Annotated in this window: 100 protein-coding genes, 3 pseudogenes and 1 riboswitch (1 of these 104 only partly in view); of the genes and pseudogenes, 49 read left to right on the top strand and 54 right to left on the bottom strand. The window is 70.9% G+C overall.

Annotated features, from left to right (window positions below):
- The 3 genes from ABTZ59_RS18990 to ABTZ59_RS18980 all read left to right on the top strand — a co-directional run.
- Positions 1 to 1732: the 3' portion of a rhamnogalacturonan lyase gene (locus tag ABTZ59_RS18990; protein ID WP_503003112.1), read on the top strand. Its footprint begins 101 nt before the window's first position; the window shows 1732 of its 1833 coding nt (coding positions 102–1833); its start codon lies beyond the left edge, outside the window; its stop codon occupies positions 1730 to 1732.
- Positions 1733 to 1782: 50 nt separating this feature from the next.
- A complete protein-coding gene (locus tag ABTZ59_RS18985; RefSeq protein ID WP_351402000.1) occupies positions 1783 to 2592 on the top strand; it encodes a pectate lyase in 810 nt (269 codons plus the stop codon).
- Positions 2593 to 2806: 214 nt separating this feature from the next.
- The gene (locus ABTZ59_RS18980) at positions 2807 to 3424 is read left to right on the top strand and encodes a DedA family protein (protein WP_351401992.1); all 618 of its coding nucleotides are present in this window, start codon (positions 2807 to 2809) and stop codon (positions 3422 to 3424) included.
- Between the two features lie 116 nt (positions 3425 to 3540).
- Here ABTZ59_RS18980 and aztD read toward each other — a convergent pair whose 3' ends face one another.
- The 4 genes from aztD to aztB all read right to left on the bottom strand — a co-directional run bounded on the left by aztD (position 3541) and on the right by aztB (position 7930).
- Entirely contained in the window at positions 3541 to 4758 is a 1218-nt protein-coding gene (gene aztD, locus ABTZ59_RS18975; protein WP_351401984.1) for a zinc metallochaperone AztD, read from the bottom strand.
- 92 nt (positions 4759 to 4850) lie between these two features.
- Positions 4851 to 5828 carry a zinc ABC transporter substrate-binding protein AztC gene (gene aztC, locus ABTZ59_RS18970; RefSeq protein WP_351401966.1) on the bottom strand — a complete coding sequence of 326 codons (978 nt, stop codon included), beginning with the start codon at positions 5826 to 5828 and terminating at the stop codon, positions 4851 to 4853.
- Positions 5825 to 7060 (bottom strand): hypothetical protein, encoded by a 1236-nt coding sequence (locus ABTZ59_RS18965; protein WP_351401942.1) that lies wholly within the window; start codon positions 7058 to 7060, stop codon positions 5825 to 5827. Before ABTZ59_RS18965 ends, aztC begins: the two co-directional genes overlap by 4 nt.
- A 21-nt stretch (positions 7061 to 7081) precedes the next feature.
- Entirely contained in the window at positions 7082 to 7930 is an 849-nt protein-coding gene (aztB, locus tag ABTZ59_RS18960) for a zinc ABC transporter permease AztB (protein ID WP_351401932.1), read from the bottom strand.
- A gap of 16 nt (positions 7931 to 7946) precedes the next feature.
- Between aztB and aztA the strand changes: the two genes are divergently transcribed.
- Positions 7947 to 8711, top strand: coding sequence for a zinc ABC transporter ATP-binding protein AztA (gene aztA, locus ABTZ59_RS18955; RefSeq protein ID WP_351401918.1), 765 nt, complete (start codon positions 7947 to 7949; stop codon positions 8709 to 8711).
- Between the two features lie 124 nt (positions 8712 to 8835).
- On the opposite strand, the gene ABTZ59_RS18950 is transcribed toward aztA, so the two are convergent.
- Positions 8836 to 9846, bottom strand: a complete 1011-nt coding sequence (locus ABTZ59_RS18950; RefSeq protein ID WP_351401901.1) for a helix-turn-helix domain-containing protein — start codon at positions 9844 to 9846, stop codon at positions 8836 to 8838.
- Positions 9847 to 10075: 229 nt separating this feature from the next.
- On the opposite strand from ABTZ59_RS18950, the gene ABTZ59_RS18945 reads away from it, so the two are divergent.
- The gene (locus ABTZ59_RS18945; RefSeq protein WP_351401889.1) at positions 10076 to 11650 is read left to right on the top strand and encodes a GMC family oxidoreductase; all 1575 of its coding nucleotides are present in this window, start codon (positions 10076 to 10078) and stop codon (positions 11648 to 11650) included.
- A 109-nt stretch (positions 11651 to 11759) separates the two neighbouring features.
- On the opposite strand, the gene ABTZ59_RS18940 is transcribed toward ABTZ59_RS18945, so the two are convergent.
- The 6 genes from ABTZ59_RS18940 to ABTZ59_RS18915 all read right to left on the bottom strand — a co-directional run bounded on the left by ABTZ59_RS18940 (position 11760) and on the right by ABTZ59_RS18915 (position 19650).
- Entirely contained in the window at positions 11760 to 12812 is a 1053-nt protein-coding gene (locus tag ABTZ59_RS18940) for a chitinase (RefSeq protein ID WP_351401880.1), read from the bottom strand.
- A 195-nt stretch (positions 12813 to 13007) separates the two neighbouring features.
- Positions 13008 to 13676: a hypothetical protein gene (locus tag ABTZ59_RS18935; protein ID WP_351401873.1), complete on the bottom strand. Its 669-nt coding sequence runs from the start codon at positions 13674 to 13676 to the stop codon at positions 13008 to 13010.
- Complete coding sequence (locus ABTZ59_RS18930) at positions 13673 to 17737, bottom strand: Pls/PosA family non-ribosomal peptide synthetase (protein WP_351401855.1); 4065 nt, start codon at positions 17735 to 17737, stop codon at positions 13673 to 13675. The genes ABTZ59_RS18935 and ABTZ59_RS18930 overlap by 4 nt, the downstream gene beginning before the upstream one ends.
- Positions 17738 to 17957: 220 nt before the next feature.
- Entirely contained in the window at positions 17958 to 18353 is a 396-nt protein-coding gene (locus ABTZ59_RS18925) for a DUF2267 domain-containing protein (RefSeq protein WP_351401833.1), read from the bottom strand.
- A 49-nt stretch (positions 18354 to 18402) separates the two neighbouring features.
- Positions 18403 to 18678 carry a DUF6296 family protein gene (locus ABTZ59_RS18920; RefSeq protein WP_351401824.1) on the bottom strand — a complete coding sequence of 92 codons (276 nt, stop codon included), beginning with the start codon at positions 18676 to 18678 and terminating at the stop codon, positions 18403 to 18405.
- Positions 18679 to 18873: 195 nt separating this feature from the next.
- A complete protein-coding gene (locus ABTZ59_RS18915; RefSeq protein WP_351401816.1) occupies positions 18874 to 19650 on the bottom strand; it encodes a TioE family transcriptional regulator in 777 nt (258 codons plus the stop codon).
- A gap of 69 nt (positions 19651 to 19719) precedes the next feature.
- Here ABTZ59_RS18915 and ABTZ59_RS18910 point away from each other — a divergent pair, with 69 nt between their 5' ends.
- Complete coding sequence (locus tag ABTZ59_RS18910) at positions 19720 to 20922, top strand: erythromycin esterase family protein (RefSeq protein ID WP_351401807.1); 1203 nt, start codon at positions 19720 to 19722, stop codon at positions 20920 to 20922.
- A gap of 105 nt (positions 20923 to 21027) precedes the next feature.
- Here ABTZ59_RS18910 and ABTZ59_RS18905 read toward each other — a convergent pair.
- Positions 21028 to 21339: pseudogene (locus ABTZ59_RS18905) on the bottom strand (ECF transporter S component); the annotation flags it as partial.
- On the opposite strand from ABTZ59_RS18905, the pseudogene ABTZ59_RS18900 reads away from it, so the two are divergent.
- The 3 genes and pseudogenes from ABTZ59_RS18900 to ABTZ59_RS18890 all read left to right on the top strand — a co-directional run.
- Positions 21340 to 21618: pseudogene (locus ABTZ59_RS18900) on the top strand (hypothetical protein); the annotation flags it as partial.
- 290 nt (positions 21619 to 21908) lie between these two features.
- Positions 21909 to 22625 carry a lysophospholipid acyltransferase family protein gene (locus tag ABTZ59_RS18895; RefSeq protein ID WP_351401799.1) on the top strand — a complete coding sequence of 239 codons (717 nt, stop codon included), beginning with the start codon at positions 21909 to 21911 and terminating at the stop codon, positions 22623 to 22625.
- Between the two features lie 85 nt (positions 22626 to 22710).
- A complete protein-coding gene (locus tag ABTZ59_RS18890; RefSeq protein ID WP_351402420.1) occupies positions 22711 to 23742 on the top strand; it encodes an NAD-dependent epimerase/dehydratase family protein in 1032 nt (343 codons plus the stop codon).
- Between the two features lie 70 nt (positions 23743 to 23812).
- Here the strand turns inward: ABTZ59_RS18890 and ABTZ59_RS18885 are convergent, their stop codons facing one another.
- The 8 genes from ABTZ59_RS18885 to ABTZ59_RS18850 form a co-directional block, all read right to left on the bottom strand.
- Positions 23813 to 25390: an alpha/beta hydrolase gene (locus ABTZ59_RS18885; RefSeq protein WP_351401792.1), complete on the bottom strand. Its 1578-nt coding sequence runs from the start codon at positions 25388 to 25390 to the stop codon at positions 23813 to 23815.
- Positions 25391 to 25531: 141 nt separating this feature from the next.
- Positions 25532 to 26293: an urease accessory protein UreD gene (locus ABTZ59_RS18880; RefSeq protein WP_351401780.1), complete on the bottom strand. Its 762-nt coding sequence runs from the start codon at positions 26291 to 26293 to the stop codon at positions 25532 to 25534.
- Positions 26290 to 26967, bottom strand: coding sequence for an urease accessory protein UreG (ureG, locus tag ABTZ59_RS18875; protein WP_351401759.1), 678 nt, complete (start codon positions 26965 to 26967; stop codon positions 26290 to 26292). Before ureG ends, ABTZ59_RS18880 begins: the two co-directional genes overlap by 4 nt.
- Positions 26968 to 27050: 83 nt before the next feature.
- Positions 27051 to 27725 (bottom strand): urease accessory protein UreF, encoded by a 675-nt coding sequence (locus ABTZ59_RS18870; protein ID WP_351401747.1) that lies wholly within the window; start codon positions 27723 to 27725, stop codon positions 27051 to 27053.
- Entirely contained in the window at positions 27725 to 29446 is a 1722-nt protein-coding gene (locus ABTZ59_RS18865) for an urease subunit alpha (protein WP_351401727.1), read from the bottom strand. The genes ABTZ59_RS18870 and ABTZ59_RS18865 overlap by 1 nt, the downstream gene beginning before the upstream one ends.
- Positions 29439 to 29750, bottom strand: a complete 312-nt coding sequence (locus tag ABTZ59_RS18860) for an urease subunit beta (protein WP_351401704.1) — start codon at positions 29748 to 29750, stop codon at positions 29439 to 29441. Before ABTZ59_RS18860 ends, ABTZ59_RS18865 begins: the two co-directional genes overlap by 8 nt.
- Before the next feature lie 16 nt (positions 29751 to 29766).
- Entirely contained in the window at positions 29767 to 30069 is a 303-nt protein-coding gene (locus tag ABTZ59_RS18855; RefSeq protein ID WP_351401674.1) for an urease subunit gamma, read from the bottom strand.
- 136 nt (positions 30070 to 30205) lie between these two features.
- Complete coding sequence (locus ABTZ59_RS18850) at positions 30206 to 30826, bottom strand: TetR/AcrR family transcriptional regulator (protein ID WP_351401660.1); 621 nt, start codon at positions 30824 to 30826, stop codon at positions 30206 to 30208.
- 177 nt (positions 30827 to 31003) lie between these two features.
- Between ABTZ59_RS18850 and ABTZ59_RS18845 the strand changes: the two genes are divergently transcribed.
- The gene (locus ABTZ59_RS18845; protein ID WP_351401644.1) at positions 31004 to 32008 is read left to right on the top strand and encodes an ABC transporter permease; all 1005 of its coding nucleotides are present in this window, start codon (positions 31004 to 31006) and stop codon (positions 32006 to 32008) included.
- Between the two features lie 17 nt (positions 32009 to 32025).
- Here ABTZ59_RS18845 and ABTZ59_RS18840 read toward each other — a convergent pair whose 3' ends face one another.
- The gene (locus ABTZ59_RS18840) at positions 32026 to 32340 is read right to left on the bottom strand and encodes a type II toxin-antitoxin system Phd/YefM family antitoxin (RefSeq protein ID WP_351401639.1); all 315 of its coding nucleotides are present in this window, start codon (positions 32338 to 32340) and stop codon (positions 32026 to 32028) included.
- 186 nt (positions 32341 to 32526) lie between these two features.
- Here ABTZ59_RS18840 and ABTZ59_RS18835 point away from each other — a divergent pair, with 186 nt between their 5' ends.
- Positions 32527 to 33174: an ATP-dependent Clp protease proteolytic subunit gene (locus ABTZ59_RS18835; RefSeq protein ID WP_351401628.1), complete on the top strand. Its 648-nt coding sequence runs from the start codon at positions 32527 to 32529 to the stop codon at positions 33172 to 33174.
- Positions 33175 to 33515: 341 nt separating this feature from the next.
- A riboswitch (cyclic di-AMP (ydaO/yuaA leader) is annotated at positions 33516 to 33687 on the top strand.
- A gap of 3 nt (positions 33688 to 33690) precedes the next feature.
- Positions 33691 to 34164, top strand: coding sequence for a C40 family peptidase (locus ABTZ59_RS18830; protein WP_351401617.1), 474 nt, complete (start codon positions 33691 to 33693; stop codon positions 34162 to 34164).
- Positions 34165 to 34286: 122 nt separating this feature from the next.
- Here the strand turns inward: ABTZ59_RS18830 and ABTZ59_RS18825 are convergent, their stop codons facing one another.
- Positions 34287 to 34727: an ATP-binding protein gene (locus ABTZ59_RS18825; protein ID WP_351401600.1), complete on the bottom strand. Its 441-nt coding sequence runs from the start codon at positions 34725 to 34727 to the stop codon at positions 34287 to 34289.
- 256 nt (positions 34728 to 34983) lie between these two features.
- On the opposite strand from ABTZ59_RS18825, the gene ABTZ59_RS18820 reads away from it, so the two are divergent.
- Together ABTZ59_RS18820 and ABTZ59_RS18815 are read left to right on the top strand one after the other, a co-directional pair.
- A complete protein-coding gene (locus ABTZ59_RS18820) occupies positions 34984 to 35838 on the top strand; it encodes a helix-turn-helix domain-containing protein (RefSeq protein WP_351401589.1) in 855 nt (284 codons plus the stop codon).
- An 8-nt stretch (positions 35839 to 35846) separates the two neighbouring features.
- Positions 35847 to 36053 (top strand): DUF397 domain-containing protein, encoded by a 207-nt coding sequence (locus ABTZ59_RS18815; RefSeq protein ID WP_351401580.1) that lies wholly within the window; start codon positions 35847 to 35849, stop codon positions 36051 to 36053.
- A 30-nt stretch (positions 36054 to 36083) separates the two neighbouring features.
- Here ABTZ59_RS18815 and ABTZ59_RS18810 read toward each other — a convergent pair whose 3' ends face one another.
- Complete coding sequence (locus tag ABTZ59_RS18810) at positions 36084 to 37235, bottom strand: 8-amino-7-oxononanoate synthase (protein ID WP_351401570.1); 1152 nt, start codon at positions 37233 to 37235, stop codon at positions 36084 to 36086.
- A 142-nt stretch (positions 37236 to 37377) separates the two neighbouring features.
- Between ABTZ59_RS18810 and bioB the strand changes: the two genes are divergently transcribed.
- The 10 genes from bioB (at position 37378) to ABTZ59_RS18760 (ending at position 47889) form a co-directional block, all read left to right on the top strand.
- Entirely contained in the window at positions 37378 to 38532 is a 1155-nt protein-coding gene (gene bioB / locus ABTZ59_RS18805; RefSeq protein WP_351401556.1) for a biotin synthase BioB, read from the top strand.
- Positions 38525 to 39814 (top strand): adenosylmethionine--8-amino-7-oxononanoate transaminase, encoded by a 1290-nt coding sequence (locus ABTZ59_RS18800; protein ID WP_351401547.1) that lies wholly within the window; start codon positions 38525 to 38527, stop codon positions 39812 to 39814. The genes bioB and ABTZ59_RS18800 overlap by 8 nt, the downstream gene beginning before the upstream one ends.
- Before the next feature lie 3 nt (positions 39815 to 39817).
- Entirely contained in the window at positions 39818 to 40543 is a 726-nt protein-coding gene (gene bioD / locus ABTZ59_RS18795; RefSeq protein ID WP_351401533.1) for a dethiobiotin synthase, read from the top strand.
- Between the two features lie 116 nt (positions 40544 to 40659).
- Complete coding sequence (locus ABTZ59_RS18790; RefSeq protein ID WP_351401517.1) at positions 40660 to 41994, top strand: hemolysin family protein; 1335 nt, start codon at positions 40660 to 40662, stop codon at positions 41992 to 41994.
- Complete coding sequence (locus ABTZ59_RS18785) at positions 41994 to 43007, top strand: hemolysin family protein (RefSeq protein ID WP_351402409.1); 1014 nt, start codon at positions 41994 to 41996, stop codon at positions 43005 to 43007. Before ABTZ59_RS18790 ends, ABTZ59_RS18785 begins: the two co-directional genes overlap by 1 nt.
- A 97-nt stretch (positions 43008 to 43104) precedes the next feature.
- Positions 43105 to 43986 (top strand): SGNH/GDSL hydrolase family protein, encoded by an 882-nt coding sequence (locus ABTZ59_RS18780; RefSeq protein ID WP_351401502.1) that lies wholly within the window; start codon positions 43105 to 43107, stop codon positions 43984 to 43986.
- A gap of 59 nt (positions 43987 to 44045) precedes the next feature.
- Complete coding sequence (gene purB, locus ABTZ59_RS18775; RefSeq protein ID WP_351401488.1) at positions 44046 to 45479, top strand: adenylosuccinate lyase; 1434 nt, start codon at positions 44046 to 44048, stop codon at positions 45477 to 45479.
- 7 nt (positions 45480 to 45486) lie between these two features.
- Positions 45487 to 46026 (top strand): G/U mismatch-specific DNA glycosylase, encoded by a 540-nt coding sequence (gene mug / locus ABTZ59_RS18770; RefSeq protein ID WP_351401473.1) that lies wholly within the window; start codon positions 45487 to 45489, stop codon positions 46024 to 46026.
- A gap of 117 nt (positions 46027 to 46143) precedes the next feature.
- Complete coding sequence (locus ABTZ59_RS18765) at positions 46144 to 46635, top strand: DUF6328 family protein (RefSeq protein ID WP_351401465.1); 492 nt, start codon at positions 46144 to 46146, stop codon at positions 46633 to 46635.
- Positions 46636 to 46731: 96 nt separating this feature from the next.
- Positions 46732 to 47889 carry an ROK family transcriptional regulator gene (locus ABTZ59_RS18760; RefSeq protein WP_351401455.1) on the top strand — a complete coding sequence of 386 codons (1158 nt, stop codon included), beginning with the start codon at positions 46732 to 46734 and terminating at the stop codon, positions 47887 to 47889.
- Between the two features lie 220 nt (positions 47890 to 48109).
- On the opposite strand, the gene ABTZ59_RS18755 is transcribed toward ABTZ59_RS18760, so the two are convergent.
- From ABTZ59_RS18755 to ABTZ59_RS18745, 3 genes are all read right to left on the bottom strand, one after another.
- Positions 48110 to 48874: a GntR family transcriptional regulator gene (locus tag ABTZ59_RS18755; RefSeq protein WP_351401439.1), complete on the bottom strand. Its 765-nt coding sequence runs from the start codon at positions 48872 to 48874 to the stop codon at positions 48110 to 48112.
- 256 nt (positions 48875 to 49130) lie between these two features.
- Positions 49131 to 50027, bottom strand: a complete 897-nt coding sequence (sigJ, locus tag ABTZ59_RS18750) for an RNA polymerase sigma factor SigJ (RefSeq protein WP_351401419.1) — start codon at positions 50025 to 50027, stop codon at positions 49131 to 49133.
- 68 nt (positions 50028 to 50095) lie between these two features.
- The gene (locus ABTZ59_RS18745) at positions 50096 to 51016 is read right to left on the bottom strand and encodes a DMT family transporter (protein ID WP_351401406.1); all 921 of its coding nucleotides are present in this window, start codon (positions 51014 to 51016) and stop codon (positions 50096 to 50098) included.
- A gap of 47 nt (positions 51017 to 51063) precedes the next feature.
- Between ABTZ59_RS18745 and pdxR the strand changes: the two genes are divergently transcribed.
- From pdxR to ABTZ59_RS18725, 4 genes are all read left to right on the top strand, one after another.
- Positions 51064 to 52593 carry a MocR-like pyridoxine biosynthesis transcription factor PdxR gene (gene pdxR / locus ABTZ59_RS18740; RefSeq protein ID WP_351401390.1) on the top strand — a complete coding sequence of 510 codons (1530 nt, stop codon included), beginning with the start codon at positions 51064 to 51066 and terminating at the stop codon, positions 52591 to 52593.
- A gap of 100 nt (positions 52594 to 52693) precedes the next feature.
- Positions 52694 to 54319, top strand: a complete 1626-nt coding sequence (locus ABTZ59_RS18735; RefSeq protein ID WP_351401373.1) for an alkaline phosphatase D family protein — start codon at positions 52694 to 52696, stop codon at positions 54317 to 54319.
- Between the two features lie 229 nt (positions 54320 to 54548).
- Positions 54549 to 55958, top strand: a complete 1410-nt coding sequence (locus ABTZ59_RS18730) for a GNAT family N-acetyltransferase (protein ID WP_351401359.1) — start codon at positions 54549 to 54551, stop codon at positions 55956 to 55958.
- A 462-nt stretch (positions 55959 to 56420) separates the two neighbouring features.
- Complete coding sequence (locus tag ABTZ59_RS18725) at positions 56421 to 58103, top strand: DUF885 domain-containing protein (RefSeq protein WP_351401340.1); 1683 nt, start codon at positions 56421 to 56423, stop codon at positions 58101 to 58103.
- 112 nt (positions 58104 to 58215) lie between these two features.
- On the opposite strand, the gene ABTZ59_RS18720 is transcribed toward ABTZ59_RS18725, so the two are convergent.
- The 6 genes from ABTZ59_RS18720 to ABTZ59_RS18695 form a co-directional block, all read right to left on the bottom strand.
- A complete protein-coding gene (locus tag ABTZ59_RS18720) occupies positions 58216 to 59067 on the bottom strand; it encodes an SDR family oxidoreductase (protein WP_351401329.1) in 852 nt (283 codons plus the stop codon).
- 71 nt (positions 59068 to 59138) lie between these two features.
- Positions 59139 to 62216 (bottom strand): AAA family ATPase, encoded by a 3078-nt coding sequence (locus ABTZ59_RS18715; RefSeq protein ID WP_351401318.1) that lies wholly within the window; start codon positions 62214 to 62216, stop codon positions 59139 to 59141.
- Positions 62213 to 63379, bottom strand: coding sequence for an exonuclease SbcCD subunit D (locus ABTZ59_RS18710; protein ID WP_351401309.1), 1167 nt, complete (start codon positions 63377 to 63379; stop codon positions 62213 to 62215). The genes ABTZ59_RS18715 and ABTZ59_RS18710 overlap by 4 nt, the downstream gene beginning before the upstream one ends.
- A 36-nt stretch (positions 63380 to 63415) precedes the next feature.
- On the bottom strand, positions 63416 to 64036 hold the full coding sequence (locus tag ABTZ59_RS18705) for a YigZ family protein (RefSeq protein WP_351401300.1): 621 nt from the start codon (positions 64034 to 64036) through the stop codon (positions 63416 to 63418).
- A 33-nt stretch (positions 64037 to 64069) separates the two neighbouring features.
- Positions 64070 to 65242: a DUF1648 domain-containing protein gene (locus ABTZ59_RS18700; RefSeq protein WP_351402396.1), complete on the bottom strand. Its 1173-nt coding sequence runs from the start codon at positions 65240 to 65242 to the stop codon at positions 64070 to 64072.
- Positions 65243 to 65381: 139 nt separating this feature from the next.
- Positions 65382 to 65792 carry a GntR family transcriptional regulator gene (locus ABTZ59_RS18695; RefSeq protein WP_351401279.1) on the bottom strand — a complete coding sequence of 137 codons (411 nt, stop codon included), beginning with the start codon at positions 65790 to 65792 and terminating at the stop codon, positions 65382 to 65384.
- A 111-nt stretch (positions 65793 to 65903) separates the two neighbouring features.
- Here ABTZ59_RS18695 and ABTZ59_RS18690 point away from each other — a divergent pair, with 111 nt between their 5' ends.
- A complete protein-coding gene (locus tag ABTZ59_RS18690; RefSeq protein WP_351401237.1) occupies positions 65904 to 66872 on the top strand; it encodes an ABC transporter ATP-binding protein in 969 nt (322 codons plus the stop codon).
- The gene (locus tag ABTZ59_RS18685; protein WP_351401224.1) at positions 66869 to 67666 is read left to right on the top strand and encodes a GumC domain-containing protein; all 798 of its coding nucleotides are present in this window, start codon (positions 66869 to 66871) and stop codon (positions 67664 to 67666) included. The genes ABTZ59_RS18690 and ABTZ59_RS18685 overlap by 4 nt, the downstream gene beginning before the upstream one ends.
- 162 nt (positions 67667 to 67828) lie before the next feature.
- Here the strand turns inward: ABTZ59_RS18685 and ABTZ59_RS18680 are convergent, their stop codons facing one another.
- Complete coding sequence (locus ABTZ59_RS18680) at positions 67829 to 68230, bottom strand: cold-shock protein (RefSeq protein WP_351401214.1); 402 nt, start codon at positions 68228 to 68230, stop codon at positions 67829 to 67831.
- Between the two features lie 344 nt (positions 68231 to 68574).
- Between ABTZ59_RS18680 and ABTZ59_RS18675 the strand changes: the two genes are divergently transcribed.
- The 6 genes from ABTZ59_RS18675 to ABTZ59_RS18650 all read left to right on the top strand — a co-directional run bounded on the left by ABTZ59_RS18675 (position 68575) and on the right by ABTZ59_RS18650 (position 74831).
- Positions 68575 to 69558, top strand: coding sequence for an ArsR/SmtB family transcription factor (locus ABTZ59_RS18675; protein ID WP_351401203.1), 984 nt, complete (start codon positions 68575 to 68577; stop codon positions 69556 to 69558).
- 213 nt (positions 69559 to 69771) lie between these two features.
- Positions 69772 to 69948 carry a hypothetical protein gene (locus tag ABTZ59_RS18670; protein ID WP_351401184.1) on the top strand — a complete coding sequence of 59 codons (177 nt, stop codon included), beginning with the start codon at positions 69772 to 69774 and terminating at the stop codon, positions 69946 to 69948.
- A complete protein-coding gene (locus ABTZ59_RS18665) occupies positions 69945 to 72260 on the top strand; it encodes a TOMM precursor leader peptide-binding protein (protein ID WP_351401174.1) in 2316 nt (771 codons plus the stop codon). Before ABTZ59_RS18670 ends, ABTZ59_RS18665 begins: the two co-directional genes overlap by 4 nt.
- Positions 72261 to 72408: 148 nt before the next feature.
- A complete protein-coding gene (locus ABTZ59_RS18660; RefSeq protein WP_351401153.1) occupies positions 72409 to 73647 on the top strand; it encodes a sensor histidine kinase in 1239 nt (412 codons plus the stop codon).
- A gap of 73 nt (positions 73648 to 73720) precedes the next feature.
- Complete coding sequence (locus ABTZ59_RS18655) at positions 73721 to 74332, top strand: response regulator transcription factor (RefSeq protein ID WP_351401136.1); 612 nt, start codon at positions 73721 to 73723, stop codon at positions 74330 to 74332.
- A 91-nt stretch (positions 74333 to 74423) separates the two neighbouring features.
- Positions 74424 to 74831: a CoA-binding protein gene (locus ABTZ59_RS18650; RefSeq protein ID WP_351401118.1), complete on the top strand. Its 408-nt coding sequence runs from the start codon at positions 74424 to 74426 to the stop codon at positions 74829 to 74831.
- Between the two features lie 266 nt (positions 74832 to 75097).
- Here the strand turns inward: ABTZ59_RS18650 and ABTZ59_RS37400 are convergent, their stop codons facing one another.
- Positions 75098 to 75565, bottom strand: coding sequence for a DUF7848 domain-containing protein (locus tag ABTZ59_RS37400; protein ID WP_503003095.1), 468 nt, complete (start codon positions 75563 to 75565; stop codon positions 75098 to 75100).
- Between the two features lie 553 nt (positions 75566 to 76118).
- On the opposite strand from ABTZ59_RS37400, the gene ABTZ59_RS18645 reads away from it, so the two are divergent.
- Positions 76119 to 77222, top strand: coding sequence for a helix-turn-helix domain-containing protein (locus tag ABTZ59_RS18645; protein ID WP_351401108.1), 1104 nt, complete (start codon positions 76119 to 76121; stop codon positions 77220 to 77222).
- 194 nt (positions 77223 to 77416) lie between these two features.
- Here ABTZ59_RS18645 and ABTZ59_RS18640 read toward each other — a convergent pair whose 3' ends face one another.
- Together ABTZ59_RS18640 and ABTZ59_RS18635 are read right to left on the bottom strand one after the other, a co-directional pair.
- A complete protein-coding gene (locus ABTZ59_RS18640; protein ID WP_351401097.1) occupies positions 77417 to 78064 on the bottom strand; it encodes an SMI1/KNR4 family protein in 648 nt (215 codons plus the stop codon).
- 74 nt (positions 78065 to 78138) lie between these two features.
- Entirely contained in the window at positions 78139 to 78711 is a 573-nt protein-coding gene (locus tag ABTZ59_RS18635; protein WP_351401088.1) for a helix-turn-helix domain-containing protein, read from the bottom strand.
- 607 nt (positions 78712 to 79318) lie between these two features.
- On the opposite strand from ABTZ59_RS18635, the gene ABTZ59_RS18630 reads away from it, so the two are divergent.
- From ABTZ59_RS18630 to ABTZ59_RS18610, 5 genes are all read left to right on the top strand, one after another.
- Positions 79319 to 81148, top strand: coding sequence for an ATP-binding protein (locus ABTZ59_RS18630; RefSeq protein WP_351401067.1), 1830 nt, complete (start codon positions 79319 to 79321; stop codon positions 81146 to 81148).
- A gap of 118 nt (positions 81149 to 81266) precedes the next feature.
- Complete coding sequence (locus ABTZ59_RS18625) at positions 81267 to 81686, top strand: roadblock/LC7 domain-containing protein (RefSeq protein WP_351401052.1); 420 nt, start codon at positions 81267 to 81269, stop codon at positions 81684 to 81686.
- Positions 81683 to 82042, top strand: coding sequence for a DUF742 domain-containing protein (locus ABTZ59_RS18620; RefSeq protein WP_351401038.1), 360 nt, complete (start codon positions 81683 to 81685; stop codon positions 82040 to 82042). The genes ABTZ59_RS18625 and ABTZ59_RS18620 overlap by 4 nt, the downstream gene beginning before the upstream one ends.
- On the top strand, positions 82023 to 82637 hold the full coding sequence (locus ABTZ59_RS18615; protein ID WP_351401031.1) for a GTP-binding protein: 615 nt from the start codon (positions 82023 to 82025) through the stop codon (positions 82635 to 82637). Before ABTZ59_RS18620 ends, ABTZ59_RS18615 begins: the two co-directional genes overlap by 20 nt.
- Positions 82634 to 83914, top strand: coding sequence for a cytochrome P450 (locus ABTZ59_RS18610; RefSeq protein WP_351401023.1), 1281 nt, complete (start codon positions 82634 to 82636; stop codon positions 83912 to 83914). Before ABTZ59_RS18615 ends, ABTZ59_RS18610 begins: the two co-directional genes overlap by 4 nt.
- 72 nt (positions 83915 to 83986) lie before the next feature.
- On the opposite strand, the gene ABTZ59_RS18605 is transcribed toward ABTZ59_RS18610, so the two are convergent.
- Complete coding sequence (locus ABTZ59_RS18605; protein WP_351400992.1) at positions 83987 to 85213, bottom strand: cytochrome P450; 1227 nt, start codon at positions 85211 to 85213, stop codon at positions 83987 to 83989.
- A gap of 160 nt (positions 85214 to 85373) precedes the next feature.
- Between ABTZ59_RS18605 and ABTZ59_RS18600 the strand changes: the two genes are divergently transcribed.
- Positions 85374 to 85919, top strand: a complete 546-nt coding sequence (locus ABTZ59_RS18600; RefSeq protein WP_351400970.1) for a gamma carbonic anhydrase family protein — start codon at positions 85374 to 85376, stop codon at positions 85917 to 85919.
- A 96-nt stretch (positions 85920 to 86015) separates the two neighbouring features.
- Here the strand turns inward: ABTZ59_RS18600 and ABTZ59_RS18595 are convergent, their stop codons facing one another.
- Together ABTZ59_RS18595 and ABTZ59_RS18590 are read right to left on the bottom strand one after the other, a co-directional pair.
- Entirely contained in the window at positions 86016 to 86669 is a 654-nt protein-coding gene (locus tag ABTZ59_RS18595) for a DedA family protein (RefSeq protein ID WP_351400962.1), read from the bottom strand.
- Positions 86670 to 86811: 142 nt separating this feature from the next.
- Positions 86812 to 87264 carry a DUF4442 domain-containing protein gene (locus tag ABTZ59_RS18590; RefSeq protein ID WP_351400957.1) on the bottom strand — a complete coding sequence of 151 codons (453 nt, stop codon included), beginning with the start codon at positions 87262 to 87264 and terminating at the stop codon, positions 86812 to 86814.
- 95 nt (positions 87265 to 87359) lie between these two features.
- Between ABTZ59_RS18590 and ABTZ59_RS18585 the strand changes: the two genes are divergently transcribed.
- Positions 87360 to 88457: a DUF8017 domain-containing protein gene (locus tag ABTZ59_RS18585; protein WP_351400953.1), complete on the top strand. Its 1098-nt coding sequence runs from the start codon at positions 87360 to 87362 to the stop codon at positions 88455 to 88457.
- 56 nt (positions 88458 to 88513) lie between these two features.
- Positions 88514 to 89866, top strand: a complete 1353-nt coding sequence (locus ABTZ59_RS18580; protein WP_351400948.1) for an MFS transporter — start codon at positions 88514 to 88516, stop codon at positions 89864 to 89866.
- On the opposite strand, the gene ABTZ59_RS18575 is transcribed toward ABTZ59_RS18580, so the two are convergent.
- From ABTZ59_RS18575 to ABTZ59_RS18565, 3 genes are all read right to left on the bottom strand, one after another.
- Complete coding sequence (locus tag ABTZ59_RS18575; protein ID WP_351400938.1) at positions 89828 to 90673, bottom strand: spermidine synthase; 846 nt, start codon at positions 90671 to 90673, stop codon at positions 89828 to 89830. The genes ABTZ59_RS18580 and ABTZ59_RS18575 overlap by 39 nt on opposite strands.
- Before the next feature lie 91 nt (positions 90674 to 90764).
- Entirely contained in the window at positions 90765 to 91934 is a 1170-nt protein-coding gene (gene tuf, locus ABTZ59_RS18570) for an elongation factor Tu (protein WP_351400930.1), read from the bottom strand.
- 97 nt (positions 91935 to 92031) lie between these two features.
- Positions 92032 to 92226, bottom strand: a complete 195-nt coding sequence (locus ABTZ59_RS18565; protein WP_351400920.1) for a hypothetical protein — start codon at positions 92224 to 92226, stop codon at positions 92032 to 92034.
- A gap of 88 nt (positions 92227 to 92314) precedes the next feature.
- On the opposite strand from ABTZ59_RS18565, the gene ABTZ59_RS18560 reads away from it, so the two are divergent.
- Positions 92315 to 93043 (top strand): TVP38/TMEM64 family protein, encoded by a 729-nt coding sequence (locus ABTZ59_RS18560; RefSeq protein WP_351400916.1) that lies wholly within the window; start codon positions 92315 to 92317, stop codon positions 93041 to 93043.
- A 30-nt stretch (positions 93044 to 93073) separates the two neighbouring features.
- Here ABTZ59_RS18560 and ABTZ59_RS18555 read toward each other — a convergent pair whose 3' ends face one another.
- From ABTZ59_RS18555 to mutA, 4 genes are all read right to left on the bottom strand, one after another.
- Entirely contained in the window at positions 93074 to 94138 is a 1065-nt protein-coding gene (locus ABTZ59_RS18555) for an enoyl-CoA hydratase/isomerase family protein (protein ID WP_351400911.1), read from the bottom strand.
- Positions 94139 to 94246: 108 nt separating this feature from the next.
- Positions 94247 to 95242, bottom strand: a complete 996-nt coding sequence (gene meaB / locus ABTZ59_RS18550) for a methylmalonyl Co-A mutase-associated GTPase MeaB (protein WP_351400905.1) — start codon at positions 95240 to 95242, stop codon at positions 94247 to 94249.
- Positions 95243 to 95246: 4 nt separating this feature from the next.
- Entirely contained in the window at positions 95247 to 97526 is a 2280-nt protein-coding gene (gene scpA, locus ABTZ59_RS18545) for a methylmalonyl-CoA mutase (RefSeq protein ID WP_351400897.1), read from the bottom strand.
- Complete coding sequence (gene mutA / locus ABTZ59_RS18540; protein WP_351400888.1) at positions 97526 to 99403, bottom strand: methylmalonyl-CoA mutase small subunit; 1878 nt, start codon at positions 99401 to 99403, stop codon at positions 97526 to 97528. Before mutA ends, scpA begins: the two co-directional genes overlap by 1 nt.
- Positions 99404 to 99818: 415 nt before the next feature.
- Between mutA and ABTZ59_RS18535 the strand changes: the two genes are divergently transcribed.
- The gene (locus ABTZ59_RS18535; protein WP_351400880.1) at positions 99819 to 100691 is read left to right on the top strand and encodes an undecaprenyl-diphosphate phosphatase; all 873 of its coding nucleotides are present in this window, start codon (positions 99819 to 99821) and stop codon (positions 100689 to 100691) included.
- 104 nt (positions 100692 to 100795) lie between these two features.
- Here the strand turns inward: ABTZ59_RS18535 and ABTZ59_RS18530 are convergent, their stop codons facing one another.
- On the bottom strand, positions 100796 to 101569 hold the full coding sequence (locus ABTZ59_RS18530; RefSeq protein WP_351400874.1) for an LOG family protein: 774 nt from the start codon (positions 101567 to 101569) through the stop codon (positions 100796 to 100798).
- A gap of 394 nt (positions 101570 to 101963) precedes the next feature.
- On the opposite strand from ABTZ59_RS18530, the gene ABTZ59_RS18525 reads away from it, so the two are divergent.
- Both ABTZ59_RS18525 and ABTZ59_RS18520 read left to right on the top strand, forming a co-directional pair.
- Positions 101964 to 102422, top strand: a complete 459-nt coding sequence (locus ABTZ59_RS18525; protein ID WP_351400867.1) for a pyridoxamine 5'-phosphate oxidase family protein — start codon at positions 101964 to 101966, stop codon at positions 102420 to 102422.
- Between the two features lie 33 nt (positions 102423 to 102455).
- A complete protein-coding gene (locus ABTZ59_RS18520) occupies positions 102456 to 105797 on the top strand; it encodes an amino acid adenylation domain-containing protein (protein WP_351400860.1) in 3342 nt (1113 codons plus the stop codon).
- A 199-nt stretch (positions 105798 to 105996) separates the two neighbouring features.
- On the opposite strand, the gene ABTZ59_RS18515 is transcribed toward ABTZ59_RS18520, so the two are convergent.
- The 7 genes and pseudogenes from ABTZ59_RS18515 to ABTZ59_RS18485 all read right to left on the bottom strand — a co-directional run bounded on the left by ABTZ59_RS18515 (position 105997) and on the right by ABTZ59_RS18485 (position 113204).
- Positions 105997 to 107196, bottom strand: coding sequence for a cytochrome P450 (locus ABTZ59_RS18515; RefSeq protein WP_351400844.1), 1200 nt, complete (start codon positions 107194 to 107196; stop codon positions 105997 to 105999).
- 136 nt (positions 107197 to 107332) lie between these two features.
- Positions 107333 to 108055 (bottom strand): GntR family transcriptional regulator, encoded by a 723-nt coding sequence (locus ABTZ59_RS18510; protein WP_351400826.1) that lies wholly within the window; start codon positions 108053 to 108055, stop codon positions 107333 to 107335.
- Between the two features lie 20 nt (positions 108056 to 108075).
- Positions 108076 to 109137, bottom strand: a complete 1062-nt coding sequence (locus ABTZ59_RS18505; protein ID WP_351400820.1) for a proline racemase family protein — start codon at positions 109135 to 109137, stop codon at positions 108076 to 108078.
- A 5-nt stretch (positions 109138 to 109142) separates the two neighbouring features.
- Positions 109143 to 110021 carry a dihydrodipicolinate synthase family protein gene (locus ABTZ59_RS18500; RefSeq protein WP_351402389.1) on the bottom strand — a complete coding sequence of 293 codons (879 nt, stop codon included), beginning with the start codon at positions 110019 to 110021 and terminating at the stop codon, positions 109143 to 109145.
- 693 nt (positions 110022 to 110714) lie between these two features.
- Positions 110715 to 111743, bottom strand: a pseudogene (locus ABTZ59_RS18495) (NAD(P)/FAD-dependent oxidoreductase); the annotation flags it as partial.
- Entirely contained in the window at positions 111724 to 111963 is a 240-nt protein-coding gene (locus tag ABTZ59_RS18490; protein ID WP_503003125.1) for a (2Fe-2S)-binding protein, read from the bottom strand. The gene ABTZ59_RS18490 and the pseudogene ABTZ59_RS18495, both read right to left, overlap by 20 nt.
- A 62-nt stretch (positions 111964 to 112025) precedes the next feature.
- The gene (locus tag ABTZ59_RS18485; protein ID WP_351400810.1) at positions 112026 to 113204 is read right to left on the bottom strand and encodes an NAD(P)/FAD-dependent oxidoreductase; all 1179 of its coding nucleotides are present in this window, start codon (positions 113202 to 113204) and stop codon (positions 112026 to 112028) included.
- Positions 113205 to 113445: the final 241 nt, after the last annotated feature.

Genomic DNA, 113445 nt, shown 5'->3' with positions numbered 1-113445 from the left:
GGCACGGCTGGAGCGGCTCGACCGTGGCCTGGTCAGTGTGCACACGGGCAATGACAACCTGGTCAGCTGGCGGTGGCTGGCGACCGACCCGGACAATGTGTCCTTCAACCTCTACCGGGGCTCCGTCAAGGTCAACACCGAGCCGGTCACCACCACGAACTATCTGCACAAGGACGCTCCCAACTCCGCGGACTACACGGTGCGCGCGCTCGTCAACGGCGTGGAGCAGCCCGCCTCGCCCAGCGCCGTCCAGTTCCGCCCCGGCCATCTCGACGTACCGATCTCCGCCCCGGCGGCAGGGCCGGACCACACGTACGAGGCCAACGACGCCTCGGTCGGCGATCTCGACGGGGACGGCGACCTCGATCTCGTCCTGAAGTGGCAGCCCACCAACGCCAAGGACAACTCCCAGTCCGGGGTCACCGGCACCACGGTCCTGGACGGCTACACGCTCCAGGGCCGGCGGCTGTGGCGCATCGATCTGGGTCGCAACATCCGCTCCGGCGCGCACTACACACAGTTCCAGGTCTTCGACTACGACGGCGACGGCCGGGCCGAGGTCGCCATGAAGACCGCCGACGGCACGGTCGACGGCACGGGAAAGGTGATCGGCAACGCCTCCGCGGACTACCGGAATTCCAGCGGTTATGTGCTCGAAGGGCCCGAGTTCCTTACGGTGTTCGACGGACTGACGGGCGCCGCGCGCAGCACGGTCGACTTTGTCCCGCCGCGCGGCTCCGTCGCCTCCTGGGGCGATTCGTACGGCAACCGCGTGGACCGCTTCCTGGCCGGGACCGCCTATCTGGACGGCACCAACCCCTCACTGATCATGGCGCGCGGCTACTACACCCGTACGGTGATCGTCGCCTGGGACTTCAACGGCGGTCAGCTCACCCGCAGATGGACGTTCGACACCAACAGCTCCACCAACAGCGGCAAGGGCTACGACGGCCAGGGCAACCACGCCCTCACGGTCGGCGATGTGGACGGCGACGGCAGGGACGAGATCGTGTACGGCTCGATGGCCGTGGACGACAACGGCTCCGGGCTGTGGACGACGCGCAACGGCCACGGCGACGCGGCTCATCTCGGCGATCTCGACCCGGCCCGCCCGGGTCTTGAGTACTTCAAGGTGGACGAGGACGCCGCCAAGCCCTCGTCGTACTTCGCCGACGCCAGGACCGGCCAGGTGTTGTGGCAGACCGCGCCAGGCGGTGACAACGGCCGCGGTGTGGCGGGGGACATCTGGGCGGGCAACGACGGCGCGGAGATGTGGTCGGCCGCCGACGGTTCGATCCGTGACAGGGCCGGTACCGCCAAGGGCCGCAAACCGTCCTCGGCCAACTTCCTGATCTGGTGGGACGGCGATCCGGTGCGCGAACTGCTCGACGGCACCCATATCGACAAGTACGGCCCGTCGTCCGACGCCCGGCTGCTGACCGGTTCGGGGGTGCGTTCCAACAACGGCACCAAGGCGACCCCCTCGCTCTCCGGCGACATCCTCGGCGATTGGCGGGAGGAGGTCATCTGGCCCACCGCCGACAACACGGCGCTGCGCATCTACTCCACTCCGCATCCGACCGACCGGAAGATCACCACACTGCTGCACGACCGGATGTACCGGACGGCGCTGGCCTGGCAGAACACCGCCTACAACCAGCCGCCGCACCCCGGTTTCCCCATCGGCGACAAGATGCCCGTGCCTCCCCGGCCTGCCATCACCACCCCATGAGACCGATCGGACCGTTCCCACCGTTCACACGACAAAAGGAGCGCCCCAGCATGACGCGACAACACGGCACCCGCCCCAGCACCGGGAAGCGGCGGGTGATCGCCGGCGGCCTCGGCGCCGCCGCGCTCGTCCTCACCACACTCACCTCAGGACTCACGCTGCCCACCGCCTCGGCTGCCACCTGGCCGTCACCCAACGGCAGCGAGGCGGTCGGCGCGACCAAGCCCGTCAGCGGTTCCGTGGACGGCGGTATGAAGCGCTACTACGGCACCGGTGACCTGGGCAGCGGTGGTCAGAACGAGGACCAGGACCCGATCTTCCAGCTCGCGGACGGAGCGACGCTGAAGAACGTCATCATCGGCGCCCCCGCCGCCGACGGTATCCACTGCTCCGGCAGCTGCACATTGCAGAACGTGTGGTGGGAGGACGTCGGCGAGGACGCGGCCACCTTCCGCGGCACCGGCAAAACGTTCACCGTCAACGGCGGTGGCGCCCGCAAGGCCGCGGACAAGATCTTCCAGTTCAACGGCGGCGGCACCCTGAACATCTCCAACTTCGCCGGTCAGGACTTCAAGACCTTCGTCCGCTCGTGCGGCAACTGCTCAAGTCAGTACAAGCGCACGATCAATGTGACCAACACGGAGATCACCGCTCCCGGCAGTGTGATCGGGGGCATCAACACCAACTACGGTGACTCGCTGACCCTGCGGGGTATCACCATCGTCGGGGACAGCGGCAAGAAGATCGTGCCGTGCCAGAAGTACCTCGGGAACAACACCGGCGCCGAGCCGACGAAGAACGGCTCCGACGCGGACGGCACATACTGCAAGTACAGCGCCTCCGACCTCACCTACAGGTGAGCGCTCGCGAGTGAGCACTGACCTGTGAGCCGAGCGCGCGTCGTGCCCGTCCCCGCCGGTCATCGGCGGTACGGGGGCGGCGCGCGCCTCCCACGCCCCGGTCCCGGGCCGGACGCCTCCGCATACGGCGCGCTGCGCCCGTGGCCGCGTACACGCTGTCATCATCGGTAAGACCGGTATCGCCCGGTGGCGGCGGAACGGAGGGACTCTCCGGATGAATACGATCACCAACTGGCTCGGCGGTCTCTCGGGCTCCGTGGTCTACGCCGTGGTCGGCCTGCTCGTGTTCTGCGAGGACGCCCTGTTCTTCGGCTTCGTGCTTCCAGGCGAGACCGCCGCGGTACTGGGCGGGCTGCTGGCCGCCCAGGGCGGGGTGTCGGTCTGGTGGGTGACGGTGGTCGTGGTGGTCGCCGCGGTCCTGGGCGACAGCGCCGGATACGCGGTGAGCCACCACTTCGGCGACCGGATCCTGGCGACCCGGAGCCTGCGCAAGCGCCACCACCAGGTCGAGCGGGCTCGCGAGATGATCCGGGTACGGGGCGCCTCCGCGGTGTTCTTCGCCCGCTTCATCGCGTTCCTCCGCGCGCTGATGCCGGCGCTCGCGGGACTCTCGGACATGCCGTACCGACGGTTCCTGCTCTTCAACGCCCTGGGCGGGCTGTGCTGGGGCGTGAGCTGTACGGCCGCCGGTTACTTCGCCGGGGCCGCGTTCATCCGGATCGAGTCACAGCTGGGACGGATCGCCGGGGCGGTGATCGCGGGCGTGGTGGTGCTCGCGCTGGGCGCCTGGGCGTACCGGCGCCACCGCCGGACACGCCCACCGCGCGACTGACCGGACCGGGCAGCTGGGCGCCTGGGCGTACCGGCGACACCGCCGGACACGCCCACCGCGCGACTGACCGGACCGGGCGCGACGCCCGCGACCGCCCCGGACCGCTCCGTCCGGCCTCAGCGGCGCTGGAGCGAACTGCCGTCTGCCACGACGCCCGACAGCTCGTTGGTGCCCTTCGGCAGGGTCACGGAGGCGATCTTCTTGCCGGTCGCCAGGTCGATGGCGAGCAGCGCCTTCCCGCTGGGGTCGGAGACGTACGCGGTGTCGTCGCGGACGAACAGGGTGGGCCGGGCCTGCTGCCAGTCCAGCGGCTCCTGCCACTCGCCCACTGCCGGGATCTTCTTCTCGGTCCTGCCGGTGTCCGGGTCGATGACATGGATGGCGCCGTCGGTGCCGAGGACGAGGGCCTCGCCCCGCGGTCCGCGGGCGAGGGAGCGGAAGGAGTAGCTGGTGCCCAGGTCGACCAGGCGCAGCTTCTTCTTCTCGGTGTCGATGAGGGAGATGCGGGTGGGCCGCTCCAGCTCGGCCTCGGGGTCGGTCTTGTAGTCGCCCAGGAGGACCGGGGAGGTGTCGCTGCCGGCCTGGTTGCCGATGCGGCCGTAGGCGTCGGGGGCGTCGACCTTGGTGAACTCACCGTCCTGGTAGATCAGGACACCGTCCTCGCAGCCGACGGCGACGGCCTCGTCCCGGGCGGCCGCCTCACCGTGCACGCCTGGGCACTTCTCGTTGCGTGTGATCTCCTTGTCGTTCTCGTCCAGCACCAGCGCGCCGGTCCGCTTCTCCTCGGTGCCGAGGGTGCTGAGGAGTTCTCCGTTGGCCAGTTCGATGGCGACACCGTGGTGTGCCTCGGCGGAGGTGTAGGTGCGTCCTTCCGGCTTCTTGCCCGTGCTCAGGTCGGCGGGGGCAAAGACGTTGACCTCTCCGGTTCCGTCGCTGAAGAGCACGGTCCTGCCCGCGTGCCGTACGACGTGGCCGGGCTTGGCACCCTTGTACTCGATGTCGGTGAGGGCCTGTCCGGTGGCGTCGAGCAGACGGAAGCCCGTGTCGGTGGAGACGACGACGTGGTCCTTGTCACCGGCGGGGTTGACCCGGTTGAAGCCGGGCAGCCCGATGGTCCTGGTCAGCTTGAGGCTCTCGCCGTCCAGGATGTACAGGCCGCCGTCGAAGGTGGCGACCAGCGGGTCCTTGACCGTGGCCGTGGGCGTGGCGCTCGCGGCGCCGTCGGCCTTGGTGTCGGAGGAGGAGTACTCCCCTCCACAGGCGGCCAGGACCGTGGACACCGCCAGGGCGAGTGCCGTCCCGGTGAGGGCTCTGCCGCGTATCGACTTGTTCATCGGTGTGTTCCTTTCCGCGCCGCTCGGTGGCGGCGGTGGGTGCGTGATGGTTTCGGGTCCGGTCGGCCGGTGCCCGTTGAAGGCTCAGGGAGTCAGCCGCCGGTCAGGCCGTCGGCCATGGCGGTGGTGTTGGCGCGCATCATCCGCAGGTAGGTGTCGGCGCCCTCGCCCTCGGCGGTCAGCGACTCCGAGTACAGCTCCACGACCCGGACCCGGCCGCCCAGTTCCGTGCGCAGGACCTCGGCGAGCCGGCTCGGCTGGGAGGAGTCGGCGAACACGGTGCGCACGCCGGCCCCCTCCATCGCCTCGGTGAGCGAGCGCAGGTCGGAGGAGCTGGGTGAGGCCAGGGTGGTGCCGCTGGGGAGGACCGCGCCGATCACCCGGAAGCCGAAGCGGTCGGCGAGGTAGCCGAAGACGTGGTGATTGGTCACCAGGGCGCGCCGGTCCTCGGGGACGCGGTCGAAGGACTTCTCCATCCAGGCGGTGAGGTCCGCGAGTTCATCGCCGTAGCGGTCGGCATGTGCGCGTATCGCACTGTCGTCCACGCCGTCGACGTGCTCGATCACCTGGTCGGCTATCAGACCGGTGGCCTTGCGCACCCGGTCGGGGTCGGTCCAGAAGTGCGGGTCGGGTTGTCCTTCCTCTTCCCCGGGGCCGCCGTCGTCGGACGTACGGAAGACCAGCGGGTCGATCGCGTCGCCGACCGCGAAGGTGGCGACGCCGGACTCACGGGCGGCGTCCACATGCCGCGCCACGTTCTCCTCCAGCCCCAGGCCGTTGTGGATCACGAGGTCGGCGCGCTCCAGCTCGGCGGCCTGGACCGCCGACAAACCGAAGGAGTGAGGGTCGGCGTTGGGTTTCATCAGGACGGTGACATCGGCCTCGTCACCGACGATCTGCCGGGTGATGTCACCGAGGATGTTGGTCGTGACGACGATGTCGGGCCGCTCATCGCCGGTGGTGCAGGCGGAGGCGGCGGAGGCCATGACGAGGGCGAGCAGGCCCACGATCAGATGGCGCGGCCGTGCCGCGCTCACCCTCACGCGCCGCGTCGCCGCGCTCCGGCTCATCGGCCGGTCTCCGCCATGAGGACCGGCTCGATGTCCAGGTCGAAGGAGCGCGCGATGCGCAGGTCGTCGTTGTAGTCGATCTCGAACACCCGCTTGCCCTCGGGGTCGTTGACGTAGGCGCGGCTGCGGTCGACCTCGATGACGGGGGCGCCGCTGTCGGTGCCGGCCGGCTCTTCCCCGGTCAGAAGCGTCTTGGTCCGCGCGATCCGCTTCCCGGTGGCGATGTCGTAGCCGTACAGCGAGCCGTCGGTCTCCAGGACGAGCAGCGGGGAGCCCTCTCCGGCGGTGTTGGCGGCGACGACGGGACCGGTGTCCACGCGGGTCCAGCTCCGCTCGGAGACGTCCAGGACCCATACGGCGTCGTTCCCGGCCGGAGCGGTGAGGACGGCGCTGCCGGGGCGCTGGCGGAAAGAGGTGGCTCGTTCCCGCACCGGCACGTCCTCGTCGTACGGGATCTTCTCGGCGGTGAAAGCGCCGTCCTCCTCGCGGACGAGCAGGGCGCCGTCGGCGCAGCCCAGGATGGCGCCGCGCCGGGTGACGGCGTCGCCTCGCGGTTGCTCGCACTCCACGTCCGGGGAGGCGACGCGCTCGCCCTCGCGGTCGAGCACGACGAGTTTCGCGGTGCCGCTCTCGTGCACGAAGGCGAGCAGGTGCTCCTCGTACGGCACGACGGCCCCGGTGTAGGTGCCCGCGAGCGTCCCGGACGAAGCGATCTTGCCCTTCTCCAGCTCGCCGCGGTCGTAGAGGACGGTCTTCCCGTCCTCGTCGGTCACGGCGGTCACGACGGCGTCGCTGCGTATCCGCGCCTGACGCCCCACGGGAAGCTCGCCGACGCCGCGTATCGCCGCGCTGTAGTAGTGGACGTGGTCCCCGTGGTCCACCATCCAGGCGCCGCTGTCGAGCACGTACGTGCCGCCCGAGGCGTGGAGGTAGCCGAACCGTCCGTCCGTGACCAGCCGGACGGCACCTTCCGTCCGGGTCGTCTTGTGCACCGTGCCGGTGATGAGGTCGAGGACCCTGCTGTGTCCGCTGTCGGGGTCATTGAGGAGCAGGCGGGATCGCTGCTCGGCGGTCTCCTGTGCTCCCTCGACGTACCCGTGCCGAGTGGCGGACGGGGAACTCGCCGCAGCCGGTGAGTCCTTGTCCCTCTCCCCCGCACAGCTCGTGGTGAGCAGTGCGCTGAGCACCAGTGCGGCCGAAGCCCACGGAGTGACGTTTCTGGGGACGGTCATGACGATCGCCTCGGGTTTCTTTCAGTTGACTTGGGCGGTGGGAGCGGGGCGCGCACGGCGGTGCCGCAGACCGGACGCCATGTGGGAGAGGAAGAACAGACTCACCGCGAGGGCCGCGACGGTCGCGCCGGCGGCGGTGCGCAGGTGCCAGGAGAGCAACAGCCCGCCGAAGGTGGCGGCGACGCCGAGGAGCGCGGCGAGCGCCATGACCTCGCGGACGCGGCGCGCCCACGGCAGGGCCGCCGCCGGGGGCGCGATGAGCAGGCCGAGGACGAGCAGCGTTCCCACGATGTGGAACGAGGCCACGATGGCCAGACCGAGCAGGCCGAGCAGCACGGCGTGGGCCAGGCGCGGACGCAACCCCAAGGTCTGAGCCTTGCGCGAGTCGAAGGCCAGGGCGAGGAAGGCGCGGTGCCCCAGCACCGACACCGTCAACGCCGCGAACAACGCCACCGCGAGCAGGAGAAGGTCCTGCTGCCGGACGGCGAGGACGTCACCGAACAGGAAGCCGGTCAGGTCCACCGCGAAGGACTGCGAGCGCGACACGATGATCACGCCGAGCGAGAGCATGCCGACGAAGAGCAGCCCGATGCCGGTGTCCTGGGACAGCCTCGGTGTGCGTCCCAGTACGGTGACGCCCGCCGTCATGACGGCCGCGCTCGCCACCGCGCCCACCAGCAGGTTCCCTCCGAACAGCGCGGCCAGCGCCACCCCCGGCAGCAGACCGTGGGACATGGCGTCGCCGAGGAAGGCCATCCCCCTCAGAACAACCCAGGTGCCCGCCAGCGCACAGATCGCGGACACGAGCATCCCGCCCCACAGGGCTCGTTGCACGAAGGTCACCTCGAACGGGGCCGTCAACCATTCCATGCCGACGGACACTACAATGAAAATCATGTTCAAGAAACCAGACCTCTCGCCCGTCGCGGCCCGGGGGCGCATGCCCCTCGTCCGCTTCACCGGGTTGTGCGCCGGCTATCCAGGACGACCCGTCCTTGATGAACTCAGCTCAGAGATAACCAAGTTGGCGACAACGGCACTCGTCGGCCCGAACGGCAGCGGCAAGTCGACCCTGCTCGGCGTTCTCGCCGGTGTGATCCATCCGACATCCGGCGAACTGCACCACTACGGGGAACAGCCACCCGCCTTCGTGCCGCAGCGCGGAGCCGTCGGCGACACCCTGCCGCTCACCGTGCGGCAGACCGTGGAGATGGGGCGCTGGGGCATACGCGGACCGTGGCGTCGGCTGACCCGCCGGGACCACGCGGCGGCGGACGCCGCGCTCGACCGGCTCGGCATCGGCGACCTCGCCTCGCGCCAACTGGGAGAACTGTCGGGCGGGCAGCGTCAACGCGCCCTCATAGCACAAGGATTGGCACAGGAGTCGGACCTGCTGCTTCTCGACGAACCGGCCACGGGCCTGGACCCTGAGGCAACGGAGCGGATCGGCGCACTGCTGACGGCGCTCGTCGCCGACGGCGTGACGGTCGTCCACGCCACACACGACCTGAGTGCCGCACGTGCGGCGGATGTGTGCCTCCTGCTCCAGGACGGCCGCCTCGCCGGACAAGGGCATCCGGACCAGGTGCTCACCACGTCGGCACTGGCCCGATTCGGGCACCCTGCGGCGGGCCCGTCACCAGCGTGTTGACGCGAACATAGGCCGGTCAACCCCACGGGCGTCCAAGCCTTTGACAGGACGGGCGGAGCCCGTGCGGAAGGGGCTCCGCGCGGTCCTCGTGGCCGATGACCCGGCTCCTCGTCCCGGGTCGACGTCAGGGCTCGCGATGCCTCGGTGCCGCCTCGCGAGGCCCCGGCGTGGCGGCGTCCTCCCGTGTCCCCGCCGTCCCCGGCGTCCCCGGCGTCCCCGAGCGCTCCCAGGCGGCCCGCTGCCCGGCACGCTGTGGCGTGCGTCCCGGGCCGGCTGTCCAGCTCGCGAGCAGCGCCAGGGCCTCGGCGGAGGGCGAGCCCTCGGCCGCCGTGTAGACCACGAGTTTGTGGTCCTGCCCGCCGTGGACGTCGAGGGCCTCGTAGTCCAGGTCGATCCGGCCCACGTCCTCGTGCCGCAGTCGCATATGGCCGCTGAGGCAGGCCGAGACCTGGTGCGCGGACCAGATCTCCCGGAATTCGGCGCTCTTGACGGCCAGCTCGCCGATCAGCTCGTTCAGCGCGGGGTCCTCGGGGTGGCTGCCGACGTCGGCGCGCAGTACGGCCGCGTAGTCGAGCGCGTGCTGCCTCCAGTCGAGATGCAACTCCTTCGCCCGGGGATGGAGAAAGAGCCACTTCGCCAGGTTGCGGTCCTTCACCGGGAACTCCGCCGGGTCGAAGAAGACAGCGCGGGCCAGCTGGTTGGCGGCCAGGACGGTCAGCCCGCGGCCGAGGACCTGGGCGGGCGAGCCGAACTGCGCGAGCATCCGGTGGATCACCGGGCGCACCCGCTGCTCCGTAGGCCGTTCGGTGGTCCGGGCCGTGCTTCTTGTCTGCCGGGCGACCAGGGAGAAGAAGTACTCCCGCTCGGTCACGTTCATCCGCAGTGTGTCCGCGACAGCCGACAGGACCGCCTCTGACACCTGACGGGTGCGGCCCTGTTCCAGCCGGGCGTAGTAGTCGACGCTCACTCCGGCGAGCTGGGCCACTTCCTCGCGGCGCAGTCCGGGCACCCGTCGGGAGCGGGCCGGGTCGGAGTACCGGGGCGGGGCAAGGCCCACGTCTTCCGGTCGCAGCCGGGCCCTGCTGGCCCGCAGGAAATCACGCAGCTCCGCGGAGGAGTCCATCGGGGAGTCCATGCCCTCCATGGTCGCCGATGGAGCGAGGGACGCGGACGGCGAGGGGGGCACTGGCAGACCTAGGCAGAGCGGTGCGCGTCTCAGGCACCCCAATCGATGTAGTTCAGCGTTCAATCAAAGTGTCCGGCCAGAGACGCCCCGAGACGAGGCCGGGCCGACCGCCCAACGGATGCCTTCCGGTCCGGCGAACCCCGCGACCCGACTCCGAGCAACAGAGAGCGTGAGGAACATGAGCACCGACCACACCACCAGCACCACTACAGGCACCGCGGCCGCCGGTGACCCGGCCGACGGGGCGGAGCAGCCCTTCGACGTCGTCATCGTCGGCGGCGGCTCCGCCGGAGCGGTGCTCGCCAACCGGCTCAGCGCCGATCCGGCCCGCCGCGTCCTGCTCCTCGAAGCCGGACGCGCCTACGCCCCCACCACCTATCCGGACGTCCTGACCAACCCCGCAAGGGTGGCCGGCGACGCCGATCACGACTGGGGCTACACCGCCCGCACCGGGCTGGTCGACCAGGACCAGCCCGCCCCGCGCGGCAAGGCCCTCGGTGGCAGCTCCGCCGTCAACGCGGCCGTCGCCCTGCGCGCCCCGGCCGACGACTTCGCCCGCTGGACCGAGCGCCACGGACTGACCGGCTGGACCTACGCCGAGGTGCTGGAGTCGTACAAGCGGCTGGAGAACACCCCCACCGGCAGCGACGCGTACCACGGCCGCAGCGGGCCGTTTCCCATCCGCCAGCGTACGTACGAGGAACTGACCCCGTCACTGAAGGCGTTCATCGACGCGGCCGAGGGGCTCGGACACGCCCGGATCGACGACTTCAACGGGCCCGGGCAGAAGGGTGTCGGAGGCTACCCGGTGAACGTGGTGTCGGGCGTCCGGATCAACTCCGCCCTGGCCTACCTCACCCCCGAGGTGCGCGAGCGGCCCAATCTGGTGATCGCCGGTGACACCGAGGTCGACCAGGTCCTCTTCGACGGCACCACCGCCACCGGAGTGGTGACGGTCGACGGCACCGTCCACCGGGCGGCCGAGGTCGTCCTCTCGGCCGGCTCCTACGGCAGCGCCGCGATCCTGCTGCGCTCCGGCGTCGGCCCGGCCGACGACCTGCGGGAGCTGGAGATCCCCGTGGTGGCGGATCTGCCGGTCGGCCGCCGCTTCCAGGAGCAGCCCTTCTACTACAACGTCTACGCGCTCACCGAGCAGGCCAAGTCGATGACCCCGGTCTCCGGGGCGCTGCTGTGGACCGCCTCCAGCGAGGCCCGCGGCGACGAGTTGGACATCCATGTCTCGGCGACCCATCTCTTCGACCCGGCCGCCACCCCCACCGGAGGGGCGATCGTGCTGGCCGTGTCGGTCGTCCGCCCCGACTCGGTGGGCACCTTCCGGCTCCGCAGCCGCGACCCGAAGGACGCCCCGCTGATCGACTACCACTTCCTGGCCGAGGACCGTGACGAACGCCGCATGGTCGAGGCGGTCCGTCGCACCAGGGAACTCGCCCGGCACTCGCCCTTCGCCGAACTGGTCCACTCGGAACTCGCGCCCGGTCCGGACGTCCAGGACGACATCCAGCTCACCGCCGCCGTCAAGCAGCAGCTCGCGGCCTATCTCCACCCGACCTCAACCGCACCGATGGGCGGTGAGGGAGACCCGTGGGCGGTCGTGGACAGTCTGGGCACGGTGCGAGGCGGCGTGACCGGGCTGCGGGTGGTGGACGCCTCGATCTTCCCGGACGTACCGGGAACGGCCACCAATGTCACCACGATCATGGCGGCAGAGCACATCGCCCGGAAGGCGTACTGAACGACGGACGCCGGTCGGCACGACGAACGACGGCCGGCCGGCACACTCCGGTGTTCCGGCGGCCGTCGACGGATTCCGGGTGCCCGAGCGCGGTTGCGGAAACGCCGTGCTACCAGAGCTGTCGGACGTTGTCCCCGAAGGTCCAGCCCTTTGATCCGTCCCAGTTGATCGACCAGGTCATCAGGCCCTTCAGCCCGTTGCCGTAGGTGTTCCAGGCCTGCGACACCAGGTTCGGCGCCATATAGCCGCCCCCGGCGCCCGGTTGGGCCGGCAGTCCGGGCACCTGCTTGTCATAGGGGACCCTGATCGTGGTTCCCTGGACGACAAGTCCCCTGTTCAGGCAGTCGGTCTGCGCGGTGAACCCCTGGACCGTACCGGCGGAGTACGAGTCGCCGGAGCAGCCGTACATGCTGCCGTTGTAGTACTGCATGTTCAGCCACCAGAGCCGGCCGTTGTCGGCGTACTTCTTCACAATGGGCAGATAGGCGCCCCAGATCGAGCCGTACGCCACGCTGCCGCCGGTGACATAGGCCGTCTCGGGCGCCATTGTCAGGCCGAAGTTCGAGGGCATCTGGGCGAGTACGCCGTCGATGATGCGGATGAGATTGGCCTGCGACGCCGACAGTGTGTTGATGTTGCCGCTGCCCACGAGCCCTGTCTCGATGTCGATGTCGATGCCGTCGAAGTTGTACTTCTTCAGGATCGGCACCACTGTCGCGATGAACCGGTCGGCGACGGCGCTGGAGCTGAGGTCGATCCCGGCCGCCGCGCCGCCGATGGACATCAGGGTGGTGAGGCCGGAGGCCTTGGCCTGGCACATCTCGGCCGGGGTCGCGACCTTCACCGTCGCGTCCATCCCGTCCTCCCACAGGACGGTGCCGTCCGAGCGGATGACCGGGAACGCCGCGTTGATCACGTTGTAACCGTGGTCGCGGATACGGGAGTCGGTGATCGGAATCCAGCCGAGCGGGGGGTGTACGCCGTTCGCCGCGCCGTCCCAGTTCTCCCAGTACCCCTGGAGCACCTTGCCGGTGGGCTTCGACTTGACCGCGCAGGTGTCGGCGGCGGGCGCCGCGCCGGGCGCCGCCGCGGCGACCAGTGTCTGCATGACGAAGGCCATGGCGAGGCCGACCCCCAGCACGCGCGATATTCGGCGGATCATGCTGTGCTCCCTTCCGACCATGCCCGCCCGCGACCGGTCGGCGCGGCGGACTGGGAACGTACGGTGGGTAGTTGGGGGAAACGTAGAGAGGTCCAGACCTCCCGTCAATAGGTCTGGACCAACGAGCGCGGTGTCGGTGCCGGCGCTCCGTCCGCGCGGTGTGTCCGGGCGAGCGCCCGCGGCCAGGCCCCGCCGTTACCCCGCCAGCGCCTCGTTCACGAGGTCGAGCGCCAGGTCGCGCGTGTGACGCACCGGGAGATGGACATCGGTGTACCAGTCCGTGGTGGCCTCGGGGTGCGGTCCCACGACCCCGACGCGGCCCGCGCCGAACGGGGTGACGAGCGCGGCGACAGCGCCATTGGGGTACGTGGCCAGCACCGTGGCGTCCGCGCCGTCGTCGAGGACGAAGAGGGGACCGTCCTGGAAGAAGACGGTGCGTGGCCGGCCGCGCCAGCACACCTCGACCAGTGTGTCGTCCTCGCCGTGCACCGTCGATCCGGGCGAGGAGATGTACTGGTCGGTGTCGCCGGGCAGCAGGCCGAACCCCGGGGTGGCGCCGGCCAGATAGCCGCCGAGGCAGAAGCCCAGATAGCACCCGCCGCCCCGGACGTACGCACGGACGGTGTCGCGCTCTCGCTCCAGGTGGCGGTAGCCGTCCGACAACGTTCCGCCGCCGGGCTGCGCGTACACCCGGGCCCGGGCCAACGACCCGCCCGACAGGGACAGTTCCTCCCGCGGCCCGGTGTAGCGGACGTCCAGGCCCCAGGGTCCTTCGGCGAGCAGCGCCGCCACGGCTTCCGGACAGCCGGGTCTGGCGGCGGGCCCCCGGTAGACGAGGGCCAGGTCAGGTCCGGTGGATGTCATGAGCCTCTCGTCCGGGCGTCGAAAGCGGGGATGTCGAAAAGCCGATCGTCCAGAGCCGGTGCCTCGGGGGCCAGGGCGGGGCGGCGCTCGACGACGCCTTCGGCGGGGATGCCGCGCCAGCTCGTGCCCTTGGTGAGGTGCTCGCCCTTCATCAGCAGTGACAGCGCGCCGAGTTGGACGTCCTCGCCGACGACGGAGTCGTAGAGCACGACCGCCCGGGTGCCGACGCTCGCCCCGTCCTCGACCGTGACCAGCGACATCTTCATGACGCGGTCTTCGAAGAGGTGTGTTTGCAGCGAGACGCGGAGACCGATCGCCGCGTTGTCCCCAATGTCGACGAGGTCGAACTCCGTGAGGAAGGTGGTGCCGATCCAGGTGCCTCTGCCGACGCGCGCCCCGAACCGGCGCAGGATCACCGGCAGATACGGCGTTCCGGTCAGGAAGCCCACCCCCGCCGGTACCGCCGCCGCCTCGAAGAGGCCGGTGACGAACTCGGTGCGGCGTACGAACAGACTCCACAGCGGTTCGACCCGGGGCCGGTAGACACCGATCACCACCCGCTTGACCGCCGCGCAGTACGAGATCACCACCAGGCTCGCGACCATCATCAGGACCGGCGCGAGGAGCACCGGAACCAGCAGGCCGGGACGGCGGGTCAGCGAGGACAGCGCGAGCAGATACAAGTACGCGCTCAGGCCCAGCACCGACGCGGGCATCGTGATGCGGAGGAATTCGATGCCCAGGCGTTGGCGTACGGCCTTGCGGGTCGGCCGGAAGGTCAGTTCCTCGGGGAACGATCCGCTGCTCTGGCGCACCGGCAGGCGTATCGCGGGCGAGCCCAGCCAGGTGGTGCCGTCGGCCACGTCACCCTGCGGCGGCACCGTACCCACGCCGACCAGGGACCCCGGCCCGGTGCGCGTTCCGGCGAGCAGGAGCGCGGAGTTGCCGATGAACGCCCGCTCCCCGACCTCGGTGGGGCCGAACGCGACCTGCCCGGCCGCGAAGGTGGCACCACCGACATTGGCCAGGTCCGCGACGAAGCTGCCGTCGTGGAGGGTGAGCAGGTCCGGGTCGATGTGCGAGACGGTCGAGACCTCGGCGCCCCGGCCGATCCGCGCGCCGAGCAGCCTGAGCCAGGGCACGGTGTAGAGGGTGGCGTACAGCGAGTTGGTGAAGGTGAGGCTGATCTCCAGCAGCTTGTCCGACACCCATTTGCGGACGCCGAGCGAGGAACGCGCCGGATGGATACCCACCGGCACGCTCGACAGGATCAGCCGCTTCCCGGCGGCGACCACAGCGCAGACCGTGACGACGAACACCGGACCTGACACCGCGGTGGCGACGACGCCGGCGGCGAGCCCCCAGGTCAGCGTCGCCCACCAGAACAGCGCGATCCCGGGGAGCGTCATCGCCACCGCGGCGATCTCCAGCAGCGCCAGGGCGACGAGCGCGGCGGCGAGATGGCGCGGGCGCCATCCGTCGGTACGGCGCTGGGCCCGCATCATGGCCTCGACGCCGGGGGCGAGCGCGTCCACCGGGCGGGGCGGCGAGCCGGCCATGCGCGCTCCGGCGGGAATCGCCTCGTCCTGGCCGATGACGGACTGTTCGCCGAGTCCGGACCCCGCTCCCATGCGTGCGCCGGGTTCGAGGACCGCGTTGGCTCCCACGAAGGCGTGCGGCCCTATCTCGATCGGGGCGACCGTCACCCAGCCGTCCGCCACCCGCCAAGGCGTGAGGGAGACGCCGTAGCCGATCGAGGTGTCGCCGCCGATCCGCAGCAGGGCGGGCAGGGTGATCGTGCCGGTGGCGATGGTGGTACGCGGTCCGATCCGGGCGCCGAGCAGCCGCAGATAGGCGGCCATCATCGGCGAACCGCTCAGCACCGGCAGCGGGCCGATCCGCAGCAGCAGATCCACCGTCCAGAGCCGTAGATAGACCGAGCGCCACAGCGGGTAGCGGCCCGGCCGGATACCCGCCGACAGCGGACGCACCAGCGCGACCGGGATGAGCCAGCGCACGACGAGATAGCTGAGATACACGCCGATCGTGGTCTGCGCCGACGTCAGGACGGAGATCTGACCGCCGTGCCCGCTGTACACGTACGCCACCGGCAGGCTGAGCACGAGCAGCAGCAGATAGATCACCCCCGCCTGGGCCGCCCCCGCGCCCGCGATTCGGCCGCTGGTGTGACGGATCGGTGCGGGGCGGCGCGGCGCGGACCGCTGCCCGGTGTTCTCCGTGGCACTCAGCCGGGCCGCGAGCCCGCGCACGGTCGGATACGCGTAGAGGTCGCGCAGCGCGGTGTTCGCGCCGATCTCCCGGCCGCGCAGGACCGATACGACCCGGGCCGCCAGGAGCGAGTGGCCGCCGAGGTCGGTGAAGAAGTCCGCCTCGGCCGACAGCATGCCGGGCTCGATCCCGAGCACCTCTGCCCAGGCGTCCCGTACGCGCGTCTCCAACTCGCCTTCTGCGGCCACCAGTCGGCCACCGCCCACCAGCCGCCGGCCGGTCGGGGCGGGCAGCCGCTTACGGTCCACCTTGCCGCTGGCCATGGCGGGCAGACCAGGGAGGATGTCCAGGAAGGACGGCACCATGTACGCGGGGAGTCTGCGCCGCAGACTCTCGTGCACCCGGGTGATCAGGGCGTCCTCGTCCTCCGCGCTGCCGGGCGCGCGGACCACGTAGGCGCACAGTTCGCCTGCTCCCCCGCCACCGGCGCGGTCCGCAGGGGCCGTCAGGGCGGTGACCGCCTCGGCCACACCGGGATCCTCCAGCAGGACGTTGTCGATCTCGCCGAGATCCACCCGGTATCCCCGGATCTTCACCTCGTCGTCGGCCCGGCCCAGGAACTCGACCTCCCCGTCGGGGGTCATCCGGCCGAGGTCCCCGGTGCGGTAGAGCCTGCCGCCCCGGGGGGCCAGTGGGTGTTCGACGAACCGGGCGGCGGTCAGCTCCGGCCGCCCGATGTAGCCGTCGGCGACGCCGGGGCCCCCGATACAGATCTCACCGGTCTCGCCGTCGGCCACCGGCCGAAGCTCCTCGTCGAGCAGCACCACCGAATAGGTCGGCAGCGGCCGTCCGATCGTCACCGCCCTGCCCGGCGTCAGTTCCGCCCAGGTCGCGGTGACGGTGGCCTCGGTCGGGCCGTAGGTGTTGAGCATGCGCCGCCCGGGGCTGCTCCAGCGCTCGACGAGCTGGCCGGGGCAGGCCTCACCGCCGACGATGACGCTGCGGAGATACGGCAGCTCCGGCGGGATGGTCTCCAGCAGCGTCGGCACGCAGTAGAGCATCGTGATCCGCCGGCCGTGGAGGAACTCGCCCAGTTCCGCGCCGAGATGACCGGCGCCGTCCGGACCGGCGACGAGTGTGGCGCCGACGGACCAGGTCGGCCAGATCTCCTCGATGGAGAAGTCGAAGGAGATCGTCATGCCCTGGTACACCCGGTCGTCCGGCCGTACGTCATAGACCTTGGGCACGACATCGAGGAAGTTGCAGATGCTCGACTGGGCGACCTTCACCCCCTTGGGTCGGCCACTCGACCCGGAGGTGTACATGATGTACGCGGTGGGGTGGCCGTCCCCGGGGTCGAAGTCGACCGGGAGAGGCCGGGTGGTGGGCACGCCGGCGAGTTCACGGCCGTACGAGTCCAGCTCGACCACCCGGCACGCGACGCCGGACACGGCCGGCGCCAGAGCGGATGTGGTCAGGAGCAGATCCACGGCGGCGTCCTCGGTGATGAAGGCGAGCCGGTCCGCGGGGGACGCCGGATCGACCGGCACGAACACCGCACCGGCCTTCCCCACCCCGAGCAAGGACACATACGCCTCCACCGAACGGGGTATCAGGATCGCGACCCGGGCCCCCGGACCTATCCCGAGCGCACGGAGGAAGTGCGCGAGCTGGTTGGCGCGCGCGTCGAGTTCGGCGTAGGTCAGCGCGTGGTGCGCGCACTCAAGCGCCGTGGCCGACGGGGTGCGGTCGCAGGCGGTCTCGAACACGGAGTGCAGGCGCCGGGCCGCCCCTCCCGACGGCGTCCCACGCGCGGAATCGAGCAATCTCATGACGTCTGTCCTTCATCGCGGCGCACGGCGGGACAGCGGGGGTGAGGTCCGTATCCCGGGTTGTCATACGACGGGAGAGCCACCAGCCCGGACGGGGGGACATGGTCCGTCCCCGCCCGGCGAATCGTTCGATACAGCTGTCGGTGAAGCTGCTTCACCAGTGAAACGTCATCCGCTCGTTTCGGCATCCCGAGCCGACGGATCCACGGGGCCGGTGCGTTCAGGTCGGCTGCGGCCGGCCGAAGAGGAGGTCATACCCCGGTGGGAGCTGGAGGAGGATCCGGCGCGTCAGTTCCTCGCCCGCCGCGTCGGCCACCACGCTCAGGACGGCCCCGACGTCCCACTCCGCGGTCTCGTCGGTCGCTCCGTCGATCCAGGCGGCGGTCGCCCGCACGAACCGGTCCGGGGTGAGCGGTTCGGCCGCCGGGAGCGGATCGAGGAGCACCAGGGCGCAGGACTCCGGCAGTCGGGCGGCCAGCTCGGCCCGCTCGGTTCCCACCACGTGGGCGCCGAGCAGGGCCAGCACAACACGGACCGCCTGTTCGGCTTCCTGCGGCGCGGAGTACTCACCGCGCTCCTGGACCGCGGCCAAGAACGCGTCCCACCGCATCACCATGGCGGCCGCACCTCCTCCTCAGCACCTGCCGCGACGGGAAGACCGGGGCTCAGGCCGGGCGCGCGCGGCCGGAGCCGTGGTCCTCGGCCGGGCGGGCCCGGACCGACGCCTGGAGGTCCTGGTGTCCGCCACTGGCGACCATCCGTACCTCGTCCTGGTCGCTGATCTCCGCCAGGACGATGCCGGTCTCGTCCGCGTACAGCGCGTGCCCGCCCGGCCCCAGCCGGTCAGTACGGTGCACCACCACGACGTCCTCGTCCCCCCTGTCGCTCGCGGGCGCGTCCGGGTACGCGAAGACCAGCGTGTACGTATCCGACATTCCCATGCGGCCTCCTGGAACACCTGGAACAGCCCACCTGTCGCGGAGAGCGGTTCCTCCTGGCATCGGGAGCCCGTGGTCACGGCGTGCGGGCACCACCATCGGCGGGCCCCACCATCGATGAAACCAAACGGACCCCACGACCGCATCCCGGCCGCGCTCCGGCGTCGGACACGCGGGTCGCCCCGCCGCGGCTGCTCGTCATCCGCGCTCGCGGAGGTACGCCTCCAACTCGGCGGCCCCGGTCAGCATCGCCCGCGCGCGGGCGGACAGCCGGGCGCGCCAGTCCCCCAGCGCGGCCTCCAGCGGCTCCAGCCCGCCGGCCGCCCTCACCTGGGCGGTCAGGGGGGCGATCCGCTCCAGCGAGTAGCCGCCCCTTCTGAGCTGGTGGGCCAGCCGGGCGTCCCGTACGTCGGCCGCGTCGTAGACGCGGTATCCGGTCAGCGGGTCGCGGCGCGGGCGCACCAGCCCGGCGCGCTCCCACTTACGCAGCGTCGCGGGCCGGATCCCGAGCTCCCCGGCCAGTGGCCCGATGAACGTACCGCCTGCCCCGGACGGTTCGGACGCCGTGGTCGCCGTGGCCGCCGTGGCGGGCCCGGTGGACGCGGTGGGCACGGTGGGCACGGTGGGCGTCAAGCCGCGCAGGGCGCTCTCCACGGCCTGGAGTGTCCGCCGGTCCTCCAGCAACTGGGCATGGCTCTCGTCGATGAGGCGGAACGCCTCGTCGACCTCGCCCTCGTTCACGGCCCGCATGATCGAGGTCGCCGTCGGGTGGCCGTGGCCGGGCACCAGCGCGAGGAACGCGCCCAGGGCCCGCGCGTGCAGCGGCGCATACGTGCGGTAACCGGCGGGTGTGCGAGCGGCGGCCGGAAGGATGCCGGCCTCCTCGTAGTTCCTGATGGCCTGCGTGGACAGACCGTGTCCGCGCGCCAGGTCGATCGGCCTGAGCTGCCCGGCGGTTTGAAGGTTCTGTGCCACGGACCCGATGATACAGCGACGGACCTACGGAGAAGTTTCCACCGAAGGTTCAACGATACCGTTTAAGGCATGGCATCTGACATCACGCACACCGTCCACAAGGTCGAGGCCGCCGCCGTCATGAGGCTGCTTCCCGCCCGGCCGCGGCTGCTCGCCCTGGGCGAGCCCACCCATGGCGAGGACACACTGCTCGAACTGCGCAACGAGCTCTTCCAGCGACTCATCGAGGAGGAGGGCTACCGGACGATCACGATCGAGAGCGACTGCCTGATGGGCCTGGTCGTGGATGACTACCTCACTTCGGGCACGGGCACCCTCGACGACGTCATGGAGCACGGATTCAGCCACGGGTTCGGCGCGTCCGCTGCCAACCGCGAGCTCGTGCGCTGGATGCGCGCCTACAACGACGGCCGGCCCGCGTCCGAACGGCTCCGCTTCGCCGGTTTCGACGGCCCGCTGGAGATCACCGGCGCCGCGAGTCCCCGAAGGGCCCTGACCGCGCTCCACGGCTATCTCGCGGCCCGGGTGGAACCGGGCCTGCTCCCCTGCTCCGCGGACACACTCGACCGCCTGCTCGGCACCGACGACCGGTGGACCGATCCCGCCGTGATGATGGACCCGTCCCAGTCCGTGGGGCAGTCGGCCGAGGCCAAGGAACTGCGGCTGCTCGCCGACGATCTGGTGGCGCTGCTCGCCGCGCAGACGCCGCACCTGATCACGGCGATCTCACGGGACGACTGGGACCGGGCGTGCCTGTACGGGCGCACCGCCACCGGCCTGCTGCGCTACCACCACTGGATGGCCGACACCTCACCGAGCCGTATGACGCGGCTGGTGGGCCTGCGGGGCCAGATGATGGCCGACAACCTCCTCGCCCTCGCCGAACGCGGCCCGGTACTGATCCACGCCCACAACAGCCATCTCCAGCGGGACAAGAGCACCATGCGGATGGGTGACCTGCCGCTGGAGTGGTGGAGCGCCGGCGCGATCATGAGCGCCCTTCTGGGCGAGGGATATGGCTTCCTGGCCACGGCACTCGGCACGATCCGGCACCAGGGAGTGGACACCCCGCCGCCGGACACCCTCGAAGGGCTTCTGTACGCGCTCCCGGAGGACCGCTCTGTCATCGACGCTCCCCGGCTGGTCACCGCCCTCGGCGCCACCCGGCTGACCTCACGCGTGTCCCCCTGGTTCGGCTACGCCCCACTCGACCAGGCCCACCTGGCCGCGTACGACGGGATGGTGTTCGTCAAGGACGTCCCGGAAAGCTAGGTTCCGGTCCGGCCGATCTGCGCGGGCCCGCGACGCCGCGGTGACATCAGCCGCTGCCGCGGCGGGGCTGCTGTCCGGCTGCGGTGAGCCAGGGCACGACCGAGATCATGTTCTCCCTCGGAACCGGACGGGGGCCCGGAAGCGGGCACGTCGGGCGGCCCGGCGGAGGGTGGTGAGTACGGCGGGGCCCGCCAGTACGACGCAGACGAAGTTGGTGACGGCGCGGCCGGTGTCCCAGCCCAGTGAGGTGGCGAGGTCGAAGGCGAGGTAACGCTGCCACTGTTCCGTGAAGGGCAGGCCGGGGAGATAGGCGATGGAGCTGTTCGGATCGAGGGAGAAGGGCCAGAAGGAGAGGTTGAGCAGAAAGCCGAAGAGATAGCCGGAGACGGAGCCGTACACGGCGAGCAGCAGGACTTCGGGAACATGAAGGTCTGTTCCGTCTCCCTCACCCCGACCGCGGCCACGACCACGCTGGGAGCCGTCCTGGACGCGGCCACCGGCGCGGCCACACCGGCGGGCTGTGTGACGGCCGTGACGCCGTCGTCCGGTACGGGCACGGTCACCGCGCTCAACGGCAAGGCCAACAGCGGCGCCGACACCTGGAAGGTCAGCACCGACGGATCCGCCTTCGCCGCGGCGACCCGGGGCCGGGTCATCAACGCGGGCGACACCATCGCGCTGCGCTGGGGCGCGTGACCGGCGTCCGGCACTGAACCGGCGTCCGGCGCCGAACCGGCATCCAGTACCGAACCGGCATCCAGTACCGAACCGCCCTTCCGGTGCGGCCGGGCCCATCCGAGGCCCGGCCGCACCGCACCGGCTCCCTCTCCGCGCTCACTTTCGGTGGCTCCTCCGCCCTCCTCGACCGCCCTTCCGACGGTTACAACCGGCAACGCCTGCACATACACTTGCGTCCGCCGGAATCCCCCCGTTGACCTGGGACAACGCCGTCCCGTGGCCGGCCGGGCCAGTGAGGAGCGCATCCCGTGTTCTACTACGTGCTGAAATATGTGCTGCTGGGGCCCCTGCTGCGGCTGCTGTTCCGGCCCCGTATCGAGGGCCTTGAGCACATACCCGCCGACGGTGCCGCGATCATCGCGGGCAACCATCTGTCGTTCTCCGATCACTTTCTGATGCCGGCCATCCTCAAGCGGCGCATCACCTTTCTCGCGAAGGCCGAGTACTTCACCGGCCCCGGGCTGAAGGGGCGGCTGACGGCCTTCTTCTTCCGCGGCGCCGGGCAGATCCCGGTGGACCGGTCGGGGAAGGAGGCCGGGCAGGCGGCGATCCGGGAAGGGCTCGGGGTGCTGGCCAAGGACGAGTTGCTGGGGATCTATCCGGAAGGCACCCGCTCGCACGACGGCCGGCTCTACAAGGGCAAGGTCGGAGTCGCCGTGATGGCGATCAGGGCGGGCGTGCCGGTGGTGCCGTGCGCCATGGTCGGTACGTTCGAGATCCAGCCGCCCGGACAGGTCGTCCCGCGGATCAAGCGGGTGACGATCCGGTTCGGTGAGCCGCTGGAGTTCGCGCGCTACGCGGGTCTGGAGAACGAGAAGGCGGCGGTCCGGGCGGTCACCGACGAGATCATGTACGCGATCCTCGGGCTCTCCGGGCAGGAGTACGTGGACCGTTACGCGGCCGAGGTGAAGGCGGAACTGGCGAAGAGGGAAGCCGCCGGGAAGTTCCCGCGGCTGCGCCGCTGAGAGCGGAATCGCCACGGGTGAACGCCTCTGGCCGCGAGGCTTCCCGCACCTCTAGCGTCCCCGTATGACCAGGGGAAACGTAGTGGTGATCGGTGCGACGGGACAGACAGGGCGGGTCGCCGTGCGGGCGCTCGCCGAGGACGGCTGGGAGGTGCGGGCGGCTTCGCGCGGCGGTGGCCGGGACGAGCGGTGGCCGCGGGACGTACGCGCGGTACGGCTGGACCGCGAGGATGACGCGGCGCTGGCCGCGGTGATCGGCGACGGCTGCGATGTGGTCGTGGACATGGTCGCGTTCGGGCGGACCCACGCCCGCCAGCTGACCGGGCTCGCCGGCCGGATCGGCTCGGCGGTCGTCATCTCCAGTGGCTCGGTGTACGAGGACGATCGGGGCCGGGGCTTCGACACCCAGGACGAACCCGACGGCGGCCCGCGCTATCCGGTGCCGATACCCGAGACTCAGCGGACCGTGGCGCCCGGCGAGGCGACGTACAGTACGCGAAAGGCGCTGCTGGAGCGCGAGTTGCTGGCGGCGGGCGGCGCTCTGCCGGTGACGCTGCTGCGGGCGGGCGCGGTCCACGGCCCATACAGCCGCACCCCGCGTGAGCTGTACTTCGTCAAACGGCTGCTGGACGGCCGCCGTCGGCGCGTACTGGCGTACGGCGGCCGGAGCCGTTTCCATCCGGTCCATGTCGGCAATCTCGCCGAGTTGATCAGACTGGCGGCGGCGCGCCCCGGCTCCCGGGTGCTCAACGCCGCCGATCCGGGGGCCCCGACCGTCGCGGAGATCGGCGCGGCGATCGACAGGGTGCTGGACCGCGAGACCGAGACGGTACTCCTGGACGGGGCGCCGGTGGACGGTGTCGGCGACACGCCCTGGACGCTGGAGCATCCCGTGATCTACGACATGGTCGCCGCGGAGCGGGAGTTGGGGTACCGGCCGGTCACGGACTACGCCGACTCCCTGCCCGGGACGGTCGACTGGCTCACCGAGCGTCTGCGCGGCCGGGACTGGACGGACGCCTTCCCCAAGATGGTCCAGAACTATGGCAGGGACGGGCTCTTCGACTACGCGGCGGAGGACGCCTGGCTGGCGCGGTACGACCGGACGGCCGGGTAGCGGCCCGGCCGCAAGCGCTGGACGGGGGCGACCGGCGAACCGGTCACCCCCGTCCTCATGTCCCCGGGTCCTACGGCTTGGGCGTGGCGTGCGGAGCGCACGTCACATCGGCGCTGTCCAGCGCTCCCGTCAGCAGATAGGCCTCCACCCGGTCGTTGACGCACGGGTTCAGCACATTGGTGATGCCGTGCGAACCGGCGTCGCGCTCGGTGATCAGCCGCGATCCCTTGAAGCGCTTGTGCAGCTCGACGGCGCCCGCGTACGGCGTGGCGGCGTCCCGCGTGGACTGCGCGATCAGCACCGGCGGCAGCCCCTTGCCGGTCTTGACCTCCACCGGGGTCCCCTGCTTGCTGCCCCAGGTGGCGCACGGCAGGTTCATCCAGGCGTTGGACCAGGTGAGGAAGGGGTGGTCACGGTGGAGCAGGGTGTTGTCCCGGTCCCACTGCCGCCAGCTCGTCGGCCACTTGGCGTCGGCGCACTCGACGGCGGTGTAGACGGCGTTGCCGTTCTCGGACTTGGCGTTGCCCACCGTGTCCGTCAGGTCGGGGGCGGCCGCGTCGATCAGCGCCTGCGTGTCACCGGCGAGGTACTCGCTCCAGACCGAGGCGACGGGCACCCAGCTGGAGTCGTAGTACGGCGCGCTCTGGAACAGGCTGAGCAGTTCGGCCGGTCCCACGAGGCCGCCGATGGGGTTCTTCTTCGCGGTGGCGCGAAGGGTCTCCCACTGCTTCTCGACCTGGGCGACGGTGGTGCCGATGTGGAAGGACGCGTCGTTCTTGGCGACCCACGCCATCCAGTCCTGGAAGCGGGTTTCGAAGGCGACGTCCTGGTCCAGGTTGGCTTGGTACCAGATCTTCTCCTGCGACGGGTTGACCACACTGTCGACGACCATGCGGCGCACATGCGACGGGAAGAGTGTGCCGTAGACCGCGCCGAGGTAGGTGCCGTACGAGACGCCGACGTAGTTGAGCTTCTTGTCGCCGAGCGCCGCACGGATGACATCCAGGTCGCGCGCGGTGTTGGGCGTCGTCATGTGCGGCAGCATCCAGCCGCTGCGCTCCTGGCAGCCGTCCGCGTACTCGGCGGCCAGCTTGCGCTGTGCGCGCTTGTCGGCCTCGCTGTCGGGGACGGGGTCCAGCTTCGGCGCCTTGACGAATTCCTGCGGGTCGACGCAGGAGATGGGCGTCGAGTGGCCCACTCCGCGCGGGTCGAACCCGACGAAGTCGTAGGCCTTCGCGGCGTCGGCCCAGATGGCGTTCTTGGTGACGACGCGGCGCGGGAAGGCCATGCCGGAGCCGCCGGGACCGCCCGGGTTGTAGACCAGGGACCCCTGGCGCTCCTGCTGGGTGCCGGTGTTGCCGATCCGGTCGACGGCGATCTTGATCTGCCGGCCGGTGGGCTTCGTGTAGTCGAGCGGGACGCTCACCCAGCCACACTGGATGGGCTTCTCCAGTGCCCAGTCGGCCGGGCAGTCCTGCCAGTCGATGCCCTTCTTCGCGGCCCGCTCGGCGGCGACCGTGGCGCCGTACGCCGCCGGGTCGCCCTGGTGACGGCCGTCGGCGGTGGCCGCCGGGGCGGCTATCGCGCCGGCTATGAGCGCTCCCGTGAGCAGCGTGCCGGCCGAGCCGAGCACTGCGGTGCGTCTCAAGTGGAACCTCCCCCTCAGTGATGCGCCGCCCGCGGCAACGCGTTCGATTGGTTCCCGGGATCCTTTCGTCTGTGTGGGCGCTGAGAACAGGCCACCCGGCCATTTCTTTACCGAACCAATAACCGGTACGCGCTGTCCCGCTCAGCGGTACGCGGCGACGGATCCGTGGTTCAGCTGGTCTCGGAGCACCTCGTCCAGGATCCGCCGCAGCCGCAGGGCGTCCGGGGCGAGCGCCGTGACGAGCGCCGCGGGTCCGGCGAGCGGGGTGAGTACGGCGGTGTCGCCCAGCAGCCGGGGCGCCCTCGGCTTCTCCTCGAACTCAGGTCCGGCGATGAGGAGTTGGCCGACGGCCCGATGGCCGCCGAGGACCGCGCCGCCGTCCCAGCCGCCGGCCGCGCCGGGTCCGTGGGCGAGTTCCTGGTCCAGCAGTGGGCGTCCGGCGCGGTGGACGGTGAGCCGGGTCAGCAGCGTGCCGGGCCCCTCGCCGTGCCGGCCGAGGATCTGCTCGTCGCGCAGCACCAGCCGGGCGGAGGCGGCGAGTTCGACGCGGGTACACATCCGCAGATCGCTGCCGTACGCCGAGATGAGCTGCTCCGGAAGCCAGTGCAGCTCACCGCCCTCCCCCACGGACAGCCGCACGTCGTAGTGGGCGGGTTCGGCCGTGCGTCCCGGCAGGGCGACGGTCGCCGCCGCCGCGTCCACGGTGAGCCGGGCGCCGTCCCGTACTTCGGCCTCGATCGTGAGCCGGTCGCCGCCGAGCGGTGCGCTCATGGCGCCGACGACGGTGACCCGGGCGCCCGCCCCGGTGGCCCGGGTGCGGCGCGGGGCCAGCGGCCCTTCACCGGTCAGTACGGGCAGCCCCGTGCGGGTGGCGACGATACGGGCGGTGGCGTGGACGCTCATGCGGTCCAGTCGGCGAGCCGCGCGAGCACCCAGTCGGCGATGGGCCGCACCCCGTCCTCACCGGTCAACGAGGTGAAGGCGACGGGCAGTTCGCCGCGCTGTTCCTTGGCGTCACGGGCCATCCTGCCGAGGTCGGAGCCGACATGCGGCGCGAGGTCCGTCTTGTTGATCACAAGCAGATCGGCGGTGGTGACACCGGGCCCGCCCTTGCGCGGGATGTCGTCGCCGCCCGCCACGTCGATGACGAAGATCTGGGCGTCCACGAGGCCCTTGGAGAAGGTCGCGGTCAGATTGTCGCCGCCGGACTCGACGAGGATCAGATCGAGCGGGCCGACGGCGTCCTCCAGATCCTCGACGGCTTCCAGGTTGGCGGAGATGTCGTCGCGGATCGCGGTGTGCGGGCAGGCGCCGGTCTCGACCGCCTGGATGCGCTCGGGAGGCAGCACCGCGTGACGCAGCAGGAACTCCGCGTCCTCGCGGGTGTAGATGTCGTTGGTGACGACGGCGAGCGACAGCCGGTCACGCAGCGCCCGGCAGAGCGCGGCGACCGTCGCGGTCTTGCCCGAGCCGACGGGCCCGCCGAGGCCGATCCGCAGCGCGCGTCGTCTGCCGTCGGGTCGCAGGGCGTCGGCGCTGACGGCGGCCGGACCCTGGTGGCTGTGATCGAGATGCATGGTGCGGCTCCTGTCGGGGCGGTACGGGGGAAATGCGGGGGCGGAAGGGGACGGGAGGGGGCGGGAGGAGTCGGGGGCGGGTGTTACGAGGCGAACAGCCGCACCGGCCACCCCGCGTGCGCCTCCGCGGTGATGTCGAGCAGCGGGGCCGAGGCGGCGGGCAGCGCGTCGAGACCGTCCCGCGCCGCCCGCCCCGCCAGCTCGGCGGCCCGCCCGGCGACCCGGTCGAGTTCGGGCGCGAGGCGGGCGAGGACGGCGGTGGCCTCGAAGGGGTCGAGGCTCAGCAGCCGTACGGCCGCGGTCGCGGGAGCGCTGACCGTTTCGTACCCCGCGCAGTAGGCGGCGTCCTCGGGGGCGAGCCCGGCGGAGCGCGCGGTGAGGCCGAGGACGACGGGCTGGTGCGCACCGCGCGGCCGGGCGGCGGCGAGCGCCTCCAGTTCATCGCTGGGCCAGGTGGCGCGGGCGGCGCGGATCAGTTGCCGGCCGAGCTTGCGCGCGGTCGCCCGGAGCGCGGGTGAGGGCGTACGGGCGTCGGCGGCCTCGTCGAGCTCCAGCGTGTCGAGGCCCCCGGCCGCCGCGGCGGCGAGGGCCGCCGCCGTCAGTCCGCTGGTGTGCAGCCGGCCCCGGCAGAACGCGGCCAGGCTGGGGGCGTCATGGATCCGCCCCGCCCTGACGGCCGGTTCGGCCCCGCCGGAGTGGGCGTGACCACCCGCGGGGAACCGGCCGTCGGCGAGTACGAGCAGTGCGGCGCGGTTCATCAGAACAGGAAGTAACGCTGGGCCAGCGGGAGTTCGGCGGCGGGCGCGGGTTCCACCGGCTCGCCGTCGATGGTGACGGTGAAGGTGTCGGCATCGACCTCGACGCGCGGCAGTGCGTCGTTCTCCCGCATGTCCGCCTTGGTGACCCCCCGGGTGTTGCCGATCGCTTCGAACCTCTTCGCCAGACCGAGACGTTCGGGCAGTCCGTCCTCGATCGCCGCCTGCGCGACGAAGTTGACCGAGCCCGCCGCCGCCGCGCGGCCCAGCGCGCCGAACATCGGCCGGGGCAGCACCGGTTGCGGGGTGGGGATGGAGGCGTTGGCGTCGCCCATCTGCGCGTAGGCGATCTGTCCGCCCTTGAGGACGAGCTGCGGCTTGACGCCGAAGAAGGCCGGGTCCCAGAGCACCAGATCGGCGAGTTTGCCGGTCTCGACGGAGCCGATCTCCCGGTCGAGTCCCTGCGCGACCGCCGGGTTGATGGTGTATTTGGCGACATGGCGCCGGACTCGATGGTTGTCGGCGCGGCCGTCGCCGGGCAGGGCACCGCGGCGCTTCTTCATCACGTGCGCGGTCTGCCAGGTGCGCGTGATCACCTCACCGATCCGTCCCATGGCCTGGGCGTCGGAGGAGATGATCGAGATGGCTCCGAGGTCGTGCAGGATGTCCTCGGCCGCGATGGTGGAGGGCCGGATACGGGACTCCGCGAAGGCGAGATCCTCGGGCACGGCCGGATTGAGATGATGGCAGACCATCAGCATGTCGAGGTGTTCCTCGATGGTGTTGACGGTGTGCGGCCGGGTCGGGTTGGTGGAGCTGGGCAGTACGTACGGCTCGCCGACCACGGTGATGATGTCGGGGGCGTGCCCGCCGCCCGCGCCCTCGGTGTGGTACGCGTGAATGGTGCGGCCCGCGATGGCGGCGAGCGTGTCGCCGACAAAGCCCGCCTCGTTCAACGTATCGGTGTGAATGGCGAGTTGGGCCCCGGACTCCTCGCAGACCCGCAGACACGCGTCGATCACGGCGGGGGTGGCGCCCCAGTCCTCGTGGATCTTGAACCCCAGTGCCCCGCCGCGCAGTTGGGCGCGCATCGAGTCCTGGGACATCGTGTTGCCCTTGCCGAGCAGCCCGATATTGACGGGAAAGGTCTCCAGCGCCTCGAACATCCGCGCGAGATGCCAGGCTCCCGGGGTGATGGTGGTGGCCTTCGTCCCCTCGGCCGGTCCGGTGCCGCCGCCCACGAGCGTGGTGACTCCGCTCACCAGCGCCTGTTCGACGGCGGTCGGCGAGATGAAGTGGACATGCGCGTCGATCGCACCGGCGGTGACGATCTTCCCGTTGCCCGCGATGACTTCGGTCTCGGGCCCGATGACCAGGTCGGGGTGGACGCCGTCCATGGTGTCGGGGTTGCCGGCCTTGCCGATTCCGGTGATCCGGCCGTCCCGTACCCCGATGTCGGCCTTGACGACGCCCCAGTGGTCGATGATCAGAGCGCCGGTGATCACGGTGTCGGGCGCGCCCTCGGCCCGGGTCGTACGGGACTGGCCCATCGACTCGCGGATCACCTTGCCGCCGCCGAACACCGCCTCGTCCCCGGCGAGTCCCGGTCCGCCGGAGCGGTCCTCCTCGATCTCGACGAGCAGATCGGTGTCGGCGAGCCGGATCCGGTCGCCGGTGGTGGGGCCGAACAGATCGGCGTATCCGGCGCGGGACAGCTCAGTCATCGAGGGCACCTCCGGTCTCTCCCCGCAGGCCGGGCACGACGCGCAGACCGGCGAGGGGTACGAGGACGACATCGACGGGGATGCCGGGTTCGAAGCGCACGGCGGTACCGGCGGCGATATGCAGCCGCTTGCCGCGCGCGGCGGCCCGGTCGAACTCCAGACCCGGGTTGGCCTCGGCGAAGTGGTAGTGGGACCCGACCTGGACGGGCCGGTCGGCGGTGTTGAGAACGGTCAGCGCGGTGACCTCGCGGCCCTCGTTGAGTGTGATCGGACCGTCGGCGTACAGGATCTCCCCGGGAATCATCGGCCGCGCTCCCCCGTCAGACGATCGGGTCATGGACGGTGACGAGCTTCGTACCGTCCGGGAAGGTGGCCTCCACCTGGACGTCGTGGATCATCTCGGGGATGCCTTCCATGACGTCGGCCCGGCCGAGCACCTCGCGTCCCGAGGCCATGAGGTCGGCGACGGTACGGCCGTCCCTGGCGCCTTCGAGGATGTGCGAGGTGATCAGGGCGACCGCCTCGGGATGGTTGAGCCGCAGTCCGCGCTCCCTTCGCCTGGCCGCCACATCCGCGGCCACATGGATGAGCAGGCGTTCCTGCTCGTGCGGGGTCAGTTGCACGCTTCCACCTCATCGTCTCCGGCCCGGTGACGGCCGGGCGCAGCGGAACTCCAGCCAACTTCAACACTCTGTTGAACTATCATCGGGGTGTTCGGGGCCAGGCATCGCACGTTAGGGCGGAAGTTTTTCCGGCGCGTTAACTGATCTTTTGCTCACCCATGGACATCAGGCCACGCAAGCCGTTGCGCAGCACCTCGATGGGCACTTCACCGAAGAGCGCCTGCTGCGCGGCGAACCCCTGGGCCGCCGCGACCATGGTCCTGGCGACATCGGGCGCGGGGATGTCCGCGCGCATCAGACCCGCCTCCTGGTACGCCTCGACCACCTTGACCCACGCCTCGCGCACCCTGTCGTAGCCATCGCGCATCAGCGCCGCGAGCTTGTCGTTGCGCAGCGTCTCGGTCCACACCTGTATGAGGAGCCGCGGAAAGCCGTTCTCGCCGTGCCACGTGCCGCGCCCCGCGAGCACCCGCTCCATCACCCCGGCGATCAGCTCGTCCGGGGGCCCGGGGGGCCGCTGGAGCGCCGCTTCCTCGAACGAGTCCCGGACGGTGTCGAGCGCTTCGGTGACGATGGCCGCGATCAGCTCCTCCTTGCCGCCGAAGTACCGGTAGACGGCACCGGCGGAGAGATCGACCTCGCGCAGGACATCCTGCATCGACGTGGCGTGGAAGCCGTTGCGGGCGAAGCAGCGCGCCGCGCCGTCGAGGATCTGGCGGCGGCGGGCGTCGAGATGTTCCTGGGATACACGAGCCATGGCGTCAAGGTAAAACGAACATTCCTTCTTGACAAGCGCCGCCCCCTTCCGCACAGTGGCGCCGTACGCAGAACGAACGATCCTTCGCTTAGATCCCGCGAGACGCGCGTCCCACGGAGCGTCCTCGCGCGGGACCACCCGCGCGGGAATCACGGAAACCAGAGACCGAGGAGCCGCATGTCCGGCACAGCAAGAGATCAGACGCCCCGGCGCATGATCGCGGTGATCATCCTGATACCCGTCGCGGTGGCCGTCGCACTCTGGGCCTTCTCCTGGCCCGCCGCCCGGATCGCGCCACGCGACCTGCCGGTCGGGATCGCCGGACCGGCCGCCGCGGCTGACCAGTTGGAGCAGCGGTTCGAGGAGCGCGCGGGAGCCTTCGCCCCGCACCGCTACCCCGACGAGGCCGCCGCCCGCCGGGCGATCGAGGACCGGGTCGTATACGGAGCCGTCATTGTCACCCAGCGGGGGCCACACCTGCTGACGGCCACGGCGGCGAGCCCCATGGTGGCCCAACTGCTCACCGAGGCGGTGACGGCCCAGGCCCCGGCGGGCACCCGGGTACCGGTCACCGATGTCGTCGCGGCGGCCCCCGCGGATCCGCGCGGGAGCGCGCTGGGCGCGAGCATCCTGCCGATGGCGCTGGCGGGCGTCGGCGGCGGCGCGGTCGTGACCTTGCTGGGACTGCGCGGAGCACGTGCGGCGATCACCCTGACCGCCGCCTCGGCGCTGGTGGGGATCACCGCCACCGCGCTGGCGCACAGCTGGCTGAGGGTGCTCACCGGTGACTGGTGGACGGAGGCCGGGGCGATCGGGCTGACCGTCCTGGCCATCAGCGCGGGGATCGCCGGGCTCGCGGCGCTCCTCGGGAGGGCCGGCCTGGCCCTCGGGGGCCTGACGATGGTGCTCCTCGGCAACTCCTTCGCGGGGGTGACGAGCGCGCCCGAGCTGCTGCCGGAGCCCGCCGGGCTGCTCGGTCAGTGGCTGCCCCCGGGCGCCGGTGGCTCACTGCTCCGCTCGGTCGCCTTCTTCGACGGGGCCGCCGCCGGGACCCCGCTGCTCACCCTCACGCTCTGGGCCGCGCTCGGAGTGGTCGCACTGCTCGTGACCGGCCGGAGCCGACGGCCGATGACCGCCCCGGCGCGGAACAACGCCGACGCGGAACCCGCACCGGCCGGCTGAGACCCGAAGCGGCGGCCTTACCCGCCATGGCCCGGAGGCCGGTCACCGCCCTCGGGGCCATGGTGGTCGGGCCGATGCTCCGCCGCGATCCCGAACCGCCGCCGCTCACCGGGAACGGACGGTACGGGCCGGATGGCCGAGACCGAGCTGATCACCTGCTCGTCCGCCGCGTCCGGCTCGCTCTCAAGCCGTTCCAGGTCGGCGGCGGAGACCAGCGCGACCAGCGGCTTCCCGTGCCGGGTCACCACCACACGCTCACCGCCGTACACCACGCGGTTGATCAGATCGGCGAGCTCTGCCCGGGCTTGGGTCACCGGAATCTCGTAGGCCATGCTCCCCAGCTTAAGAGGGCGCCGCACCGCGAGGGTTCGATCGGCGGAGGCCGAGGGCGGCCGTACGCGACCGCCGCACTTCCCCACGCCCGAGGGTCTCTCCCGGCATACACGCCTCTATGTTCTGTACGTCCTGTACATTTTCTACGGAGAGTCGTGAGCCCCGCGTCCAAGGAGAGGCATGCCATGAACCGTCCTTCAGCCCGCTACGTCCTGCCCGAGTTCACCGAGCGGACGTCCAACGGGACCCGCACCCTCGACCCGTACTCCAAGCTCCTCGAAGAGCGGATCATCTTCCTCGGCACCCCGGTCGACGACACCGCGGCCAACGATGTGATCGCGCAGTTCATCCATCTCGAATACGCCGCGCCCGACCAGGACATCTCCCTCTACATCAACTCCCCCGGCGGGTCGATCAGCGCCATGTCCGCGATCTACGACACGATGCAGATCGTCACCTGCGACGTGGAGACCATCTGCCTCGGCCAGGCGGCCTCGACCGCCGCCGTGCTGCTGGCCGCCGGGGCGCCGGGCAAGCGGCTGGCACTGCCAGGCGCGCGGCTCGTCCTCCAACAGCCCGCCATCGAGGAGCCGGTCCAGGGACAGCCGTCCGATCTGGCCATCCACGCGAAGGAGATGCTCCGACTGCGATCCCTGCTCACCTCCATGCTGGCGCGGCACACCGGGCAGAGCACGGAGCGGATCACCGAGGACATCGAGCGGGACACCATCTTCGACGCGCCGGCCGCCAAGGCGTACGGGCTGCTCGATCACGTCGTACAGAACCGCAAGACGTCCCTCAACACGCCGCGCGCCCCGTTCGGCGGGCGATGAACACCGGTGCCGGGGCGGCGAGTCGTTCCCGTATGGACGCCCCCCATACGGGAACGACTCGCACGTTCGGCGTATGAACTGACTGGACGCGTAAGAGGACGCAAGTTGCGCGGAGCGACCGGATCGGTGAAGTGCCCCCCAACTCCCGTGCGGGTACGGGCCTCATCAGGTCGCGGGCCGGGGCGCGACACACCCCTTCGCCACCCTTTCGGACGATCCGTGATGAATTTCACATATGTCGTTTTGTCTCGGATATCCACCTGTTCCTGCGTCAAGATCCGTGGGACGACAAGCCCCCGCCACCGCGGCGGGGCGGTCCGGGCGGACGCCGAGTCCTGCCGCCGCACCGGATGCCTGGTCGACAGGAGTGGATCGGCAGGAGTGGAGGACCCAGGCAGTACGGGACGACGCCCGTTGTGGTCGTCCCTCGGGGTGAAGCCGTGAGAGCGGCCGGGCAACTTCGCCAGCCCGAACCCGACAGGTCATCCTTCACAGGCGGCTGACGAAGGGTTGCACATGACCGCGCAGACGACTGTCCCGTCTCTGCTGTCCAGGACCGGCGCCGTTTCGGTCCTGACACTCGCCGCGCTCGGCGGCACGATGCTCGTGCCCGGCGCCACGTCCGAGGCCGAGGCCGCCACGCGCGCGGCCAAGGCCCTCAAGATCGCCGCCTCGAAGGAAGGCTCGCCGTATCGGTGGGGAGCCACGGGGCCTCATCGCTTCGACTGCTCCGGGCTGACGCTCTACTCGTACAAGAAGGCCGGCAAGAAGCTCCCCCGCACGGCCCAGCAGCAGTACAACAACTCCCGCCATATCGCGCCCTCCGAACGGCGCAAGGGAGATCTGGTGTTCTTCCACTGGGGCAACAGCGTCTACCACGTCGGGATCTACGCCGGCCGGGGAAAGATCTGGCACTCGCCGAAGACCGGGGCGCTGGTGAGGCTGGAACGGATCTGGACCCGGAGCGTTCTGTACGGCCGGGTGAACTGACCCCGGCCGCCGACACCGGCCCCTCCGCCCCCACAGCCCCCAGCCCCCGGACGTACGGACGCTGACGACGCGTCGGGAGGGCCGCCCCCGCCCCTGCGGGGACGGCCCTCGTCCGGCCGGGGTCAGCTCGCGTCGGCGGTGACCGGGACCGCCCAGGGCAGGACGATCCAGACCGTCTTGCCGCCCTCCGGGGTCGGGGTGACCGAGAGCGCTCCCCCCTGCTCGGCGGTGAGCGAGCGGACGATCACCATGCCGCGGCCGTTGTCCTGCTGCACCGCCGCGGGCAGCCGCTGCGGCCAGCGGGGATGGCTGTCGGTGACGCCGACGCGCAGCTGCTCGTCGCGTTCGAGCCGGATCTCCACGGTGAACGTGGGTGACTGGCCGAGGGTGTGCTGCACCGCGTTGGTGGCCAGCTCCGAGACGATCAGCCGAACCGTCTCGGCCATGTCCTCCTGTGCCGGCAGCCCCCACTCGGCCAGCAGGTCCACGACGTATCTTCGCGCCGCGGTGACCGAGGCGGGTTCGCTCGGCAGGGTGATGGATGCTTCCTGGTGGTCTGCCATGGCGACGCCGTCCCTTTCCCGCCGGGCCTGGCTCCGGCACAGAGCGGATGACTGCGCGGAGGGCCTCGGACCGTGCTTCGCGCCAGCCTGCCACTGATCGCGCCGTTCCCAGGGCCGATCCACCGAGATCTGCATATATCTGTCGCTCAAAGCGGTGAACTCTGCAACGCGAGACCGTATTTGGGCGAGGGAAAGATATCTTCTCCGCCGCGGCACCCAAGGGGGCGGCCGGCACAGGGCGGGAAGGCAATCATTCATGCGGCATATTCCAGAGGTGCGCCGGCGCAGGCTCGGTGAGGAATTGCGCAAGCTGCGGCAGAGCGCGGGACTGACAAGCGGTCAGACTGCGCGGCTGCTCGGCTGGCATCAGTCGAAGGTCAGCCGGATCGAGACGGGCGTCAGCGGGGTGAAGGACGAGGATCTGGCGGGGCTGCTCGACGCGCTCGGCGTCATCGATCCACAACTGCGGCTGCTGCTCGGCGCGTTGGCGGGCACCACCAACAAGGGGCAGGGGTGGTGGATGGCGTACGGCGGCGTGATCCCGCCCCAGTACCGGGACTTCATCAGCCTGGAGTCCCAGGCCCGCACCGCGCGCACGCTGGAGACCTCCGTGGTCCCCGGGCTGCTCCAGACCCCCGCGTACGCCCGCGCCGTGACGCGTGCCGCGCTCGGCGGACTGCCCGCCGCGACGGTCGACTCCCTGGTCGAGGTGCGGCTCGCCCGCCAGGAGGTGCTGCGCACCGACATACCCATGGAACTGCACGCCGTGCTGGACGAGGCGGTTCTGCGCCGTCAGGTGGGCGGGCCGGGCGTGATGCGGGAGCAGTTGCTACGGCTCTCGGAGCTGGCGCGGCTTCCGCATGTCTGTCTACAGGTGCTGCCGTTCACGGCCGGTGGCTATGTGGGACTGACCGGCCCTTTCGTTATCTTCTCGTTTCCGCACATTACTGATCTGGATTTGGTCGTTCTCGACCATTTGACGAATAGCCTCTATCTGGAGCGGAAAGAAGACCTTGAGGCGTACTGCGCGGCGTTCGGCACTATGCAGGCGCATGCCCTCTCGACAGAGGAATCATTGGATCTCATCGCCGGGATCGGTGACGGCGCCTAGGGAGCATCATGACCCCCCACCTGACATCGCCACACGTATGGCATCGCAGCAGCTACAGCACCGGCGCGAACAATTGCGTGGAGTGCGCCCCCAGCGACGCGGGCGGACTGACCGTACGTGACTCCAAGGAAGTGACCCGACCCCATCTGTCCTTCTCCGCGGACGCCTGGACCTCCTTCGTCTCCGCGCTGTGCGCCGAGGCGCCGACGCACTGACCGCTCGCCGACCCGCCGGGCCCGGTCGGCTCAGCCCGTACCCTCGGGTGCGAGCGCGACGATCGTGTCCACCGCCGTGCCGATCTGCTGATCCGTCAGATCGGCACGGGCAGTGAGCCGGATCCTGGAGACGCCGTCCGGCACCGACGGCGGACGGAAGCAGCCCACGACCAGCCCCGCCGCCCGGCACTCCGCGGCCCAGCGCACCGCCGCCTCGGGTGACGGCGCCCGTACGGAGACCACGGCGGCGTCCGGTCGTACGGCCGTCAGACCCGCCCCGGTCAGCAGCCGGTGCAGCGTACGGGCCACCTCCCGCGCCCGGTCCGCTCTGGCGGGCTCCCGGCGCAGCAGCCGCAGACTCTCCAGCGCGCCGCCGACGGCCGCCGGCGCCAGTGCGGTGTCGAAGATGAACGTACGGGCCGCGTTGACCAGATGGCCGATGACGCGTGCCGGGCCCAGTACCGCGCCGCCCTGGCTGCCCAGGGACTTGGAGAGCGTGACCGTGGCCACCACACCGTCCGCCCCGGCGATGCCCGCCGCGTCCGGCGTGCCCCGGCCCCCCGCCCCGAGCACCCCCAGACCGTGCGCGTCGTCCACGAGCAGGGCCGCGCCCCGGGTACGGCAGACCTCGGCCAGCTCCCCGAGCGGCGCCGCGTCGCCGTCCACCGAGAACACCGCGTCGCTCACCATCAGCGCCCGCCGCCCGGCCCGCGCGTCGAGTGTCTTGCGTACGGCCTCGGGGTCGGCGTGCGGTACGACCACGGTCTCGGCGCGCGAGAGCCGGCAGCCGTCCACGATCGAGGCGTGATTGTCCGCGTCGGACAGCAGCAGCGAGTCGCGGGCGGTGAGCGCGGTCAGGGCGGCCAGATTGGCCGCGTATCCGGAGGAGAGGACGAGCGCGGCCTCGAAGCCGCAGAACGCGGCCAGTTCACGTTCCAGTTCGGCGTGCAACTCGGTGCTGCCCGTGACCAGCCGGGAGCCGGTGGCGCCCGCGCCCCACCGGCGCGCGGCCGCCGCGGCAGCGCCGGTCACCGCGGGGTGGCGGGTGAGCCCCAGGTAGTCGTTGCTCGCCAGGTCGAGCAGCTCGGATTCGGCCGGGCGCGGCCGGAGCGTACGGACCAGACCCGACCGTTCACGGCGGCGCGCCTCGTCGTCGGTCCAGCCGAAGGGGTCGCGCTCCATGGTCGGGTCCTTTTGTAGGCAGCGCACAGACCTTAACCGTGTGGCGACCGGGTCAGGGTGTGGTCATACACACACCTCGATCCGGCGGTGTTGTGGAGTTCCTCCTTTCCCCGGACGTCCTCGGTGGGCCAGGATCAGCACCATGGACCTGCTGAACACGCTGGTGGAGAAGGGCCTGCGGCGCGAGCCGCCGACCCGCGAAGAAGCGCTCGCCGTACTGGCGACCTCCGACGATGAGCTGCTCGACGTGGTGGCCGCGGCCGGGAAGGTGCGCCGTCAGTGGTTCGGGCGGCGGGTGAAGCTCAACTATCTGGTCAATCTGAAGTCCGGGCTGTGCCCCGAGGACTGCTCGTACTGTTCGCAGCGGCTCGGCTCCAAGGCCGAGATCCTCAAGTACACCTGGCTGAAGCCCGACGAGGCGTCGAAGGCGGCGGCCGCCGGCGTGGCGGGCGGGGCGAAGCGGGTCTGTCTGGTCGCGAGCGGCCGGGGTCCGACGGACCGGGATGTCGACCGCGTCTCGCGGACCATCGAGGCGATCAAGGAGCAGAACGAGGACGTCGAGATCTGCGCCTGCCTCGGGCTGCTCTCGGACGGCCAGGCGGAGCGGCTGCGGGCCGCGGGCGCCGACGCGTACAACCACAACCTCAATACGTCCGAGGGCACATACGGCGACATCACCACCACCCACACCTATGCGGACCGGGTGGACACCGTGCGGCGGGCGCAGACCGCCGGGCTGTCCGCGTGTTCGGGGCTGATCGCCGGTATGGGGGAGAGTGACGCGGATCTGGTCGATGTCGTCTTCTCGCTGCGCGAGCTGGACCCGGACTCGGTGCCGGTCAACTTCCTGATCCCGTTCGAGGGGACGCCGCTCGCCAAGGAATGGCACCTCACCCCGCAGCACTGTCTGCGCATCCTGGCCATGACGCGGTTCGTCTGCCCCGATGTGGAGGTCAGGCTCTCGGGCGGGCGCGAGGTGCATCTGCGCTCGATGCAGCCCCTCGCGCTCCATCTGGTCAACTCGATCTTCCTCGGGGACTATCTCACCAGCGAGGGCCAGGAGGGCCGGGCGGACCTGGAGATGATCGCGGACGCGGGCTTCGAGGTGGAGGGCGCGGACACGACCACGCTGCCCGAGCACCGTCGCGGAGGATGCGGCCCGTGCGGCGGGGACGAACCCGGGCAGTCCGCTCCGGACGACGCGCGCGAGCGGGCCACGGACGGCGGGGCACCCCGTACGGATCTGGTGACCGTACGCCGCCGCGGCGCCGGTACCGACCTGGCGCCCAATGCCTGACCTGTCCGCCGGTGAACTGCTGGCCCTGGACCGGGCCCATGTCTGGCATCCGTACGGCCCCATGCCCGGCCGTGCCGAACCGCTGGTCGTGGAGTCCGCGTCCGGGGTACGGCTGCGGCTCGCCGAACCCGCCCATGGACAGCGCGAGTTGGTCGACGGCATGTCGTCCTGGTGGTCGGCGATCCATGGCTACAACCACCCCGTGCTCAACGCGGCGGCGCACGGCCAGCTGGACCGTATGAGCCATGTGATGTTCGGCGGGCTCACCCATGAGCCCGCCGTGCGACTCGCGGCGCTGCTCGTCGAGATCACGCCGGAGCCACTGCGCCATGTGTTCCTCGCCGACTCGGGCTCGGTGTCGGTCGAGGTCGCGGTGAAGATGTGTCTCCAGTACTGGCGTTCGGTGGGCCGCCCGGCGAAGCGACGGCTGCTGACCTGGCGGGGCGGCTACCACGGCGACACCTGGCAGCCGATGTCGGTGTGCGACCCCGACGGCGGGATGCATGACCTCTGGTCGGGGGTGCTGCCCCGGCAGATCTTCGCGGACGCGCCGCCCGTCGGCTACGAGGAGCCGTACGCCGAAGGCCTGCGCGCGCTCATCGCCCGGCACGCGGACGAACTGGCCGCGGTCATCGTCGAGCCGGTGGTACAGGGCGCGGGCGGGATGCGGTTCCACTCCCCCGCGTATCTGCGGGTGCTGCGGGAGGCGTGCGACGAGCACGACGTCCTGCTGATCCTCGATGAGATCGCGACGGGGTTCGGACGCACGGGGACGCTCTTCGCCGCCGAGCAGGGCGGCGTCTCGCCCGATGTGATGTGTATCGGCAAGGCGTTGACCGGCGGGTATCTCACGATGGCGGCAACGCTGTGCACCGCACGGGTGGCCGAGGGCATCTCGCGCGGCGAGGTCCCGGTGCTGGCGCACGGACCGACGTTCATGGGCAATCCGCTGGCCGCCTCGGTCGCCCGCGCCTCGGTCGAGCTGCTGCTCGACCAGGACTGGGCGCGGGAGGTCAAGCGGATCGAGGCGGGCCTGCGGGACGGGCTCGCGGGGGCCGCGTCCCTTCCCGGCGTACGGGATGTACGGGTGCTGGGCGCCATCGGCGTCGTCCAGCTGGACCACGCGGTGGACATGGCCGCCGCGACGCGGGCGGCGGTCCGGGAGGGCGTATGGCTGCGGCCGTTCCGCGATCTGGTGTACACGATGCCGCCGTATGTCACGGACGACCGCGATGTCGAACGGATCTGCCGCGCGGTGACGGCGGCGGCGAGAGAGGGCTGAAGCATGCCGGTGATGATCGTGTCGGGGACCGGGACGGAGATCGGCAAGACCGTCGTCACGGCGGCGGTGGCCGCGGTCGCGCTGGCGCGTGGGCGTACGGTCGCGGTCCTCAAACCCGCGCAGACCGGGCTGGGGCCGGACATGGCGGGGGACGTGGCCGAGGTCGCCCGGCTGGCGGGATCCGTCACCGCCGTCGAGCTGGCGCGGTTCCCCGACCCGTTGGCCCCGGCGACCGCGGCGCGGCGGGCCGGCGCGGCGCCGGTGAGGCCGGAGGAGATCGCCGACGCGGCCGAGAAGCTGGCGACCGAGCATGATCTGGTGCTGGTCGAGGGCGCGGGCGGACTGCTCGTACGATTCGACGAGACGGGTGCGACGCTCGCGGACGCGGCCCGGCTGCTGGCGGCCCCCGTCCTGATGGTGGCCCCCGCCGGGCTCGGCACGCTCAATATGACCGCGCTGACCGCGGAGGCGCTGCGGGCGAGGTCGCTGACGCTTGAGGGGGTCGTGATCGGCAGCTGGCCGGCCGTGCCCGACCTCGCGGCGCGCTGCAATCTGACGGATCTGCCCCAGTGCGCGGGGGCGCCGCTGCTGGGCGCGGTGCCGGCGGGCGCGGGCGCCCTGACTCCCGGGGAGTTCCGCGAGCGCGCGGCGTCCTGGCTGGCGCCCGGGCTGGCCGGACGGTGGGACGCGAGGACGTTCGCGCGGGACGTGGCGGCGGCGAGCGTATGAAACCGCCGGGCGACCGCTGACCCGCCGGGAGGCGGCCCCCGGACGGCCGACGTCGCGCGATCCTCCCCTCGCTGACCGATCCTGGGGCTGACCGATCCTGGGACGGAGGTGAATCGATGACCGAGGTGCTTCTGCTCATCGTGGCGGTGCTGCTGTCGCTCACCTGCGGGGCCTTCGTAGCGGCGGAGTTCTCCCTCACCACCGTCGAGCGCGGGGAGCTGGAACGGGCCGCCGCGCGCGGGGAGCGGGGCGCGGCGGGTGCGCTGAAGGCCGTACGGAGCCTCACCTTCCAGCTCTCCGGTGCCCAGCTGGGGATCACCGTGACCAATCTGGTGGTGGGCATGCTCTCCGAGCCGTCCATCGCCGAACTGATCCGCGGACCGGTCGAGGCCGTGGGGCTGTCCCCGGCCGTCTCCTCCTCGGTGGCGCTGGTGATCGGTACGGCGCTGTCGACCGTCTTCCTGATGATCGTCGGCGAGCTGGTCCCGAAGAACTGGGCGATCTCGTCGCCACTGGCCGTCGCCAAGGTGGTGGCCACCCCCCAACGGTACTTCAGCGCGGTCTTCCGGCCGTTCATCGGCCATCTCAACAACACCGCGACCCGGATCGTGCGCGGGTTCGGCCTTGAGCCCACCGAGGAGCTGGCGTCCGCGCGCGGACCGAAGGAGCTGGCCGCCCTGGCCCGGCACTCCGCGAAGGAGGGCGCGCTGGAGGCGGACACCGCCGAGCTGTTCGTACGGACGCTCAGCCTGTCCGCGCTGACCGCCGAGAACGTGATGACCCCGCGGGTGCGGGTGATCGCCCTCGATGTGCGCGCCACCGCGGAGGATGTCGCCAACGCCAGCCGCGCCACCGGCCTGTCGCGCTTTCCCGTCTACCGGGGCAGTCTCGACACCGTCGTCGGCACCGCGCACATCAAGGACGTACTGGCGCTCCCCGCCGACCGGCGGCCCCGGCAGCCGGTGGCCGGGCTGCTGCGCGAACCACTGCGGGTGCCGGAGACCCTGACGGTGGACCAGCTGCTCGACCGGCTGTCGGGCGGCGCCGCCATGGCCGTCGTCGTCGACGAGTACGGCGGGACGGCGGGCGTCGTGACGCTGGAGGACATCGTCGAGGAGGTCGTCGGCGAGGTGCGCGACGAGCACGATCCGCAGGAGATCCCCGGTCTGGCGCTGCTGGGCGAGGACGCGGAGGGCCATGGGCTCTGGTCGGCGGACGGCGCGGCGCGGGCCGACCAGCTGAGGGCCGTCGGACTGCGGATGCCGGAGGGGCCCTACGAGACGCTCGCCGGTCTGGTCGCCACGGAGCTGGGCCGTATCCCCGCCGAGGGCGACCGTCTCGTACTGGACGGCTGGGAGCTGGAGGTCGTCGACGCCACGGGGCGGCGCGCGGCCCGGCTGCTGCTGCGCGCGCCCCCGTCCCCGGCCGAGGACGGCGAGGAGGAGGGATGATCACCGCACTCCAGTTGTTCGCCGGTCTGCTGACGCTGGTCGTCAACGCCTTCTTCGTCGCGTCCGAGTTCGCCCTGATCTCCGTACGCCGCAGCCAGATCGAGCCGGAGGCGGAGGCCGGTAACCGGCGCGCGCGCCGCGTGATCTGGGGGCTGGAGCATGTGTCGGCGCTGCTGGCCGCGGCGCAGCTGGGCATCACGCTGTGCACGCTGGTGCTCGGTATCGTCGCCGAGCCGGCCATCGCGCATCTGCTGGAGCCGGTCTTCGACGCGGTGGGGGTGCCGCACGGGCTGGTGCATCTGATCTCGTTCCTGATCGCGCTCACCGTGGCCACCTATCTGCACATGCTGCTCGGCGAGATGGTGCCGAAGAATGTCGCCCTGGCCGGTCCCGCGCGGGCGGCGCTGCTGCTCGGCCCGCCGCTGGTCGCGCTGGCGCGGGCGCTGCGCCCGGTGATCTTCACGGTCAACGCCTTCGCCAACGCGCTGCTGCGGCTGCTCCGGGTGGAGACGAGGGACGAGGTGAGCGCCACCTTCTCCGACGACGAGCTGGCCCGTCTGGTCACGGACGCGGGGCACGCGGGGCTGCTGGACGACCGGGCGGCCGAGCGGCTGCACGACGCGCTGGAGCTGGGACGCAAGCCGGTGCGCGAGGTGGTGATGCCCTTGGAGCGGGTGGTCACCGCGCCGCTCGGGATCACCCCGGAGGGGCTGGAGAGCCTGGCGGTGGAGAGCGGATTCTCGCGCTTCCCGGTGGTGGACACCGCGCGGCGGATCCTCGGCTATCTCCATGTGAAGGACGCGCTGGACGCCGTACCGCGCGATGGACCGTTCCCGGTCCAGGGGATGCGGGCGATCGCGCGGGTACGGGCCACGACCCCGATGGACGACGTACTGACGGCGATGCGCCGCAGCCGGACCCATCTGGCCGCCGTCGAGGACGAGGAGGGCAGGCTCGAAGGGCTGGTGACGATGGAGGACGTGCTGCGCGAGCTGGTGGGCAGGCACACGTAGGGCCTTTCGTCCGGATCCCGCCGGGCGGCCTGATCAGAACGGAAGGCCCTGGGCCCCTTGGGGCGCGGTCCATACCGAGCGGTACGATCGCTCCGCCATGGAGATGAATGCCAACTACACCAGTTTCGTCGCGGTCGGTGACTCCTTCACGGAGGGCATGTCCGACCTTCTCCCCGACGGCTCGTACCGCGGCTGGGCGGATCTGCTCGCCGGCCGGCTCGCGGCCCGTACCCCCGGGTTCCGGTACGCGAATCTCGCCGTACGCGGAAAGCTCATCGGCCAGATCGTCGCGGAGCAGGTGGATGTCGCCGCCGCGATGAAACCGGATCTGGTGACGCTGGTCGGCGGGCTCAATGACACCCTGCGGCCGAAGGTCGACATGGGGCGGGTGCGCGGACTGCTCGCCGAGGCGGTGGAACGGCTCGCCCCGGCCTGTGGACAGCTGGTGCTGATGCGCAGCCCCGGCCGGAACGGCCCGGTGATGGAGCGGTTCCGGCCACGGATGGAGGAGCTGTTCTCCTTCGTGGATGAGCTGGCCGCGCGCCATGGCGCGCTCGTCGTGGATCTGTACGGGGCTCCGGTGCTCGGTGATCAGCGGCTCTGGGACGCGGACCGGCTGCATCTGACCGATGAGGGCCATCGCCGGGTCACCGAGGCCGTCTGGCAGACGCTGGGGCTGGACGCGCGGGACGACTGGCGCGCGGAGCTGCCGCCGGCCGTGCCCGTGGGATGGCCCGCGCGACGGACGAGCGACCTCCGGTTCGCCCGGCGGCATCTCGGGCCGTGGATCATGCGCCGGGTCACGGGGCGCTCCTCGGGGGACGGCCGGCCCGCGAAGCGGCCGGAGCTGCTGCCGTACGAGTCGCCCGGGACGCCCGGGACCTACGAGACGCCCGGGACGTACGACGCGGCGGCGAACGGGACACCGGGGGCCCACGACATCCCGGAGCCCGGCTCCGGCGCGCGCGGCCTTCCGTAGCAACCTACGAGCCCGCCCGCGGCGCCGGCCTGCACAAACCGCCTATAGAATTCGTTCACGTGACTGCCAAGCCTCGTATCCCCAATGTCCTTGCCGGCCGCTACGCCTCGACGGAGCTGGCCGTGCTGTGGTCGCCCGAGCAGAAGGTGAAGCTGGAGCGTCAGCTGTGGCTCGCCGTGCTGCGCGCCCAGCGGGACCTGGGGATCGAGGTGCCGGAGTCCGCACTCGCCGACTACGAGCGCGTCCTCGACCAGGTCGATCTGGCGTCGATCGCCGAGCGCGAGAAGGTCACCCGGCACGATGTGAAAGCGCGCATCGAGGAGTTCAACGCGCTCGCCGGCCATGAGCAGGTGCACAAGGGGATGACATCCCGCGATCTGACGGAGAACGTCGAACAGCTCCAGATCCGGCTGTCCCTGGAGCTGTCGCGGGACCGTACGGTCGCGGTGCTCGCCCGGCTCGGCAAGCTCGCGGGCGAGTACGGGGAGCTGGTCATGGCCGGCCGCTCGCACAACGTCGCCGCGCAGGCCACGACGCTCGGCAAGCGGTTCGCGACCGCCGCGGACGAGCTGCTCGTCGCGTACGGACGCCTGGACGATCTCCTCGGCCGCTACCCGCTGCGCGGGATCAAGGGCCCGGTCGGCACCGCGCAGGACATGCTCGACCTGCTGGGCGGGGACACCGCGAAACTCGCCGAGCTGGAACGGCGCGTCGCCGGTCATCTGGGCTTCGCCCAGGTCTTCACCTCCGTCGGCCAGGTGTATCCCCGCTCGCTCGACTACGACGTGGTGACCGCGCTGGTGCAGCTGGCGGCGGCGCCGTCCTCGGTCGCCAGGACCATCCGGCTGATGGCCGGGCACGAACTGGTCACCGAGGGCTTCAAGCCCGGCCAGGTCGGCTCCTCCGCGATGCCCCACAAGATGAACACGCGCTCCTGCGAGCGGGTCAACGGCCTGATGGTGATCCTGCGCGGCTACGCGTCGATGACCGGCGAGCTGGCGGGCGACCAGTGGAACGAGGGCGACGTCTCCTGCTCGGTGGTCCGCCGGGTGGCGCTGCCGGACGCGTTCTTCGCCTTCGACGGACTGCTGGAGACCTTCCTGACGGTCCTCGACGAGTTCGGCGCGTTCCCCGCGGTCGTGGCGCGTGAACTGGACCGCTATCTGCCGTTCCTGGCCACGACCAAGGTGCTGATGGGCGCCGTACGGGCCGGGGTGGGCCGTGAGGCCGCGCACGAGGTCATCAAGGAGCACGCCGTGGCCTCGGCCCTCGCCATGCGCGAACACGGCGCCGAGCGCAACGAACTCCTCGACCGGCTGGCCGCGGACGACCGCATGCCGCTCGACCGGGCCGCGCTGGACGCGCTGATGGCGGACAAGCTCTCCTTCACGGGCGCGGCGGAGGACCAGATCGCGACGGTGGTGTCCCGTATCGAGGAGATCGTGAAGCGCCACCCGGAGGCCGCGGGCTATACGCCGGGCTCGATTCTGTGACCTCCGGATGAGGCCCGGGGAACTGGAAGCCGCCCGGGACCGCGTCATCCCCGACGTGGTCGCGGGCGGTCTGCGTGTGCTGTTCTGCGGCATCAATCCGGGCCTGATGTCAGCGGCCACGGGCCACCACTTCGCCCGCCCCGGCAATCGGTTCTGGCCGGTGCTGCATCTGTCCGGCTTCACCCCGCGGCAGCTGAGCCCCGCCGAGCAGGACGAGCTGCTGACCTACGGCCTGGGCATCACCAATGTGGCGGCACGGGCCACGGCGCGGGCCGATGAACTGACCGACGAGGAGTTCCGTGAGGGCGGCCGTCTCCTCGCGGCGAAGGTGGCGCGGCTGCGGCCGAACTGGCTGGCGGTGGCGGGCATCACGGCGTACCGGACGGCCTTCGACGACAAGAAGGCGCGCATCGGACCGCAGGAGCGGACGCTGGGTGACACCAGGATCTGGGCCCTGCCCAACCCGAGCGGCCTGAACGCGCACTGGACGGCGCGGACGATGGCGGAGGAATTCGCGCGGCTGCGGGCCGCCGCGATGGCCGCGTAACGGCGCGGACCGGGCGGGCGGGCCGCTCCTCGACGTCACGGGGCACCACCCGGGGCCTTTCGGGCGCGCCGCGGTGCGCCGCGTGATGTGACCGGGCGGCCGGAGAACAATGGGCTCATGTCTCATATCGCGCCGGGTGGCGATCCGTCTCCGTTGAGTTGGGAAACGGCCGCGGAGCGGGCCGACCGCAACCTGCTCGAACTTCTGCAGGAACTGCGGGTCGTGCAGACCGGCGTGCAGATCGTCTTCGCCTTCCTTCTCGGCGTGGCCTTCACGAGCCGGTTTCTGCACCTCGATCACTTCGAACGCGCCACCTACGTGGTGACGTTGCTGCTCACGGTGGTCTCCTCGGCCGTACTCGCGACTCCGGTCGCGCTGCACCGCGGGCTGTTCCACCGGGGTGCCAAGATCCGGATCGTCGCCCTGTCGGCGCGGCTCGCCGAGATCGGGCTGGTCTTCCTCGCCCTCGCGCTCAACGGCGTTGTTCTCCTGCTCATGGACGTCGTTCTCGGCCTGACCGCCGCTGTCGCGATCACGGCCGTCACGCTCACCTTGTTCACCGGTCTGTGGTTCGTCCTCCCGAGGGCGCTGCGTCGCCCGGCCCCATGACACACGTGTCAACGCCCGGGTGGGACGAACCACTCGCAGCACCGGCGGGCACCGAGTAGCATCCGCCTACACGCGCACGAGCTTGGAGGACACACCGTGGGGCGGCTGACCGGTGGAGACCCTTCGCTCCTGCGGCGGATCAACTCCGCGGTGGTGCTGCACTCTTTGCGGGACTCCGGTGATCTCACACTGACGGATCTGACCCGGATCACGGGGCTGTCCCGGCCGACGGTCGAGGGCGTGGTGGAAGGGCTGATCGATACGGGCCTGGTCGTGGAGTCGGCGCCGGTGGAGGGCGGGACCCGTAAGCAGGGCCGCCCGGCGCGCCGGTTCCGGTTCCGGGCCGAGGCCGGTTATCTGCTGGGCATCGAGATCGGGCCGCACCGCGCGGCCGCGCTGATCTCCGGGCTGGACGGCCGGATCATCGGCGCCGGCTCACGGGTGGTCTCGGCGACGGCCGACGCGGACGAGCGCCTCGAACGCGTACGGCTGGTCGTCGCCGATGTGCTGCGCCGCACGGGGGTGTCACGCGGTTCGCTGCGGGCGGTCGGGGTCGGCAGCCCCGGCATCGTGGAGGCCGACGGGACCGTACGGCTGGGCACCGCGCTGCCGCAGTGGACCGGGCTGCCGCTCGGCGAGCGGCTGCGGCGCTCGTTCCGCTGTCCGGTGCTGGTGGAGAACGACGCCAACACGGCGGCCGTGGCCGAGCAGTGGAAGGGCGCGGCCATCGACTCCGACGACATCGTCTTCGTACTGGCCGGGCTCAGCCCCGGGGCGGGCGCCCTGATCGGCGGGCGGCTGCACCGCGGCTTCGGCGGCGCGGCCGGCGAGATCGGGGCGTTGCATCTGCTGGGACGCGGCGCGAGTCCCGAGACGCTGCTGTCGACGACGGACGAGCCGCTGCATCCGCTGGACGAGCAGGCGGTGGCGAAAGTCTTCGCCGATGCCAAGGGCGGGGACGTCCGGGCTCAGGAGGCGGTCGAGCGGTTCATCGAGCGGCTGGTGCACGATGTGGCGGCGCTGGTCCTGGCGCTGGATCCGGAGCTGGTGGTGATCGGCGGCTGGGCCGCCGGGCTCGACGGTGTACTGGACCCGCTGCGCGACGAGCTCTCCCGCTTCTGTCTGCGCCCGCCGCGGGTGACGCTCTCACTGCTCGGCGAGGCGGCGGTGGCCACGGGCGCGCTGCGGCTGGCACTCGACCATGTCGAGGAGGAACTGTTCGCGGTGGAGGGGACGGTGACGGCCCGCCGCTGAGCGACGGGCCGCGCGAACCGGAGGGCGTGAACGGGCTTAGGGTCTTTCGTTTGGATCAGGCCGGATCAGGGAGCGGGGTCTGGTGCCGTGGATCGCAAGGCGGAGGAGGGAGCCCACGCGGAGCGTAGGCGACCGACGACAACGCGGCGAGGCGCGGTGCCAGGGCACGCGAGCCCGGCAAGATCCGAACGAAAGGCCCTAGGTCCTGTCCGGACAGGACCTAGGACGCGCGGCGCTCCTGCGGCTCCTCGCTGATCACCAGGTCGCCGGAGTCCCCGAACGTGAGCCGGCAGGTGTCGGCGCGGTACGTGGCCACCGATACGGCGGCGTGACGGCCCGCCACGACATAGCGCGTCGTGACGACGAGGACGGGCGCGCCGGGCAGCCGGTCCAGCTCCCTGGCGTCGTCCGCGCGCGCGGAGCCCAGCTCCACGGCGCGGTCCTGGCCGTCGAGGCCGAGGCGCTGGAGCTCACGCAGGACGGCGCGGGCGCGCACGGGCCCCTCGGGCGACTCGATGGCCGACAGCTCGGGCACCGACGCGGCGGGTACGTAGAGCAGTTCCGCCGCGACGGCCTGACCATGGGTGGAGCGGACCCTGCGGACGGTGTGGACCTCTTCGTCGGCGTCCGTCTCCAGCAGCCGGGCCACCGCGGTGGGCGCGGGCGCCATGGCACAGTCGACGGGCTGCCAGGCGTCCTGTACGGTGCCCGGCCATTCGTGCTGGGTGGTGGAGACGTCGACACCCACGCGCGGCGGGGCGACGGTCGTGCCGACCCCGCGGCGGCGCTGGAGCCGGCCTTCCAGCTCAAGCTGTTCGAGCGCCTGCCTGAGCGTGGCGCGAGCGACTCCGAAACGGGCGGCCAGATCACGCTCGTTGGGCAGGACCTCCCCCACCGCGAAGTCGGAGTCGAGCGCTTCGCCGAGCACGGTCTTGAGGTGCCAGTACTTAGGCTCCGGCAGTGCTTCCAGCTGCGTGGTCCCCACCCTGATCCTCCGCAATCGCCGTCTCTCCGGCGGGTTTTCCGTGCCCTTGTTTATTAAAGGTTCCTGCACTAAATAGTGACGATAGGACGGGCCATCCTCTTGGTCAAGACCAATCCTCCGTCGGTCACGGAGAGAAGTCACTCTCCGACTCAGGGTGTTCACTGTACGTTCGTACGCTGGTGAGGCGCGCGTGACACGGGAGCGGTCGTCCGGATCGGAGCCGGTGCGGGGCGTCGCCGGAAGCGGCGAGCAGGGCTTACGCGGAGGGGCGCTCCGAGGCGGCTCCACTGAGCTTGTCCGGATTCCGCACGATGTAGACGCACTCCACCTTGCCGTCCCTGATCTCCAGCTGGAGGACGAGATCGGGTACTCCGCCGTCGAGGACGAGCACCGCGGGGGCGCCGTTGAACTCCATCGCCCGCAGCTCGAACCTCGCCCCTCCCTCCGCGACGGCGAGCATGAACCGGCCCACCTTGTCGGCACCCTCGATGATCCGCAGGGGCGCCTTGGTCTTGCCGCCGCTGTCGCCGACCAGCCGTACGCCGGGCGCGAGCAGGGTGAGCATCGCGTCGATGTCGCCGCCGCCCGCGGCGGCGAGGAACCGCTCGGTGAGAGCGCGGCGTTCGGCCGGATCGACGTCGTACCGCGGCCTGCGTTCCGCGACATGGCGCCGGGCCCGGCCGGCCAGTTGTCTGACGGCGGCCTCGCTGCGCTCCAGGGTGACGGCGATCTCGCCGAAGGGGAAGCCGAACGCCTCGCGCAGCACGAACACCGCGCGCTCCAGCGGCGAGAGGGATTCGAGGACGACCAGCACGGCGAAGGACACCGAGTCGGCGAGCACCGCGCGCTCGGCCGTGTCGGGGAGCGCGGGTCCGAAGTCGGTGACGATCGGTTCGGGCAGCCAGGGGCCGACGTAGGACTCGCGCCGCGCCTTCGCCTGCCGGAGCCGGTCGATGGCGAGGCGTGTGGTGATCCGTACGAGATAGGCGCGCGGCTCGCGGATGTCCGCGCGCTCGGCGGCGCTCCAGCGCAGCCATGCCTCCTGCACCACGTCCTCGGCGTCGGCGACCGCGCCGAGCATGCGGTAGGCGACCCCGGTCAGTACGGGCCGGTGCGCTTCGAATTCGTCGGTGCTCGCGGTATCGGTCGCCACATTTCCCATCCCAGCCGATGGGTGCACCGGCTGTCCAGGCGATTCGGCCCGCGCGCCCTGGCCGGGGACTAACGGGGCGCCGGTTCACCGTCCCGGGCAGGGGTCGTGGACGGCCGCCGCTTCGCCAGGACTCCCGAGCCGCCGGCCACCCCCGCGCCCACCAGCAGACTCCCGGCCGCCTGCGCCGCGCCGTACGTCCCCGTTCCCACCAGGGGCGCGGTGAGCGCGGCCGAGACCGGGATCAACCCGGAGAAGAGGGTGGCGCGTTCGGCGCCGATGCGCTGCATGCCCATGTACCAGCAGACGAAGCCGACGACGGTCACCACCACGGCCTGCCAGAGCAGCGCCGCGGCCTCCTGGCCGGTCGGGGCCCGCAGTACGGCGGCGCCGTCGAGGACGAGTCCGATGATCAGGGACTCGACGGCCGCGATCCCGCAGACCGTGGCGGACAGCAGCCGGGGGCCGAGCGGTCGCAGTACCGGTACGGCGATGACCGCGAAGCCGACCTCACCGAGGAGCGCGCCCACCGACCAGACGATGCCGGCCGCGTCCGTACGGCCCCATCCCTGGACGGCGAAGGCGCCGGCCGCCACCAGCAGCGCTCCGATCACCGCCGGGCGGGCCGGGCGGCGGCGGGCCGTCAGTGGGATGAGTACGGCGACCACGACCGGCGCGCACCCGACGAAGACTCCCGGGACGGCGGGCTCCGCGGTGCGTTCCGCCGCGAGGATCGCGACGTTGAACCCGACCATGCCGATCGCCGCGAGCGCCGCGAGTCGCCCCCACTGACGACGGGTCAGCGAGCGGAGGGTGGCCGCGCCGCCCCGGCCGACCAGGGGCAGGAGCAGCAGGCAGGCGATCCCGTAGCGAAGGGCCTGGCCGCCCGCGTACGGGTAGGCGCCGAGGAGGCTGTTGGCGGTGAAGGAGGCGCCGACGAGGACGCAGGCGAGGGCGGCGAGGAGCGCCCCTTGGACGGAGTTCGCTTTCATGGGGCCGACGCTAGGGAGCCGCGCGGTCCGGTTTAAGGTCCATTTCCATGGCGCCATCGGGGACCAATCCACCGACCGGTCCGTCGACCAATCCATCGAGCGGTCCGCCGACCGATTCATCGGCCGATCCACCGGCCTCCGCCGCGTCCGGCTCCTCGGCCGGGCCCCCGGGGGACGGCGGGACCCCGGCGTGGGAACTGCTGACGACGGCCGCCGCCGCACCCGCCCGGGGCCGGGGCCGCGCGCTCCAGTCCGCGCTGCGCGAGGCCGTACGGTCCGGGCGGCTCGGCGCCGGGACCCGGCTGCCCGCGAGCCGTGAGCTGGCCACCGATCTGGGGGTGTCGCGCGGGCTGGTCACGGAGGCGTACGAGCAGCTCACGGCCGAGGGCTATCTGCGCAGCGGACGCGGCGCGGGTACCTGGGTGAGCGACGCGGTACGTGCTGCCGCGCCCGAGGTCCGTGATCTCGCCCCGCGGCCACCGGGGGCGCGGGCCGATCTCCGGCCCGGCACCCCGGATCTGTCCCTCTTCCCGCGCGCGGCCTGGGCGGCGGCGCACGCGTCCGTACTGGCGCGACTGCCGCACCACGCGCTGGGCTATCCCGACCCGCGCGGGCTGCCGGCGCTGCGTACCGCGCTGGCCGCGCTGCTGGCCCGGCGGCGCGGTGTGGCGGCCGATCCCGAGCGGCTGCTGGTCTGTTCCGGGGTGGCCCAGGCGACGACGCTGCTCGGATTCGTCCTGCACGGGCGCGGGCTGCGTACCGTCGGCATGGAGGATCCCGGCAGTCCGGAACACGCCTCGCTGTTCGCCTCGTCCGGGCTGGGGACCGTCCCCCTGCCGCTGGACACGGAGGGGCTGGCTCCGGGTCCGCTGGTCCGTTCGGGGGTGCGTGCCGTGGTGACGACGCCGTCCCACCAATTCCCTTCGGGGATCGCGTACTCACCGCGTCGCCGCACGGAACTCCTTGAGTGGGCGCGGTCCGTGGACGGTTTCGTCCTGGAGGACGACTACGACGGCGACTTCCGGTACGACAGGGCGCCGGTCGGCGCGCTCCAGGGGCTGGATCCCGAACACGTGGTCTATACGGGCTCGGTGAGCAAATCGCTGGCGCCAGGACTGCGGCTCGGCTGGCTGCTGGCCCCGCGCGAGCTGCTGGACGCGCTCGTCGAGCGCAAGCGCACCATGGATCTGGGCCATCCCTCGCTCGACCAGGCGGTGCTGGCGGAGTTCATCGAACGGGGCGGCTACGACCGTCAGTTGCGCCGCTGTCAGCGCGTCTACCGGGAGCGACGGGACACGCTGGTCGCGGCCCTCGCCACGCACTTCCCCGGGACGGAGGTCAGCGGGATCGCGGCGGGGCTCCATGTCATCGCCCGGCTGCCCGCGCGCCACGGCCCCGAGCCGCGGTTCCTGCGGCGGGCGGAGGAGGCGGGGATCGCGCTGCGTCCGCTGGCGGACCACGGGACGGCGCGGCCGGCGGACGGCCTGGTACGACTGGTCATCGGATACGCGCAGTTGACGCCGGGCGGGATCGAGCGGGGCGTGCGGCTGCTGGCCGAGGCCGTCAGGGACGGGTAGGGCGCGGCCGGTTGTTCACCCGGGGTTCGCGCACCGGCCGCCGCCGGGCATTAGGCATGGCATGACACCCCGACGCACCATCTGTCCAGGAGACGCATCGATGTCGCAGAACGCCCGCAACACCTCCCCCGACCCGTCATCCGCTCCGTCCCCGGACGCCCCGAGAGGTCCCGGCCGGCGCGGTGTGCTGCGCGGCTCGCTCGCCGCCTCCGCCGTGCTGGCGCTGCCCGGCGCCGCGCTCGCGGGCGCCGCCCCCGCCCAGGCGCTGTCCGGTCGGCCGCGCGCCGCCTGGGGCGTGCAGGCCGGCGATGTCACCTCCTCGTCCGGACTGGTGTGGGTACGGTCCGACCGGCCCGCCCGCATGATCGTGGAGACCTCGGCCACCGAATCGTTCCGCCGCGCCCGCTCCTGGCACGGTCCGCTGCTCGGCCCCGGCAGCGACTTCACCGGTACGGTCCCGCTGCGCGGCCTGCCGGCCGGTGAGCAGGTGCACTACCGGGTGACCCTGGCCGACCCCCACGACCCCCGCCGTACCGGCGAGCCGGTGTACGGCACGTTCCGTACCGCGCCCGTGAGGCGCCGTCAGGGCGTGCGGTTCCTGTGGTCGGGCGACATCGCGGGACAGGGCTGGGGCATCAACCCGGACATCGGCGGCTTCACGGTGTACGACGAGATGCGCCGGCTCAACCCCGACTTCTTCCTGTGCAGCGGCGACACGGTCTACGCGGACGGCCCGATCCTGCCGAGTGTCACGCTGCCCGACGGCCGTGTCTGGCGCAATATCACCACTCCGGAGAAGGCGAAGGTCGCGGAGACGCTGGACGAGTACCGGGGGAACTTCCGCTACAACCTGCTCGACGAGAACGTACGACACTTCAACTCCGAGGTTCCCTCGATCACTCAGTGGGACGACCACGAGGTGCGCAACAACTGGTACCCGGGCCAGATCCTGGACGATGTCCGCTACACCGAGAAGAGCGTGGACGTGCTGGCCACCCGCGCGACGCAGGCGTTCCACGAGTACTTCCCGATCTCGGGGCCGGCCCGCGGGCAGGACCGGCGCGTCCACCGCGTGGTGAACCACGGTCCGCTGCTCGATGTGTTCGTACTGGACATGCGGACGTACCGCAACGCCAACTCGCCGGGGCGGCAGACCGACGACACCAACGGCATCCTCGGCGCGGAACAGCTGGCGTGGCTCAAGCGCGAGCTGTCGCGGTCACGCGCGGTGTGGAAGGTGATCGCCGCCGACATGCCGATCGGACTGGTCGTGCCGGACGGCTCGGCGAACATCGAGGCGATCGCCCAGGGCGACCCCGGCGCCCCGCTCGGCCGGGAGCTCCAGATCGCCGAGCTGCTGCGGTACATCAAGCACCAGCGGATCACCGGCACGCTGTGGCTGACGGCGGACGTCCACCACACCTCGGCGCAGCACTACACGCCGGAGCGGGCCGCCTTCAAGGACTTCGCGCCCTTCTGGGAGTTCGTCTCGGGTCCCATCGCCGCCGGCCAGTTCCCGGCCAGCAAGCTGGACGACACGTTCGGCCCCGACCGTGCCTTCGTCAAGGCGCCGCAGGGTTCGAACCTCTCCCCGATGGAGGTCCCGCCGCTCTTCGGCGAGGTGGACATCGACGGCGCCAGCGGTGAGCTGACGGTCCGGCTGCGGGAAGAGGGCGGCACGGTGCTGTTCACGAAGGTGCTCCAGCCGGGGAAGGTCGGCCAGTAGGAGCCGGTCGCTCCGTCCGCCGGGTTTCCCGGCACACGCTTCTTTCCGTCCGCCCCGGAGCACGCGCGGGGCGGACGGACTGCTCAGCCGCCGGCCACATGGCACCACTGAAGCGATCACTCCACGCCAAAGTTGACCGAAGATAGGCCAAAAGGGAACAGATCCATACTTAACCCATCAGTCACAAACCGTTCGTGATCACGCAACACCATTCCGTCAGAGTGAGGTCATGACCAATGTGACGTCTGCGAAGAGTGTCCGCCGCCCGCACCACTGGCGGCGGGATCTTGTTGAGCTGGCCGCCCTGTTCACCGCCGTGGCGGTCGCCGACGCCCTCGCGAACATGATCGCCCATGGACCCGACGGCGCGTTCCTGCTGGTCGCCTCCGCCGTGGCGCTGATCGCCACGGCCATGTTCCACACATGGTGGGCACGAAGGCACGGTCATGCCCCTCCGCCGCCGGGGATCCCGGCCCCGTCGGCGCCGGACGCGCGGGAGAGCACCGCCCCGGCCGAGCCGGTGGAGACGACCCTCTGGCGGACGCGGACCACCGTGCGGGACGAGCCGGGGAGTCTCGCCGCGCTGTGCGCCGCGTTCGCCGCGCACCATGTCGACATCCTCACCCTCCAGACCCATCCGCTGGCCGAGGGCACCGTGGACGAGTTCCTGCTGCGCGCCCCGTCCACCCTCCAGGCCACGGACCTCACCCGCGAGATCGCTGCCGCGGGCGGCAGCGGTACCTGGATCGAGCGCGCCGACGCGCACGATCTGGTGGACACCCCGACCCGGGTGCTCGGTCTCGCCACTCGTACCGCGCTGGACGCCGCCGAACTGCCGCTCTCGCTACGTCAGTTGCTCGGCCGCTGCACGATCCGCTCGCGGCCCGCCGGTTCCCTCGCCGACCGCTCCGCCGGTGAGAGCGCGCCCGTCGAAGGGGTACTGGACGGAACGGAGATGCGACTGCACGACCCGCACGGCGGCAGCATCATCGTCGAGCGCCCCTATCTGCCCTTCACCCCGACCGAGTTCGCACGGGCCCGCGCGCTGGTCGAGCTGGACGCCAGGCTCGGCCCCCGTATCCCCCGGGGCCAGGACGTCCTCACCCTGCCCGAGGGCGAGGAGATCACCGTCCGCCGCGCCGACCGCGGCGATCTCGACGCCGCGCTCGCCATGCACGCCCGCTGCTCCGACCGCACCCTGGGCCTGCGCTACCACGGCCCGGTCGGGGACGCCGACCGCTATCTGAGCCATCTGCTCAGCCCGCGCTTCGGGCGTACGCTCGCGGTCGAGACGGAGTCCGGCCGGCTCGTCGCCCTCGGTCATCTGCTCTGGGACGGCGACGAGACCGAGGTGGCGCTGATCGTGGAGGACGCCTGGCAGCGGCGGGGCATCGGATCCGAGCTGCTGGGCAGGCTCGTGGCGCTCGCCGTCGAGGCGCGGTGCGACAGTGTGTACGCCGTCACGCAGGCGTCCAACACGGGCATGGTGGCGACCATGCGGGATCTCGGTCTGCCGCTGGACTACCAGATCGACGAAGGAACGCTGGTCATCACGGCCCGGCTGGAGCCGACGGCCGCGCGGGGGCTGCCTCCGTACGGCGACGCGCAGAGGTTCGGCCACGAGCAGGCCGACCGCTGACCGCCCGGCCCGGGTCAGCTGCCCGGATGGCTGCCCGGATCAGCTGCCCGGGCGGCGCGGGTCCGAGGCGGGTCCGGCGCGGGTCCGAGGCGGGTCCGAGGCGTCGGCCACGTCGTGATCCGGCCAAAATCGGCCGGGCCGCGGTGGCCCGGCTCTCCCCGCTGTCCTGAGCGCACGGCCCATGGCCGATCGGCCCGTTCATGGAGCGGATCCGGACCTTTCCGTGGCTCAGGCGCTGTTCCCTGGCGCTGTTCCCCGGCATGGGCGCCGATCCGCCGCACCGGCCCGGACGACTGTCCGGGCCATGCCGCGCCACCGGACACGCCCTGAGTCGCCGGTGCCGGGACGGGGTTGGTCTCCGGCGAGTCGCGGTCCCCCGATGTCGCCGTCATCAGCCATTCCCACCGATCCGCCGGACACGGGGATGTGACGCGGAAGTTCTCCCTCGGAGAGGATGTCCGCATGTCAGACACCTCCGGCAGCGCGCTGCCCCGCCAGGTCGCCGACGCCTACGTCGACGCACTCATCGAACTCGATCCGATCACCGGAACCTATCTGGGCGTCGCGGAGAGCTCCCGTCGCCTGCCCGACTTCTCCCCGGCCGGACAGCAGGCCGTCGCCGATCTCGGCCGGGCGACCCTCGCCCGGCTCGAAGTGGCCGAAACGCTGCCGGGCGCGGACAGCGATGCCGAGCGGCGCTGCGGCCGGCTGCTGCGTGAGCGTCTGACGGCCGAGCTCGCCGTCCATGACGCCGAGGAGGGACTGCGACTGGTCAGCAACATCCACTCGCCCGTGCACCATCTCCGTGACGCGTTCCCGCTGACCCCGGCGGAGACGGACGAGGACTGGTCGGCGATCGCCGAGCGGCTGCGGGCCGTGCCCGCCGCGCTGGCCGGGTACCGCGAGTCGCTCGCCCTGGGCCTGGAGCGCAAGCTGCCGGGCGGTCCCCGGGCCACCGCGACCTTCATCGGCCAGCTGACGGAGTGGGTGGGCGAGGAGCGCGGCTGGTTCGAGGAGTTCGTCTCCGCCGGTCCCGACGGCCTCCGTACCGAACTGGACGCCGCCGCGCGCACCGCCACCGCTTCCCTCGCCGAGCTGCGGGACTGGATGCGCGAGGTGTACGCGCCCGCCGTCGAGGGTTCCCCGGACACCGTGGGCCGGGAGCGCTACGCCCGCTGGTCGCGGTACTTCAACGGCACCGATCTGGATCTGGACGAGGCGTACGCCTACGGCTGGTCCGAGTACCACCGGCTGCGCGCCGAGATGACGACCGAGGCCGAGAAGATCCTGCCGGGCGCGGACCCCTGGGAAGCGCTCGCCCATCTCGACGAGCACGGGAAGCACATCGAGGGGGTCGAAGAGGTCAGGGTCTGGCTCCAGGAGCTGATGGACGAGGCGATCGACGCGCTCGACGGCACCCACTTCGAACTCGCCGAGCGGGTACGGCGCGTGGAGTCCCGGATCGCTCCGCCTGGCGGCGCGGCGGCCCCGTACTACACCGGTCCCTCCGAGGACTTCTCCCGCCCCGGCCGCACCTGGCTGCCGACCATGGGCGAGACGCGCTTCCCGGTGTACGACCTGGTGTCGACCTGGTACCACGAGGGCGTTCCCGGCCATCATCTCCAGATCGCGCAGTGGACCCATGTCGCCGATCAGCTCTCGCGCTACCAGGCCTCGGTCGGCCAGGTCAGCGCCAACGCGGAGGGCTGGGCGCTCTACGCGGAGCGGCTCATGGACGAGCTGGGCTTCCTGCCGGACGCGGAGCGCAGGCTCGGTTACCTGGACGCGCAGATGATGCGCGCCTGCCGGGTGATCGTGGACATCGGTATGCATCTGGAGCTGGAGATCCCGGCGGACTCGCCGTTCCACCCGGGCGAGCGCTGGACCCCCGAGCTGGCGCAGGAGTTCTTCGGGAACCACAGTGGCCGTCCCGCGGACTTCGTGGAGAGCGAGCTGATCCGCTATCTGTCGATGCCCGCCCAGGCGATCGGCTACAAGCTGGGCGAGCGTGCCTGGCTGCTCGGCAGGGAGAACGCCCGCCGGGCGCACGGCGACGCGTTCGACGCGAAGGCGTGGCACATGGCGGCGCTGTCGCAGGGCTCGCTGGGTCTCGACGATCTGGTGGACGAGCTGTCGAAGCTCTGACCCCGAGCTGCCACGGGGTGGCGGCGGGGTGGCCGCGTGTCGCCACGGGGTGGCCGGGCTCGGCCGAGAGGCATGAGCCCGGCCACCGCCGGCCGGCGGCCGCGGCTCGCGGTCAGCGGCGGAGACCGCCCTCGGAGTCGATGACCTGACCGGTGATCCACTCGGCCTCGTCGGTGGCCAGCCAGGCGATCAGCCGGGCCGGGTCGTCGGGCATCCCCCAGCGCCCGGCCGGGAACAGCGCCGCGATCTCCTCGTACGCCGCCCCGGTCAGGTAACCCGTGTCGACGGGCCCGGGGTTGACCGTGTTGACCGTCACCAGCTGTTCCGCGAGCGAGGTGGCCAGCGACCGGGTCGCGGAGGCGAGGGCGCCCTTGGCCAGACCGTACGCGATCTCCCCCGGCATCCCGCCCGCGATGTCCTGACCGGACGTCATCATCATGACCCGGCCGCCGGGCGCCCGGCCGGGCAGCGTCGCGCGCCGCCGGGCGTAGGCCTGGATGAGCAGGATCACCGACCGGGTGTCGATCGCCCAGTGGGCGTCGAGCATCGCCGCGTCGATGGTGTCGAGCGGGCCGTCGTGGCCGCTGAGCGCGTGATTGGCGACCAGGATGTCGAGCCGACCGCCGAGCGCTTCCGCGGCGGTGGCGATCAGCGCGGCGGGCGCCTCGGCACCGGACAGATCGGCGGGCCCGTGGACCACCCGCGCCCCCGGATCCGCGCGCGCCTCCCGTACGGCGGCGGCGACACCTTCGGGACCGTCCGGATCGGCGCCCCAGGGCTGACCTGCGTCGTGCGGCACATGGTGATGGAGATACACGCTCGCCCCGTACGCGACGAGGCGCCGGGCGACCGCGTATCCGATGCCGCCGCGCCGGCTGGCTCCGGTGACCAGCGCGGTACGGCCACGCAGCGGCAGCGGGTCGCGGCGGAGTGCTTCGGGGGCGGGGGGCTCAAGTGCGGGCATGGGGGACGATCATGGTGTGCGTGGCGGTGGTTGTCCACACGGTTTTCTCCTCAGGGGACCTCGGGGAGACGTCAGGGAGATACCTGGGTCCCCTGTCGGATCGCCGAGCCGTGGCGCTCCTTGACGATCTCCAGTTGGGTGGGGACACGGCGGCGCAGATCGGCGACATGGCTGACGATGCCGACGCTCCGGTCGCGCTCCCTGAGCGAGTCCAGGACGTCCAGAACCTCGTCCAGTGTCTGATCGTCCAGACTGCCGAAGCCCTCGTCGATGAAGAGGGTGTCCAGCCGTACGCCGCCCGCCTCGTCGGTGACGATGTCCGCGAGGCCGAGTGCGAGGGCGAGGGACGCGAAGAAGGTCTCGCCGCCGGAGAGTGTCGAGGTGTCGCGCGCGTTGCCGGTCCAGGCGTCGATGACCTGGAGCCCGAGGCCGGAGCGCCGCTGGCCGCCCGTTCTGGCGTCGGAGTGGACCAGTGCGTAGCGGCCGGAGGACATGCGGTGGAGCCGTACGGTGGCCGCCGCCGCGACCTGTTCGAGGCGGGCGGCCAGCACGTAGGACTCCAGGCGCATCCTGCGTTCGTTGTCGGTGGAGGTGCCCGCGGTGAGACCGGCGAGGCGGGCCACCCTGTCGTGCTCCGCGCGCACCGGGCCGAGTGCGCGTACCTCGGCCTCGGCCAGCCGGGAGAGCCTGCCCAGCTCGGCGAGGCGGCCCCGGGCGGTGGTGGCCGCGGACGACGCGTCGCGCAGGGCGCGTTCGGCGGCGTTGTGGGCGGCTTCGGCGGCCTCGGTCCTGGCGGGCGGGTGATCCGCGGCGGCCCGGGTCTCCGGTTCCGCGAGCCGGTCGGCGACCGCGGCGGCCTCGGCCCGCCAGTCGTCGAGCCGGTGCTGGAGCGTCCGCCGGTCGGTGTCGGTGAGCAGGGCGTCCGCGGCGGCCTCCGGGGTGTCGAACCCGGCTCGGAAGGCAGCGCCGGCCACCCGGCCGTCGGCCTCCTTGAGCCGGAGCGCGGTGGTCTCGACGGCGCGTACCGCCTCGGCGGCCCCGGCGAGCCGGCCGGCCCGGTCCACCAGTTGCGCGGCGCGTTCGGCGACGCTGTCCGCGGCTCCCCGGGCGTGGCTCAACTCGGCTCGCAGCGCGCTCTGTTCGCGTTCCAGCGCGTCGCGCCTCGACGTACGGGCGGCCACGCGGCGTTCGGCCTCGCGCTGCGTGGTGAGCCGGTCCTCGTACTCACGCTCGGCGCGGCCCAGGGCCTCGCGGGCCGCGTGTGTGCCGGCGGCGACACGGCGGGCGTCGGTGTGTTCCCGGTCCAGCCGCTCGGTGAGCGTGGCGAGTTCGGCGACGGTCGACTCACCGGCCGCCGCGCGGGCCGCCATGTGTCGTTCCCGTATCGCCGTGTGTTCGCGCTCAACGCGCCCGCGAGCCTCGTCGGCGCGCCGGTACGCCGCCAGCGCGGCGTCCTCCGCGGCGGGGTCGACCTGGCCGTCGGCGGCCGACGCGGGGCCGGGGTGCGCGGCGGAGCCGCAGACCGCGCAGGGTTCGCCGTCGACGAGCCGGGCGGCCAGTTCGGCGGCCATGCCGGCCAGCCGTCGGCCGCGCAGGTCGAGCCAGTGCTCATGCGCCGTATTGGTGTGCTCCCGGGCCGAGTTGAGTAGCCGCCCGGCCTCCGAGGCCGCCGCTTCGAGGGTGTCGCGCCGCCGGGCCGCGTCGAGCCGCAGGCGCGCGGGTTCGAGCTGTCCGGCGAGCTGTTCGGCGTGGGTCGCCGCCTCCTGCGCGGCCTCGACACGGTCCTGGAGGACGCAGCGTCGGTGCTCCCACCCGGCCAGCCAGCCGGCCGCTTCCTGAAGGACCTCGTCGTCGGCCCGGGCCTGCCGGTCCAGATCGGCGCGCTCGGCCGTGATCTCGGTGTCGCGGTGCTCGGCGCGCCGGGCGGCGTCGAGCGCGCCCAGCTCTTGGCGCACCTGCCCTTCCAGCGCGGCGAGTTGTTCCGCTCCGGCGTCCATGAGACCGGTGGGCAGCAGCGTGCGGGCGTGTGCGTACTCGGCGGTGGCGGCGCGGTGCGCCTGTTCCGCGTCGGCGCGCAGTGCGAGCGCCGACGCGACCAGCTCCGCCTGGTGGGAACGCTCCAGCCGGGCCCGTACCCGATCGTGTTCGGAGCGTTGTTCCTCCAGCGCCTCGGCGCGGCGGCGGGTCTGGTCGAACCGCTCCTGTAGTGCGGCCAGTTCCCGCTCGGCGTCCAGCGAGCGCCGGGCGGCCATGGCGCGGCTCTCGGCGCCCGACAGGGCGGATTCCGTGATGTCGGACCACTCATGGGCGCCGGTGCGGACGAGCGCCGCCCACTCCAGGACGGCCGGGGCGAACCCCGCGTCGCCCGGCCGGAGTTCGGGCGGCGGCGGCGTCGCCGGGTCGGCCGAGGGGAACGCCGGAGGGTTGCCGGAGGAGGACGCCGTACGGTTGCCTGACGAGGACGCCGTACGGTCCCCCGCCTCCTGGGCGAGGCGCTGCGCGACGGCGAGAAGCCGGTCGTCACCCGCGCGTACCCGGTGCTCGGCGGCGCGCCGAAGCTCGGCGAGGCGTTCCTCGACCGCGGCGAATCTGCGGGTGTCGAAGAGCTTGCCGAGAAGCTTCCCGCGCGCCTCCGCGTCCGCGCGCAGGAAGCGGGCGAAGTCGCCCTGTGGCAACAGCACCACCTGGCAGAACTGATCCCTGCTCATCCCGAGCAGTTGGCCGATCTCCTCGCCGATCTCCTGGTGGGAGCGGCTCAACGCGCGCCATGTACCGCCCTCGGCGTCGTACTCCCGCAGCCGGCTCTGCGCCTTCTCGGTGGTGAATCCCTTCGTCCGCTTCTTCGGGCGGAGCTGCGCGGGCCGTCGGACGATCTCCAGCCGCCGACCGCCCACGGTCAGATCGAGGCCGATCTCGGTGGGGGTCCCGACGGGTGCGTGATCACTGCGGAGTGTGGCCCCGGGGCTCTGGCGGGCGCCCGGCACGGCGCCGTACAGCGCGTAGCAGACCGCGTCGAGTACCGAGGTCTTCCCGGCGCCGGTCGGGCCGTGCAGCAGAAAGAGCCCGGCGGCGCAGAGCGCGTCGAAGTCCACCTCCTCGGTGGTGGCGAAGGGCCCGAAGGCGGTGATGGTCAGCCGGTGCAGCCTCACGGGGTCTCCTCGCGTACCGTCGCGTCGACCCGTACGTCCTCGAACGCGGCGCGCAGCACCCCGCGTTCGGACTCGTCGGGCCCCGATCCGCCCCGTACGTGCGCGATGAAGTCCTCCGCGATCTGCTGGTCGGTACGGCCCGCGAGGCGCTGCGCGTAGGAGGAGAGCGGGTCGTCGTCGCCCCGCTCCGGGTCGAAGACAAGGCTGAGCGTGTACGGGAAGCGCTCGGCGAGCCGGGCCATGGGCTCGGCGGGGCGTGCCGGATCGGTCAGGGTCGCCTCGACCCAGGACGACTCGTGGCGGGCGAATCGGGGGTCGTCGAGCAGTTCGTCGAGCGTGCCCCGGATCCGCGCCAGGGCGCGTGGTACCGGACAGTCGATCCGCTCCGCCTCGATCTCGCCCCGCGGCCCCAGCTCGACCAGCCACATCGTCTTGCGGTGCGTGGTCTCCGAGAAGGAGTACGCGAGCGGCGAGCCCGCGTAACGGACGCGTTCGGTGACGGTCTGGGCGCCGTGCAGATGTCCCAGGGCGACATAGTCGACGCCGTCGAAGATTCCGCTGGGCACGGCCGCCACACCGCCCACGGTGATGTCCCGTTCACTGTCGCTGGGCGCGCCGCCCGCGACGAACGCGTGCGCGAGGACGACGGAGCGGGTGCCCGCGTCGCGTCCCGCGAGATCGGCTCGTACCCGTTCCATGGCGGCGCCGAGCACCGTCTCGTGATGGGCCTTGGCGACCTTGAACTCGTCTCGTACCAGGGCCGGTTCGAGGTAGGGCAGTCCGTAGAAGGCCACCTCGCCGTGCGTGTCCTTCAGCAGGACGGGGGTGGCGCAGCCGGCCGGGTCGGTTCGCAGATGGATCCCCGCGCGCTCGACCAGACCCGCGAGGACGCCGAGCCGACGGGCCGAGTCATGGTTCCCGGAGATCATCACGGTCGGTACGCCGGCGTCGGCGAGTCGGTGCAGGGCCCGGTCGAACAACTCCACCGCGCTGAGCGGGGGTACGGCCCGGTCGTAGACATCGCCCGCGACGACGACGGCGTCCACCGCGCGGTCCCGGGCCGTGGCCACGAGATGGTCGAGGAAGGTGGCTTGGGCGTCGAGCATGCTCACACGGTGGAACGACCGCCCGAGATGCCAGTCGGACGTGTGCAGAATCCTCAAGACCGGCCCTCCAGGGGGCGGAAGACACAGGGCATATCAGGCAAAGGCCTCTCCGCCCAGCTCCAGCACGGCGGTTCCCGCCGTCGTATCGGCCAACCATGCCCGGAACGCCGGTACCTCCGAGTCCGGCAGGCCGATCTCGATCGTGACCGCCTCGGCGTACCGTACGTCCCGCACCGCACGCCCGGTCGCCCGCAGATCGTTCTCCAGCCGGCCCGCGCGCTGGTGGTCGACGGTGACGGTCGCCAGTCGGAAGCGCTGCCGGGTGAGGGTCCCGACGACATCCAGGGCCTCGCCGACCACTCCCCCGTACGCCCTGATCAGACCGCCCGCGCCGAGCTTGACCCCGCCGTAGTAGCGGGTCACGACCGCGGCGGTGTAGCGCACCTCACGTCGCGTCAGCATCTGGAGCATCGGCGCGCCCGCCGTACCGCCCGGCTCACCGTCGTCGCCGGCCTTCTGCACGGAGGCGTCGGCGCCGATCACATACGCGAAACAGTTGTGCGAGGCCGTCGGGTGCTCCTCGCGGATCCGCGCGACGAACTCCCGCGCCTCCTCCTCCGTCGCCACGGGCGCCAGCGCGCAGATGAAGCGCGACCGGTTGATCTCGGTCTCGTGGACGCCCGCGCGGGCGACGGTCCGGTACTGCTCCTGCATCCCCCCACCCTATGCGGGGCCCGACCGGGCCGATCACACGGTGGCGGTCACGACCGTCGCCCCCGCGGCGATCGCGAGCACCGCCGCGGAGATGATCAGGAACCGGGGATTGCCCAGATTGACGGTCCAGCCCATCCCCACGCGCCGGGGCACCAGGACGGCGGGATCGTCGACGTTGACGTAGACAGTGCCGGCGCCGTACCAGTGGCGGTCGTCGTCGCGCGGCACGAGCCCGGTCCCCTCGTCACCGCCGTCGCGACCACCCGCGCCGTCCGAGCCTTCCGCGCTGTCCGCGCTGTCGGCGCCGCCCGAGGCTTCCGACGCCGGCCGGCTGCCGCCGGATCCGTTGCGCAGGAGCGGCACGCACGCGGCGACGGCCGCGAGCAGCGGCACGCCGATGACCAGGGACAGCACCGCGCCGGAGCGGTTGTCGCTCCACATCATCCCGGACAGCCCGAGCAGCATGAGGTTCAGGAGCGCGGCGATGCCCAGCAGACAGCGCCCCGTCAGACCGAGGTGGCGGCGGTGCCGGGCGGCGCTGCTCAGAGGCCGCGAGACATCCAGGTCCGCGCGGGCGCGCAGGACGGCGACGAGTGTCCCGATGACCACGGCGGTCAGCAGGATCTGGGCGAAGACCGGGCTGAACACGGTCCAGAAGGTGGTCGTGATCTCGCGGTACTCGGTGCCGCTCGACGTACGTTCCGGCAGCGCCATCGTCGCGGGCAGCCGCGGATAGGCGATCGCACCGGCGACGGCGGTCACGACGATCACCACGAGCGAGGGAATCGTCCATGCCCATGGCAGCCGTACGGGATCGGTGCGCAGGGAAGTGTCCGTCGCCACGCCCTGCCGTACGTGCTTGTACCAGTCGCCCCGCTCCTTCGCGCGGGCGAGGGCGCGATGCGCGCTCAGCCACAGCGCGGCGGCGATCGCACAGAGCACGAGCGCCGCGACGCCGCCGACCGCGACGCTGTCGAGCACGGCGCCGATGACGAGGGCGGCCACGGTGACAACGAGGGTGGCGGGCAGCAACAGGGCGCGGTAGCGGCGGCGTTGTCCGCTCACCTCGGGGGCGTCCGCCCTGTCGGGCGGTACCCGTACGCCGAAGGGCACCGCGTGGGGGTTGAGCAGCGGGCTCGGCGCGGCGTAGAGGGTGGCCCCCAGAGGCAGCAAAATTCCGGCATTGACGAGCAGGTTGACCAGCATGGTGTTCACCCGATCCAATCTCTTGTGAGCGACGGGGCACGGCCGGGCGAGGTACGGCCCCGAGGCGCCGGAGCGCGCGGAGCGCGCGGGGCACGCCGGTGCGGCACGCCGGGGCACGGGCGTAGCCGCCAGGGCTTGTTCACCGCTCTCCACCGCCCCCCTCGTTCCGCTGGGCGAACCCCTCCAGGGTCGCCCGTACATACGCGTCGACCTCCTCCTCGGTACTGCCTCGCACCACCGCTTCGGCCAGGAGCGTGCGCAGCCGCCGCTCCCAGTCGGCCCCCACCCGCAGTTCCGCCGTCGCCGTCCGCACATCCGGGTGGACCACCGCTCCGCTCTTGCGGTTGACGCGGATGACGCCCTCGCGCCGAAGCAGGTCGTACGCCTTGTTCACGGTGTGGAAGTTGATCGCCAGGTCGACGGCGAGCTGTCTGGTGGAGGGCAGGGACGCACCGGGCGCCAGGGAGCCGTCCGCGATGGCTTCCACCACCCGGTCCCGGATCTGCTGATAGATCGGGGCCTCACTGTCGAGATCGAGAACCAGTCGCACAAGCCCAGTCTATCTGATGTACAACTACTAGAACAGATACCACGGCGGGGCGGGGCGCCGGGGCCCAGCACCGGGTCCCACCACCGGATCCCAGAGGGAGGGATGGATCCCATGGCACAGACGCGGACGTCAGGCACGGAACCGACGAATCACCCGAGCCACCGGATCGAAGTGACGGGCCTGACCAAGCGGTTCGGGCCGGTCGCCGCGGTGGACAGGCTCAGCTTCTGCGTGGAGCCGGGTGCCATCACCGGCTTCCTCGGACCCAACGGAGCCGGCAAGACCACGACCATGCGCATGATCCTGGGCCTGGTCACCCCGACCGGGGGCACCGCCACGATCGGCGGCAAGCGGTACGGGGAACTGCGCCGGCCCTCCGAGGTCGTCGGGGCGGTGCTCGACGCCTCGGCCTTCCACCCCCAGCACTCGGCGCGGGACCATCTGCGGATCTACCGCACCATGGGCGGCCATCCGGCGGGCCGTGTCGAGGAGTTACTGGACCGGCTCGGCCTCGCGCACGCCGCGCACCGCAGGACCCGCACCTTCTCCACCGGAATGAAGCAGCGGCTCGGTCTCGCGACCGCGCTGCTGGGCGATCCCCGGGTACTGCTGCTCGACGAGCCGAGCAATGGCCTCGACCCCGAGGGCATCGCGTGGCTCCGTCGTTTCCTGCGCGAACTCGCCGACGAGGGGCGCACCGTACTGGTGTCGAGCCATGTGCTCAGCGAGGTTCAGCAGATCGTGGACGACGTCGTGATGATCCGGCACGGCAGGCTGGTCGCGGCGGGGCCGCTGCGGGAGATGGAGCGGCTCAGCCCCTCGACCGTACTGGTCCGCTCCCCCGACGCCAAGGCGCTCAGAAAGGTGCTGTTACGGGGCACACCGCAGGGGCCGGCGGCCGCGCGGAACGTCGAGACGGGGCACGACGGCGCGCTGCGGGTACAGGGGCTCGCGACCGCGCAGATCGCCGATCTGGCGTCGGCCGCGGGGCTGCGGGTGCATGAACTGCGCACCGAGGACACGAGCCTGGAGCGGTTGTTCTTCGAACTGACCGCGGACAGCGAGGGGGAAGCCCGATGAACGCGTTGATCGAGGCGGAGTTCCGCCGGCTGCTCGCCACGCGGTTGTGGCTGTGGTCGCTGCTGACCGCCGTCGTCCTGGGCGGCGGCATGGTCGGGTCGCTGACCGCCGTCGGACCGGAGAACTTCTCGCCGCCCATGCCGGGCCTGGAGACACAGGAGGGTGTCCTGTCGGTCCTCGGGACGCTGGGCTTCACGGTCTTCGTCCCGGCGGCGCTGGGCACGGTGGCCATGACGTCGGAGTACAGGCACCGTACGGTCACCTTCACCTTCCTCTTCGCACCGCGGCGCCGACAGGTGCTCATCGCCAAGCTGGTCACCTTCGGAGCGGCCGGTCTGGTGTACGGGCTGGTGCAGACCGCCGGCGCGGGCGTGGGGTTCTTCGGAGCGCTCGCCGCCCGTGGGGTCACCCCCGGGACGGCCACCGGCACGGTGATCGAGCTACTGCTCAGGCTGGCGCTGACGATGGCCGTCCACACGCTGCTCGGTGTGGCGATGGGCGCGCTGATCCGCAACCACCTGGTGGCTCTCACGGTGGTCATCGGCTATCTCCACCTGGGCGAGCTGATCCTGATGATGATCCCCGGGGTCAATCTGCTCTACCCGCTGCTGCCGGGTGGCGCCACGGCCTCGCTCACCGGTTTCACCTATCTCGCTGATGTCCTGGCGGACGAATTGGCCACGAGTCCGGTGTCATTGCTGTCCCCGGTGGGCGGCGGAGTGCTGCTGGCGGGTTACGCTCTCGTCGCGGCGGCCGTCGCCGTACTGGTACCCCTGCGACGGGACGTGGTCTGACCGCCGGGCCGCGGGTACGGAGCGATGCCGGACTCCCTTCCCCGGCGATCGCCCGTACACGCAAAGGGCGGGTGCCCCGGACCGCATGCCGGGGCACCCGCGTTGCTCATGCTCCACTCGCCCGTTTCCCCACGCGTCCCCGCGCGGGGCTCCGCGCACCGGTCAGTCGCCGATCCAGCCGTGCGCACGGGCCAGCTCGATGATCCGGGTACGGATCCGCTTGATCTGATCGGCGGTCAGAGTTCCGTCGGCGTCGAGGAGTACATCGGTGAGCTCGCTCCGGAACCCGCCGGCGCCTGGCTCGTTCTCGGCCACCCCGACATCACCTCCGAGATGTTCGAGACGGTGTCGCGAAGGCTGGTGGATCAGACGGATCTCCGACGCCTTCGGGCCCTTCTCCCCCATTTCGACAAAGAACTCGACGTCTCTGCCCGCCTGGTAGAGGTACTTCTCGTCCAGCAGATCGTTCGCGTGCATGAACACGTCCTCACCACCCTCGTCCGGGTTGATGAATCCATACCCACGCGTCTCGTCGAACCGCTGGATCTTCCCCGTTTTCAGCACAACCACACCTCCGCGACCACCACAACCAGCCCTGATACAGCTCGACCAGGATCGTACGCCGTGCGCCGCGGCGCCACCCCTGAGGAATTCATGATCCGGACAGTGAATCGGCCATGACGGTTCGAGGACGCGGACACTGTCTGCGCAGCTCAGCCCATGGCAACGTCGATTGTGGGTCCCGGTTCCTCCCGCCAGGGCCGCCAAGGCCTGTCCGGCGGGACAGGCCGTGGGCCCTGTCCGCCGATTCCGGCGGGCTCGCGACGCCTGGCACCGCACATCGGCGAGCGTATGGTCGGCCGCACTGCCGACGCCACGGATTCACCACTTGCTTACGGGGGCGTTACATGCAGAGGATCCACTTCACCGCGGCAGATCTCGCTCGAACCCGGGTGCAGAGCACACTCGGCCCGGTCGCCGAGGGGGTCTTCGCGCTCGGTGTGCTCACCCAGTCCCGCAACCCCGACTACGCGCGATGGCGAGCCGACGCACTCGGCCGACTGCGCGAGGCCTCCTCCCTCAACCGGCCGCTCGTCCCACTGCTCAGGGCCCTCAAGGCACCGGACGATCTGTTGTTCCTGCTCGACTCCTCGCCGGACGCGGACACCTCGTCGCTCGCCGCGCTCTCCCTGACCCGTACGGACGCGACCCGGCTGGCCGTGGACATGTGGCGGGCCGGTGTCGCCCCGTACTGGGACCGGGTTCTGGAACGGCTCGACAGCGAGTGCGACACGCACGGACGCATCGCCATGACGGGCGGGGTCGAGCAGTTGCTCGGCACACTGCACCCCCGGATTGTCTGGAACCCACCGGTCCTTGAGATACACGACGGGCTGGAACTTGACGTCCATCTCAGGGGCCAGGGCCTGCTGCTCAACCCGTCGGCGTTCCTGCCCGGGCTGGTCGGCCGGGTCATCGCCGCCGAACGGGACAGCGATCAGCCCGCGTTGGTCTTCTCCATGCCGTCGGATGTCTCCGGTCTGTTCGCGGTCCCGGACGCCCCGGAGGTCACCGGCGGACAGGCGCTCAGCGCACTTGTCGGTCAGACCCGCGCCGCCGCCCTGCGCGCGCTGACCAACACCTGCACCACCAGCCAGCTCGCCGCGCGGCTCGGCGTCTCCCCCGGCAGTGCGAGCCAACACGCCTCCGTATTGCGGGAGTCCGGCCTGATCACCACTCGGCGGGTACGCAACAGCGCTCTCCACTCGGTCACGCCGCTCGGAATGGCGTTGCTGGGTGGCCGGCTGCGCAAGGCCCCCTCCACGGCCCGTCCCGGTACGCGTCCGGGCTCCGTGAATGAGCCACCGCGGCCCAGGACGGCACGCCAGTAGGATCGATTCGTCCGCCATCTCCCCATGTTTCAGCGGCCGTTGAACACCCGGCCGAGCATGAGATTTTCATATCGCGGCAGTGAATACGGAACTGCTTACCCGTCATATCGTTGTGCGCGGAATCATTCCCGCGAGAATCGCCAGCAGTCGCGCACGCGGCGGTACGTCAACTGACCGCACGACAACTGACAGCATGAAAGGGGAACGATCGTCATGAGCAACGCCATCACCTCCCTCCTCGGGGCGGACGGGCCGGCGGCCGGCGGGCGTCATCTCGTCATCGAGGACCTCGACTCGACGCCCGAAGAGGGCGTCGCACTGCTGAGCATCTGCATCAACGCCTCTCCCGTCGCCCCCGCGTTCAACGGGCACGAGCCGCACCAGGCATGACCCAGGCAGGGGGGAACGGCCGGTGGCCGTCCACCGGTGACGGGGCGCGACTCGGCTTCAAGAGCCATCTGCGCGCCACGGTCGTCCCGGGAGAGGCGGCCTATCTGGTGTCCCAGCGCGGAGTCACCGCGCTGTACGGGGACCACAGCGAGGTGCTGGTACCCCTGCTCGACGGCACCCGCAGTCCAGCCGGGGTGCTGCGCGACGCGGCGCCCGCGCTGACCGCCGAAGAGGCCGCCGCCTCGCTGCGGGCCCTCGACGCGGCGGGACTGCTGCGGCTGCGGCCGGCCGCACCGGAGAGCCCGACCGCACCCCCCTGCCCCGATCCGGCGGCCGAGGCCTACTGGGATCTGGCCGGACTGGACGGCGTACACGCGCTGGACAGGCTCGCCCGGACGTCGGTACGCCCGGTGGCCCTGACGGATGTCGACCTGGCCGAGGTCGGCGCCGCGTGCCGCGCCTCGGGGCTGACGCTCGCGCCGCCGGACACCGAGGCGGATCTCTCGCTCGTCCTGTGCGACGACTATCTCTCCCCGCGGCTGCGCGAGGTCGACGCCGCGCACCGCGCGGCGGGGACGCCCTGGCTGCTGGTGGCCCTGGGCTCCGCGACCCCCTGGATCGGACCGCTGTTCCGCCCCGGCGAAGGTCCGTGCTGGCACTGTCTGGCGACCCGGCTGCGCGGTCACCGCCACTCCGAGCGCCCCCTACAGCGCGCACTGGGCCTGGACGGACCGCCGCGGCGACCGCACGCCACACTGGCGGCGGGCAGGGCCATCACCGTACAGCTCGCCGTGCTGGAGGCCGCCAAGTGGCTGGCGGGGGTACGGTCCTCCTCCCACGATTCCGTGAACACGCTGGACACACTGGGGCTGCGCACCACGGCGCATCCCGTGGCCCGGCTGCCGCAGTGCGCGGTCTGCGGGGATGCGGGCCTGGTCGCCCGGCGGGTGGGCGGCCCGTTCGTACCGGTGTCGCGGCCCAAGGCCGTCCATGACCTCAATGGCCACCGGGCGCTGACGCCACGTCAGATGTGGGAGCGCTACGGATCTCTGGTGGATCCCGTCACCGGAATCATCAAGGAGATCCGGCGCGCCCCGGGAAGCCCGGAGTTCGTCAGCGCCTTTCTCTCCGGCCGGAATCTGGCCATGCGCGGCGGGACCCTGGCGGGGCTGCGGGCCGGACTGCGCACCCTCAGCGGCGGAAAGGGGCTCACGGACGAGGAGGCCCGGACGAGCGCGCTGGGTGAGGCGGTGGAGCGCTACAGCGGAACCCGGCAGGGTGACGAACCGGTGATCCATGACTCCCTCCAGGCGCTGGGCGAAGCGGCGATCCACCCCAACTCCTGCCAGTTGTTCGACGACCGGCAGCTCCGGGACAGGGAGCGGTGGAACGCGGGCGGCTCGCGGCTGCACCACGTACCACCACCGTTCGACACGCGCCGTCCCACCGACTGGACCCCCGTGTGGTCGCTGACCGGGCGGACCCAGCGACTGCTGCCCACGTCCATGCTGTACTTCGGCGAGGAGGAGGCACGCGACGGCCTGTCGGCCGACTCCAACGGCAACGCGGCCGGCAGCAGCCCCGAAGACGCCCTGATCCAGGGGTTCCTGGAGCTGGTGGAGCGGGACGCGGTGGCGCTGTGGTGGTACAACCGGACCCGGCAGCCCGGTGTCGATCTCGGCGCCTTCGGGGAGCCGTACATCGAGCGGCTGCGCGAGGGCTACCGTACGGTGTGCCGCGAGGTGTGGGCCCTGGACCTCACCTCGGACTTCGGAATCCCGGTGATCGCGGCCCTGTCCCGGCGTACGGACAAGCCGGCCGAGGACATCGTCTTCGGCTTCGGCGCGCACTTCGACCCGCGGCTGGCGCTGCGCAGGGCCCTGACGGAGATGGGTCAACTGCTGCCCCTGGTCGGCGAGGTGACACCCGAGGGCGGCGGATACCGCGTCACCGATCCCGAACCGCTGGACTGGTGGCAACACTCCACGGCCACCAACCGCCCCTACCTGCGGGCGGATCGGGACGCGCCCGCCCGTGGACCCCACGACTGGCCCTACACCCCGACCGGGGATTTACTGGAAGACGTCACCACCATCACGGAGTTGACGCGATCGCACGGCATGGAACTGCTCGTACTCGACCAGAGCCGACCCGATCTGGGACTCCCCGTGGTGAAGGTGATCGTGCCGGGCCTGCGGCCCTTCTGGCCGCGCTTCGCGCCGGGCCGGCTCTACAACACACCCGTGGAGCTGGGGAGATGCGCCGAGCCCACCCCTTACGACCGGCTGAACCCCATACCACTTTTCGTCTGACTCCCACGAGCGGACGCGTAAAGTCCGCGTAACAGAGCGGCGATCTCGTCCCGGCACCGACCGATCTCGGCACATCCTTCACGTCGATCACTTACGCTCTTCACGTAGCAAGGAGGTTCGACAGGGAAGGCTGCGAAGACACACGATCATGCGAAGTCGCGACGGATGCACAGAGAATGTCCGGCCTGGGGAGAAGGACGGGGCGACGCGCGGCCCCACGGCTCCACCGGACCTGCCGGCTCCTCAGCTGGCCCGCGTCATCCTGACGATCGCCCTTCTCGGCTATCTGAGCGTCACCGTCGTCAATCTCGTAGGAGTGGATCACAGCACCTTCGCCCTGACCGCGTCCCTCGTCGGGATGGTGCTCATCTTCCTGCTGCAACTGAGACATTCCAGCGCCACGGCCCGCCGTGCCCCCACCTGGCAGAAGTGGGTGACACTCGGCACACAGGCGCTGCTCACCTATCTGCCGATCGCGGCCTTTCACTCCCAGTGGGGGGCGATGGCCGGATTTCTCGCGGGGTCGCTGCTGCTGCTCCTGCCCGGCCGACGCGCCTGGTTCGCCTATGGAGCGGTGGGGATCAGCATGCTCATCCCCCCGATCGTGGAACGTCTTCCCCTGCGCGAGGCCTTCTATCTGTGCCAGTCGACCCTGCTGACCGGCCTCGTCGTGTACGGGCTCTCCAGGATGGCCGAGCTGGTCCGGGCGCTGCATGACACCCGCGTCGAGCTGACCCGTATGGCGGTCACACAGGAACGGCTGCGCTTCGCACGGGACTTGCACGATCTGCTCGGCTACAGCCTCTCCGCGATCACGCTGAAGAGCGAGCTGATCCACCGGCTGGTGCCGACGCATCCTCGGCGCGCGATGGACGAGATCAGCGAAGTCCTGGCGATCTCACGTCAGTCGCTCGCCGATGTGCGTACGGTCGCCAGCGGGCTGCGCGGGCTCTCGCTGGAACAGGAGCTCGGCTCGGCGCAGTCCCTGCTCACCGCAGCGGACGTGAAGGTGCGGGCCACGGTCCGGCTCGGGAAGATCAGTCAGCCGGTCGACACCGTACTCGCCGCGGTGCTGCGCGAGGCGATCACCAATCTGCTGCGGCACTCACGCGCCTGTGTCTGCGACATCGAGGCCATTCAGGAAGGCGAGCTGGTGCGGCTGTCCGTGTCCAACGACGGTGTCGATCCGGCGTACCGCGACTCCTCGCCGCACAGCGGCAGCGGTCTGGGGAATCTGGAGACGCGGCTGCGTGCCGTGTCGGGTCGGCTCTCCATCGCTCGCGGCGCGGACGGGACCTTCCAGCTGATGGCCGAGGCGCCCGCCCATCTGATCAGAGAAGTGCCCGATGTGGACGACGACATCTACGCTCAGGACTCCGCGGCGTAGGTCCTGTCCGGCCTGTCGGACCGGAGGCTTGGGCGCCGGGTGCCCTGTCGGATCAGAGGAGGAGACCTCATTCATGGCCATCCGCATTCTGCTGGCCGAAGACATGAACATGGTCCGTGGAGCGCTGGTGGCTCTGCTGAACCTGGAGAGCGACCTCAAGGTCGTCTGTGAGCTGGAGCGCGGCGACCTCATCCTGCCGGCCGCTCTGGAGCACCGCCCCGATGTCGCGATCATCGATATCGATCTGCCGGGGATCGACGGGCTGACGGCGGCCGCCCGGCTGCGGGAGTCGCTGCCCGAGTGCCGGACGCTGATCCTCACCAGCCTGGGCCGGCCGGGAACGCTCCGGCGTGCGCTGTCGGCGCATGTCTCCGGCTATCTGCTCAAGGACGCGCCGCCCCAGGAACTCGCCACGGCGGTACGGCGGGTGGTCGCCGGCCACCGGGTGATCGACGCGCAGCTCGCGCTCTCGGCGTGGGACGGCGCCGAGTCGCCGCTGACCGAGCGGGAGACGGAGGTGCTGCGGAGGGCGGCGGAGGGGTCGGAGGCCCAGGAGATCGCCCGGGAGCTGCATCTGTCACCGGGCACCGTACGAAACTATCTGACGACGATCGTGGCCAAGCTCAACGCCCGGAACCGGGTGGACGCGATCAGGATCGCGCAGGAGGCGGACTGGCTGCTCTAGGGAGTGCCTTCGAAGCCCCGCCTGCCCGGCGACGCCCGGCCGCACGCTCGCCGCGCGGAATGAGCGGGCGTGGCAGACCGTTGTTCGAGGCATGTACGCAGACACAGAGACCATCCGCAAGATCCTGACGCAGAGCGGCGACACCTGGGCCGTGGTGGGACTGTCCAACAACCGGTCCCGCGCGGCCTACGGCGTCGCGGCGGTGCTCCAGCGCTACGGCAAGCGCGTCGTGCCGGTCCATCCCAAGGCCGAGCCGGTCCACGGTGAGCAGGGCTACGCCTCGCTGGCCGACATCCCCTTCCCGGTCGATGTCGTGGACGTCTTCGTCAACAGCGAGGTGGCGGGCGCGGTCGCGGACGAGGCGAAGGCGATCGGGGCGAAGGCGGTCTGGTTCCAGCTCGGCGTGATCGACGAAGAGGCCTACGACCGCACCCGGGCGGCTGGTCTCGACATGGTCATGGACCGGTGCCCGGCGATCGAGATCCCGCTGCTCGACTGATCCCAGGGTCCGAGCAATGCAAAGGCCCCCCGCTCCCATGAGGAAACGAGGGGCTTCTTCGCAGGGCAGAGCCGACGGCCCTGACATGCTCCGGCTCTGCGCTTGTCCGCACTCCCACGGGGCGGGGAGTGCGGAGTTCTGCTTGTCAGACCCGGACCAGCCACGCGGCGGTGGCCAGGACCATCGCGACAAGTGCCACGATCAGCAGCCACACGCCCGCGCAGCATCGGGCGATCGTCGTGTACCGATCCCTGTGCCAGTCCACCTCACCCCACCTCCGGCGGAGGGTCGTCGGGGTGAACGGATAGGTAGTGGGCCACGATCATGCGCGGGATACTTCCGCCGGCACTGACGAAGAATCCATGCAGATTTGCCCAGTCCCTCACTCGGTGGTTCCAGTCCGCACGCTGCTGACGTTGGGATTTCGGTCCCGCGTCGGTACGCGTCCGCTCGATCAGTACCTCCACGTCGCCCATCTCATCGACGCGCCCCTTCGCGGGTGTGGCAAGCCATACGGTTCGCTGCGTGGCCACGAACGTTCGGTGGCTCGGATGACGACCGGTATGCGTCAGGGCCCAGACCTCCGGGCCAACCCGGGATCCGATCGACGTTTCCGCAGACTCCTCGCACGTCTCGCACTGAGCGTCGTAGACGATCCGGTGCGTCGCTCCGCGTTCGGGATCCGACCTCAGAAGCCAGCGGACGGACCGGAGGATGACTGAGTTATTCGTCATCGCTACCCACTCCGTCCTCCCGGTGAAGGGGGCATTCGCACTTGGGGAACCGTGATGTCTCATCAGGCTTCTCCGTCGGCTTCACCGATCGAAGAGGCTTGAGGACGGACCGTTCCCCGGTAGTGCTGTCGGCCCGGTAGATCCGCATCCACATCATGTAGTCGCCCGCTCCTTGGCCTGTCGCCAGGACTTCCGGAGCCTTGCGGCCTCGTCACAGTCCACACCGAGGGCCTTACAGGGGCCGCACTCCGACGCGTGGGTGATGAAGGCGCTGTAGGCGCGCAAGACGCTGCCCTCTATGAGCCGCGCGCGTGTCAGAACAGGCCCCGTCAACTCAAGTCCCGTGCCGGCTCTTTGCTGGCTACTGCTCTCCATGTCGTCGCTCCTCGCCGCGTCGGCCGGTCCCGGGTCGTGCGCGCGACGCCGGGACGCTTGCTCGGTACAAGGCTGTCGTTACACCCGGGGGCGGAGTAGGGGCATCTCTAGGGGCAAGTTGGGTCCGTCAACCAGCCAGTTCGCCTTCGAACTCCACCCACAGGGGCATAATGAATCTATGGCCATGGGGCACCTGATCAGGGATCTTCGTAAGGCACGTGGGTGGAGCCAGGGGCGACTTGCGTCGGAGATCAACCGCGCCTTCGGTACTGCGTTAGAGCGGGAATATGTCAGTCGGTGGGAACGCTGTAGGACAGCGCCGGGAGCTTTCTACCTCCGGTGCCTCTCCATCGTGCTGGATGCCCCTCTCGCTGCGCTTGAAGGTGACGTGAACCGACGCTCTTTCATTACCGACGTCGCAGGAACCGCAATAGCGCCTTTGGTCGCTTCCGATCTCCTTACCGCGGGTTTCGCTGCGCGACTCGACGGCGGACCGTCGGGCGAGGCCTGGGAAGAGAAACTAGCCACGTACGGAACGCAGTACATGACGCTGGGGGCTGCTGATATCCAGCGTCGCGTAGCTGGTGAACTGGTCATCATCCAGCAGCAGCTAGACGCACCGCAGCTGTGGTCCGTGGCCGCGCGTCTTATGACGCTGTACGCGAAGACGTTTCCGGGCTCTGACGGCTCCAAGGCCGTGGGCTGGTACCGCACGGCTGCCCGAGCGGCAGACGAGAGCGGTGACGAGCGGACTCGGGTCTGGGTTCGCGGGCGAGCAGCCATCGCCCTCGGGTACGAAGGGGCAGCCCTCGGGGTGGCTGACGTACTGGCCGATCAGGCTATGGCGATCTCTGACAAACCCTCCCTCGGCCTGCTTAACGCTGTGATGGGGAAGGCCCACGCAGCAGCCATCCGAGGAGACAGGGACAGCGCTCTTCGGCTTGTTGACCAGGGGCGCCGCATTTTCGACGCGTCGGGGTCATACGACGAGACGAGCGATTATGCGGTTCCGCACTGGCGTATGAACGTCTTCGTCTCCCTTCTGCTCGCGCGGTTGGGTGGCGAGAAGGGGGCCGTGATGGCGCAAGACGAGGCGCGTCGTGAGCTACCTCCGACGCTTCCTCGGTTTGCTACTCATCTGGAACTTCACCGCGGACTCATGCTTGCGCGGGCGGGTGACAAGGTCGGTGGAAAGGCGTACGCACAGGCAGCGTTGGACCAACTCCCCCCCGAGAAACACTCGTTGACACTGCGGATGCTGATGGACGAGATCAGCGCATAGCCCTCGACGCAAAAAGCCCCCAGTATCTCATCCGTGAGATACCGAGGGTTCGTCATGCCTACCTCGGAGGACCGTACGGCCCTCCCTGGGGATACCGCCGCTGTTCCGGGTGCTGCTGCTGGGGCGGGTAGGCGTAGGGCCTGCCGACCGGCAGAGTCGGAAGGGACGTTCCTGAAGGGCGAGGGCCCTCGCCCTCAGTGGATCGGCGTCCAGTGCCCGGCCGCGTCGTCCAGGGCGGAGAACTCGGGGTTGTCCCAGATCAGGCAGCCCCACACCAGTCCGGGCACATCGTCGCCCATCAGATCCGCCAGCCCTTCGGTCAGCGCCCGGTGGACGGTTTCGAAGTACGCGGCGATCGACGGATACGCGGGTTCCCCCACCGGCTGGTCCATGTTCGACCAGCGTCCGACACCGTCGGCGCCGGCATAGTGACCTGACAAGGGTCCGGCTTCGTCCCGCGTGAGCCACGGAACCACCTGGACACCGCCCCACCCGTCGCGCTGGCCGTGCTGGGGGAGCCTCGGCCCCAGTGCCTCGGCGGGGGAGAGGAGGATCACTCCGCCGGGCAGGAAAGCGCCGGAGCCGACCTCACCCGCTTCCTCGTTCTCCTCGATGTACTGGTGCTCCACGCCACCGCACAGCCGCCACAGTGCGGCCAGCTCCGCGGGCAGTCCGTACCCGACGTGCCGCATCAACTGGGAGTCGGCGGTGGCGATCTCTTCCTCCGTCGCGGGCGGCAGGAGGGAGGCGTATGAGGTGGGCGCGTGCTGGGCGAGCCAGGTGGTCAGGGCCTGCCAGGCCGCCGCGAGCCGCTCGGCTTCATCATGTGATTGAACAGGCATTCGGCCACGCTACAAGAAGCCGTACCCGTGCCCCGGGACTCCATCCGGGCGGGCGTCACCACGGACCGGCCGTCTCAGCGCGCGGGCGGGATCGACACGGACATGATCATTTCGACGGTCTCGGCGCCTTCGTTGCGGTAGGCGTGCGGCACGCTCGCCTCGAAGGCCGCCGAGGCGCCCCCGGGTACGGTGTGCGGTTCGCCGTCGACGACGAGCGTCAGTTCCCCGGCGGTCACATGGAGCAGTTCGGTGGTGCCCGGCGGATGCGGGTCGGACGAGCTGGCCTCCCCCGGCAGCAGGACCCACCGCCACAGTTCGAGTGGTCCGCGGGCCTCGGTGCCGACGAGCAGCGTTGTGTGGCTGCCCGCGGGCGTGGACCACATGCGGACGGCCTGCTCCGCCGGAACGATCCTGACCTGCGGGCCCTGCTCGTAGTCGAGGAGGGTGGTGATCGAGACACCGAGCGCGTCGGCGAGCTTGACGGTGGTGCCGACGCTGGGATTGGTACGGGCCTGCTCGATCTGGATGATCATTCCACGGCTGACTCCCGCCCTGGCCGCCAGTGCGTCGAGGGTGAAGCCACGTTCACCGCGCCAGCGTTTGAGATTGCGGGCGAGCGACTGTGTGAGCTGATCGAGGTCCGACACATTCCGTCCAATATGCTCAATGAGGTAGTTCAAAGGACTGCACTATGGCGTGGTGCACCCCCTTGTTCACCGCACTGTACTGCGAGGTCCCGTATGACCGCGTATCGCTCGCGCTGGTGGAAACGGTTCTGCGGGACGTCCGGTGACCCCGGCACGACGTACGGTGAGGCTCACCCCTAAGGTGTGGTCTCCCGAGCGCTTCCCCTGGGGCTCGGAGCGGTCAGTACGACCGTACGGTTGGCTGAAAACAGTTGACCACATCGACTCTTAACGGGCCCCCGGCAGGCTTCCGAAGCGCCGAACGGACATCGGCACACCAGCTTCGGGCATGGCAGACGCGATGTTCGCGCATATGACAGAGGCTTCAGCGATTCGTTCTATTTACCATGCCCACCCTGGCCGGTGGGTGACTTCGGGACGAACTCCTCCGTTGAGTGGGCTCCGGGCGATCTGTGTGTTCCGCGAGCGCGCGGCGTGGTTAGCATGAGCGCCACATGTAGTGCGGAAGATCACCGTCCCCATCGGTGTCAGATCCCGCCTGTGCGGCCGAAGCGCGCGGGTCGGCCGGTCTTAATCCCCCGCACTCAAGCACCCGAGGGACCGCGGAATGTCAGTGCCTGTCGCCCCCCGCCCGCGCCGCATACGCAGGGCACGGACTCTGCCGCTCGCCGTACCCCTGGCCCTGCTGGTGGTGTCCGCCGCGGCGGGAGGCGCCGTGGCCGCGACGGCGCCCGTGGCGGCCCGAAGCTGGGTGGCCGCCACCGTCGCCGTCGCCTGGGTGTGTCTGGCGGCCACGACCGTCACCGCCGCACTGCTGCTGCGCAGCCGCCGGCGCTCCACGGTCACCGCCGAGAACGAGACACGGGCGACGCAGTCACGGGTGACCCAACTCGGCGCGGACTCGGCGCATTTGCTGAACGTCGCCCTGCCCGCGGCGGTCAAGAGAGTCCGGGACGGCGCGGGCGCCGAGGAGACCCTGGAGTCCACCCCGGCGCCGTCCGATCCCCAACTGCGGCGTCTGCTGGAGATGTTCACGACCGAGATCGCCGACTCCGCCCGGCGCGCCGCCGACGCGACCGCCGAGAGCGAGCGGGCCGTCGCCCAACTGACCCGGTCCGCCGACGAGTTGGATCTGCTCACCGCCAAGACACTGCCCGACGCGCTCGGCGGACTGCGCTCCGGCGGCTCCGCGGACACCGTACTCGGCACCATCGAGCCGCCCTCCGATCCACGGCTGCGGGTCCTGCTGGACACCGTGGTCAGGAACTTCGCCACCAGCGAGCGACGGGCCGCGGCGGCGCAGGCGGCCAGCGCCAAGGCGCTGAGCCGGGTCCAGGCGAAGGCCGTGAGCATGCTCGCCGATCTGCGCGAGATGCAGGACCGATACGGCGAAGAGGTCTTCGGGGATCTCCTCAAGCTCGACCACAACACCTCGCAACTCGGGCTGCTCACCGACCGGTTGGCCCTGCTGATGGGCGGGCGCCCGAGCCGCGCCTGGAACAAGCCGATCGCCATGGAGAGCATCCTGCGCGGCGCGGTGGGCCGGATCGCCGCGTACCAGCGGGTCAGGCTGCACTGTTCGAGCAGCGCCGCGATCGCCGGGTTCGCCGCCGAGCCCGTGATGCACCTCCTCGCCGAACTCATGGACAACGCGGCGAACTTCTCCCCGCCGATCGACGAGGTCCATGTCTATGTCGAGGAGCGCACCGCCGGAATCGTGGTGACCATCGAGGACAGCGGTCTGAAGATGGCCGCCGCCGCCATGCGCCGCGCCGAGGAGTCCGTCTCCGGCCGGGTCACCGACCTGGCGATGCTCCAGGGCACCCGGCTCGGGCTCGCCGTGGTCGGCAGGCTGGCCGCCAAGTACCACATCAGTGTCAACTACCGGCCCTCGTCCCGCGGCGGTACGGGCGTCGTGGTGCTCCTCCCGCCGCAGCTCATGGCCCAGCAGCGCGGTATGGCACCGGAGCAGTTCCTGCGGCGCCCGGCCCCGGAGGCGACGATCGCCGCCGACCCGCCGGTCACCTCGGCCCCGCGAGGCACGGCGGCCACGTCGGCCCCATCGGCCCCGCCCCACTCGTCCGCGCCGTCGGTCTCCCCCGTACCGCCCTCCCCGGCCTCCCCATCCGCGCCCTCCAACCCGTCCGTCCCGCCCTCCCCGTCCTCTCCCGGGGACGGCCCCCGCGTGGCGACACCCAACGGTCTGCCGGTCCGCCCGCCCGGCCGCACCATGGCCGCCGCCGACCGAGGCCGGCCGCGGCCGGAGTCGGAGAGCGACGGCGCCCGGCCGGGCCGCGACGCGGGCTCGCAGTTCGGCGCCTTCCATCGCGCGCGTCGCCCCTCGAAGGGCCCGTCGGGCACCGACGGCGCCCAGAACGCGCCCGGAACCGGCGGTACGAAGGAACCTGACGGTACGTCCGGGACCCCGGCCGAGTAAGGGCCGCCCTCTCCCCGTACGGCGCCCGGGGTCTTGGCGCCCTTCCCCACCCGGAACGCGAGATTGGAGGCACGGGCGGGTGACCGGTCAGCCCGGTACCACCCGTTCCACGCACACCATGCAGACCACTGACAACAGCCTGACCTGGCTCCTTGAGAGCCTGTTGGAACGCACCCCCGGCACCCGGCACGCCCTGGTGCTCTCCCGTGACGGGCTGAAGCTCTGCTGGAGCCGTCACCTCACCCTCGACCAGGCCGATCAGCTGGCGGCCATCTGTTCCGGTATCCAGGCGCTGGCCCAGGGCGCCTCGGTGGAGTTCGGCAACGGCACCGGCGGCGTACGCCACTCGATGACCGAATTCCACGGCGGACTGCTGTTCATCGTCGAGGCCGGTGACGGAGCGCATCTCGCGGTCGTGGCCGAGGACGGCGCCGATCCGGGTGTGGTGGGCCATCAGATGACCGAGCTGGTCGAGCAGATCGGTGAGCATTTGCGGGCCGAGCCGCGTGCGTCGGTCCAGGAGAGTTCTCCGTCATGACCCCCCGCCGGCCCGTCGACACCGGGGATCCCGACCGGCTGTACACCGTCACCGGTGGCCGCAGCCGGGTCGACGACGACTCGTTCGATCTGGTCACCCTGATCGTCAGCGAGTGCGAACCGACGCCGGGGATGCAGTCGGAGCATGTCCGGATTCTGGAACTGTGCCGTCATCCCACAGCGGTCGTCGAGATCTCCGCGGAGCTGCGACTGCCCGTGACGGTGGTGCGGATCCTCCTCGGTGATCTCCTCGCGACGGGCCGGATCACCGCCCGGCATCCGCGTGCGGCGCGCTCTGCGGAGCTGCCCGATTCCGCCCTTCTGAAGGAGGTGCTCCTTGGACTCCGTAACCTCTGAGCTGCCGGCCCGTACCCCACTGGCCGACGCCGCCGAGACCGGTCTCAAGATCGTCATCGTGGGCGGATTCGGGGTGGGCAAGACCACCCTCGTACGGTCGGTGAGCGAGATCCGGCCGCTGAACACCGAAGAGGTCATGACACAGGCCGGGATCGGTGTCGACGAGACGGCCGGGCTGACCACCAAGACCACCACGACCGTGGCCTTCGACTTCGGGCGGATCAGTCTCAACGACCGTATGGTGCTCTATCTGTTCGGGGCGCCCGGGCAGGAGAGATTCTGGTTCCTCTGGGACCGGCTCTTCTCGGGCACACTGGGCGCGGTCGTACTGGTCGACACCCGGCGGATGAGCGAGTCCTGGTACGCGATCGACCGGCTGGAGCACCACAAGACCCCGTTCGTGGTCGCGGTCAACCGGTTCGACGACGATGTCTCGGCGTTCTCACTGGCGGAGATCAGGCAGGCGCTCTCGCTGCCCGATCATGTCCCGCTGATCGACTGCGACGCGCGGGTGCGCTCGTCCGGCAAGAACGTACTGATCACGCTCGTGGACCACCTCTACGAACTGGCGATGGCCCGGGAGATGACCCCATGACCGACTCCGCAGACCCCTCCCTCGACCAGGCTGTCCCGCCACCCGGGTGCCCCGCGCACGCCGGCGCGCAGGAGGACGCCGTCGCGCTGAGCGGCCTGGAGTACCAGCAGACCCCGTCCCAGCTGTACCGCACGCTGCGCAGGGAGCACGGCGCGATCGCGCCCGTCGTCCTTGACGGGGGCATCCCCGCCTGGCTGGTGCTCGGCTATACCGAGGCCTCCTATGTCACCAGCCATGACGAGCTGTTCGCCCGGGACTCACGACGCTGGAACCAGTGGCCGTCGATCCCGGCCGACTGGCCGCTGATGCCGTTCGTCGGCTACCAGCCGTCGGTGATGTTCGCCGAGGGGCCGGAGCACCAGCGCAGGGCCGGTGTGATCACCGAGGCGCTGGAGGCCATCGACCAGTTCGAACTGGCCCATACCTGCCGCGAGATCGCCGAGAAGCTCATCGACGCCTTCGCCGGCAGCGGGCAGGCCGAGCTGATGAGCGCGTTCGCGCACGCGCTGCCGATGCGGGCCGTGGTCCGGCTCTGTGGCATGCCGGCCGACGGCGTGGACACCGATGATCTGGTCCGCGATCTGCGGATCTCGCTGGACGCCGCCGAGGGTGACGACCCGGTCGCCGCCTATGTGCGGGTGATGGAGCGGATGCAGCGGCTGGTCAAGGACAAGCGGAACAACCCGGGGTCCGACCTCACCTCCCGGATGCTGAGCCACCCGGCCGGGCTGACGGACGAGGAGATGGTCGTCGACCTGATCACCGTCATCGCCGCCGCCCAGCAGCCGACCGCCAACTGGATCTGCAACACCCTGCGACTGCTGCTGACCGACGACCGGTTCGCACTGAACGTGTCGGGCGGCCGGCTCAGTGTCGGTCAGGCGCTGAACGAGGTGCTGTGGCTGGACACGCCGACGCAGAACTTCATCGGCCGGTGGGCGGTGCGCGACACCCAGCTCGGCGGCCGGCACATCAAGGCGGGCGACTGTCTGGTGCTGGGGCTCGCCGCGGCCAACACCGATCCGCAGATCTGGCCGGAGGGCCATATCGGCCCGGAGAACTCCGCGCATCTGTCGTTCAGCAACGGTGAGCACCGCTGCCCCTACCCGGCTCCGCTGCTGGCCGATGTCATCGCGCGCACCGCGGTCGAGACATTGCTTGAGCGGCTGCCGGACGTGGTGCTCGCGGTCGAGCCGAACGAGCTGACGTGGCGGCCGTCCATCTGGATGCGGGGGCTGACCGCGCTGCCGGTGAGCTTCACCCCGGTCGTGCAGTAGCGGAAACGGGCCCGCCGGTCAGCCGCCGGCGCACGGCCGCCGGGCCCGGAAACCCGGGCCCGGCGGATGCCGTCAGCCCTTCACCGGGGTGAAACGCACGGGCAGCGTCTGCGGTCCGCGGGTGAACACGCCCTGCTCGAACGGGTCGAACCCGTCGGCGAGACGGATGTCCGGCATGGCGTCGAGCAGTTGGTTGACGCCGGTCTCGACCTCCGCCTTCGCCAGCAGGGCACCGACGCAGAAGTGCCGGCCGAGCGCGAACGCCAGATGGTCGGCCGCCGCGGAGAACGCGGTCGTCGTGGTCAGATCGTCCCGGAAGATATTGAAACGGTCGGGCTCCTGGTAGCGCGAGCCGTCACGGTTGGCGGCGCCGATCAGACAGGTGACCGTGGCTCCGGTCGGGATGGTCCCGCCGGTGACCTCGACGTCCTTGGCGGTCTGCCGCATGATCATATGCACCGGCGGGGTGAACCGGAGCGTCTCCGCGAAGGCCCGGTCGATCAGCGCGCGGTCCCGCTGTACGGCCGCCAACTGGTCGGGGTGGAGCAGCAGATTGGCGAAGACGCTGGCGATCGCCTTGTCGGTGGTCTCCCCGCCGGCCGCGAGCAGCAGGCTGCAGAACGCCTTGATGTCCTCGTCGCTCATCCGTACGCCGTCGACCTCGGCGGCGCAGAGCGTGGAGAGCAGATCGTCCCCGAGGTTGTCGCGCCGGTGCTGGATGATCGGCAGCATGTACTCGGCGAACTCGACGCGGGTACGCTCACCGGCCGCCGCGACCTCCGGGTCGCCGGAGAGGTTGCCCAGGAAGGCGATGACCGCGGTGTACCAGCCGTGGAACCGGGCGTGGTCGGCCTTGTCGAGGCCCAGCATGTCGGCGATGACATTGACGGGGAAGCGGGTGGCGTAGTCCGTGACCAGATCGGCGGATCCGGTGTGCCGGAAGGCGTCGATCAGTTCAGCGGAGTTGCGTTCGATGACCGGCTGGAACTTGTCCCGCAGATCGCTGCCGCGGAAGGCGGGGGCGACCAGCGCCCGGCGCACCGCGTGCTCCCGGCCGCTCAGCTGGAGGATCGTTTTGCCGTGCACGGGCTCGATCTGCCAGTCGTAGTTGTCGGTGGTGAACTCCGACTCCTTGTCCTTGAAGACGCGTTCGACATCCTCGTAGCGCGAGATGATGTAGCTCTTCGTGGCCTCGTGCCAGATGAGCGGCGCGCTCTCCCGCATCACGCTGTAGGCCGGATACGGATTCTCGGCGAACTCGGGCGACAGGATGTCGGGGACCTGATGTGCGGTGGCCATGGAGCTCCTCGTTCGGTACCAGCCCGATCGATAACGGGCGACTCAGCCAAGGTTATTGATCAACCGTCATCAGATACAGTCATCTCCTCACCCAACCTGAGGTCCCTGTGTCAGGAGTGATCGCTTACGGTGTAACTCCGATCAGCACGGAGGAGACGTCATGACGGAACGGGCACTGATCACCGGTGTGGGCGGAAAGTCCCCGCGCGTCGACGCCGCCGCGTTCACCGCACCGACGTCCGTGGTGGTCGGCGATGTCACCGTCGCGGCGGGCGCGAGCATCTGGTACCACACCGTGCTCAGGGCCGACTGCGGGCCGATCACGGTGGGCGCCGACAGCAACATCCAGGACAACTGCACCCTGCACTGCGATCCCGGTTTCCCGCTCACGGTCGGTGAGCGCGTCTCGGTCGGTCACAACGCGGTGCTGCACGGCTGCACGGTCGAGGACGATGTGCTGATCGGCATGGGCGCGACGGTCCTCAACGGCGCCCACATCGGCGCGGGGTCACTGATCGCGGCGCAGTCGCTCGTACCGCAGGGCATGCGGGTGCCGCCGGGCTCGCTGGTCGCGGGGGTGCCCGCCAAGGTCAAGCGCGAGCTGACCGAGGAGGAGCGGGCGGGGATCAGGCTGAACGCGGCGGGCTATCTGGAGCTGGCGAAGGCCCACCGCGAGACGCACGAGGACCGGTCGCACGAGGAGTGATCGCACGAGGACCGGTCGCGAGAGGGGCGAGGGCTCGGCACGGGAGCCACGAGGACCGATGACGCCCGGGAGCGGACTCCCGGGCACACACGGTCCCTACTCCGCGGCGGGTACGGGTTCCGGCTCGCCCGTCGGCGGCTTCGACTCCCCGGCCTTCTTGGCGCGGTTCCTCAGGACGAGCATGGACGTGATCCCGATCAGCACCGCGAGCAGCAGACCGAGCCAGGAGAAGCGCTTGAGCCAGGCTTCCGCGACCACGCCCACCGAGTAGATGACGGCGGTCGTACCGCCCGCCCAGAGGATGCCGCCCAGCACATTGGCGATCAGGAACTTCCAGTACGGCATGCGCAGCACGCCCGCGAGCGGTCCGGCGAAGATCCTCAGCAGCGCGACGAAACGGCCGAAGAAGACGGCCCACATGCCCCACTTCTGGAACGATCGCTCCGCCATGGCGATCTGGGCCTCGCCGAAGTGCTTGGGGAACTTCCCGCCGAGCCGGGCGAGCAGCGGCCTGCCGCCCTTGCGCCCGATGGCATAGCCGATCGAGTCACCGATGATCGCCCCGGCGATGGCGCAGGCGCCCAGGATGTACGGATCGATGTCGCCGTGCTGGGAGGCGAGCAGCGCCGAGCTGACGAGGACGATCTCACCCGGCAGCGGGATACCGAGGCTTTCGAGCCCGATGACCACCCCCACCAGGAGATAGACGCTGACCGCGGGAACGGTCTCCAGCCACTCCTGGACGTGCACCGCCGGTTCCTCTCGTTGGTTTCGCTGCCCGGCGTGCGCCTGACCAGGCGCACGCCGGGCAGCCTACCTGGTGGGCGGGTGAGGTCAGGAACGCGGACGAGGTCAGGGCTCGCGGGTCGGGAACGCGGAGGTCAGGAGGAGGTCAGGAATGGGGCCGGAGGGTCCAGACGACGGTCATCTCTCCGGTGACCGCTCCGTCCTCGCGCGTGAGGCTGACGGCCACCGGGAATTCCGGCCGCTGTCCGGCGTCCAGCTCCGCGACGACGTCCGCCGCGGGGCGGCCCAGCGTGGCGGTGGCCGTGACGATCCCCTTGGCGAGCTTCCGGTAGCCGATCTCGGCCGTGACGGCGAGCGGGACCGCGCGCTGGAGCTGGTCGCCGAAGGCGGCGAGCACGATGGCGCCGCTGGCCGACTCGGCGAGGGTGAACATCGCTCCGGCGTGCGGTCCGCCGAGGTGGTTGTGGTAGTCGGGCTGGTCGGGCAGCCGCAGGACGGCCCGTTCCGCCGTGACCTCCAGGAACTCCAGTCCCAGGGTCCTGATCATGGGAACGGTGGCGGCGAGCGTCTCACCGACGGGCAGCTGATCTGTGGTCATGACAGGCGATGTTACCTGCGAGTAGCAGAGCTTCACCATCCCCTGACGGGGCGGACGTGGCAGCCGCCCGGCGGACCCCTCTATGGTTACTCGCCATGTGGCCAGGACAGCAGCCGCCCGGGGGCGAGCAGCACCCGCAGGACCAGAATCCCAATCCTTACCAGCAGCCGGGGTACCAGCAGCCGAATCCCTATCAGCAGCCGGGATATCAGCAGCCGGGCTACCCGCCCCAGCAGCCCGGACAGGAGCAGCCGGGGCATCCGCAGCAGCCCGGTTATCCGCAGCAGGGGTACCAGCAGCCCCACCCGTACCAGCAGCCGACCGTGCCGCAGCAGTACGCCGTATCGGGGCAGCCCGGTCCTTCCGGTCCCGGACCGGACAAGAAGAACACGACGGTCGTCGCTGTCGTCGCCGCCGCGGTGGTCGTGATCGCCGCCGCGGGCACCGCGTTCTTCGTGATGGGCGGGGACGGCAAGAAGGACGACAACGCCGCGGACGACGCGAAGGCGTCCGCCTCCGCCTCCGCGCCGAGTGAGCCGTCCGCCGCCCCGTCCGTCGACAACCCCCGGGACGGTTCCGCCGCCGAGCCGACCATCCCCGGCTGGAAGGTCGTGACCAACCCGAAGCACGGGACGCGGTTCGACGTTCCCGCCGACTGGGAGGTCGCGAAGCCGGGCGTCATATCCGGCTTCGAGGACGCGGAGAAGGGCGACGGCTCCCCTCTCGTCACGTTCTCGGCCCCCGCTTTCTACAAGTCCAAGTGGTGCTCCCAGGACACCAACAAGGACGGCAAGATGGAGGACAGCAGCCTCGGGGGCACCGGTACCAAGGGCGGCAGGGGCGCCGAGGACACGGCGTCGGCCGCGCGGAACGAGGCGGGCAGCTGGGTCTGGGCCCCGTACGCCCAGGAGGAGCCCGAGGCCTCGCTCAAGGAGAAGATGAAGGTCAGCGAGGCCGAGGCGTACACCACCGCCTCCGGGCTCAAGGGGCACTTCGCGACGGCGACCGTCACCGGCCTCACCAAGAAGAACAAGTGCGACACCGACGGCAAGTCGATCGCCTTCACCTTCTCCAACGCCAAGGGCGACTTCTCGACATGGGTGCTCTACGCCAACAAGGGCGTACCGGACGAGATCCCGGATGCCACGATCAAGAAGATCATGAGCACCGTCCGACTGGCCGGGGACTCCTGACCGGAACGTGACAAAATCGGTTGGCACGAGGTACCGGCCACGGGGATAGTCCCCGGGTGACCTCTCCCTCCGACACCGACACCGGCCCGCGACGCCCCCGCCGTCCGCACCGTCCCCCGTGGGCGGGCCGTAACTACACACTGCTGACCGCCGCGGCGATCGCGACCAATCTGGGCAGCCAGGGCGCGCTGATCGCCTCGGCGTTCGCGGTGCTCGAACTGGGCGGCGACGCGGGCGACGTGGGGCTGGTGGCCGCGGCCCGTACGATCCCGCTCGTTCTCTTCCTGCTGGTCGGCGGCGCGCTGGCGGACCGGCTGCCCCGGCACCGGGTGATGGTCGCCGCCAACGCGGTCAACTGCGTCTCCCAGGCCACCTTCGCCGCCCTGGTGCTGACGGGCGACGCGCGGCTCTGGCAGATGATGGCGCTGGCCGCCCTCGGCGGCACGGGCCACGCCTTCTTCAGCCCGGCCTCCGAGGGCATGCTGATGTCCAGTGTCAGCGGCGAACAGGCGGCCCGGGCCTTCGCCCTCTACCGGATGTCGATGCACGGCGCCGGGATCGGCGGTGCCGCACTGGGCGGGGCGCTCATCGCGGTGATCGGCCCCGGCTGGGTGCTGGCCGTCGACGCCGCCGCCTTCCTGGTGGCCGGGGCGCTGCGCGCCTTCCTCGATGTCAGTCACATCCCGCCGCGTGAGCCGGGCGGCGGGATGATCGCCGATCTGCGGGACGGCTGGCGGGAGTTCATCGGACGGCCCTGGCTCTGGTCGATCGTCGTCCAGTTCGCGGTGGTCAACGCGGTCGTGGTGGCGGCCGAGTCGGTGTACGGGCCGCTGGTCGCCCGCGACGAACTCGGCGGGGCGGGTCCCTGGGGGCTGGCGCTCGCCGCCTTCGGCGCGGGCACCGTGGGCGGCGCGCTGGTGATGATGCGCTGGAAGCCGCGCCGGCTGCTGCTCGCGGGCACGCTCTGCGTCTTTCCCCTCGCCCTGCCGTCCGCCGGGCTCGCGATTCCGCTGCCGGGCGCGGGGCTGGCGCTGGTGATGTTCCTGACGGGGCTCGCGGTCGAGGTCTTCGGGGTGTCGTGGATGACCGCGCTGCATCAGGAGATCGCCGAGGAGAAGCTCTCCCGGGTCTCCGCGTACGACATGCTGGGCTCGATCGGGATGATTCCGGTGGCCACCGCGCTCGCGGGACCGGCGGAGGACGCCTTCGGGCGCACCTACGCGCTGTGGGGCTGCTCGGCGCTGGTCATCCTGCTGACGGCCGCGGTCCTGACCGTGCCGGACGTACGCCGGCTGACGCGCCGCGACTCCACCACCCCGGGGACACAGAAGACCGCGGAGACCACGGAGACCCCGGGGACCGCCGCCGTGTCAGCCGACGCTGAAGGCACCGTCGGGCGGGCGGGGTGACGGTACGGCGCCGCTGTCCCGTACCGGCGTCGCGTCCCCGGTGAACTTCCGCAGCGACGCGCCGTGTTCGACCCGGGCGGGGAAGGCGTCGGCCGCGGTACGGCGGGCCAGGGCCGCCATGTCGATCTCCGTGTGCGAGGCGACCAGCACGGCGTTGCCGAAGCGACGGCCGCGGAGCACGGCGGGCTCCGCGATCAGTGCCAGCTCCTCGAAAACCGTGGCGAAGGTGGCCAGTTGGGAGCGGAGGAAGCCGAAGGGCGCCCCGTCGGCGAGGTTCGCGGCGTAGACCCCGTCCGGGCGCAGTACCCGCGCGGCCTCGCGCGCGTACTCGACGGAGGTGAGATGAGCGGGCACCCGCGAGCCGCCGAAGACATCGCCGACGAGCACATCCACGGAGCGGTCCCGGACGGCTTCGAGCCAGTGGCGTGCGTCCGCGCCGTGCACGGTGATGCCGGTGCCGTCCGGTATCGGCAGCGTCTCCGCGACCAGCGCCAGCAGTCCCCCGTCCGCCTCCACCACGCACTGCGTGGAGCCTGGCCGGGTGGCGGCCACATAGCGGGGCAGGGTGCAGGCCCCGCCGCCGAGGTGGAGCACGGTGAGCGGAGCGCCCTCGTCGCCCGCGCGGTCGATGACATGGGCGAGACGCCGTACGTACTCGAACTCCAGATGGGTCGGCTCGTCGAGATCGACATAGGACTGGGGCGCGCCGTCGACCGTCAGCAGCCAGGCACGCTCCCGGTCCACATCGGGCAGCAGCTTGGCGGTGCCGTTGTCCACGGCGCGCATGACGGGGATCGCTTCGTTCACGGTTCCATTGTGCGCGCCCGCCTCCCCGGGATACCGGGGGGACGGGCGCGCGGATCATGAGCGCGGGCCAGGCGCGGCCTCGCGGACGGGATCAGAGCAGGGATGTGACCGTGCCGGCGCCGACCGTACGGCCGCCCTCGCGGATCGCGAAGCCGAGCCCGGCCTCCAGCGGGACGTCACGGCCCAGCTCCACGGTCAGGCTGACCGTGTCCCCGGGACGCGCGACGGCCGCCTCGCCCAGGTCGATGTCACCGACCACATCCGCCGTACGGATGTAGAACTGCGGCCGGTAGCCACTGGTGACCGGGGTCGTCCGCCCGCCCTCGCGGGCGGAGAGGACATACACCTGCGCGGTGAAGCGCCTGCTCGGCACGACACTGCCCGGCGCCGCCACCACATGGCCGCGACGGACCGCGTCGCGGGGCATGCCGCGCAGGAGCAGCGCGACATTGTCCCCGGCCTCGGCGGACTCCATCGGCTTGCCGAAGGTCTCCAGCCCGGTGACGACCGCCTCGATACCGGCGCCGAGCACGTCCACCCGGTCGCCGACCCGCACCGTGCCGCGCTCGACGGCACCGGTGACGACCGTGCCGCGCCCGGTGATGGTGAGGACGTTCTCCACCGGGAGCAGGAACGGCGCGTCCGTGTACCTGATGGGCATCGGCACATATGTGTCGATCGCGTCGAGCAGTGCCTCCACGGCCGCCACCCAGCGTGGGTCGCCCTCCAGCGCGCGCAGCCCGGAGACCCGGACAACGGGTGCCGCGTCGCCGCCGTACCCGTGCTCGGTGAGCAGTTCACGCACCTCCAACTCGACCAGGTCGGTCAGCTCGTCGTCACCCGCGTCGGCCTTGTTGATCGCGACGACGATGTGGTTGACGCCGACCTGGCGGGCGAGCAGGACATGCTCGGCGGTCTGCGGCATGATCCCGTCGAGCGCGGAGACGACGAGGATCGCCCCGTCGAGCTGGGCGGCGCCGGTCACCATGTTCTTGATGTAGTCGGCGTGGCCCGGCATGTCGACATGCGCGTAGTGCCGGGTGTCGGTCTCGTACTCGACGTGCGAGATGTTGATGGTGATCCCCCGGGCGGCCTCCTCCGGGGCCCGGTCGATCCGGTCGAACGGTACGAATGTGCCGGTCCCCCGGTCGCTGAGGACTTTGGTGATGGCGGCGGTCAGGGTGGTCTTGCCGTGGTCGACGTGGCCCATGGTGCCGATGTTCAGATGCGGCTTGGTGCGCACGTATGCCGTCTTGGGCATGGTTCGCGTGGTTCCTTCCAGGAACTCGAAGCTGAGAGGGACCCCCGGGCCTTGCCGACCCTCCCCCTGCGGGGTCCGCCGGACGATCCGGGAAGGGTCAGCTTCGGGCGCCGTCGAGGGGCGCCGCGGGTGCCGCTGCCGCGGCTGCCGCCGCGGGGGGCGCGGTCGCCATGAGCGCCGCCGCGTCGGCCGCGTCGGCCGCGTACGCGAGCGGGAGACCGGCGAGGAAACCGGCAGCCTTCGGCGCGTCCGCGACTGCGGACGTCGCTGCGGGGAAGGCGTGCCGGAACATGTCGCCGATCCTGGCCCATACCCACTGTTCACGTCGAATGGTTTTCCCCGCCACGGGAGTTCATGTGGGTCGGCTAGCATCCCCGAATATGCTCGACACCGCCCCCAGGCCGGTCCCGAAGCCGGCCCCCGAGCCTTCGCCGGGCCTCGCTGTGCGCTGCCTCCGGCTGCTGCTCTCGCCCTGGTCGCGCTTCGCCGTGCTCGTCGTCGTGCTCGCCGCGGCGGGCGCGGCGGTGCTGCTGTACGAGCCGCAGAAGTACCTCGCCGACGGCTGGCCGCCGCAGTTCAGCGGCGCGACGGCGGTGGTGCTGTTCGCCGTGGCGTACGGGCTGTGCGCTGTCGCGTTCGTACCCCGTCCCCTGCTCAGTCTCGCCGCCGGCGCGCTCTTCGGCTCGGCGTTCGGGCTGCTCGCCGCGATCGTGGGGTCGGTTCTGGCGGGTGCGATCTCCTTCGGGCTCGTCCGCGTTCTCGGGCAGGGGGCGCTGCGGCCGCTGCTGCGGGGCCGCTGGCTGCTGGCGGCCGACGGACAGCTGAGCAAGCACGGTTTCCGGTCGATGATGGCGCTCCGGCTCTTTCCCGGGGTGCCGTTCGCCCTCGGCACCTACTGCGCCGCCGTCTCACGGATGCGATGGGCGCCGTTCCTGCTGGCGACCGGGATCGGCACGATCCCCAACACCGCGGCGTATGTGATCGCGGGCAGCGAGGCGTCCTCCCCGACCTCGCCGATGTTCCTCATCGCGACCGGCTTCATCGTGGTCACCGGGGTGGCCGCGGCGATCGTCGCCTGGCGCCAGCGCCACCGCCTCGGCCGCCGCTGATCTCACCTCACGCCGGGTGTGGCGGTGCGGTCATGGCGTGCCGAGTCCGAGGTCGCCGCCGGGCGGCGGTGCGGAGAACCGCGCCACGTCGGCGTCCGTGACCTCCGCCAGTTCCTTCGGCGACCAACGTGGCCTGCGGTCCTTGTCGATGACCTGGGCCCGGATGCCCTCCTGGAGATCGGGGAAGGTCAGCGCCGCGCATGAGGCGCGGTACTCCTGATCGATCACCTGTTCGAGCGTGGCCGTCCGGCGGGCCCGTCGTACCGCGACGAGCGTGGCCTTCAGCGCGGTGGGCGACCGGGTGAGAAGCGTCTCCGCGGCGTCCTTCGCCGCCGGTGCCCCGTTGCCCCGCAGGCGCTCGATGATCTCCTCCACCGACCCGGCCGGGTAGCAGTCGTCGATCCACTCCCGGTCCGCGTCGAGCCGCCCCTCGGGCGCCGTCGCCGCGTACCGGCGCACGATCTCCCGTACGTCCGCCGCCTCCCGCACCTCGGGTCCCGCGAGCGTGGCGCGCAGCTCGCCCAGCCGCTCGGCGGGTACGAAGTGATCCGCGAACCCGCACAACAGGGCGTCCGCCGGGCCGAACGTCTGCCCGGTGAGGGCGAGATGGGTGCCCAGCTCACCGGGCGCGCGGGAGAGCAGATAGGTACCGCCGACATCGGGAACCAGCCCGATCGCGGTCTCGGGCATGGCGACGGCCGAGCGTTCGGTGACGATCCGTACGCTGCCGTGCGCCGAGACGCCGACGCCGCCGCCCATCACGATGCCGTCCATCAGCGCGACATACGGCTTGGGGTAGCGGGCGATCCGGACGTTGAGCCGGTACTCGTCGCGCCAGAAGGCGGGCGAGACGCCCCCACCGGTGCGCGCGTCCTCATGGATCACCCGGATGTCGCCACCGGCGCACAGCCCTCGGTCACCTGCGCCCGAGATGACCACGGCCGTGACGTCGTCGTCGCCTTCCCACGCGGCCAGCGCCTCGTCGATCGTCCGCACCATGGGGTGGGTGAGGGCGTTGAGCGCGCGGGGCCGGTTGAGGGTGAGATGGGCCGTACGGCCCGCGCGGGCGGTCAGTACGGGTTCGTCATGGGTCATGCTCCGGCTGGTTCCTTCCCTGGGCCGACGCGTCCGTGAGATCGCACCCGTCGCCCGTCCAGTATGGACACGCTGTTGAGGGGGCTCCCCACCGGTCCGTCGGGGGGATCAGCTACGGGTGGGGGCCGCCAGCGCCTCGATGATCCGCTCCGCGGCGAGCGTCGCGGTCAGTGTCCCGTCCCGTACCTCCCGCTCCAGCGCGGGCGCCAGTTCCCGTACCCCCGGGTGTTCCCGCAGCCGGTCGAGGAGGTGGTCGCGGACCATCGCCCACGTCCAGTCGACCTGCTGGTCACGGCGCTTGCGGTCCAGCCGGCCGTCGGCGCCGAGCACCGCGCGGTGCTGTTCGAGCCGCTCCCATACGGTGTCCAGACCGCTGCCCTCCCGCGCGCTGCAACTGAGCACCGGCGGCGCCCAGGCGGCGTCCGCCGGGTGCATCAGCCTTAGCGCGCCCGCGAGTTCCCGTGCGGCGGAGCGCGCGTCGCGTTCGTGCGGGCCGTCGGCCTTGTTGACCGCGATGACGTCGGCCAGTTCGAGAACGCCCTTCTTGATGCCCTGGAGCTGGTCCCCGGTGCGCGCCAGCGTGAGCAGCAGGAAGGAGTCGACCATATTGGCGACGGTGGTCTCGGACTGGCCGACCCCTACCGTCTCGACGAGCACCACGTCGTAACCGGCGGCCTCCATGACGATGATGGTCTCGCGGGTCGCCTTGGCCACCCCGCCCAGCGTGCCCGCGGTCGGCGAGGGCCGTACGAACGCGGCCGGGTCCACCGCGAGCCGTTCCATCCGGGTCTTGTCGCCCAGGATGGAGCCGCCCGTCCTGCTGGACGACGGGTCGACGGCGAGCACCGCGACACGGTGGCCGAGCCCGGTGAGCAGGGTCCCCATCGCGTCGATGAACGTGGACTTGCCGACGCCGGGGACCCCGCTGACACCGATCCTGCGGGCCTTCCCGGAGTGTGGCAGCAGCTCGGTCAGCAGCTGCTGGGCGAGCCTGCGGTGGTCGGACCTGGTGGACTCCACGAGGGTGACGGCACGGGCGATGTACGAACGGGACCCGTCCAGAACGCCCTTGACGTAACTGTCGATGTCGATCCGTGGGGGCACGCGCTCACCGCTCCGCGCCGAGAGCGGTGTCACCGGGGGCGGCCTCTCCGGAGGCAGGCGCATCGGCGGCGGGCCCATCGGCGGCCGTGTCATGACCCAGCGAGGCCGCGAGCGCGGTCAGCAGATCGCGCGCGGCGTCCGGGATGACCGTCCCCGGCGGGAAGACCGCGGCGGCCCCGGCCCGGTGCAGCTCCTCGATGTCCTGGGGCGGGATCACCCCGCCGACCACGATCATGATGTCCTCGCGGCCCTCCTCGGCGAGCTGTTCGCGCAGCGCCGGTACGAGCGTGAGGTGCCCGGCGGCGAGCGACGAGACGCCCACGATATGCGCGTCGGCCTCGACGGCCTGGCGCGCCACCTCGGCGGGCGTCTGGAACAGCGGGCCGACATCCACGTCGAAGCCCAGGTCGGCGAAGGCCGTGGCGATCACCTTCTGGCCCCGGTCATGGCCGTCCTGGCCCATCTTGGCCACCAGGATGCGCGGCCGGCGCCCTTCGGCCTGTTCGAAGTCCTCGACGGCGGCGCGGGTGCGCTCGACGGCCGGGGAGGTGCCTGCCTCGTTCCGGTACACACCGGCGATGGTACGGATCTGGCCGGAGTGGCGCCCGTACACCTTCTCCAGGGCGTCGGAGATCTCTCCGACGGTGGCCTTGGCGCGGGCCGCGTTCACCGCGAGGCCGAGCAGATTGCCGTCAAGTCCTGGGCGCGAGCCGGCCTCGGCGGCGGCGGTGAGCGCGCGCAGCGCGTCCTGGCAGACGGCCTCGTCGCGTTCGGCGCGCAGCCGCCGCAGCTTCTCGATCTGCTGGGTGCGTACGGAGGAGTTGTCGACCTTGAGCACGTCGATCTTCTCGTCCGTCTCGACCCGGTACTTGTTGACGCCGATGACGGGCTGACGACCCGAGTCGATCCGCGCCTGGGTGCGGGCCGCGGCCTCCTCGACCCGGAGTTTGGGGATTCCGGCGTCGATGGCCTGCGCCATTCCGCCGGCCGCCTCGACCTCCTCGATGTGCTGCCAGGCCCGCCTGGCGAGGTCGTAGGTCAGCTTCTCGACATACGCGCTGCCGCCCCACGGATCGGTCACCCGGCAGGTCCCGGACTCCTGCTGAAGCAGCAGCTGGGTGTTGCGGGCGATACGCGCCGAGAAGTCGGTGGGCAGGGCGAGAGCCTCGTCCAGCGCGTTGGTGTGCAGCGACTGGGTGTGGCCCTGCGTGGCGGCCATCGCCTCGACACAGGTGCGGGTGACGTTGTTGAAGACGTCCTGCGCGGTGAGGGACCAGCCGGAGGTCTGTGAATGGGTGCGCAGGGAGAGCGACTTGGCGTTCTTGGGATCGAACTTCTTGACCAGCCTGGCCCACAGGAGCCGGGCCGCGCGCAGTTTGGCGATCTCCATGAAGAAGTTCATGCCGATGGCCCAGAAGAAGGAGAGCCGGGGCGCGAACGCGTCCACGTCGAGCCCGGCGCCGAGCCCGGCGCGCAGATACTCCACGCCGTCGGCGAGGGTGTACGCCAGCTCCAGATCGGCCGTCGCCCCCGCTTCCTGGATGTGGTAGCCGGAGATGGAGATGGAGTTGTAGCGCGGCATCTTCTGCGAGGTGTACGCGAAGATGTCGGAGATGATCCGCATCGACGGTTTCGGCGGATAGATATAGGTGTTGCGGACCATGAACTCTTTGAGGATGTCGTTCTGGATGGTCCCGGCCAGCTTCTCGGGCGGTACGCCCTGTTCCTCGGCGGCCACGATGTAGAGCGCGAGTACGGGCAGGACAGCGCCGTTCATCGTCATCGACACGCTCATCCGGTCGAGCGGGATGCCGTCGAACAACTGGCGCATGTCGTAGATCGAGTCGATGGCCACACCCGCCATGCCGACATCACCGGTCACCCGGGGGTGGTCGCTGTCGTAACCGCGGTGGGTCGGCAGGTCGAAGGCGACCGAGAGGCCCTTCTGCCCGGCGGCGAGGTTGCGCCGGTAGAAGGCGTTGGACTCCTCGGCGGTGGAGAATCCGGCGTACTGCCGGATGGTCCAGGGCTGGTTGACATACATCGTCGGATACGGGCCGCGCAGATACGGCGCGATGCCGGGATAGGTGCCGAGGAAGTCGAGCCCCGCCAGATCCCGCGCGGTGTACAGCGGTTTGACGGCGATGCCCTCGGGGGTGTCCCAGAACAGTTCGTGGTCGGCCCTGCCGGTGTGCTCCTTGACGGCCGTACGCCACTGGTCCTCGGTGGTCCCCGCGCTGTCGCCGGGCCCGAGCTGAATCTCGGAGAAGTCCGGGATCCCCATCACGCCACTCCCATCCGGTCGAGGACGGAGGTCAGGACGGCGATCGCGTCGCCGCCCGCGACGACGAACTCGTCGACTCCGGCCCGTACATAGGTCTCACGCTGTTCGCCGGGGCGGCCGGCGAGGAACACCTGGAGCGCGCCGGCCGCCTTGAGCGCCGCCGCGACGGGCGCGGCACCTTCGGCGTAGAGCGCGTCGCTGGAGCAGATACAGGCGAGGGCGGCCCCGCTGCGGGTGAAGGCGTCGGCGGCGGTCGCCGCGTCGACCGTCACCGGGTCGTGGACGGGCTCGATCCCGCCCGCCTGGAAGAGGCTGGCGGCGAAGGTGGCGCGCGCGGTGTGCGCGGCGGCCGGCCCCAGGGCGGCCAGGAAGACACGCGGCCGGGCGCCCGTGGCGGCGAGATGCGCGTCGGAGCGGGCGCGAAGCGTCTCGTACGCCTCGTCGCGGCGTACCACCGGCAGTCCGCCTCCCGGCGGCGCGGGCGCCGGGTCGCGTTCCACCGGGGGCTGTGAGAGCTGCGGGAACTCACTGACGCCGGTGATGGGTTCGCGCCGCCGGGCCAGTCCCCCGGAGCGCTCCTGCCAGGTGGCCGCGAGCCGTTCGGCGATCAGTCCGTCGTGGAGCGCGGCGCGCTGGCCGCCGGCGCGTTCGATCTCCTGGAACCACGCCCAGGCGGCGTGTGCGAGATCGTCGGTGAGCCGTTCCACGTACCAGGAGCCGCCCGCGGGGTCGATGACCCGCCCCAGGTGGGACTCCTCCAGCAGGATCGTGGAGGTGTTGCGGGCGATCCTGCTCGCGAAGGCGTCGGGCAGGCCGAGGGCGTGGTCGAAGGGCAGTACGGTCACGGCGTCGGCGCCGCCGACCCCGGCCGCCAGCGCGGCGACCGTGGTCCGCAGCATGTTCACCCAGGGGTCGCGCCGGGTCATCATCACCGGTGAGGTCACCGCGTGCTGATGTCCCGCCCCGATGCCCGGGCCCGCGCCGCAGACCTCCGTCACCCGGGCCCAGAGCCTGCGCGCGGCCCGGAGTTTGGCGATCGTCAGAAACTGGTCGGCGGTCGCGGCGTACCGGAACGCGATCTGTTCGCAGGCGGCTTCGACGGTGAGTCCTGCCGCGGTCAGATCACGCAGCCAGCCGACCCCGGTGGCCAGGGCACAGCCCAGTTCCTGTGCGTCGGACGCGCCGCCCTCGTGGTACGGCAGTGCGTCGACGGTGATCGCGCGCAGCCCCGGGTACTCCCGGTCGCAGAGCGCGGCGAGTTCGGCGGCCTCTTCCGTCAGGCCCGCCACTTCCCGTCCGGTACGGGCGAGTTCACCGACGGGGTCCGCGCCGAGGGTGCCGCGCGCCGCGTGGCGGGCCACTCCGCGCTCCTCGTACAGCTTCAGCAACGCCCTTGCGGCGGGCCCGAATTCGGCGCCCGCGTCGAGGGCGATCGGCGCGAGGTCCAGAAAGACGCCGTCGAGCACCGTCGCGAGATCGGACACCGGGATTCCGGCGGAACCCACCGACAGCCAGAGGGAAGTGACCCCGTTCTCCAGGTCGGAGAGCACGGCTTCGTTGGCGCGTACGGGGTCCGGGAGCGAATGGCGCTGCCGTACGTCCCAGCCGGAGACCACGGCGCCCTCGGGACGGCCGCCTCGGGTGAACGGCGCGAAGCCCGGATAACCGATTCCTCCGGGCGCGTCGTCCGCGGTGTACAGCGGACGGGTGGTGAGCCCGTCCTGAAGCGTGGTGGAGAGAGCTTCCTCGGCGGCCGGCCCCGGCAGATCCCGACCCGACTTGCGCAGCACGCCTGCCACCAGGCTCTGCCACTGCTCGCGGGTCGCGTCGGGGAACTCGGAGGCCAGGGAGAGCCCATCGTCAGGCAGCACCGTCATGCCCAGATGTTAGGGCAGCGCGGCGAACGAGAAGCAGAGCGCGTCACTGTGACCTTGCCCTCGCCGAAATGCCTCGGGTGTAGGTCATTCATGGTGCGGGATGTGGCAGGGCGAGGACCCGTGGCACCAGGGGTCACCTCCGTCCCGTTACGCACAGACGCTACGCTGCCCACCACCACCTTGTGATCGCCGTCGCTCTGTGCGGACGGCGATGATCTGCCCTGTCCCGGACTCAGCCCGGGACCGACCTCAGCAGTGCCACAGCAGCGCCACGTCAGTGAAGAGCCGGCATGAGTAGGACCACTCACCCATCCATATGATCCAACCCGCGCTTCGACCGTCAGCCCTCAGTCCGTCACTGCGCCGCTGTTCCGCAGGCCAGTGCTTGATCATCTCTTGGATGGCGTAGTACCCCATGTCTTGGTTCGAATCTTTCATCCTCGGGCTCGTCCAGGGGCTGACCGAGTTCCTCCCCATCTCCTCCAGCGCCCATCTGCGGCTGACGGCGGTCTTCGCCGGCTGGCAGGATCCGGGCGCGGCGTTCACCGCGATCACCCAGATCGGTACGGAGGCGGCGGTCCTGATCTACTTCCGCAAGGACATCGCCCGCATCGTCTCCGCCTGGTCCCGCTCGCTGGTGAACAAGTCGATGCGCAGTGATCACGACGCCCAGATGGGCTGGCTGGTCATCATCGGCTCGATCCCCATCGGCGTCCTCGGCGTGACGCTGAAGGACTGGATCGACGGTCCCTTCCGTGATCTGCGGCTGATCGCCCTCACTCTGATCGTGATGGGCATCGTGCTCGGTGCCGCCGACCGGCTGGCGGCCCGCGACGAGACCGGCGGCAAGCACCGCGCGATCAAGGAGCGCAAGTCACTGAAGGAGCTGAGCGTCAGGGACGGTCTGATCTTCGGCTTCTGCCAGGCGATGGCGCTGGTGCCCGGTGTCTCGCGCTCGGGTGCCACGATCAGCGGTGGTCTGCTGATGGGATACACCCGTGAGGCGGCGGCGCGGTACTCGTTCCTTCTCGCGATCCCCGCGGTGCTCGCCTCCGGCGCGTTCGAACTGAGGCACGCGGGCGAGGGGCATGTTTCCTGGGGTCCGACCATCTTCGCGACATTCATCGCGTTTGTTGTGGGATATGCCGTTATCGCCTGGTTCATGAAGTTCATCACCACGAAGAGCTTCATGCCGTTCGTGATCTACCGGATCCTGCTCGGTATCGCGATCTTGATCCTGGTCGGCACGGACACGCTGAGCCCGCACGCGGGCCAGTCGGCCGGCTGACCGGGAATTTTCGGGCGCCGGGGGCCCGCGGGGAGCGTGGCGGCGTGTGAACGAAGTGTGAGCAAGGACGCTCCCCGATCGGCACCTCGACGGAGCCATGGCCCCTAGGCTGGTCGCATGTCCTCCTCCTCCACTTCCGGGACCCCGGCATCCGACGCCGTCGCGGCCAATGAGCGCATCCGCGCGCTCGTGGACGCGACCGATTCGTCCGACGGGACGTGGCCGGCGGAGGCGTACGAGGTCCTGCTGCTGGAGTGGGCCGCGGCCCTCCATGACAGTGTGGACGAGGCAGCCTGAGCGCTTCTGGCGCGAGCGGCCGTAGGTTCCTCGCCGACCAGGAAGTCGAGCGCCTCCTCCACCCCGGACGCGACCTGGATGACGAAGCGTTCCTCCTGGCTGATGAATCCGTCGGCGACCATGTTGTCCAGGAGCGTCAGCAGCGGATCGAAGAATCCGCCCGGGTTGACCAGCACAAGTGGCTTGTGGTGAATGCCCAGTTGGTTCCACGTCGCTACTTCGAGCAGTTCGTCGAGCGTGCCGAGGCCGCCCGGGAGCACCGCGAAGCCGACCGCGAGGCGGTACATCAGCGCCTTGCGTTCATGCATCGTCTCCACGACGATCACTTCGGTGCGTGACTCGTCCGGCTGCTCACGTTCGTACAACTGACGGGGGATCACTCCGGTCACAGGCGCCCCCGCGTCCAGCACGGCATCGGCGACGGCGCCCATGATGCCGACGCCGCCCGCGCCGTAGACCAGTCCCGTCCCGCGCTGTGCCAGCGCCTCGCCGAACTCGGTGGCGAGTCTCAGATGCTGGGGGCGGGCGCCCGGCCTGGCGCCGCAGAACACACCGACTCGCTCCACTGGCGACGCTGGCATGGTCATATCCGTCTCCGTCTCTCTGGCCCGGCCCCGATCGACACACACCGTATCCGAACGGCTACGTTAAGCGAAGAGGGCCTTGGGTACCCCTCCGTGCCCCCTCTCCCCCCTCTCCGCCTCCCCTCTCCGCCCCCCATCTCCACATAGGCCGACTAGTAGCACTAAACCCTCGAAGGGATTACTTACCGGGTCATGTGGCGCAGGCAGGGGCATACCGGTGGGGCGAGACGTTTGCTGCGGAGTACGGCGGGTGCGGTACGGCCCGCCCGCGGCGTGGCGGCCGGACTTCCCCAGCCGCGGTGAGCCCGCCTCCGTTGCTCTCCCCCACTGCCGGGGCCCGTGACGGCCTCCCGGTCCGGACCGAGATGTGGAGGCCCCGATGGTGCCCGCCATGCAAGGAGACGAACGCGAACGATTCCTGGCCGACACCCATGTGGGTGTCCTGGGAGTCACCGACCCCCGCGGAGTCAGCGCACCGCTGCTCGTACCGGTCTGGTACCGGTACGAGCCGGGCAAGGACGTCGTGGTGCAGACCGGCAGGACGTCGCTCAAGGCGCGTCTGCTCAAAGAGGCCGGCCGCTTCAGCCTGTGTGTACAGGACGAGAGCGCCCCCTACCGCTACGTCAGCGTGGAGGGTCCCGTCACATGCGTCGCTGATCCGATGGACGCGGCGGAGCGCGAGGCCATGGCCCATCGCTATCTGGGGGCCGCCGAGGCGCGGGACTACCTCGCGGGGACGCGGAAGCAACTCACCGACGACATCACTTTCCGGATGCGTCCGGAGCGCTGGCGGAGCGCCGACTTCGCCGCCTTCGCCGCCGAGTTCGCCGGTGCCGACGGCGCACGCTGATCCGACCCCGACAGCGCCGGAAGGCAGGACCGCATGACCGACACCGACCCCCGCACGGACGGTATCGACACGCAAGGCATCGACACACAGGGCATCGACACGGACAGTATTGACACGGACGGTACTGAGGGCCACCCCGATCCCACGACGGGCCGCGAAGCATCGGTCGTCACGCCCCTCGCCCCGGGCCGCGGGCACCCTCAGAGCCCGGGCCGGCCGCGCCCTGGCCGACCGCCGGACCCCGGCCGTCCGCCGGACCCGGGTTATCCACGGAACAGCAGCCTCCCGCAGCTGTTCGAGGCACGCGCCGGGGCGGCCCCGCTGGCGCCCGCGGCCCGGCACCGGGACCGCGTCATGACATACGGTCAGCTCAGCGCCGCCTCCGACCGCCTGGCGGCCCGACTGCTCGCCGCCGGGGTGGAACCGGGCTCGGCGGTGGGAGTGTGCGGCAGCCGCTCGTTGGAAGCGCTGATCGCCTTCCTCGGCATCCTCAAGGCCGGCTGTGCCTACGTACCCCTCGACGAGGACCATCCGCCGGCCCGGCTGCGGGCGATGGCCGAGGACGCGGGCGTCCATGTCGTCGTCGCTCTGCCCGGCAGCGTCCGCCGTATCCGCGGCCCGCACACGCGGGTCGAGCTCGGCCGGATCTCCGACGTGCCTCCCGCCGCGGAGAACACCCCGCTGCCGTCCCCGGCGGCCACCGACCGCGCCTATGTGATGTTCACGTCCGGCTCCACGGGCAGGCCGAAGCCCGTCGCCATCGCGCACCGCGGTGTGATCCAGTTGGTGCTGTCGGATCGACGACTGCCCCCGCCCGGCCCCGGCGACGGAGTACTGCACGGCTATGGCCTCTCCTCCGACGCCTCCACGATCGAGATCTGGAGCGGACTGCTCGGCGGCGCCTGCCTCGTACTGGTGGACCGCGAGGAACTGCTCGCCCCCGCCGTCCTGGAGGAGTGCTTCCGCACCCAGGGCGTGACCGTCGCCTATCTCACCACCAGCGTCTTCCACCATCTGGCCAGGACCCGGCCCGGCGCCCTGCACGGACTGCGGTTCGCCTCCGCAGGCGGGGAGGCGATGGACCCCGGTCTCGCCCGCGCCGTACAGACCGCCTGCCCCGGCACGACCGTCGTCAACTTCTACGGGCCCACCGAGAACAGCGTGGTGTCGACCGCCTACTTCCTGCCGAAGCTGACCGGCGACGAGACCCATCTCCCCATCGGCCGTCCCTTCGCCACCTCCACCTGCCGTGTACTGCGCCCCGACGGCACACCCGCCGCGCCGGACGAGGAGGGCGAGCTGTACGTCGGCGGGGACGGCCTGGCGCTGGAGTACATCGGGGACGCGGAGCTGACGGCGCAACGGTTCGTCAGCTCCCCGGACGAGCCGGGTGGCAGGCTGTACCGGACCGGTGACCGTGTCGCACGGCGCCCCGACGGTCTGCTGGAGTACCGGGGGCGGCTGGACCGGCAGGTCAAGGTGCGCGGCCAGCGCATCGAACTGGACGAGGTCGAAGCGCGGCTGCGCACCCACACCGACGTGGGCGAGGCCGTCGTGGAACTCCGCGACGGTGTCCTGGCCGCCTATCTCACCCCCGCGCGGCCCGGCGGCACGCTTCAGGTGGACGCGCTGCGGAGATACTGCGTGAGCTGGCTGCCCGCCCAGGCGGTACCGACCCTGGTCGCACGGGACCGGTTCCCGGTCACCAGCGGTGGCAAGGTCGACCGCGCGCGCCTGCTGGCCGAGTCGGGGCACGGCGAGACGAGCGCGCCGGACGGTGCGTCGCCAGAAGGCGCCCCGTACCCAACCGGTCCCGGCGGGAGGACACGGTCCGGCGGGGCCGACACGGACGGCCCACTGGAGGCACTGGCCGAGGTGTGGCACCTGGTGCTGCGCGTACGTCCCACGCCCACCGACAACTTCTTCCTCATCGGGGGCGATTCCCTGCTGGCCGCCGAAGTCGTCGCCCGCACGCTCGCGTTGCTGAATCTCGACGCGGCGCTCGGCAGCGGTCTGATCCGCGCCCTGCTCGCCGACCCGACACTGGAGGGTTTCGTGGCCGCCGTCGGCGCCCATCGCGGCCGACCGGCCGGCACGCGGCGGGCGGGCGTTCCTTCGCGGGCCCCTGACGCGGAGGTCGACTTCGTACGCGAGAGCGTGCTCGGCTTCTCGCTGCCGCCCGCCAAGACGCCGGTGCCGCGGCCCGGCGACCCGTCGGACGTTCTGCTCACCGGCGCCAGCGGTTTCGTCGGCGCGTTCCTCCTGGACCGGCTGTTACGGGACACCACGGCCCGTATCCACTGCCCGGTACGCGCCTCGGGCGCGGCGCACGCGGAGCGCCGCGTCCTGGCCGCGCTCACCCGCTACGGTCTGCGCGCGGACGACACGGCGCGGCAGCGGCTGGTCTGCTTCCCCGGGGACCTCGCCGCTCCCGGACTCGGTCTGTCATCGGAACACGCCGCCGCTCTGGCCACGTGCCTGGATCTGATCGTGCACAACGGCGCCCAGGTCAACTTCCTCTATCCGTACAGCGCTCTGCGGGCCGCCAATGTCGAGGGCACCCGCGAGATCATCAAGCTGGCGGCCCCTCGCCGGGTACCGGTGCACTTCCTGTCCACGGTGGCGGTCCTCGCGGGCTTCGGCACCGCCGGGGCGCGGGAGGTCGACGAGGACGTACGGCTGGACCACGCGGACCGGCTCACGATGGGGTACGCCGAGAGCAAGTGGGTCGCCGAGGGTCTGCTGCGCGGCGCGGCGGAGCAGGGACTTCCGGTCGCCGTCTACCGCCCGTACGAAGTGACCGGGGACCGGCTGCACGGCGCCTGCAACACGGAGACCGCCATCTGCTCACTGTTCAAGACCATCGCGGAGACGGGGCTCGCCCCGGACATCGCGCTGCCGATGGATTTCGTGCCGGTCGATCATGTCGCGGAGTCCGTGGTGCATATCGCCACCCGGCACCGGGCGACGGACCGGGTCTACCACCTCACCAATCCGCGCCCGGCCGTGCTGCGCGATGTGCTGGACCGGATGCGCGCGGCGGGGTGCGCGATGCGCATGCTGCCGTACGGGGAGTGGGTGGGCGAGTTGGTGCGTCATGTCTCGCTCCATCCCACCAGCCCGACCGCGCCTTTCGTGTCCCTCTGTGTGGACCGGGCGAACCAGGACGACATCTCGGTCAAGGAGATGTATCTGGAGGGTGTCTTCCCCCGGCTGAGCCGGCGTAACACCGAAGCGGCCCTGGCCGGGAGCGGTTTGGACTGCCCGCCGGTGGACGCGGTGATGCTGGACCGCTATCTGGAGTACTTCTTCACCTCGGGCTATATGACGCGGCCCGCGGTCGCTCCGGTCGGCGTGGCGGCGACGGTGCCGTAGGCGGCGGACGGGTGGAGTGGTACTGACGGGTGAAGTGGTAGTGACGGGTGAAGTGGTACTGACGGGTGGAGTGGTACTGACGGGTGGAGTGGTACTGACGGGTGCAGTGATAGTGACGGGCGAAGTGATAGTGGGGCCCGGGGTGTTGACGCTCCCCCGGCCCCACCCCGCCACCGCTCGTGGAGCAGCGGGACGACCGTCACCAGCGCACCGGAATCGTCTCCGGCAGCAGTACGGCGTGGTCCTGCCGCCAGCGGATCTCCTCGGGGGCGACGGCCAGCCGTAGCCCGGGGACGGTGTCGAGCAGAGCCCGCAGCGCCACCTCGCTCTGCGCCCGGTTCAGCGCGGCGGCCGGACAGAAATGCCGCCCCTGCCCGAACCGGAGATGCGGCGCCGACGGCCGCCGGTCGATGTCCAGCCGGTCGGGCGAGTCGAAGACGGCGGGGTCGCGATTGGCCGCGTCGATGGAGATCAGCACCAACTCACCGGCGCGGACCCGGACTCCGCCGACCTCGGCCTCCTCCCGGGCGATACGGGTAATGGAGTCGCCCAGCATGACGGACCACCGGTACAGCTCCTCCAGGGCGCCGGGCAGCGCCTGCGGCTCCGCCCTCAGCCGGGCGGCCAGCTCCGGGTCGCGTGCCAGGACCAGACCGCAGAGCGCCAGGAAGCCGGCCGGGTTCCCCAGGCCCGACACAAAGAGGAACAGCGCGATCTCCACCAGCTCCCGGTGGCTCAGCGGATGTTCGGAGGAGCGGTTCAACAGGGCGAGGCGGCCGAGGAGCCCTTCCGTGCCGATGCCCGTCATCCAGTCGTCGAAGCGGCTGAGCGCCTTGGTCCAGTCGGAGAAGAGATGCGCGTCCGCCTCTTCGCCCGTGCAGAGCAGACGGAACCAGCCGGCCAGCTCCGAGGCCGCCTCGGTGGGCAGCCCGAGCAGTTCACAGGTCACCTGGGAGGCCCAGGGGAGGGCGAAGTCGGCCACCAGATCGCCCGGTTCGGTGTTCGCGTGCCCTTTCGCCGTCATGGTGGTGAGCAGCGTGGACGCGATGTCGCGCACCCGCTCCAGCGAGATGTGCGTCTGCCGCGGCCCCATGCCCTTCACGGCCTCGTCCCGCAGCCCCGCCGCCCGCAGCATGGTCATCGTGCCGACGACGCTGAGCGGCGGCGCGGAGTGGTCCTCCTGCGGCATCGCGGGGTCGGCGATCAGGCTCCGGCTGAGCCGGGGGTCCTTCAGCGCCTCCCGCGCGGCGTCGTAACCGGTCACGAGCCAGCCGAGCGCCCCGGCGTTGGTCACCACGCGGGTGACGGGCTCCTCGACCACGAATCTGCCCAGCTCACTCGCCAAGACGTCGCCACGAAAGCTGAACGGGTAGTGCGGGATGCCACCGACAACGCTCATGACCACCGTCTCCTGTTCGATGGACGGGCCGGCCGGAGGGCGGCGGGCCGAAGACCCCGAAAGGGGCTTTCATCCATACATTCCCGTGATGGCGGCATACACCCGATAACGGAACAGGAACCACGGAAGACCACTCTCAGGGGTGGCTGTCCTCGTCGTCCTCGTCGTCGGTAGCCGCCTTCTCCGCCCAGATGCCGCGGACATGGCCGATATGACGTCGCATCAGCTCCTCGGCGCCGTCCGCGTCACCCGCACTGATCAGGTCGAGGAGTTCGGAGTGCTCGTGCGAGGAGGGGATGAGCTGGTCACGCTCGGCCAGGATCTTGAGGCCGTAGATCCGGGACCGGGACCGGAGGGAGCGGACGGTCTCGACCAGATAGGTGTTGCCGGTCAGACCCAGCAGCGTGAGATGGAACTCCATGTCGATGGTGACATGGGCGATGAGGTCCTGTCGGCGTGCCGCGTCCTCGATGGCCGTGGCGAGCGGACGCAGCCGCTCGATGGCGGCGGGGTCGACGCCCGCCTCGGCGATCCGTCGCACGGTGGGGATTTCGATGAGGGCACGCAGATGCGTGATGTCGTCGAGGTCGGCGTCCGACAGGTCGGTGACCCGGAAACCCTTGTTACGGACCACGCCTACCAGCCCCTCGCGGGCGAGATCGAGCATCGCCTCCCGTACGGGGGTGGAGGAGACGCCGAACCGCTCGGCCAGGCTGGGTGCCGAGTAGACGACGCCGGGGCGCAGTTGACCGGAGATCACCGCACCGCGCAGGGTTTCGATGATCTCCTCACGGAGATTGCGCCGAGCGCCGAACGAGGGCAGGACCGGCGTGCTGTGATCACCCTCGGTCGTGGTCATGGGCCTGCTCCTTCGTACGGTCATAGCTCGAAGCCTTCGGGGAACGGGTCGTCCGGGTCGTAGTGGTACTGGGCGGTGCCGGTGATCCAGGCGCGGCCCTCGATGGTGGGAATCACGGCGGTGAGGCCGCGGGGTTCTTCGGGTCCGCGGGGTGCGCCCTGCCCGGGCTCGTCGGGAACGCCGAGGACGCCGAGGACGCCCTCTTCGACGAGGCGGCCGGTGAAATGCGTACCGATGAACGACTCGTTGTCGAAATCGGTGTCGAGTGCGAGTTCACCACGGGCGTGCAGCTGGGCCATACGGGCGCTGGTGCCGGTGCCACAGGGCGAGCGGTCGAACATGCCCGGGTGGATGACCATGGCATGCCGGGAGTGCCTGGCGTCCGACCCGGGGGCGGCCAGATACACATGGTGGCAGCCGTTGATCTCGGGGTTGAGGGGGTGGACGGGCCGGGCCTGGTCGTTGACGGCGGCCATGATGGCGAGGCCCGCGTCGAGGATGCGCCGCTTCTCCGTCCGCGCGAACGGGATGCCCAGCTTGCCCAGTTGGACGATGGCGTAGAAGTTGCCGCCGTAGGCGAGGTCGTAGGGGATGTCGCCCCAAGGCTCGACCCGTACCGTACGGTCGAGACCGAGCACGAACGACGGTACGTTCCGCAGGACGACCGACGTCGCCACTCCGTCCGTCACCCGGACCTGGGCGACGACCAGCCCGGCGGGGGTGTCGAGGCGGATGGTGGTGACGGGTTCGGTGACCTCGACCATGCCGGTCTCCACCAGGACGGTAGCGACACCGATGGTGCCGTGGCCGCACATCGGGAGACAGCCGGAGGTCTCGATGTAGAGCACGCCGTGGTCGGCGTCGGGACGGGTGGGTGGTTGCAGGATCGCCCCGCTCATCGCCGCGTGGCCACGGGGCTCGTTCATCAGGAACTTACGGATGTGGTCGAGGTGTTCGATGAAGTACCGGCGCCGGTCGGACATGGTGGCGCCGGGCACCACACCGACGCCGCCGGTGATGACGCGGGTGGGCATGCCCTCGGTGTGGGAATCGACCGCGTGGAAGACCCGGCTGCTGCGCATACGGTTTACCCCAGCCCTTCCGCGAGCGCCTTCTCGGTGGCCCGGCGCACGATCCCCTCGTGCTCGGGGGTGAGCGGAACGCGCGGCTGACGGCAGGGACCGCCGTAGCGGCCGACCAGATCCATGCTCGCCTTGATCGCCTGCACGAACTCCGTCCTGGAGTCCCAGCGCAGCAGTGGGTGCAGCGCCCGGTAGAGCGGCAGCGCGGTCTCCAGATCACCGGCCGAGGCGGCACGCCACAGCGCGACCGAGGCGCGGGGGAACGCGTTGGGATAGCCGGCGACCCAGCCGGGGGAACCCGCGACGGCCAGCTCCAGCGCGACATCGTCGGCGCCGCACAACACATCGAGACCGGGGGCGAGTTCGGCGATCCGGTAGCCGCGGCGTACATCGCCGGAGAACTCCTTGACCGCGACGATCAGTCCCTCGGCGTGGAGTTCCGCGAGCAGTTCGGGCACCAGATCGACCTTGGTGTCGAAGGGGTTGTTGTACGCGACGACCGGCAGGCCGGCCTTGGCGACCTCGCGGTAGTGCGCGACCACGGCACGCGGGTCGGCCCGGTAGGAGTTCGGCGGGAGCAGCATCACGGCGGCGGCGCCCGCCTCGGCGGCCTGCTCGGCCCAGCGGCGGGCCTCGTCGGCGCCGTAGGCGGCCACTCCGGGCATGACCGTGAAGCCCTCGGGAGCGGTCTCGACCGCCGTGGTCACCACGCGGGCACGTTCCTCCGGCGAGAGGGTCTGGTACTCGCCGAGCGACCCGTTCGGGGTGACGCCGTCGCATCCGTTCGCGGCGAGCCAGCCGACATGGTCGGCGTAGCCGTCGAAGTCCACCTCCAGCCGGCCGGTGGAGCCGTCGCGCAGCGGCAGCGCTGTCGCGACCAGCACACCGTGCCAGGGCTTGGGTCGAGACTGCGCGTGCTCGTGCTCGTGCTCGTGGTCTTGCCCGTGCCCGTGCCCGTGCCCGTGCTCTTGCTCTTGCGGTTGTCGGGGCGCTGACGCGTTCATACGACCTCCACGGAGACTCTGTTGACGGGACTGACTGAGCCGATGGGGCTGACGGGGCTGCGCGGTGGGTTTCGCGGCCGCGGCCAGGGCACCGAGCGACACCGGCTGCGCGATGGGCCTGCTCGCCATGGAGCGCAGATCGTCCTCGGTCGGTTCGCGTCCGGTGCGTGTGGCGACCAGACAGCTGGTGGCGTACCCGCAGACGCGTCCCTGGCACAGCCCCATGCCGGGGCGCCCGAACAGCTTCACCGTCCGCGAATCGGTGGCGCCCAACTCTTCGATGACCTCGGTGACCGCCCCCGCCGTGACTTCCTCGCACCGGCACACCACGGTGTCGTCGTCGAGCCACCCCGTCCACCCCGGGCGCACCGGACAGGCCTCGTGCAAGGCGGTGGCGAAGGCGCGCAGCGCCGCGCGCCGGTGTGACAGCCGGCGCACCGCCGCCGGGTCCGGGGCGGCGCCGACGGTGGCGTACGCGGCGTGAAGTCCGGCGAGCCGGCCCTCGGTCACGGACAGCTCAGCGCCACCGACGCCGCAGACCTCGCCCGCGAGGTAGACCCCGGGAATCGAGCTGAGCTGCCGGCCATCGGCGTCGGCGACCAGGCTTCCGTCGAGGTCGCGGCGCGTGTCGCAGCCGAGTTGGAGCGGGATCTCGACCTGGGGCGTGAAGCCGTAGCCGACGGCGAGCGTGTCGCAGTCGACACGGCGCTCACTGCCCGGCACGATCCGCCACCGCGGGTCGAGCGCGGCCACCGTGACCCCGGACACCTCGCCCTCGCCGTGGGCGGCGACCACGGTCGTACGGGTCCGGTACGGCACGCGGTGGCGCAGCAGCGTACGGAGGAACCCCGCGCCCTCGGCGAGCTTGCCGGGGTTACGGGCCAGGGCGAGCGGATGCCGCACGAAGGCGGTGGGCAGCCCGGCCTCGAAGACCCCGACGACGTCCGCGCCCGCCTCGGCGAGTCCGGCGGCGACGGCGAGGAGGAACGGGCCGGTGCCGGCGACCACGATCCGGCGGCCTGCGCGTACGCCCTGCCCCTTGAGCAGCGCCTGCGCGCCGCCCGCGGTGAAGACGCCCGGCAACGTCCAGCCGGGGAAGGGGAGTTGGCGGTCGTATGCTCCGGTGGCGAGCACCACCGTACGGCTTTCGACGACCCGTTCGGTGCTGTCGTCGAGGGTGCGGGTGGCAGAGGTATGGGTGTCTGTGGTGTGGGTGGCAGTGGTGTGGGTGGCAGTGGTGTGGGTGCCTGTGTTCTGGGTGGCAGTGGTGTGGGTGCGGAATCCGTACGGAGACTCCTCGTCGGCCCGCTCGATGTGCCACACGGACTGCCCCGGCAGGTGTGCGATCCGCTCCGCGTGGTCGGTGAGACCGCGCAACAGTCGTTGGAATACCGGCCAGCCGTGGTGTGAGGCGCCGTTGTCGCCGCGGCGGTGACGCCAGTACTGGCCGCCGGGCCGCGGCGCCGCGTCGATCAGCGCGACGCGTGCTCCGGCGCCGGCGGCCGTGACGGCGGCGGCGAGACCGGCCGGGCCTGCGCCGAGGACGGCGAGATCGTAGCGGTCGCGCCGTGCGGCGGCCGGATCAGCACGCGAGGTCGTCATGGCCCGTCCCCTCCTGAGTACGTACCCGGTCGCCGGGCGCGGCCTCGACCAGACAAGCCCGTTGGTTCGGCTGCCCGTTGACGGTGACCAGGCAGTCGAAGCACACCCCGATGCCGCAGAACACACCGCGCGGAGCGCCGCCGAGGCGGGTTCTGCGCCAGGAGCGGTGCCCAGCGGCGATGAGCGCGGCGCCGATGGTCTGGCCCGCCGAGGCGTCGATCGTCCCGTCGTCGAACCGGAACTGGAACTGGAGCCGCGGTTGGGGGGTCTCGCCCTCGGCGCTCACGCCGCCACCTCGTCTGCGAAGCGGTCCGGGCGGAAGGGGGTGAGATCCAGGTCGGGTTCCACTCCGGTGATCAGCTGCGCGATCAGATGTCCGGTCGCGGTGGACAGCCCGATCCCGGCGCCCTCGTGTCCTGCGGCGTGCAGGAGTCCGGGGGCGCGCGGATCGGCGCCGATGACCGGTAGATGGTCCGGGCAGTAGGGGCGGAAGCCCACGTAGCTTCGAAGCAGCCGGACTTCGGCGAGGAACGGGAAAACGGCGATGGCCTGTGCGGCGAGCTTGCGCAGGACCGGCAGCGACATCGACCGGTCGAAGCCGACGCGTTCGCGGCTGGCCCCGATCAGTACGGTCCCGGCCCTGGTGCCCTCCACCACGACCGAGGTCTCCAGCGCCGCGTCACTGCTGGCCACATTGGCGACGTACTCGGCGGTGTACACCTTGTGCCGGATGACCCGGGGCAGCGGCTCCGTGACCAGGATGAACCCCCTGCGCGGCAGCACCGGGACGGGCGCGCCCGCGAGGCGGGCGGTCCCTCCGCTCCAGGTGCCGGTGGCGTTGACGATCCGCCCGGCGTGGATCACGGGCGAGGTGGGCGAGTCCGTCCGGACACCGGTGAGGGTGCCACGGCCGTCCCGTACGAATCCGACGACCTCCGTCCCCGGCAGCACGGTGGCACCGCGCCCACGGGCGCGCTGGAGCAACCGAGCCGCCGCCAGCATGGGCTGGACCTGGCAGTCCTGCGAGTAGTAGGCGCCTGAGACCACGTCGGGCGTGATATGCGGCTCCAGCTCGGCGACTTCGCCGGAGGACACGTCGATGGCGTCGATTCCGGCAGCGCGCTGAACGGCGGTGAGTTTCCGGAGACCGTCGGCCGTGGAGTCTGAGGTGGCGACCACGACGCCGCCTTTTCGCTGATACTCCAGCCGCTCGGGACCCACGTCCTGGGCGATTTCGCCCCAGAGGCGCCCGGAGAGCAGAGCCAGATCGAGTTCGGGTCCTGGTTCCTTGTCGGAGAGCAGGATGTTGCCTTCGCAGGCGGAGGTGGTTCCCGCGGCGATCGCGCCCCGCTCGACCACGGTCACGCGAAGACCCGCCGCAGAACAGTAGTAGGCGCAGGCGGCACCGACCATGCCCGCGCCGATGACAACGACATCTGGAGATCTCTCCGAGCTGCCCATTTCAGTAGCATGTCACACAGCAGTGTGACGCACCATGGTCTGTCAGTCGCCTTGCCGGGGGGAGAGTCGGGGTGGGCTGGGGGGTGTGGGAGCGAGCGCGGGTGCGGGTTCGTGCCGAGGGGTAGTCGGGGTGGGCCGGTGCGTTTGATGACGGGTGGGGGCCGCCCCTAGGTTTCAGTTTCGCGGTTGCGGGTTGGGCGTCAAGGGCGCTCCTTCGTCGCGTCGGCTGCGCCGATTCCGC

It is taken from the genome of Streptomyces sp. NPDC094034, from assembly GCF_040303865.1.
Classification (GTDB): Bacteria; Actinomycetota; Actinomycetes; order Streptomycetales; family Streptomycetaceae; genus Streptomyces.
This window is presented reverse-complemented; position numbering and strand designations above follow the sequence as displayed.

Bases quoted from the DNA above. Each gene is read 5' to 3' on its own strand.
- ABTZ59_RS18985 (WP_351402000.1), top strand. From the start codon at position 1,783: ATGACGCGACAACACGGCACCCGCCCCAGCACCGGGAAGCGGCGGGTG.
- ABTZ59_RS18980 (WP_351401992.1), top strand. From the start codon at position 2,807: ATGAATACGATCACCAACTGGCTCGGCGGTCTCTCGGGCTCCGTGGTC.
- aztD (WP_351401984.1), bottom strand. From the start codon at position 4,758: ATGAACAAGTCGATACGCGGCAGAGCCCTCACCGGGACGGCACTCGCC.
- aztC (WP_351401966.1), bottom strand. From the start codon at position 5,828: ATGAGCCGGAGCGCGGCGACGCGGCGCGTGAGGGTGAGCGCGGCACGG.
- ABTZ59_RS18965 (WP_351401942.1), bottom strand. From the start codon at position 7,060: ATGACCGTCCCCAGAAACGTCACTCCGTGGGCTTCGGCCGCACTGGTG.
- aztB (WP_351401932.1), bottom strand. From the start codon at position 7,930: ATGGAATGGTTGACGGCCCCGTTCGAGGTGACCTTCGTGCAACGAGCC.
- aztA (WP_351401918.1), top strand. From the start codon at position 7,947: ATGAAAATCATGTTCAAGAAACCAGACCTCTCGCCCGTCGCGGCCCGG.
- ABTZ59_RS18950 (WP_351401901.1), bottom strand. From the start codon at position 9,846: ATGGACTCCCCGATGGACTCCTCCGCGGAGCTGCGTGATTTCCTGCGG.
- ABTZ59_RS18945 (WP_351401889.1), top strand. From the start codon at position 10,076: ATGAGCACCGACCACACCACCAGCACCACTACAGGCACCGCGGCCGCC.
- ABTZ59_RS18940 (WP_351401880.1), bottom strand. From the start codon at position 12,812: ATGATCCGCCGAATATCGCGCGTGCTGGGGGTCGGCCTCGCCATGGCC.
- ABTZ59_RS18935 (WP_351401873.1), bottom strand. From the start codon at position 13,676: ATGACATCCACCGGACCTGACCTGGCCCTCGTCTACCGGGGGCCCGCC.
- ABTZ59_RS18930 (WP_351401855.1), bottom strand. From the start codon at position 17,737: ATGAGATTGCTCGATTCCGCGCGTGGGACGCCGTCGGGAGGGGCGGCC.
- ABTZ59_RS18925 (WP_351401833.1), bottom strand. From the start codon at position 18,353: ATGGTGATGCGGTGGGACGCGTTCTTGGCCGCGGTCCAGGAGCGCGGT.
- ABTZ59_RS18920 (WP_351401824.1), bottom strand. From the start codon at position 18,678: ATGGGAATGTCGGATACGTACACGCTGGTCTTCGCGTACCCGGACGCG.
- ABTZ59_RS18910 (WP_351401807.1), top strand. From the start codon at position 19,720: ATGGCATCTGACATCACGCACACCGTCCACAAGGTCGAGGCCGCCGCC.
- ABTZ59_RS18880 (WP_351401780.1), bottom strand. From the start codon at position 26,293: ATGAGCGTCCACGCCACCGCCCGTATCGTCGCCACCCGCACGGGGCTG.
- ureG (WP_351401759.1), bottom strand. From the start codon at position 26,967: ATGCATCTCGATCACAGCCACCAGGGTCCGGCCGCCGTCAGCGCCGAC.
- ABTZ59_RS18870 (WP_351401747.1), bottom strand. From the start codon at position 27,725: ATGAACCGCGCCGCACTGCTCGTACTCGCCGACGGCCGGTTCCCCGCG.
- ABTZ59_RS18865 (WP_351401727.1), bottom strand. From the start codon at position 29,446: ATGACTGAGCTGTCCCGCGCCGGATACGCCGATCTGTTCGGCCCCACC.
- ABTZ59_RS18860 (WP_351401704.1), bottom strand. From the start codon at position 29,750: ATGATTCCCGGGGAGATCCTGTACGCCGACGGTCCGATCACACTCAAC.
- ABTZ59_RS18850 (WP_351401660.1), bottom strand. From the start codon at position 30,826: ATGGCTCGTGTATCCCAGGAACATCTCGACGCCCGCCGCCGCCAGATC.
- ABTZ59_RS18845 (WP_351401644.1), top strand. From the start codon at position 31,004: ATGTCCGGCACAGCAAGAGATCAGACGCCCCGGCGCATGATCGCGGTG.
- ABTZ59_RS18840 (WP_351401639.1), bottom strand. From the start codon at position 32,340: ATGGCCTACGAGATTCCGGTGACCCAAGCCCGGGCAGAGCTCGCCGAT.
- ABTZ59_RS18835 (WP_351401628.1), top strand. From the start codon at position 32,527: ATGAACCGTCCTTCAGCCCGCTACGTCCTGCCCGAGTTCACCGAGCGG.
- ABTZ59_RS18830 (WP_351401617.1), top strand. From the start codon at position 33,691: ATGACCGCGCAGACGACTGTCCCGTCTCTGCTGTCCAGGACCGGCGCC.
- ABTZ59_RS18825 (WP_351401600.1), bottom strand. From the start codon at position 34,727: ATGGCAGACCACCAGGAAGCATCCATCACCCTGCCGAGCGAACCCGCC.
- ABTZ59_RS18820 (WP_351401589.1), top strand. From the start codon at position 34,984: ATGCGGCATATTCCAGAGGTGCGCCGGCGCAGGCTCGGTGAGGAATTG.
- ABTZ59_RS18815 (WP_351401580.1), top strand. From the start codon at position 35,847: ATGACCCCCCACCTGACATCGCCACACGTATGGCATCGCAGCAGCTAC.
- ABTZ59_RS18810 (WP_351401570.1), bottom strand. From the start codon at position 37,235: ATGGAGCGCGACCCCTTCGGCTGGACCGACGACGAGGCGCGCCGCCGT.
- bioB (WP_351401556.1), top strand. From the start codon at position 37,378: ATGGACCTGCTGAACACGCTGGTGGAGAAGGGCCTGCGGCGCGAGCCG.
- ABTZ59_RS18800 (WP_351401547.1), top strand. From the start codon at position 38,525: ATGCCTGACCTGTCCGCCGGTGAACTGCTGGCCCTGGACCGGGCCCAT.
- bioD (WP_351401533.1), top strand. From the start codon at position 39,818: ATGCCGGTGATGATCGTGTCGGGGACCGGGACGGAGATCGGCAAGACC.
- ABTZ59_RS18790 (WP_351401517.1), top strand. From the start codon at position 40,660: ATGACCGAGGTGCTTCTGCTCATCGTGGCGGTGCTGCTGTCGCTCACC.
- ABTZ59_RS18780 (WP_351401502.1), top strand. From the start codon at position 43,105: ATGGAGATGAATGCCAACTACACCAGTTTCGTCGCGGTCGGTGACTCC.
- mug (WP_351401473.1), top strand. From the start codon at position 45,487: ATGAGGCCCGGGGAACTGGAAGCCGCCCGGGACCGCGTCATCCCCGAC.
- ABTZ59_RS18765 (WP_351401465.1), top strand. From the start codon at position 46,144: ATGTCTCATATCGCGCCGGGTGGCGATCCGTCTCCGTTGAGTTGGGAA.
- ABTZ59_RS18745 (WP_351401406.1), bottom strand. From the start codon at position 51,016: ATGAAAGCGAACTCCGTCCAAGGGGCGCTCCTCGCCGCCCTCGCCTGC.
- pdxR (WP_351401390.1), top strand. From the start codon at position 51,064: ATGGCGCCATCGGGGACCAATCCACCGACCGGTCCGTCGACCAATCCA.
- ABTZ59_RS18735 (WP_351401373.1), top strand. From the start codon at position 52,694: ATGTCGCAGAACGCCCGCAACACCTCCCCCGACCCGTCATCCGCTCCG.
- ABTZ59_RS18730 (WP_351401359.1), top strand. From the start codon at position 54,549: ATGACCAATGTGACGTCTGCGAAGAGTGTCCGCCGCCCGCACCACTGG.
- ABTZ59_RS18725 (WP_351401340.1), top strand. From the start codon at position 56,421: ATGTCAGACACCTCCGGCAGCGCGCTGCCCCGCCAGGTCGCCGACGCC.
- ABTZ59_RS18720 (WP_351401329.1), bottom strand. From the start codon at position 59,067: ATGCCCGCACTTGAGCCCCCCGCCCCCGAAGCACTCCGCCGCGACCCG.
- ABTZ59_RS18705 (WP_351401300.1), bottom strand. From the start codon at position 64,036: ATGCAGGAGCAGTACCGGACCGTCGCCCGCGCGGGCGTCCACGAGACC.
- ABTZ59_RS18700 (WP_351402396.1), bottom strand. From the start codon at position 65,242: ATGCTGGTCAACCTGCTCGTCAATGCCGGAATTTTGCTGCCTCTGGGG.
- ABTZ59_RS18690 (WP_351401237.1), top strand. From the start codon at position 65,904: ATGGCACAGACGCGGACGTCAGGCACGGAACCGACGAATCACCCGAGC.
- ABTZ59_RS18685 (WP_351401224.1), top strand. From the start codon at position 66,869: ATGAACGCGTTGATCGAGGCGGAGTTCCGCCGGCTGCTCGCCACGCGG.
- ABTZ59_RS18675 (WP_351401203.1), top strand. From the start codon at position 68,575: ATGCAGAGGATCCACTTCACCGCGGCAGATCTCGCTCGAACCCGGGTG.
- ABTZ59_RS18670 (WP_351401184.1), top strand. From the start codon at position 69,772: ATGAGCAACGCCATCACCTCCCTCCTCGGGGCGGACGGGCCGGCGGCC.
- ABTZ59_RS18665 (WP_351401174.1), top strand. From the start codon at position 69,945: ATGACCCAGGCAGGGGGGAACGGCCGGTGGCCGTCCACCGGTGACGGG.
- ABTZ59_RS18660 (WP_351401153.1), top strand. From the start codon at position 72,409: ATGCGAAGTCGCGACGGATGCACAGAGAATGTCCGGCCTGGGGAGAAG.
- ABTZ59_RS18655 (WP_351401136.1), top strand. From the start codon at position 73,721: ATGGCCATCCGCATTCTGCTGGCCGAAGACATGAACATGGTCCGTGGA.
- ABTZ59_RS18650 (WP_351401118.1), top strand. From the start codon at position 74,424: ATGTACGCAGACACAGAGACCATCCGCAAGATCCTGACGCAGAGCGGC.
- ABTZ59_RS37400 (WP_503003095.1), bottom strand. From the start codon at position 75,565: ATGACGAATAACTCAGTCATCCTCCGGTCCGTCCGCTGGCTTCTGAGG.
- ABTZ59_RS18645 (WP_351401108.1), top strand. From the start codon at position 76,119: ATGGCCATGGGGCACCTGATCAGGGATCTTCGTAAGGCACGTGGGTGG.
- ABTZ59_RS18640 (WP_351401097.1), bottom strand. From the start codon at position 78,064: ATGCCTGTTCAATCACATGATGAAGCCGAGCGGCTCGCGGCGGCCTGG.
- ABTZ59_RS18630 (WP_351401067.1), top strand. From the start codon at position 79,319: ATGTCAGTGCCTGTCGCCCCCCGCCCGCGCCGCATACGCAGGGCACGG.
- ABTZ59_RS18625 (WP_351401052.1), top strand. From the start codon at position 81,267: ATGCAGACCACTGACAACAGCCTGACCTGGCTCCTTGAGAGCCTGTTG.
- ABTZ59_RS18620 (WP_351401038.1), top strand. From the start codon at position 81,683: ATGACCCCCCGCCGGCCCGTCGACACCGGGGATCCCGACCGGCTGTAC.
- ABTZ59_RS18610 (WP_351401023.1), top strand. From the start codon at position 82,634: ATGACCGACTCCGCAGACCCCTCCCTCGACCAGGCTGTCCCGCCACCC.
- ABTZ59_RS18605 (WP_351400992.1), bottom strand. From the start codon at position 85,213: ATGGCCACCGCACATCAGGTCCCCGACATCCTGTCGCCCGAGTTCGCC.
- ABTZ59_RS18600 (WP_351400970.1), top strand. From the start codon at position 85,374: ATGACGGAACGGGCACTGATCACCGGTGTGGGCGGAAAGTCCCCGCGC.
- ABTZ59_RS18590 (WP_351400957.1), bottom strand. From the start codon at position 87,264: ATGACCACAGATCAGCTGCCCGTCGGTGAGACGCTCGCCGCCACCGTT.
- ABTZ59_RS18585 (WP_351400953.1), top strand. From the start codon at position 87,360: ATGTGGCCAGGACAGCAGCCGCCCGGGGGCGAGCAGCACCCGCAGGAC.
- tuf (WP_351400930.1), bottom strand. From the start codon at position 91,934: ATGCCCAAGACGGCATACGTGCGCACCAAGCCGCATCTGAACATCGGC.
- ABTZ59_RS18565 (WP_351400920.1), bottom strand. From the start codon at position 92,226: ATGTTCCGGCACGCCTTCCCCGCAGCGACGTCCGCAGTCGCGGACGCG.
- ABTZ59_RS18560 (WP_351400916.1), top strand. From the start codon at position 92,315: ATGCTCGACACCGCCCCCAGGCCGGTCCCGAAGCCGGCCCCCGAGCCT.
- ABTZ59_RS18555 (WP_351400911.1), bottom strand. From the start codon at position 94,138: ATGACCCATGACGAACCCGTACTGACCGCCCGCGCGGGCCGTACGGCC.
- scpA (WP_351400897.1), bottom strand. From the start codon at position 97,526: ATGGGGATCCCGGACTTCTCCGAGATTCAGCTCGGGCCCGGCGACAGC.
- mutA (WP_351400888.1), bottom strand. From the start codon at position 99,403: ATGACGGTGCTGCCTGACGATGGGCTCTCCCTGGCCTCCGAGTTCCCC.
- ABTZ59_RS18535 (WP_351400880.1), top strand. From the start codon at position 99,819: ATGTCTTGGTTCGAATCTTTCATCCTCGGGCTCGTCCAGGGGCTGACC.
- ABTZ59_RS18530 (WP_351400874.1), bottom strand. From the start codon at position 101,569: ATGCCAGCGTCGCCAGTGGAGCGAGTCGGTGTGTTCTGCGGCGCCAGG.
- ABTZ59_RS18525 (WP_351400867.1), top strand. From the start codon at position 101,964: ATGCAAGGAGACGAACGCGAACGATTCCTGGCCGACACCCATGTGGGT.
- ABTZ59_RS18520 (WP_351400860.1), top strand. From the start codon at position 102,456: ATGACCGACACCGACCCCCGCACGGACGGTATCGACACGCAAGGCATC.
- ABTZ59_RS18515 (WP_351400844.1), bottom strand. From the start codon at position 107,196: ATGAGCGTTGTCGGTGGCATCCCGCACTACCCGTTCAGCTTTCGTGGC.
- ABTZ59_RS18510 (WP_351400826.1), bottom strand. From the start codon at position 108,055: ATGACCACGACCGAGGGTGATCACAGCACGCCGGTCCTGCCCTCGTTC.
- ABTZ59_RS18505 (WP_351400820.1), bottom strand. From the start codon at position 109,137: ATGCGCAGCAGCCGGGTCTTCCACGCGGTCGATTCCCACACCGAGGGC.
- ABTZ59_RS18485 (WP_351400810.1), bottom strand. From the start codon at position 113,204: ATGGGCAGCTCGGAGAGATCTCCAGATGTCGTTGTCATCGGCGCGGGC.